This is a genomic window from Vibrio sp. D431a, assembly GCF_030248655.1.
GTDB lineage: Bacteria > Pseudomonadota > Gammaproteobacteria > Enterobacterales > Vibrionaceae > Vibrio > Vibrio alginolyticus.
The window spans coordinates 57,672-173,014 of the sequence record NZ_JAHGAP010000011.1 but is presented as its reverse complement, the minus strand read 5'-3'; the positions used below and the strand labels follow the sequence as shown (position 1 = coordinate 173,014).

Genomic DNA, 115,343 nt, shown 5'->3' with positions numbered 1-115,343 from the left:
CACCTGGCTCGAATGAAGCTGATCCAACGCTGGCCTTTAATGCGGTCCGTCTCACCAGAAAACGTTTCAGAGCATAGCTTACAAGTTGCTTTTGTCGCTCATGCCCTTGCCCTAATTAAAAACAAAAAGTTCGGCGGCAACCTTAATCCAGAACGCATCGCTATTCTTGCCATGTACCATGATTCCAGTGAAGTATTAACGGGTGATCTTCCAACTCCAGTGAAGTATTACAACCCTGAAATTGCCAAAGAATATAAGAAGATAGAATCGGCAGCGGAACAAAAATTACTCTCAATGTTACCGGAAGAGTTCCACGATGATTTTGCCCCCTATCTTCTTTCTCACTCTGCACACGAAGAGGACGCAAAAATCGTTAAGCAAGCCGATTCCATCTGTGCCTATTTAAAATGTCTTGAAGAACTAAGCGCCGGCAACCATGAGTTCGCTCTGGCAAAAAAACGCTTAGACGTCACTTTGCAAGAACGCAGAACGCCTGAAATGGATTACTTTCTCAATACCTTTGCCCCAAGTTTCGAATTATCGTTAGATGAAATCAGTTAGCTTACGGAGATAATCGTGTCGTTTGAATTACACCCGCAATGGCAAGAGCGCCATGATGATGAGCATAAAATCCGTCGAGACGACCATCGGAGCCCGTACCAACGAGACCGAGCGCGCATTCTTCACTCGGCTGCATTTCGACGCCTACAAGCAAAAACCCAAGTACACGGCAATAGCTTGGAAGACTTTCACCGCAGTCGGTTAACACACTCCTTAGAAGCGTCGCAACTAGGGACCGGTATCGTCGCCCAGTTAAAGAAAAAACAGCCAGAGTTCCGCGATCTATTACCATCAGACAGCTTAATTGATTCATTATGTTTGGCTCACGACATCGGGCATCCTCCATACGGTCATGGGGGAGAAGTCGCTCTAAACTACGTAATGCGCGAACATGGCGGCTTCGAGGGGAACGCCCAAACCTTTCGTATCGTCACTAAGTTAGAGCCTTATACTGAGCATTTCGGAATGAATTTATCACGCCGCACACTGCTTGGTTTGATTAAGTACCCTGCCCTCATTAGTCAAACACGCTCCGTCAAGTTGCCTCAACCAGCCGAGCATCAACGTAAACTAAAAGCAAAAGATTGGAGCCCAGCTAAAGGCATTTATGATTGTGATAAAGACTTATTTGATTGGGTAATTGCACCGCTTTCTGACAACGACAAGGCATTGCTTAGTCTGATGCGTTCAACGCCAGAATCGGAGTTTGAGCACAGTAAAACGCGTTTTAAATCACTCGATTGCTCAATCATGGAGCTAGCAGATGATATCGCCTACGGTGTTCATGATTTAGAAGATGCAATCGTACTTGGTATGGTGACACGTCAGCAATGGCAAGAAGGCGCAGCAAGTCAATTAGCGGACTGTGGCGACCCGTGGTTTGAAGCTCATATCGATTCCATCGGACAGATGCTATTTAGCGGTAAGCACCATGAGCGGAAAGATGCTATCGGTGGTATGGTTAACGCGCTACTGACCAGCATTTCAATCAAAACGGTGGATGAGCCGTTTAATAACCCGTTACTGTCTTGGAATGCGTGTTTAGAACCACAGATGGCACGTGCACTTGACGTACTCAAGCACTTTGTCAGCACCTTCGTTATCCAAGTCCCGCAGGTCCAGATCGTTGAGTATAAGGGTCAGCAAATTATTATGGATATTTTTGAAGCGTTAACAGCAGACCCAGAGCGATTACTACCCGTTCATACAAGAGATCTGTGGTGTCAGGCGAAGAGCGAGAGCAATAAAATGAGGGTCATCGCCGATTATATTTCTGCAATGACCGATGGTCACGCGCAAAAGCTACACCGCCAACTTTTCTCTTCCATCGTTCTTTAGTAACACTCAACCTTTCAAGTAATTCTTTTCAAAAACGCCCGGAGGCATCTGGGCGATTTGGAATTCGATCATCTTTTCAAACGCACGCATCAGCGGTGTAAAGTCTCGCTCGGGTTCAAGCAAGCGAAGCGAATGATAACCAGCCTCGACTGTCGATAAGCTATTCTCAGAGGGCGCCTTACGAATGGTGTAGTGCCCTTGTAGTTGCTTAGGCAACTGCACGGTTGGGAGTGGATGTAAGTTGCTTGAGAGTTGCCACATTTTGTACGCTTTTTTCCACGTACCATCGAGCAAAATCAAACGTATTTTCTTAGATACACTATGACTCGCTTGAGTGATTTCAGAAATGCATCGTGACTCTTCTGATGGGTAAAGAACAAAATGTTGATATGACTCATCCGCTAATAAGTGATTTAAGGCATCATCACAAGAAAAGTCCTCTCCTATCAAACAAATACAGTTATCTAAACTCAAATTGAGAATCCGTGCCGTACCAAGCGGACGATGTTCTTCACTCGTGTGCTGAAGAATGATAAGTTCTACCTCGCTTGCCAGCGGTACAATCCATTGGCAAATACACGCTTTTTGCGATTTTCCACAACGAGAACAATAACGAGACATAGAGTGAACCTTTATACCTTGCTGAGTATTATCAGCGTGATCTGTTTGATACTTCAATTTGAACCAATGGCAAGCCTAACCGAGTGGCACAGCTACAATATACGCCATGGTGAATGGTGGCGAATCGTAACAGGAAATCTCACACATACCAACTTTGCGCACTTAGGAATGAACCTCGCCGGATTGTGGATCATTACTTTTATTTTTCGCCCAAGCACTCGTAACTTCCTTATCGTTTTTTCAATCTTATGTGCATGTGTTGGTGCGCTGAATTTGTTTACCAACATGTCGGTATACGTGGGTTTATCCGGCGTATTACACGGATTGTTTGGATTTTGGGCGCTCAGAGAAGTCTTTGAAAGCAGAAGAAGCAGTGTGTTGTTAGTTGGAGGACTAATCGCCAAAGTAGCATGGGAGCAGGTCTATGGCCCATCCAGCAGTACTGCTGAGCTTATCGGTGCAAACGTTGCTATTGATGCTCATATGTTTGGCGCACTCGGTGGGTTAGTAATGGCTTTACTGGAAAAAGGCCTTCGCCGTCGTTTATTCGGATAAAAAATCCCGAACCACGAAAGAGGGGCTGGTTCGGGAAAGCAGTAATAGGGAAACAGATATTGTTCTGAATTCAGACTCAATATCTGCAATACATCAAGCTACAGTAAAATGCGGTCTTCGTTTTTCTTAACTGTCGCTTCACCTATGCCTTTTACGCTCTTCAAATCTGCTGCCGTTTTAAAAGGGCCATGTTCCTCGCGGTAGTCCACTATACTCTGCGCTTTCTTCTCACCTATACCTTTCAACATGGTCGCAATTTCTTCAGCAGTGGCCGTGTTGATATTTACAGTAATTTCAATTCCTTCATATTTGTCAGTGGCTGAATCCGCAGCCATGCTAAAAGGTGCAAAAACAAATAAGCACAATGTCAAAATCCATTTCATATTGAACATACAATCTCCAAAATAGTAGGCTAAAAACAGTCGTCGAGAGCGAGTCACTATCAAATTTGCAATGGAAAGCAATATGGTTATGCATTTAACAAACTGAGATGACCCGGAATTCACAACGGCCGCTATCACTTAAACGCGCACTAATTTAAGTAATGCCTATTGATGATTGAAGTTCATAAAGACAAAAATAAAACGGACCGCTTATGCGGTCCGTTTTATTCAACATACAAATTACACTAATTGTGCTTAGTTGCTCACAACAAAGTACTCAATGTCAGTATTTGCACGCAGTACGGCTAGTACAGATGATAAATCTTGCTGAGAAGATGCACGCTGCATTTGCATCGCAACTTGATCTTCTAACTCACTATCTAGCTCTGCGTTTACAGCATCAAGCTCGATGATAATGATGTTACCTTCAAGATCTTTAGACTGACCGTATACTGGTTTACCATCGACTGGTTTTGCCATCGCGAATACCGTTGTTGCTAACGGAGAACGACGATCTACTGTCTCTTGTTCACCAAAGGCAAGATTGTTTTCAGCAAGCACGTTCGTCTTACCTTCTTTCAATGCCGCAACGACTTGTGTTCCAAGTTCCATCGCTTCTTGCTCACCTTTAACACGAGATAGCTCTGCAACAACCTGATCTTTCACTTCTTCTAGTGGAAGAACTGTCTCGTCACGCGCATCTTCAACACGAACAACGATAATATGCTCAGGCGCAACTTCGATAGCTTCAGAGTTTAGGCCATCTTCTTTAACTTCAGGACTTAGGATAGCTTGCATTACCGCAGGGCTACGAAGCACTTCAGGTGCATCAACCTGAGAAATAAAGTCCGTTGTCTTCACTTCTTGGTTAACCGCTTGAGAAGCATCATACAATGAGTCTGGGTATTCAAACGCTACGCGCTCAAGCTCATTTTGCAACTCGTAGAATTGATCGATCGCTTGTTGGTCGACCATCTCTTGTTTGATTTCAGCAGCGACTTCTTCAAATGGCTTCGCCACAGAATCTTTTAGCTCTTCAAGCTTGATAATGTGATAGCCAAAGTCCGACTTTACTAGACCCGACGTATCGCCAGGATTCTTCAGTGCGAATGCCGCTTCTTCAAAAGCAGGGTCCATCACATCACGCTCAATCCAACCTAGGTCACCACCGTTTTCAGCGCTGCCAAAATCGTCAGATTTCTCTTGAGCAAGCGTCGCAAAATCTGCACCCGCGTTTAGCTCATCTAGGATAGCTTGCGCTTTTGCTTCATCGTCCCCTTCTACAAGAATGTGAGCGACACGTCGTTGCTCTTCTGAAGAGTATTTGTTTAAGTGCTCGTCGTAGTACTTTTTCACCTCAGCATCAGAAACATTAACTTGTTCCTTTAGCGCTTCAGCTGACAGTTCGATGTAAGAGACTTTAACCTGCTCTGGGCGTGTAAAGTTGTCTGGGTTTGCTTTGTAGTACTCTTGAATTTCTTCGTCGGTCAATTCAATATTTTTCGCAAACTCCGCTAAGTCGATCTGAATCGTGCGAATATCACGAGTTTGAGTGAACAGCTTGCCTTCTGCTTGTACTTCACCCGGCAGAATAAATTCACTGTTTTGTAGCGCATTCAGCAGTTGCTCACGAACCAATTCACGACGCATGTACTCAGCAAAAGAGTCTGGCGAAAAGCCTGCACGACGCAAAGAAGCTTGATAGATCTCTTGATCAAACTGACCATTAGATTGGAACTGAGGCATGTCTAGAATCATGCTACGCACTTGAGTGTCGCTGATTCGCAGACCCAAAGCTTCAGCTTGTTGGTCAAGCAACACGTCATTGATCATTCGATCTAAAACGGATTTGCGGAAAGATTCAACATATGCAGGGTCAGCCAGCATTTGAGAGAAGTAGTCACCCAACTGAGCTTGCATACGGTTACGCTCATTTTGGTATGCCATCTCGAACTCACCACGAGGAATCTCAGTGTTACCGACTTTCGCTGCAGAGTTGTTGCTACCACCAACGATGTAGCTACCTACACCTGCAAATACGAAAGACAGGATGATAAGTCCAAGGATAATTTTGACCGCGATGCTATTCACGCCTTCGCGTAGTCGATCCATCATAATTTAACTGCTCTCCACAATTGAAGCCTACTGCTTCTATCTAATAGAAATAATGGCGCAATAATATCAGAAAAAGAAATGCGCATCAGTATGATGCGCATAATTTAAGAAAGTTCGGCTCGAAGTTTGTAAATTTTTGTTCGAAACTTATTGTTTGAGCAAAAGTTAAGCAAATGGCCGGTTACAGAAATAACGCCGTGATTAGTTACAAGCGTCTTTCAGTGCTTTACCAGCTTTGAAAGCTGGTACTTTTGCTTCTGCGATTTGGATTTCTTCACCAGTTTTTGGGTTACGACCAGTACGTGCAGCACGAGTACGAACGCTGAATGTACCAAAGCCAACTAGAGCGACTTGATCACCAGATTGAAGAGTTCCGCTTACTGCTTCGATGAATGCATCTAGAGCACGACCCGCTGACGCTTTAGAAATATCTGCATTTTCTGCGATTTGTTCTACTAACTGAGTTTTATTCACTGTAATTTCCCCTTTGTGTCATCTGTGATTATTTTTGTGATGACTTTCGTTCCATTGTTAAGAAAATATGCTCCACCCCTTATTCATCAAGGGCTGGCAGCTATCGAAACTAACTTAGCGCCCAAAAAAAACGCTGACAAGCCTTTTTGGGCTTATCAGCGTAAACTTTTACTTATTTTTGCTACACATCACTATTTTTGAGACTCAAACTCAACGCCCGTCGGGTCTCGCTCTAGTGCGACTTTCAGTACTTCATCAATCCACTGTACAGGGATAACTTCCAGATCCGCGATAACATTATCAGGAATCTCTTCCAAATCACGCTCGTTATCTTTTGGAATTAGCACTGTCTTAATGCCACCACGGTGTGCCGCAAGTAACTTCTCTTTTAGGCCGCCGATAGGTAGAACCTCACCACGCAGTGTGATTTCACCCGTCATCGCTACTTCTGCTTTCACAGGGTTGCCTGTTAGAGAAGAAACCAATGCTGTACACATTGCTGTACCCGCACTTGGGCCATCTTTTGGTGTCGCGCCTTCCGGGACGTGTACGTGAATATCTTTCTTCTCGTAGAAGTCAGTATTGATACCTAGCTTTTCTGCACGAGAGCGAACCACTGTCATTGCTGCTTGGATAGACTCTTGCATCACATCACCAAGAGAACCCGTTTGTGTCAGCTTACCTTTACCTGGCATTGATTGAGTTTCAATCGTTAATAGATCGCCACCCACTTCGGTCCAAGCTAGGCCAGTTACTTGACCAATTCGGTTACTTTCATCCGCTTTACCGTAATCGAAACGTTGAACACCTAAGTACTCTTTTAGGTTGTCCATCGTTACCGTTACTGACTTGATGTCCTTATCCAGCAAGATGTTCTTCACCGCTTTACGGCAGATCTTAGAAATCTCACGCTCTAAGTTACGGACACCCGCTTCACGCGTGTAGTAACGAATGATGCCAATAATCGCAGAATCTTCAATGACGATCTCATCCGCTTTCAAGCCATTACGCTTCACTTGTTTATCAACAAGGTGACGTTTTGCAATGTTCAGCTTCTCGTCTTCGGTGTAACCAGATAAACGAATAACTTCCATACGGTCTAACAATGGACCCGGGATGTTCATCGAGTTCGATGTCGCAACAAACATAACGTCAGAGAGATCGTAATCCACTTCTAGGTAGTGATCGTTGAACGAGTTATTCTGTTCAGGATCAAGTACTTCTAGTAGAGCCGATGCCGGATCACCACGCATATCGGAAGACATTTTGTCGATTTCGTCCAATAAGAACAGCGGGTTCTTCACACCAACCTTCGACATCTTCTGGATCAATTTGCCTGGTAATGAGCCGATATAAGTACGACGGTGACCACGAATTTCCGCTTCATCACGCACACCACCCAACGCCATACGAACATACTTACGGCCTGTAGCTGAAGCAATTGAACGACCAAGAGACGTTTTACCTACACCAGGAGGACCAACAAGACAAAGGATAGGACCTTTTAGCTTGTTGATACGGTTTTGAACAGCCAGGTATTCAAGGATACGTTCTTTGACGCGTTCTAGACCGTAGTGATCTTCATTAAGAACCTCTTCTGCTTTCGCTAAGTTTTTCTTAACTTTTGAGCGCTTAGCCCAAGGAACGCTGACCATCCAATCGATGTAGCTACGAACCACTGTTGCTTCAGCAGACATTGGAGACATCATCTTAAGCTTTTGCAGCTCTTGCTCTGTCTTTTCACGTGCCTCTTGAGGCATTTTTGATTCGTCAATCTTCTTCTGTAGCGTTTCGAACTCGTCTGGTGCGTCTTCCATCTCACCAAGTTCTTTCTGAATCGCTTTCATTTGCTCATTCAGATAATACTCACGCTGAGATTTTTCCATTTGCTTTTTAACGCGACCACGAATTCGTTTTTCAACTTGCAGCAAGTCGATCTCTGATTCCATCTGGCCCATCAGGAATTCCAGACGCTCAGTGACGTCAACAATTTCAAGCACTTGCTGCTTATCCACCAACTTTAACGGCATATGAGCCGCAATGGTATCCGCTAAGCGTGCGGCTTCGTCGATACCATTAAGTGACGTTAGCACTTCTGGTGGAATCTTCTTGTTTAGCTTAATGAACCCTTCAAACTGATTAATCGCGCTGCGAACAATCACTTCTTGCTCACGCTCATCCAATTCTGGCGTAACAACAAATTCAGCTTCCGCTAGGAAAAAGTCACTCTCTTTAAAGTGATTGATTTTTGCTCGCTGCTGGCCTTCGACCAATACTTTTACTGTGCCATCCGGAAGCTTCAAGAGCTGGAGAATGGTGGCTACCGTACCTACGTCAAATAGGTCGTCAACCGTAGGCTCGTCAGTATCCGCTTGCTTTTGTGCCACAAGAAGAACTTGTTTGTTGGTTTCCATCGCCGTTTCTAGACAGCTAATCGATTTCTCACGACCAACAAACAATGGAATAACCATGTGTGGGTAGACCACTACGTCACGTAGAGGTAGTACCGGGATCTCGATACGCTCGGAACGTTCCAAGTTCATATAATTCTCTCTTCCGCTTTCACGTTTAACGTATTACTTAAGGCAGTATATGGGGGCTAATTGTTTGGATTCAATAAGAGAAATAAAAAAAGGAGGTAATTACTTACCTCCTTTTTCATTATGGCTGAATTTACTCTGCTCCAGCTGCCTGATTGTCTGCGTTACTGTAAATAAGCAGTGGCTCTGACTCGCCATTAATGACGGACTCATCAATCACGACTTTACTAACGTCTGTTGCAGATGGTAATTCGTACATGGTTTCAAGTAGCACGCCTTCAAGAATCGAGCGTAAGCCACGAGCACCTGTTTTACGCTCCATTGCTTTTTTCGCGATAGCGCGCAGCGCATCTTCACGGAATTCAAGTTCGGCGTTTTCTAGCTCAAACAATGCTGCATATTGCTTGGTCAGTGCGTTCTTCGGTTCACATAGGATCTGAATCAACGCTTCTTCATCAAGCTCAGTCAGTGTTGTTGTTACAGGTAGACGACCAATGAATTCTGGAATGAGGCCGTACTTCACTAAGTCTTCAGGTTCAACTTGAGTAAATAGCTCACCTACCGTCTTCGATTCATTCTTCGAACGAACTTCAGCACCAAAGCCAATACCTGTACCTGTTGCAACACGCTGCTCAATCACCTTGTCTAAGCCAGCAAAAGCACCACCACAAATGAACAGGATCTTAGATGTGTCCACTTGTAGGAATTCTTGCTGAGGATGCTTACGACCACCTTGAGGTGGAACCGATGCAACCGTACCTTCGATAAGTTTTAGTAGCGCCTGCTGAACACCTTCACCAGATACGTCACGCGTAATAGATGGGTTTTCAGCTTTGCGTGAAATCTTATCAATTTCATCAATGTAAACGATGCCGCGTTCTGCTTTAGCTACATCGTAATCACATTTTTGCAGAAGCTTTTGGATGATGTTTTCAACGTCTTCACCTACGTAACCGGCTTCGGTTAGTGTCGTCGCGTCTGCCATTGTAAATGGCACATCCAAGAATCGAGCTAATGTCTCCGCAAGTAGTGTTTTACCGCTACCTGTAGGACCAATTAGAAGGATGTTACTCTTACCAAGCTCCACACCTTCGCTCGTTGTATCACCATTGCGTAAACGCTTGTAGTGGTTATATACCGCAACTGCGAGCACTTTTTTCGCGTAATCTTGCCCGATCACATAGTCATCAAGGTGTTCACGGATCTGTTTTGGCGTTGGTAACGCTTCAGATTCTTTCTTAGGGAGAACATCCTTGATTTCTTCGCGAATAATATCGTTACATAAGTCGACACACTCGTCGCAAATGTACACTGACGGACCTGCGATTAGCTTGCGAACTTCGTGCTGACTTTTGCCGCAGAAAGAACAGTACAGCAATTTACCGCTGCCACTTTCTTTGCTTTTATCTGTCATTCGCTAACCTCTTAGCCTTTACTCTTCATGAATGAGTGTATATCAATTTTTGCCAAAATGCGCTGGCAAATTACTCGCCACGGTGGCTTAACACTGCATCCACGATACCGTATTCCACAGCCTGCTCTGATGACATGAAGTTATCACGATCAGTATCGCGCTCAATGACTTCAAGAGGTTGGCCTGTATGTTCTGCTAACAACTTGTTTAGCTTCTGTTTAATCGTCAGGATTTCCTGAGCATGGATTTGGATATCAGAAGCTTGACCCTGGAAACCACCCAATGGTTGGTGGATCATTACACGAGAGTTAGGCAGTACGTAACGCTTACCTGGCGCACCACCTGCAAGCAGGAAGGCACCCATTGAACATGCTTGACCCATACATACTGTGCTCACATTTGGCTTAATGAACTGCATGGTGTCGTAAATAGACATACCTGCTGTTACGCTGCCGCCTGGTGAGTTGATGTATAGGAAAATATCTTTATCTGGATTTTCAGATTCTAGGAAAAGTAGCTGAGCCACGACAAGGTTTGCCATGTGGTCTTCCACTTGACCCGTTAAAAAAATCACGCGCTCTTTCAGCAGACGTGAGTAGATGTCGTAAGAACGTTCGCCTCGGGAAGTTTGTTCAACCACCATTGGTACTAGCGCGTCCATAATTGGCGACATTGCATTTTTTTCTTGGTAGCTCATATTCTTATGTCCCTAAAATAAATGGCCCGGATGATGACTATCATACGGACCATTGTTAGCAGAATAGTTAACGTTAAGTCAACCTTCTACGCAAGATATTGCTTATTAAGCAGCAGGTTGTTGTTGGTTAAGTAGCTCGTTGAAGCCTACTTCTTTCTCAGAAACCTGTGCTTTAGCGATGATCGCGTCGATTGCTTGCTCTTCTAGAGCTACGTTGCGCATGTTGTTCATCATTTCTTCGTTTTGCTCGTAGTAAGCAATAACTTCTGATGGATCTTCGTATGCAGTAGCCATTTCTTCGATTAGCGCTTTAACTTTCTCGTCGTCCGCTTTTAGCTCTTCAGATTTGATTACTTCACCTAGTAGAAGACCAACAACTACGCGACGTTTAGCTTGTTCTTCGAACAGTTCACGTGGAAGCTGAGCAGCAGCTTCTGGGTTACCACCGAAGCGTTGTGCAGCTTGTTGACGTAGAACTTGGATTTCTTGCTCGATAAGCGCTGATGGTACGTTGATGTCGTTTTGCTCAACTAGACCGTCAATCGCTTGCTCTTTGATGCGGTTCTTAACAGCTTGCTTAAGTTCGCGTTCCATGTTCTTACGAACTTCAGCTTTAAGTGCTTCAACACCACCTTCAACAACACCGAACTTAGCAACGAACTCGTCGTTTAGTTCTGGTAGTTCACGAGCTTCAACTTTGTTCACTTTGATTGCGAACTTAGCTGCTTTACCTTTTAGGTTTTCAGCGTGGTAATCTTCTGGGAAAGTCACGTCGATGTCGAATTCCATACCAGCAGTTTTACCTGCGATACCGTCTTCGAAACCAGGGATCATGCGACCAGCACCCATTTCTAGAGGGAAGTTCTCAGCTTTACCACCTTCGAACTCTTCACCGTCGATAGAGCCAACGAAGTCAATGCTTACGCGTTTGCCATCTTCTGCTGCTTCTTCAACTTCAACCCAAGTTGCTTGTTGCTTACGTAGAGTATCGATCATCTCTTCTACGTCTGCATCTTTAACTTCTGTTAGTGGTTTTTCAACAGTGATGCTCTCTAGGCCTTTAAGCTCAACTTCTGGGTAAACTTCAAAAGTTGCAGTGAAAACTAGGTCTGAACCTTCTTTGTTCTCTACAGGAGCGAAAGTTGGAGCGCCAGCTGGGTTGATTTTCTCTTTAACGATAGCTTCGATGAAGTGGCGTTGCATTACTTCACCAAGAACGTCTTGACGTACTGCTTTGCCGTACATCTTAGCAACCATTTTTAGAGGCACTTTACCCTTACGGAAACCATCGAAACGACGGTTTTTAGCGATGTTGCGTAGTTCAGCTGTTACAGCGTCTTCGATGTTTGCAGCTGGAACAGTAATGTTTAGACGGCGCTCTAGGCCCTCTAGCGTTTCAACAGTAACTTGCATTATATATAAACCTCTAAAGTGGCTCGGTTTTCCGAGCGTATGAGCGAAACTCAGAGGAGCTTACGCTTCATCCTTGTGTAGTGTTCTGTCCGAACACCTAATTTAAAATCGAGTATCGATACTGGTTGTCAGTACCGGACTAATCAGTGATATCTTCGATAAAATAACCAAAGGTATCTCCTATTAGCCTCAGGACAGAATTTTTAGACGCGACATTCTAGCGATCTGTCGCAACCCTGTCGAGCCAATAGCCACTATGTGGACATTGTCTGCGCTAAATTCTCGAATGCTGACCCATTTTTTCTTCAAAAATGCGATTCAGACACCGTCTAAGCATCGCCAGCATATCTAGAATGGGGACAATAGCGACTTTTTCAAGAGAATCGACCGGTTTTTTTATCGAAAAGCCTAAAAAGAGATCTTGCTCTTGTTTTACTCCACAGAGTTGAAAACTAAATCCCTAATCCTTCCTACAAACTATTAACATTTTCTTACGTGACCAAAGGAAGTTGTAAGGAGTGTAAGGATGTCGCAAAAAAAACGGATTCTGCTGACATTTTTTGCTTTCTATTTCCTGTGCGCAATTATCGGTGGCCATTGGGTTTGGCAGACCAGTTATCAATCTCTACTTGATAAACACCAATCACAGCTTGAGCAATTTTCTGGCCATATAAAAAATAAACTCGATAAGTACGCCCATATCCCAAATCTTCTCGCTAAAGATGATCCACTTTATCAAGCGCTTCTGCACCCCAACAACAGTGCGCAACTGGAAATCACTAATCGGTATTTAGAATCCGTTAATGGCGTGATTGAAGCAGCGGATACGTACTTAATCGATCAATGGGGTACAACGATCGCCGCCAGCAACTGGCGTAAACAGCGCTCCTTTATCGGGCGAAATTTTGCATTTCGCCCTTATTTCAAACAAGCCATTGTAGGCAAAAGAAGCCAATACTACGCACTGGGCTCAACATCTGGTAAACGTGGCTACTACTATTCTTATCCCATCGTATACGCTGGCGGTGTACTTGGTGTCGTCGTGGTGAAGATGGACCTAAGTAAGATAGAGGACAACTGGCAGCAACCTAACAGTGTTTTTGTCGCCAGCGACCCATACGGAATTGTTTTCATGAGTAGCCGAAGTGAATGGCTACTCAAAAGCTTACAGCCACTGACAAAAAAAGAGAAAAAGCAAGTTTGGGCAAGCCAACAATATCTTGATGCGCCAATTGAAACGCTTGGATTAGTGGGTAGTTTGGACGAGGTGCATTCTGAGCTTAAACAGGGTTACCCATACAATAAAGGAACCTTGGTGGTCTCTTCGCTGCCCCTTCCCGAACTCAAACTGACTATTCGTGTGCTGTCTCCTAAACAGTCGATCGTTTGGTTCACCATGGGTTACATCTTTGTACTCACTCTAGCACTCATGGTTTTGTTTTTAATTGGTCAGCTTATCTATCACCGTCAACAGCGTCACTTGCAACTTGAACGAATTCAACAAGAAGCAAATCAAAAGTTGGAATATCAAGTCATGGCACGGACTGCCGAGTTGCAAGCGGAGATCGCACAGCGTATCGATACCGAGCAAACTTTACGCGTTACTCAAGATGAATTGGTGCAAGCAGCGAAACTCGCGGTGTTAGGACAAATGTCGGCCAGTATCAGCCATGAACTGAATAATCCACTTGCAGCAATTCGTAGCTTTGCGGAGAACGGCAAGCTGTTTCTAAAAAAAGAAAAATATGAGCGAGTGGAAGATAATCTCACTCGCATTTCTGCTCTCACTGACCGTATGGCAAATATCAGTCAGCAACTTCGCTCTTTCGCCAAAAAAACCAGTGGTGACGAGTTGGCTCAATCTCGATTGTTCCCTGTGATAGCCTCTGTAAAAGAACTGATGAAGCCCGCATTTAAATCAGGGCGCGTCACGTTAGAAACAAATTTGCCAGAGCATGATGTTGAAGTGCAGATCAATATTATTCAACTGGAGCAAGTGTTGGTCAATTTACTGACTAATGCGATAGAAGCACTCAAAGAACAACAAGACAAACAGGTAGAATTATCTGTAGAACACGATGAGCACACTGATTTAGTTTGGATTCATGTTGATGATAATGGCCCAGGACTTGGCTCTTTCTCACTTTCTGATTTATGTGAGCCGTTTCTAACCACTAAACTGAACGGTTTAGGTTTGGGTCTCTCTATCTCGCAACAAATCTTAGCCAGTATGAATGGAAAATTATGTGCCCATAATCGAGAACAAGGCGGCGCTCGATTCTCATTGTGTTTACCTATCACTTCTTACAACACTGAACCATCAAAAGGATAAGATCATGTGTCAGGTGTTTTTTATTGATGATGAGGCCGATCTCAGACTCGCTATAGAACAGACCTTTGAACTTGCGGATATCGACGCCAAGTTTTTTGTGGATGCAGAATCGGCTTTAATAGCGATGCAGCAAGGAGAAGAAGCTGGCGTCGTGGTCACTGATATCTGTTTACCGGGCATTTCTGGTATGGATATGCTAACAACTTTGACTCAACGCGATGCAAACTTACCCGTCATCATGATCACTGGACACGGTGATATTTCCATGGCAGTGCAAGCCCTTCATCAAGGCGCTTACGACTTTATTGAGAAACCTTTTGCGCCAGAGCATTTGGTTGAAACGGTTAAGCGGGCGATTGAGAAGCGCAAACTAACCAATGAAAATGAAAAACTGCGCCTGTCACTTAAAGCCAGTAAAACCCTTGGTCCACGAGTTATTGGTGAAACCTCTAGCATCCAAATATTACGAGAGACCATCACCCAAATCGCCGATACCGACGCCGATATTTTGTTGTTTGGTGAAACCGGTACAGGGAAAGAGTTAATCGCTCGTTCTTTACATGAGCAAAGCTCTCGCCGGAACCAAAACTTTGTCGCCGTAAATTGTGGAGCGGTTCCAGAGAACTTAATTGAGAGTGAACTCTACGGCCATGAAAAAGGCGCATTCACTGGCGCCGAAAGCCGTCGTATCGGTAAATTTGAGTTTGCACAAGGCGGCACACTTTTCTTGGATGAGATCGAGTCGATGCCTATCCAAGCCCAAATTCGTTTATTGAGGGTATTACAAGAGCGCGTGATTGAGCGTGTCGGTTCAAATGAATTATTGCCTTTAGATATTCGAGTGATTGCCGCAACAAAGGTCGATTTAAAACACGCAGCTGAAGAAGGTACTTTCCGTCAGGACCTCTATTATCGGCTCAATGTCGTGACCTTGGATCTCCCGCCACTACGCGAACGAAAAGAAGACATTCCAGCCCTCTTTCACCACTTTCTGTTGGTAGCAGCTTCACGTTATGGCAAAAGCTCACCTAGCTTGTCACCCCAAGATCTAGCGCAACTGATGAGCCATGACTGGCCTGGCAATGTTCGAGAACTCAGAAATGCTGCAGAGCGTTTTGTGCTATTGGGTAAGTTAATTCAGTTGGGAGAATCGAACCCAGTTGCTAAGTCTTCCTCAAGCCTTGCAGAGCAAGTGGCGGAGTTTGAGAGAGCAGCCATTGAAGGCGCTTTATTAGAAAACAACGGTAGTATTAAACAGACAATGTGCCAATTGAATGTGCCAAGAAAAACTCTTTACGACAAGATGCAGCGCTACCAAATAAATAAAGACCTTTACAAATAAAACACGTTCAAATAGCTGGCATTATATTCAACTTGAATCATAATTTTTAACAACGGGTTTATCATGGTTGTTATAGATATGAACGAAAAAGTGAGAATACCGATTGTTACAGATACCGTGCTCGTAGACGGTTGCTATCAAGAAGAGAGAAGATTCGGTGAAGAGCGTCGCAAAAATAAAAAGAGGTGGCGACACTATGAACGTCGAATTAATTCAGACCCGCGCAAAACTTGTTACAAGTCAATAGACGAAGAGGTGTGAATTCTCACACCTCTTTCTACTTTCTGGCTTCCATTACTTGGTAATGATCTCCGGCCCCATCAAGGTAGTAGGCAACCAAGTCGAAACCCATGGTACATATGTGACGATAATTAGGAATAAGAACATCACTCCAACCCAGGGTAATGCTGCCTTCACTACGTTCATCATCGACATTTTGGCAACACCAGCGGTCACAAATAAGTTAAGACCCACGGGCGGCGTTATCATTCCTATCTCCATATTCACCACCATCATTATGCCCAAATGAATTGGGTCTATGCCTAATGCAATCGCAATTGGGAACACGAGCGGCGCAACAATGATCAACAAGCCTGATGGCTCCATGAACTGACCACCAATCAACAACAAGACGTTCACCACAATCAAAAAAGTGATTGGTCCGAGACCAGCCGAGAGCATCGACTCGGTGATCATTTGCGGGATGCGTTCTTCCGTTAAAACATGCTTCAAAATTAAGGCATTAGCAATGATGAACAGCAGCATGATGGTGAGTTTGCCCGCTTCATACAGGGTGTGTTTGGTGTCTTTATGAACAAAGGTTTGGAAGATTTTAACGAGCGCAGGTTTAGTGTTTTTCTTGTCTGCAAATGGCCCCATGTCTTTGTATACAAAGTTAGCAATAAAGAATGAGTACACAGCAGCAACCGCAGCGGCTTCTGTCGGCGTAAAGATACCGCCATAGATACCACCAAGAATGATGACGACCAACAACAAGCCCCAGCTTGCATCCTTGGCGGCATCAAAGGTTTCTTTCCAACCGACAAAAGGCTGTTTTGGAAGGTTCTTGATTCTCGCGGCAATGTAAATCGCGATCATCAACATGACACCCGCCAGCAAACCGGGAATCACACCACCAAGGAACATACGTCCAACTGACACATCCGTTGCGGCTGCATACACCACCATCACAATCGAAGGTGGGATCAAAATCCCTAGCGTACCTGCGTTACAAATTACCCCAGAGGCAAACTCTTTTGAGTAACCGTTTTTGATCATACCTGCGATAACAATACTACCTATGGCAACAACCGTTGCAGGTGAGGAACCTGACAACGCGGCAAACATCATACACGCTACAACCGAAGCCATCGCCAAACCGCCGCGGAACCAGCCTACAATGGCAATGGCGAAACGAATTATCCGCTTTGCTACGCCACCCGTCGACATAAAGCTTGAAGCCAATATAAAGAATGGAATAGCCAATAGCGTGTAGTGGCCCGCGAATGCATTAAACAGCGTTTGAGCAACTGACGCTAAAGAGGCATCCGAATGCATTAAAAGGAAAAGAACACTGGAAAGGCCCAGCGAAATAGCAATTGGCACGCCAACCAGCATAAAGCCAATTACCATCAAAAATAGAAATAAGATATCCATGGCTTATTGCTCCTTGTTTTTAGCGTCTTGCGAGGCCTTTGGAGCCATTACGTCTTCAGCGTCACTCATCTCAGTTTTAAGAGATTCGAGCTCTTCCTCCGCTTCATGTCCTGCAATCAAGCGATCGAGCTTACCAGTAGCGATTTGCCACGTGACTTGAACAAATCTAAACGTTAGTAGCGCCATTCCAAGTGGCAAAGCGAAGTAAGGAATAAAACGTGGCAGCTTTTCATAACGCTCTCCCTCATTTAGCCAGTCGGCCATGAACTGGAGTATTTCAGGCATCGGAATATCGTCCGTTTCATACCACGCTCGGTCAGTAGCGAACGGATACCAGTAGTTCCAAGCGCCAATTAACAGCAAAATAGAGAAGGCTAAGCAACACATTGCTGCAAAAAGCGCCAGGGCTTTTCGTTTACCTTCCGGAACGATGTTAATAATGACATCGACACCAATATGAAAGTGTTTTTTCACACCATAAGATGCGCCAACCAACACCATCCATGCGAACATGAAAACGGTGAGCTCAAGCGCCCAAAGAATATTGTCGTTAAAGACATAACGAAAGATGACATTGGCAAAGGTCAGCAAGGTCATGGCACCCAAGAAGAAAGCAATCAAAGTCTCTTCAATGGCATCGGTGATTCGTCCAGCCTTGGCAAAAAAAGTCTGTTCCATAATTACATCACGTCGTCTGTAGAGGGAAAGAGCCCCCTTAGTTTGAGAGGGCTAAATGTGCTAGGTGTTATTATTTTTGGTTAGACGCCAAAGCGGCTTCGATTAGGTCAGAACCAATGTCTTTTTCGAACTTCTTCCATACTGGTTGAAGTGCAGTGACCCATTCTTGGCGCTGTTCTGGCGTTAGAGTACGAACCACACCACCGGCTTCGATGATATTGTTCTTATTCGCAAGGTTTACTTTGGTTGACTCAGCATTACGCTGCGCAGTTACCTCTTGAATAATGGTATTTAACTGCTCGCGCTGATCATCTGGTAGGTTTTTCCAGAAGTCGTTTGACGTCACAACTAAGTAATCCAGAATTCCGTGGTTCGTTTCCGTAATGCCATCTTGAACTTCGAAGAATTTTTTGCCGTAAATGTTTGACCAAGTATTTTCTTGACCATCAATAACCTTAGTTTGCAAACCGCCGTAAACTTCTTTGAACGACATTTTTTGTGGGTTAGCACCTAGCTGCTCAAACTGAGCAACGAGTACATCAGAGGCTTGAACACGGAACTTAAGTCCTTCAGCATCAGTTGGAGAAATGAGCGGCTTGTTGGCTGACATTTGCTTCATGCCGTTATGCCAAAACGCAATGCCTTGTAGACCACGACGTTTCATTGAATTTTTCAGCTTTTCACCCGCTTCCGAGTTTTGGAAACGGTCAACCGCGTCGACATCATCGAACAAGAAAGGAAGATCGAAAAGGCGGTACTTCTTGGTGAATTTCTCAAACTTAGAAAGAGAAGGAGCAGCGAGTTGAACATCACCATTCAGTAGCGCTTCCAACACTTTGTCATCATCATAAAGTGTTGAGTTAGGAAACACCTGCATACAGACTTTACCGTTCATCTCTTCGTTGACGCGCTTTTCAAGTAACGAAGCCGCGATGCCTTTAGGGTGTTTGTCCGCATTCGTTACATGGCTAAACTTAATGACCGTTTCACCCGGGTCACAATTTGCGGCAGCATTAAAACTGGTAACAGCAAGTGCAGAGACAGATAGTAGAGTTAGAGGCTTAAACATTATTATTCTCCTTGTTAAATCACATCCCATCCCGTCCATGAGTAACTAGGTGTTAGGCGATGGGTACGGATGTTCAACAAAGAGCAATTAATGGACCATGTTAAAATTTATATGTATTTCAATAAATTAACATAGCCCATTAACATAAATCCGAAGTGTAACGAGTGAATTCCACCCAAGAAAAAGATACAAATGGGTGGGAAATGACCCATTTATGAAGAACAGCTTATCTCCATTTTCTTCCCCCATTCCGGCGGCAATTTCGCGTAATCATCAAACTCGGGTTGCTCATCAAATGGGCGTTTTAACAGTTCGGCCAATCGGTGTAATTCGCTAAAGTCCCCTTCTTCCGCTTTATCAATCGCCAACTGAGCCAAGTAGTTACGCAAGATGTATTTGGGATTGGCTTGACGCATCTGTTTGCAACGCTGTTCGGTTGAAATCAGGCCCCCTAGTTCATCAACCTCTAGTTCACACCGAGCTAAATACAGCTCAAGCCAAGCTCGCGCTGCTTCTCGGTCGAGAAATAAATCGATTACGGCTTGGGAAGGCGCATTATCAAGGTTTGAAAGTGTTCTGAAGAAGCGAGTGTAGTCCGTTTTGTTCTGGTGAAGAAGCTCAAACATAGCTTCAAACAAACGCCCGTCTTCCGCTATCTTAGTTTTTAAGCCCAACTTCTCACGCATGAGGCGGCTGAACTGCTGGCTTAAATGAACTTCAAATTGACTCAACGACGATTCTAAATCTTCTCGTTCAACGAGTGGCGATAGCGCATGCGCCAGTGCTGACAGGTTCCAAAGCGCAATTCTAGGCTGTTGATCAAATGCGTAACGACCCTGGTAGTCTGAATGATTACAAATGTATCCCGGCTCATAATCATCAAGAAAGCCAAACGGACCATAATCAAAAGTTTGCCCAAGAATTGACATGTTATCGGTATTCATCACACCATGCGCAAAACCAAAAGCTTGCCAATATGCGATCATCTCGGCTGTTTTAGTCACGATGGCGTCAAACATCGCGGCATATGGTTTCTCCGCCGATGCACAATCAGCAAAGTGCCACTCAATCACCTTATCCGCCAACAGCTTCTGCTCTGCTAACTGGTTGGTGTAAAAGAAATGCTCAAAGTGACCGAATCGAACATGGGTTTCAGCCATTCGAAGTAACAAAGCGCCCGATTCCGTTTTTTCTCGATAAACAGGTGTATCACTGACCATCATACCGAGAGCACGTGTCGTGGGAACCCCAAGGCCCGCCATGGCTTCACTGCACAGGTACTCACGGATAGTTGAGCGTAATACCGCTCGCCCATCTCCCATTCGCGAGTAAGGCGTTAGCCCTGCACCTTTGAGGTGAAGATCAAACCAAGTACCATCCTGATGCTCAATTTCTGCCAACAGTAATCCACGTCCATCGCCCAAATCTGGGTTGTAAACGCCAAACTGATGGCCTGCATATTTCATCGCAAGAGGACGAAATTGTTCGAATTCACTTAGCCCAGAAAAAACCGCCAATAACTCATCGTTTTGCTCTTCTGGTAAACCAAACTGCTGTGCAAACTCACCATTCCAAGCGACCCAGCGAGTGTTGTCCAAGGGTTGTGGCTCGACCAACGTATAGAACGCTGACGGTAATTGACTAAAGCGATGGGTGAAATTGACCCGTTGCCAAATGGACATGTAGGGTTCCTTAATAAAAAGAAGTACTGTTGTGAGTATACGTGTGAATGTCCCTGTCATTCAGCCATGAAATGGGCATGGGTATTTTGCGTGAATAACGCGAAGGCGGCAGGAAGGTATCAACCTGCCGCAGACCGTCTCCTAAACAGAGGTAGCATGTAAAAACGATCAAAGGGTTAAGCGGAAAATTCTTCACCCGTTTTTGGTGGCTGTGATGGCGTATCAAAACGAGCGCGTTCGATATCCACTACCGTTTTATAGCTCAACGATAACAATGCCAGCTGGTACGCGCCAAAAATACCATAGGCCACACCGACGAGGCTCAACATAAAGAGATTCGTAAAGTGGCTAAAGATCAGCTGACTGAGCAAGCCCGCACCCAATGGAATTAGTCCCATCAAAATGAATACTTGTTTGTTGTATGCTCTGCTCTGGTTCCACGAACGACGCAAACTGCGCGGTTGATGATCCATTGCAGTCGCTGGCAACACAAATGACCATCGCGCCATTACCCAATAGCCAGGAACGCTTGCAATCGTTGTGATAATAGCCATAGCAACAAAGTCGGCTTCACCACTTTCTGCAATGTAGATAAACGACAACACAAAGATCGGGATACCAATAACGAGCATCATCATCAGTCCAAACAGTATCCACCAGCCTATGAAACGGAATTCTCGAGCTGACAAACGAAATACATCCAACGCAGAGTGCATGTAATCGCCGGCTAAATAAATTCGATGCACACGCACAGCCGCCATAGCGGCAACAAGTGGGTACAAAATAATTGTGACGAAATAAAATCCTGCGACATTGCCTTCTTGAACGTTCGCTTGATCTTGCCCCGTCATTTCAGGATACATAAAAGCAAAAACTGAGTGCACGATAATCAACGGAATACAAGCAATAACAATTGCGAGTAGATTCCTTCTGACCATCACTGCCGCTTCTCGGCATATTTCCGAAACAGAAAAGCCCTCGGTAGACATATAACATCCTTAGTTCATAAAAATCGGCCCCTAGGGTAACCGCAGAGTAGAAAAATCACTTTAAAAATAATGAGAAACACATCTCATAAGACAATGAGAACGAAACCAAAATAAATCAGATAAAAAATAAGCCACTCAATGTGAGTGGCTTATACCGCAATTCAATACCGTTTTAGACGCGACGTCGCCAGCCTAATGTTGCAAGTAACATCAAAGCCCAATAAGAAACACTGCCGCTACCTTCTGAGTTCTTGAATGTCGTTGTCTTCAAAGAAGCAACAACCGTCACGATAACTTCCCCCGTAGCAGTGGCACCATGACCGTCTGAAACCGTATATTGCAGCTTGATGCCGTCAGTAGGGCTATCCGGTGCTTGAAAACGGATTTTGCCATTCTCTACACTCGCACTTCCCACACCCGTTACGTTCTGTACGCTTTCTACAACCAGTTTATCGCCGTTCACATCCGAATCATTGCTCGCTGCATCAATCAGAATACTTTCACCAACGGCAACGGTCGCCGTATCTACGAGCGTAACTGGCACTGCGTTTTTCATGGTTAAATCGACGGTAGCACTGGACGTTTCATTACTAGGGTCAGTCACGGTTAAACGGAATGTCAGAACCTCACCCGCTTTTGCACCTTGAGGCACCGTAAAGCCTGTGCTAACACTGGTTGCATTGCCAAGAGAAACTGAAGTGCCAGCCAACTGCTCCCATTTATAACTCAACACATCACCATCAGCATCCGTACTATTTAACGCAGACAACGTGACTCGCTGCCCAACCGTCATGTCTTTACTACCAATATCAATCACAGCCACTGGCGCTTCGTTGCTGCCAAGCACTTCCACCTGCACATTCACGATTGAAGATGAGTACGCACCATCAACCGACAACAAACGATATTGGAAAGTGTCCAGACCAACGAAGTTAGCTTCAGGTTGGTACTGGTTACCAGAGATGGTGCCGTGCTCAGGCTTCTGCACAATGTCCACATTGAACTGATACCCTACCGCCATGAAATCATTGTCCATCAGGTTCAGTTTGATTGGCGTATTTTTATTGGTTTGTAACGAATCAGATTTCGCTTCAACCAAGTTGCTCGCATCCACATTTAATAATGCTGCAAACGGAATATAAGAGAACCCGGCTTTTTCTAGACCAAACGTGCCAATCTCACTGTAATCACCAGTCCACATTACAGGTAGGGAGGCTTTTTCAGTTTTTAGCAAGCGGCCGAAATCAAAGTTTGCATCAAATTGACCGCCTTCCAATTCAACGACCAATAAGTGCTGACCCGCACTCAATTGGCTTGATTGGGGGAATAAAATTCGAGATGACTTTTGGAAGTTACCTTGCTGTAAAAGCTCAGCGTTGTTTTGATTCAATATTAATCGATAGCCAATGTTTCCAGAAAATGGGAATCGCCAAACTCGATAAGTCATGTCACTTTGAGTGCTATCTCTTTGCGCATAAAGTTGAAGGCCATCAAGCTCTGTATCACTATTCAAGTCCAGTGACACCGCCAGAGTGTTACTCCCACTCGCGTACACATAACCTTGATGAAGAGAGTTCATCCATGCTGATTTATTTGGTTCGTTTGTATGCTCAAGAGAAAAGCTACCGCCGTTGGTGTTGCTGGCAATGTTGGAAATACGAACCCCAGTATCAAACCCTGTGATCGTTCTCAGACCCGGGGTCGATGTATCTGAAATGACATTGCCACCATTAGGGTATAAATCGTCAGCGTCACTCCTACCATCATTTTCTAACTCATTCAGACCATCAGCCTGCATGATTTGAACCTGCATCGCGCCAACATCATTAAAGCGGTTCTGGACATTGACCGACGTCGCCAGGATACCTTCAGCCGCCAATGCTCGGTCGTAACCGCTAAAGGTGCGATTTTCCAAGTAAACACGTGGGCCAAACTCTTTCAAGTACGGGTCGAGATACACCAGCTTGACATCGTCGTTGTTCACAGAAATAGGCGCTGGACTTTCATGAGTTACCGTTGGTACAACAAAACCAGCAGCGTGTTTGCTCCATGCACTCATGTTCACCGGAGTGTCACCAGCGTATGAATCTCCCGGTTTCTGCGCCCATGAACCGCCACCCATCACGCCCCAAGAGCCGATCGAGGCATCACTGTTCCTTGCGTACAAATCCGGTAAGCCAAGCATTAAGTGGCCAAGCTCGTGTACGATCACGCCCAAGGTCGCTTGATGATCAACTTGATAGTCAGCGAACACACAATAGTCTGTGATCTTTTTACCATCTAGTGTGACATCATCGTGAGAGAATTTGTGCGGCCAAATAGCAGGACGGTTGAGAACCCCTGTTGAACGATCGCCCCCCGCAAAAATAAACATGACAGAGAGTTCTGACGGTTCTACGGTACCATTTTGATTGCTGTCGTAGGCCGAAAGATTAAAGTATGGATCCAGTTTTTGATAAGCCTCGGTGAAAACCGCATTCAACTTGGCGGTGCATGTCTTATCAGTCGAACTAGAGTGACAGTTAGGGTGGCTTTGTGCCACAGTCACATCTATCACACCGTCATTGGCGGTGCCGTAACTCTCAAGTGCAGGAACAACTTTGAATTTACCTTGAGAGTTTTTATCAAAGTAATCCACAACGCTTTGACCATTGGTATTAAATACGCGTTGCTCAAAATCATGCACCATTGCTTGGTCATCAAACGAAACTTGCACAACCAATAGGGGCTGCTGCTTTACCGTTGAACTGCTCATCGCCTGGTAACCTTGCGCCGAACGCAGTAGGTTTTTTCGTGCCATCGGCTCAATGGTTTTTAGAGAAGATAATTGCGGTTTAACTTGTAAATCCGGGCGAAACTTCGCCGACTCAGGTGGCTCACTCGACTGCGTTTTCACCACACCTGTCGAGATCAATATTGGCGTGTCTGACTCGCGCTGAATCTGCGCGAAAAACCAAACGCCGTCTTCCTGAAGTAAGGCATTGCCCTGCTTATCTTCAAACCAGTGGAAATCTGCCGTTCCACGTAGAATTGCCTCACTGGAGCTACCATCGCTCAACGCAATAGTATGCCAAACCGGCGATGGCGGAGTAGTTGCCATGCTCTTCCCTGCAAGAAGCGCAGTTAGCATAGCCATGGCGAGTGTGTTGAATTTCAAAGTACGACTCCATCTTTTCGATTCGTTCATTCATACCAAGCACAACAAACACAAAGTAACCCTATGGGCATAGAGTAAGACTGAGTGACTATTGACGAAGGCTGGTATCAATTCGCTCAGATAACACGACGTAGTTTGGTGTCACACTACAAAAGCGTCGGATTCCAAAACGCTGTTACGAGCGTAGCTTCTGAGAATATAAATTGAGTGAATGAATAGTATCGAAACGAAAGGAAGAAGAAATGAACTTCTACGAATTTATAGGTAAAACTGGGCAACATTCCACATATTCTATAAATGTACGAGCACTGCTATTAATCAATGCTCGTAGTGGTCGCGCGGCCATTGTTTAACGCTATATTAACCTGTAATAACGGCGTCTTCTGGGTATTTGACCAAGGTAGGTTCAGGACGTGCCAACATGTAGGCAAGCGTGAGCGGCCCAATACGACCAATGATCATCACCACGATCATAATGTATTTACCAGGTTCAGAAAGTTCCGCAGTCAAACCGGCGGTGAGCCCCACTGTGGCAAATGCGGAAATGGTTTCAAACATAACTTTATCAAAGCTGGCCTTCTCGGTAAGCATCAATAAAAACATTGCGCTTGTCAGGATGGCTCCGCTCACAACGATAATTGCCAATGACTTAGTCACAGTTTGCCAATTTATGGTTCGCTTAAACATAACCACATGTTTCTTTTGGCGTAAAAAGGTCCACGTAGCCATAAACGCAACAGCAAATGTGGAAACTTTAATACCGCCCCCCGTTGAGGTGGAACCCGCTCCAATTAACATCAGAACAATCATGACCAGTAAGGCTGGCTGGGTAAACAGCGCCAAGTCAACACTATTAAACCCTGCCGTTCGAGCACTCGCAGATTGAAAGAATGCCGCCAACCATTGCCCTGTTGCAGGTAAAGACGCCATTGTGTTTGGGTTGCTTCGTTCAAGTAACCAAAACAGCATCGTTCCGACTAAGAGCAATATCGGTGTCGCAATCAGCATGATTTTGGTGTGAAGATGCCAAAAGTGGAAACCTTTGCGCCAGTTTAGCCAGATGTCACCCACAACAGTAAAACCAAGCCCGCCAAAAATGAATAGCCCCGCCAGTGTAAAGATAACCAACGGATCATTCACAAAGCTCATCATACTGTCAGAAAACAGCGCGAACCCAGCGTTGTTAAATGCAGAAATTGCATGAAACAAGGCGTAAAACATACCAGTCTGCCAGCCCATTTCAGGGACCCAGCGGATAGAGAGAAAAATAAACCCGATCGTTTCTGCAACAAGCGCGAAAACAACAATCCGCTTTACTAGTCGGTTTAGATTGACTTGCCGATCTTGCCCTAATGCTTCTTTCGCCAGCGCTTGTTGACGCAAACTCAAACGCACGCCGAACATATAGAGTAAGACCGCCGACAAAGTCATCTGCCCCAACCCACCGATTTGCATTAAAAACATCAGCAAGATTTTACCCGCAAGCGTAAAGTGTTGCCCAGTATCGACAACACCAAGCCCTGTCACACTAATAGCGGACGTTGCGGTAAACAAAGCATCCGTTATCGACAGGCCCGTAACAGAAAAAACTGGCAAGGTTAGCAATACCGCAGAAGGCAGTAAAACACCGAGAAAACTGAGCAATATAATTCGCGGTTCGTTGCCTTTCGCTTTCTCTTGTTTACCATCTGGTGCGTAAAAAACACCTTTCTGATGAAAATACGTCATAGCGATTTTAATTTATTTGCGAGCGCATCTTGAGGGCCGACCACAATAATTAGGTCACCAATTTCTAGTGTGGTATTAAGGTCAGGTGCCTTGGTAATTTCTGGGCCCCGTTTAAACCCTAGCACTTGCACGCCATCGACTTTGCACAGAGCCAAATCACTTAGTGTCTTACCCATCCAACGAGAGCCAATCACAAACTCCGTCATAGCTAAGCCACTGCCTAATGGGTGGAACTCAAGAACCCGTTTATCGAGCATTTTACGCGCGACACGTATTCCCATGTCACGCTCAGGCATGATAATGTGGTCTGCGCCAATTTTTTGCAGAACACGAGCTTGGAACCGGTCGTTGGCTTTAACCCATACTGACTTTACTCCCGCCTCTTTAGCTATCAATGTCGCAAGAATACTGGCATTGACATCCGCTCCGATGGCAATCATCACCATGTCGTAATCATCAAGTTTGAGCTCAGCAACCGTCTCTTCGTGAGTACAGTTAGCCACAACCGCCTGACTAACAAAACTGGCGGCTTCTTTAACTCTGTCTTCGTTGATGTCAACGGCTAAAACTTGAGCGCCTGAATCTTGTAACTCTTTACACACTGCCAAACCAAATCGGCCAAGACCAATAACGGCGAATTGCTTATCACCTGTTTTCATTTGTGCCCCATCTTATGCATTCATTAGCAAGCAAAAAAGTTTGCGCCCATTCCTTACCTTGTGCAAACCTGCGGACAGATAATTGACAAAAGCTTAACGCACCTTGATTCACTTTACGTGTTAAGCGTATGACACTGATTAACTTTTTTCCTCATTACCGAATAGAAACCGTCTCGATGGCTACATAATTGGATGCCTTAAAACGCAAAAAGCCGCAAGAATGCGGCTTTTAGATCATGGGATAAACTGGCTATTTTGATTCGCGCTTATCGTGCGGTTTACGTTTATTCTTAGGCACGTAATTTAAAATTGAAATTGGTACTGGCTTTCTTGGCGCAAAACCTTCAATTTCCACTCGCTCTAGCAAGTGCCCTAAACGACTTTCAATCATGCAGAGGTTCTTAAAGTCGTCTTTTGAAACCAGTGATATCGCCTCACCTTTCGCGCCAGCACGACCTGTACGACCAATACGATGTACATACTCATCAGCTGGGTAAGGTAAATCGTAGTTGATGACAACTGGCAGATTATCAATATCAATACCGCGAGCAGCAACGCCGGTTGCGACTAAGTACTGGATTTCACCCGCTTTAAACTTTTCTATTAATTCCTGGCGAACACGCTGATTACGGCCACTGTGGAATGCTTCTGCCACAATGCCACGTTTCTCAAGTTGGCTTACCAGTTTGGCTGCGCCGTGTTTAGTTTCAATAAATACCAGTACTTGCGACCAGTCATTTTCTTTAAGCAAGTGACTTAACAGCGACGACTTCATGTCTTTATCGACGGTCGTGATCCACTGTTTAATATTTGATTTTGAGGCACTGTGCTTTGCAATCGTGATCTCTTCAGGATCAATAATCGCATTTTTGGCCAAGTCACGAACAGGGTTAGATAACGTCGCTGAGAACAACAAACTTTGCACATGTTCTGGCATACAGTCGACGATTTTGTCGATCGCATCGATGAATCCCATATCCAACATTTTGTCGGCTTCATCAAGCACTAGCATTTCCACTTCATCAAAGTGAATCGCGCGTTGACCGTACAGATCAATCAAGCGCCCAGGCGTGCTTACCACAATATCGACACCCTCGATCAAGGCTTGTTTTTGTGGTGCATAATCCACACCACCAAACATCGCCATTGAGCGTAATGGTAAGTTTTTACCATAAGCTTCAATACTTTGATGAACCTGAAGCGCAAGTTCGCGTGTTGGCGTTAGGATAATCGCACGAGCGCGTTTTTTACGTTGCGTTTCGCCTCGACTAAGCTTTTCTAAGATTGGCAGAACAAAACTGGCCGTTTTACCTGTGCCCGTTTGCGCTGCTGCAATTAAATTGCGGCCACGCAATACGATTGGAATGGCTTTTTGTTGGATAGAAGTGGGTTTTTCATAACCTAGCGCTTTTACTGCATCAGCAATCGATGCGCTTAAACCAAGCTTAGAAAATGGCATAGAAAGGTCTCAACAGAGGAAATGGGCGCGTAGTGTATCAGAATCCCCGTGAAGTAACAGAAGGATTCATGCGCGAAAAACTAGGAACATGACACAATCTTAGCCCATGAAATTGGGCTGCAAACCTTTTTCTAATTTTTGCCTCACTTTGTAGGAAACATCATTAAGCGTGATTTTCCCCGTTTTGTGGCGGTCGATACCTGCATTCTGTCGATAGGCAATTGAGCCTTGTCTGAACAAAACGAAAGACGGCGGTTTACCAATCGCAGCAGGGTAGAGAATGGCCATGTAAGCATCTTCTAAGCTATTAATTTTATTTCGATAGGGCCAATAGTACGCTTTCACATAGTCAAGTTGTTCAAGCGCGCTCATTCTCGCAAGAGTCTTTGTGTTCACTCCTAATGACTCTGCGGTAGAGGGCATAAATTGAATTAACCCTGTAGCCCCGCTTCCGGAACCATTTTTGATGCTTGGACTGAAAGTTTCAGCAGTTTCAAATGCCATGCACGCCATAAGATGATTAGGATTGATCTTTAGCTCTTTACTAATACGGATGACTTTAGATTTGAACTCTGGAGAAACTTTCCCTCCCCACGCGACCGCGTTCTCGGGATCTGCAATCGAAGAGACCGTTGATGCGTCATGTTCTTCGACAATTTTAGAAAGTAGAGGAAGCGTTTGGCGTAGTCGATGGCTCGAACTCACCAAGCGAATTGATTTGGTAAGAAACTTGTCTTTTTTTTGATGTAGTTTTTGGAACTTTACTAACTTATACAGTTGCTTATAAACCGTTTTCACAACGAAGCCGGATGTAGGGAACACTCCCAGAATGTAATCCATTTCCTACAAATTTAATATAAATATCAGCAACAGGAATTCTAGATGTGATCAATGTCACCATAAAAATTCTCAAATTCGATACACACCGATGTAAGTGGTCAATGTGTCTCCAACACGCTAGAAGTAAAAGTAAAGAGGCATTAAAAAGGTCTTACCAATTTTTTGGTAAGACCTGGGCTTACTGATTCTCGGATAAGCGAATGTATATTCTTACAGTTCAGCTTCCCGAACCAGTTCTGCAAGCGTCGACAAACGCTGCTCACTTTGTTTTACGTAAGGATTATTCGTATCCCAAGCATATCCAGCCAAAATCGCACTAATCATCTGTTTAATACGTGGGTTCGGGTTTTGATAGAAAATCACATCTTGCAACGTGCCGTTGTACCAGCCTTCCACATAAGTGCGGAATGTGTTCACTCCCACCATTAAGCGTTGCGAGTACTCTTCTTGCCAATCAACCTTTTCACCATTCAGCTGACGAACCACGCAGTCCGCTGCAAACTCTGCCGATTTCATGGCGATAGTGACACCCGATGAAAATACAGGATCAAGAAACTCACCTGCATTACCAAGCAACGCGTAGTGCTCTGTCGCTAAACGTTTGACGTTAGCAGAATAGCCACCCAACTCGCCTGCTGGATTCGGGTAATTCGCATTTCTCAACAAAGAAGCCAAACCCGGCTCTTCATTGGCTAACTGCTGCAACGCTGCAATCTTATCTTCTGGGTATTGTTCGAAAAATTCTGGCTCACCCACCACACCAAACGAACAAGTACCATTAGAGAATGGGATTAGCCAGTACCATACGTCGTGATTTTCAGGATGAACTGAAATTAAAATTTTGTTGCGATCGTATTCCGGCTCTTGGGGAGAGATATGATCTTCGATATGGGTAAAGATCGCTTTTCTAGGCGGAAGACAAGAAGGTTCTTCTAGCTCCAACAAGCGTGGCAAAACACGCCCAAAGCCACTGGCATCCAACACAAAATCTGCTTCGATTTGATAAGCCTTCTTATTTGAGTCGAGCACTTCTAATCGAGACTTTTTCCCTTCAAACACTAGATTGAGCAGTTCATGCTGATAGCGAATCTCTACGCCTTGCTCTTCAGCGCTATCTGCCAATACTTTATCAAAGTTGGCACGTTGAACCTGAAACGTCGTGCCCGGTCCTGGTGTGTATTTGTTTGTAAAGTCGAACTGGGTGTATACGCCATTACGACGAAATGCAGCACCATCTTTATACTGGAAACCAAACTGCTTTACTGCATGAGTCATTCCTGCTTGTTCAACAACTTCCATACATGCAGGGAGTAGGCTTTCTCCTATGGAAAAACGTGGAAAAGTCGCTTTTTCTAAGACAACAACATCTATGCCACGCGATTTTAATAAGGCAGAAACGGTTGAACCTGATGGCCCCGCTCCTACGACAACAACTTGCTTGAGCTCTGTTTTCATTCTGAATTTAGTTTGCTTGTAGTTTTAATAAGGTATGACCAAGGCCAATATTGTCGGTTCTTTCAACGACAGATAAACCTGCCGCTTCGACAATTTCTAAGAAATCATCACTGCGATAAAAGCGACTATTACCGTTAGCTAAACAGGTAAAATAAAGAGAAGTGGCATTAAGGCTATAGGAAGCTCCCGCGTATTTTTGAGCATCCCAAAACAGCTCCAATACGTAAATAGTATCTCCCTTCGTTAACTGGGCTTTAACTTTTTTAAGGATATTGAGGATCTCAATTGGGGAAAAGCAATCCAAGAACTGGCTCATCCACCATACGTCAGCATGCTCAGGCAATGTTTGTGCTTTATCCAGCATGTTTGCAGGGTATGGACGTACACGCTCGACGAACTGGTTTTCTGAAACATTCTTCATCGCTACTTCTAATTGCTGCGGTAAATCAACAATCGTCACTTGAACGTCAGGGTCATGTTTACAACACTGAATCGCCCATTTTCCCGTATTTCCGCCAATATCCACAAGATGCTTTGGCTTGCTTGCAAATACCTCTTTAAGCAGAAGTGGGAACGAGCGATCCGAATAGAAATGATCGAACTTAAACCAGCTCTGTTTGGCTTGTTCTGGTAACGTCGATAGACCTTGATAAATGGTCTCCCAATTACCCAACTCTTTCAAACCTGACGGTTTACCTTCTTGAATTGCTTCCGTCAAATGCATCATCGCGGCGTAACAAACATCTGCCGTAAAATCCATGTTTGCATTCGTCATACCATCATGAAGAAGGTAAAAACCAAGGTTTGCAAGCGAATAGTTAGGTCGTTCCCATAAAACAATATGCGCACTAATCGCCATATCCAACAGTACTTTAACACCATATTCTGATACTCCCGTTTTCTCGGCAATATCTGTGGCACTCATGCCTTGTGCGCCAGCGCTGTCTAAAGCGGCTAAAATACCTAAATCTCGAAGCGTTTTGGCGGTCTGGAACACGATTGGTGCAAAAGATAACTTCTGAGCTTCTGTCTTCGCTTCAAAAGCATTAAAAGGGTCATTATTTTGATTTAACACGGAAAAACCTAACTGCAATTAATAGTTTTATTGTTGAGATTGATTGCCCAACAATGCAATAGCTCGCTGAATATCAACATTCAAGTTGTTTACCCAACGATTGTAATTGCGGTGGATTTTGCCATCACTTGCTTTGAGATTTACTGAGTTGAGATAAATAATTGAGTAATATTTATTATTGTATGGGATTTTTACTTCTGCAGAGTGTTTACGAACGTGGATTTTTGCAATAAGAACACCAGGGCTTACTTCTTCGATCGTCCAGCCTCGGTTAGTTGCTGATTGCACTATGGCCATTTTTACTTGTTTATTTTGAAGATCATAAGCAACTGGAGTATCCTCCACATTCATTACAGGTTGTACTCGTCCACAACCAACAAGAAGCAAAGTTAATAATAACGAGACATACAGCTTAAAACGCGACATGATAATTTCCTTTTTATTGTGAATTTGGGTCAACCCCAATTTGTATCGAGCTGTAAAATAAACAATTTAACCCAATATGCCAAACTCGAAGATCAACATTTCGTTCAATATTGATGCGTGGACAGCGAATTCATTCGGTTTATCCGAATCCAATGAATGGAAACAATGGGCAACAGAGATAAAATGGCCAGAAGATGGCAAAATCAATGTTGCAAATATTCCTGCGATGATGCGCAGAAGAATGAGCCCACTCAGTAAACTGGCGGTACAAACTGCAATCGAAATGCTTAATCAACATCAAGTTGATTACCTTGTATTTTCAAGCCGTCATGGTGAACTGCATCGCAGCGTCGCACTAGTTGAAGATATAATTAATGGAGAAGAGGCGTCTCCGATGGCTTTTTCTCAATCGGTGCACAATACCGCCGCAGGGCTTGCCACTATCGCAACTAAACAACCCATTCCCCTAACTTCTATCGCTGCGGCAGAAAACACATTCCAAAGCGCAATATTAGAAGCATGGCTGTTTTTGTCCGACAATCCTGACAAAAAATTACTGCTTGTTGATTTTGATGAGCCTATGCCTGACTCTTATTTAGAATATGAAAACCAACAATACCAAGGGTTTGGACTTGGCTTAATACTTTCTCATGGAGACAAGTTCGCGATACAAAGCTCCATAAACGCAGAACGTTCCGGTCATCCTCTTCCTCAAGGTTTAGTATTTTTGCAACAATACTTGTTAGATAAAAGCCAGTGGACTATTTTCGCTCCGCAACAAGCTTGGGAATGGCACAAAAAATGACTCGCTTAAATCAGTATTGGCGTGTGCTAGCAACAGGCTTTTGTTTTTCAGTATTTGGGTTAGGTGGTTTAGTACTGAGCTTCATTGTTATTCCGACCATTCGTATTTTTGTTTCAGACCAAACGGAACGCGAATATAAAGTTCAAGGTGCGATTCGATATTCATTCAACACATTTTGTAAATTGATGAAGTTGAGTGGCGCAATCGATTATCAAATTATTGGGGCCGATATTCTTCAACAAGATCGTAATTGTTTAATTGTTGCCAACCACCCTAGTTTAATCGATTACGTTCTCATTGCTTCACAATTAAATCGCTGCGACTGTTTAGTAAAATCGGCAATATGGTCGAATCCTTTTATGAAGCACATCGTAAAAGCAGCCGGATATATTCCCAATGAAGCACCGGATGATTTATTAGCACTTTGTGATGAACGATTTAACAAAGGCAACGTGTTGCTTATATTTCCTGAAGGAACAAGAACAACACCAGGTGTAGAGCCGAAATTACAACGCGGTGCAGCACAAATTGCGGTAAGAACAGAACGAGATTTAAGAGTTGTCCATATTACGGTAACGCCAAGTTTCCTCACAAAAGAGAAAAAATGGTATCAAGTACCGGCAACAAAGCCCTTTTTCAGGGTTGAAGTTAAGGATAAAGTTGAGATTACCCCCTTTATAAAGCAAACTACGTCGCCGACAATAGCGGCGCGACGCTTACAACAGCACCTAGCTGAAAACATTTTTCCAGAAAACTTTTATTAATAAGCAGGTCCCAGTGGAACAGTTACACAACGACATTAAGCAACTTATTATTGATGCTTTAAACCTTGAAGATTTAACCGTAGATGATATTGAAACGGATGCACCACTTTTTGGTGATGGACTTGGCTTAGATTCTATCGACGCGCTTGAGCTTGGACTCGCAATAAAAAAACAATACAACATCGTTATTGATGCCGACGACTCAAATACGCGCGAACACTTTGCGTCTGTAGCAAATCTAGCGAAATACGTTTCTTCTCAAACTAATGAATAAGTTGTAGGTATATTCATGACTGATGTAAATAAAGATCAAGTATTTGAACAAGTTAAAGATGCGCTTGTTGAGCTGTTCGAAATTGATGCAGCCGACATTCAATCAGATGCGCACTTATACCAAGATCTCGATCTTGATAGCATTGACGCCGTTGATTTGGTCGTACACCTACAGAATGTCACTGGCAAAAAAATCAAGCCGGCAGAATTTAGTACAGTAAGAACCGTCGACGATGTGGTTAACGCTGTTACTGAGTTATTGAAGGAAAGTTAATGCGCCAATTGCTGACTGGTCTGTCTGCAATTGTACTGTTTGCCTACCCCTTCGCCGTCTATTTCGGTATAGATAAATTTGGCTTGAACTTAGTTGGGGGCTTGTTAATTGCTGCGTTACTTTTGCGTGTTTTCGTCGCAAATAAGACCCCACTAAAAGAGTTTAAGTTCTTGGCGCTCGTTACGGGCGCTGTTGGCATTGTCCTAATTACGCTTGGCATGGTGTTTAAACAACATGGGTGGCTTCAGTTTTACCCTGTCGTTGTCAATGTATGTATGCTGTGTGTATTTGGACTGAGCTTAAAACAGCCGCAATCGATCATAGAGAGGCTTGCTCGCTTGCAAGAACCCGACCTTCCGGCTAGTGGCGTGACTTACACTCGCAAAGTGACGATGGTTTGGTGCGCCTTTTTTACGCTCAACGCTGCTGTTGCACTCTATACCTGTTTCCTACCAGTAAAAATATGGACGCTTTATAACGGCCTCATCAGCTACTTACTTGCTGGTGGCTTGTTCGCTGGAGAATGGATCGTGCGTCAATTTGTTCGAAAGGAACACTAATCGTATGAATACAACGTATTCGAGCTTTACCTCCCTAGCGACCTTGTTCATCGCAGAGAGGTCTGAGCAATCCCCAGTCTCTTACGAGCGCGACACGGTTATCACGTGGGGTGATTTCCAGCAGCACGTCGCAACACTTGCTCAGCAGTTAGAAACCCAACCAACGCAAAACATTGCGTTGTGTTTTGGCAACAGCTACCTGTTTGCCGTTGGCTTTTTTGCTTGTTGTTATGCAGGAAAATCCATTGTATTACCTGGTAATTACCAACTAGAAGCACTCAAAGAGCTCAGTGAGCACTACGATTTGTTGCTGCATGATGCCGATGTCTCGGTTCCAGAATTGGTGAGCTCGCTTTTGATCGAAGCTCAATCATTGCTAGAAACCACCGTGATTAACGAGCCAGAGGCCAAACAACCTTATTTTTGGCGTGAATTAAACCTGGCAGAAATACCAGTAACGCTATTTACTTCGGGTTCAAGCGGCACACCAAAAGCCATTGCAAAAACGCTGAAACAGCTCGATATCGAAGTTTCTATTCTAGATAACCTATGGGGCGACACGGTTGCCAGCACACGCGTTGAAAGCACCGTTTCTCATCAACACATTTACGGCTTGCTGTTCCGCGTATTGTGGCCTTTGTGCTCCGCACGTCCATTTTCAGCACACAACCTTGAGTTCCCAGAGCAAATTGTCCATCACGCTGATGCTGACACCACGCTAGTAAGCAGCCCTGCGTTACTAAAACGACTCAGTGAAGAGCACAATCCGGTTGCGATTCGGTGCGTATTTTCTTCTGGTGGTCCCTTGCCAAACCAAGCCGCGCAGCACAGCCAGTTGTTGTTTGGGTCACTTCCTATTGAAGTTTTTGGCAGCACAGAAACCGGCGGCATCGCTTACCGTCAGCAGCACGAAGCCAGTACTCCCTGGACGTTATTCCCTGGTATTGAAGCCGAGCTTAACCATGAAAATTGTTTAAAGCTCCGCTCGCCACACATTGATGAAAACACTTGGTACCAAACTGCGGATGAATGCTATTTCCATGATAGTATTTCTTTTGAATTGCGTGGACGCACTGACCGAATCGTCAAAGTCGAAGAAAAGCGTATTTCCCTTGTCGAAGTGGAAAAACGTTTAGAGCAATTGCCGTGGGTTCAAGAAAGCGTGGTGATCCCAATGGAAGAATCTGGTCGCCTCACGTTAGTCTCGATCATCGTACTTAACGATCAAGGCAGCGATGTGCTTAATGAACTTGGTAAAGGCAAATTTTGGCTTGAGCTTCGCAAGGCACTGCGCAATTGGCTAGAACCGATCGCTATCCCGAGAAAATTCCGAGTGGTCGACGAAATTCCATTGAACAGCCAAGGCAAACGCCAAGTTGCTGAAATTGAAAAACTATTCCAATAAAGCTAGTAACATGGAAAAAAGAAAACCAACTATTCAGAATATTGAAGTGAGTGACCATACCGCGGAGCTGTCGCTGCGAGTGGATGCTGACATCTTAGATTTCCAAGGTCATTTCAATCACTTCCCTCTTTTACCCGGCGTCACTCAAATTGATTGGGCGTTGTTCTACGCCGTTCAATATTTGAATACTCCCAAGGTATTTAAAGGAATGGAAGTCATCAAATTTCAAGAGCCGATTCTGCCAAACGCCGACGTTTGCCTCTCACTCTCTTGGGACAATGAGCGTGAGAAATTGACCTTTAAGTACACATCGAAAAACGGTGAAACCTTGGTGACTCACTCGTCAGGAAAAATGAAACTGGGTGAGTCACGTGAGTGATTATCGCCCCTGCTTTTTAATTCCTTGCTACAACCACGGCAGCACAATTGCAGACGTGGTTGCGTCGTTATCCTCTTTCGCTTTGCCAGTGCTGGTCGTGGACGACGGCAGCAATGAAGACACCAAACAAGCGCTTTCTGCTTTGAGTGAACAAGGGCTGATAAAACTGATTAGTTTGAGCGAAAACCAAGGCAAAGGTGGCGCGGTGATGGCAGGCCTACATCAAGCTCACCAACTTGGTTTTACGCACACCATTCAAATCGACGCAGATGGTCAGCACGACCTAGAAGCATTGCCGAAATTGCTCAGCGCCAGCGAAACAAAACCAGATAACCTGATTTCGGGCCAACCGATATACGACGAGAGCGTACCTAAAGCCCGTTTGTATGGTCGCTACGCTACGCACATTTGGGTGTGGATAGAAACCTTGTCACTATCTATCAAAGACAGCATGTGCGGTTTTCGCGCCTACCCAGTGGCGAAAACGGTCGCCGTGTTGAACAAGTACAGCATCGGCAAACGCATGGATTTTGATATCGAAATTCTAGTGCGAATGTACTGGGAAGGCGTCGACATTGATTTTGTTCCAACGCGCGTGATCTACCCTGAAGGTGGCATTTCCCACTTCGACGCATTGTGGGATAACGTCAAGATAAGCTGGATGCACACTCGCCTATTTTTTGGCATGTTGCCGCGCATTCCTTCGCTACTCGCCAGAAAGCGCCAAAACACAGATGACAGTAATGCCCACTGGTCGAAACGAAAAGAACAAGGCACGATTTTAGGCATCAAAACCTTACTCGCGGTTTACCGCTTGTTCGGCAGAAAAGCGTTTGACCTGATTTTAAAATTAGTCATGCGCTACTACCACTTCACGGGTAAATCTGCCCGTGAAGCGTCTGAGATTTACCTGCAAAACTTGCAGTACTACGCAACGCAGCAGAGCATCGCACTACCAAAACAGTTGGACAGCTATCATCATCTGCTTTCTTTTGGGCGAACCATGCTCGACAAACTGGCAGCATGGCAAGGTGACTTTAACGTCGATAACCTAACCATTCACGGCCAGCATCATTTCGAAGAGATGGCGCAGAAAAAACAAGGCGTGCTCATTTTAGGCTCGCACCTTGGCAATATCGAACTCTGCCGTGCGCTTGGTCGTCGACACTCTCATGTCAAAATCAATGCCTTGGTATTTACCCAACACGCTGAACAATTTAATGCGGTAATGAAGGCGGTAAACCCAAATTCGGAACTGAATCTGATTCAAGTCAGCTCAATGGGACCAGACACCGCGATTCTGCTTCAACAAAAAATCGAGCAAGGCGAATGGGTGGTGATCGTTGGCGATCGCACTTCCACCAGCAAAGAAAATCGTGTCGTTTGGGCAGATTTTCTTGGTAAACCTGCACCATTCCCGCAAGGCCCATTCATGCTAGCCTCGGTATTAAAAGCGCCGGTTTACTTACTCTTCGGCCTACGCGACGATGAAGCGAACACTCCGCATTTTAATGTGTACTTTGAACACTTTAGTGACCAAGTCACGCTACCACGCAAGGAGCGTCAGCAGGCACTAGAACGCGTTGTTCAACAGTACGCACAAAGATTAGAACACCACACACTGCAAGCGCCGTTACAGTGGTACAACTTTTTTAACTTCTGGACTTTAAGTAATCAGCCACATGACAAACAACAATAATCACAACATCACTTTTGGTGCCCAATCTTTAACCATCGAAGATGTCGTTGCCATTGCTCAAGGTGCAAAGGCACACATGAACACCTCGCCAGAATTTACCGCGAAAATTGATCGTGGCGTGGCGTTTCTGGAACGATTACTGAAGGAAGAAGGCGTTATTTACGGCGTGACCACGGGTTACGGCGATTCATGTACTGTGGCGATTCCACCCGCTCTTGTGGATGAACTTCCGTTGCACCTTACACGCTTCCATGGTTGTGGCTTAGGTCAAATCCTTTCTCATGAGCAAGCTCGTGCGGTGCTGGCAACACGTTTATGTTCATTGTCGCAAGGCGTATCTGGCGTGTCTCACGATCTGTTGAACCAAATCGTTACGCTTATCAACCACGACATTGCGCCGCGTATTCCACAAGAGGGCTCGGTGGGCGCAAGTGGCGATTTAACGCCTCTGTCTTACCTAGCGGCGACCTTAATTGGCGAACGTGAAGTGCTTTACAAAGGTGATGTGCGACCAACACAAGAAGTGTTTGCAGAGCTGGGCATTGAGCCAATTCGCCTAAAACCAAAAGAAGGTTTGGCGTTAATGAACGGTACATCCGTGATGACGGCCCTCGCCTGTCTTGCCTACAAACGTGCAGAATACCTAGCGCAGCTTTGCACCAAGATTACCGCGATGGTCTCTGTGGGTATGCAAGGTAATGACTTCCACTTTGATGAAGCGTTGTTTGCGGTAAAACCTCATCCTGGTCAACAGCAAGTTGCGGCTTGGCTGCGTGATGATCTCAATGCTGAGCGTCCGCCACGCAATAGCGACCGACTGCAAGATCGTTACTCGCTGCGTTGTGCGCCACACGTCATTGGCATGGTGCAAGACTCACTGCCTTGGCTACGTCAATTGATTGAGAATGAACTAAATAGTGCCAACGACAATCCAATCATCGATGGCGACAATGAGCGCGTTCTGCACGGCGGTCACTTCTACGGTGGTCATATCGCAATGGCGATGGATACGTTGAAAGTGAACATTGCCAACTTAGCTGATTTGCTGGATCGTCAGATGGCGCAACTGATGGATTACAAGTTCAATAACGGCCTGCCGTTTAACTTAACCGGTGCAGAAGGCGAGCGTAAACCGATCAACCACGGCTTTAAAGCGGTTCAGATTGGTATCTCAGCTTGGACGGCTGAAGCGTTGAAAAACACCATGCCAGCGAGCGTTTTTTCTCGCTCAACCGAATGTCACAACCAAGACAAAGTGAGCATGGGCACCATTGCGGCTCGTGACTGCCTACGCGTACTTGAGTTAACAGAGCAAGTTGCTGCGGCTTCACTCCTAGCAAGCGTTCAAGCGGTTGAGATTCGTCGTCGTCATAACGAATTGGACGAACACCACATGAGTCAGAGTTTGCGAGTAATTCGTGACGCCGTGCTGAGCGAGTTTGAGTTTGTGATTGAAGATCGCCCATTGGAACAAGATTTGCGTCATTTCATTGAACGCATTCAGCAACGTCATTGGCCACTCTACGCGGAGGTATAATGCAAGAGCAGGTTCTCTACCCATTAGAAGCGGAGGTGACTATGGTCACCTCATTCCAAGATGCTGACCCGATGGGCGTGATATATCACGGCAACTTCTTTCGGTATTTTGAAGAAGCGCGTCGTGTGCTGATGGAGAAGATCCAATACAGCTATCGCGATATGCAAGACTCTGGGTATATGTGGCCGATCATCGACACGCGCGTTAAATACGTCAAGGCGATTCCGTTTAATCACACCATTCGCATTACCGCGCAACTCACGGAGTGGGAAAACCGCTTGCGTGTGGATTACGTGATTTACGACGCCGAAACGAATCAACGTATGTGCAAAGCGCATACAACGCAAGTCGCCGTATCCATTGAAAAGCAAGAGATGTGCTTTGTTTCTCCAGCAGTCTTTTTAGATAAAGTAGAGCAATGGCACAACCATGGGAGCCTGAACTAATGCAAAAGTGGTTACTCTCTTTTTTGTTGATATTTTCTGTTCCAGCACTGGCCACACCGACAGCAAACGTAACGGATTTGGCGTCGCTTCAACAGCAGTTGTCTCAGCATGAAATCGTACGCGGAGATTTTACGCAGCAGCGTCATCTGGAAATGTTCAGTCAACCTCTAACCTCTAAAGGTCAGTTCACACTGAGCAAAACACATGGCTTGTTGTGGCAACAAACAGAACCTTTCGCAGTCAATTTGGTATTGACGGAAAACAAACTTCGTCAGACTTTTGCCAACCAAGATCCGAAAACGATCTCTGCACAAGAAAACCCAATGGCGTTCTACTTTAGCCATGTGTTTTTATCCGTGTTCCACGGGGATACTTCTGCACTGCAAGAACAATTCACACTCGATTTTTCAGTTGAGAACAATCAATGGCAGCTCGTTTTAGTGCCAAAACAGTCGCCATTAAATGCGGTGTTTCAATCCATCACTCTTTCCGGTAAAACGCACATTGATCGCCTAACCCTACAAGAGCTGCGCGGCGATAAGACCGAAATCACGTTTACAAACCAGACCTCTCTACCTCAGGAACTCACGGATGCCGAAGACGCTCAATTCCGTTTCTAAACTCAGTCTTGGCACTCATACCCTTGCTCTGGTTTGGCTCAATCTCGTTGTTTTAGCGGGCGCGTTGCTACTCAAACAGTGGGTTTGGAGTGCAGAATCTCCGATTGAGACCAACATTTTAAAACTGTTGCCGAAGAACCAACAAAACCCAGTGGCTGAGCAAGCCTTTGAGTCGGTCTCGGCAAGTATGAGCGACAAAGTCATTTTCGTGATCACAGCGCCGGACAAAAATGCCCTTTTTGCAGCGGCCACTGAATTTGATAAGGGGTTACGACAAAGTAATCATTTTCGCGATGTGGTGGGAAAAATCTCACCTCAAGAGCAGCAAGCTTGGGCGAGTTACTACTTTAAGCACCGTTTCCAATTGCTGACGCCTGAACAACGAGAGCGTTTAAGCAAAAATCCAGAACAGCAAGTGCAGCATGTGATTCAATCTCTGTACAACCCCTTTTCTGGAGTGACTGGGCAAGAGTTACAAAATGATCCTTTCTTGCTATTTCGTGATTATTTAAGCCAAGTTACCCAGCAATCGTCCTCTTTCCGATTGGATAACGGCTATCTGTCCGTCGAAAAAGACGGTGCTCAATACTTGCTTATTACTGCTGAGCTAAAAGACTCGCCTTATAGCCTAACTGGGCAGCTTGCCGTCCCTGACATTCAAGCGCTAGAGCAAAGCGTCGCGCAGAAATATGGCGCTAAAGTGGCACATACTGGCGTTCTATTTTACGCCGACTTTGGTACGCAAAGTGCCAAATCGGAGATCAGTACCATCGGTGTGTTCTCTCTGCTCGGTATCATTGCATTGTTCGTGTTGGTCTTTCGTAGTGTGATGCCACTGTCTCTGGCACTGCTTTCCATCACCATTGGTTTGCTCGTTGCTTTGTCCGTTACGACGTGGATTTTTGGAAAAGTCCATCTGTTCAGTTTAGTGTTTGGCGCAAGTTTAATCGGCGTGTCTATCGACTACGCATTCCACTACCTAACCGAACGTCTTGCGGCGGGAAATGAATGGGATAGCGAGCAAGGATTAAAGCATATTTTCATAGCTATCACACTTGGCTTAATCACCAGTTTGATCGGCTATTTGGGCATGTTAGTGGCACCGTTTCCAGGTTTGCAGCAGCTTGCGCTGTTTTCATCCATTGGTCTGATTGCTGCTTACATCACCGTGGTGGCTTGGTATCCGATACTGGCTCGTAACCCATCGCGCTCCATTTCGACTTTACCGGGACAATCATTGTTGGCGAAATGGTTAACGCTTTGGAATCAACCTCGAATTAAAGTCGGATTACCGATGTTATGTGTGGTTGCGAGTGGCATTTTCTTGCTGCAATTGAACTACGATGACGACATTCGTCTGCTGCAAACGATGCCGAAAGATCTCAAGCAGCAAGAAACCTTGATTACGACGCTCAGTGGCATGCAATCTTCGCAGCAAATGTTGGTCGTTACCGCCGACGATGACGAAAACCTAATGAAAAAGCTGGAGTCTTTAACGCCAACATTAGAAGCGTGGAAAGCGGACAGCACCATCGAAAGCTACCAGAGTCTGAGTCGCTACTTGAGCTCAGTGGAGCGTCAGCAACAAGACTATCAATTGATTCGCGATCTTTACGCGACACAATCCAGCCCACTCGCATCCGGACTGCGCTTAAATAAAAAGCCGAAAATGGACGCCGATTTTATCCCTGTCACGGTTGATCAGTACTTGCAAAACCCAGTATCAGCGCCTGTGCGTTTTCTCCATTTGGGTAAAATTAAAGGAAAATCGGCAACGGTAGTGGTGTTAAACCAATTGCAAGACTCCGCCGTTGTTAAGTCTTTTGCCAAATCGCAGCCTGACGTTGTCTACCTAAACAAAGCAGAAGAAATTTCCGCCCTATTTGGTGAATACCGAATCAAAATCATGGAGCTGTTGGCAGCCGCCAGTACTGTGATCTTTCTGGTGTTAATCAAGCGGTACGGTCTGCAACACAGTTGGCGAGTTTTACTGCCATCATTGATTGCTTGTGCGTGCGGTCTGGCAACTGCTGTCGCGATGGGAACAACATTAAACCTGTTCAACTTGCTTGGCTTGGTGCTCATTCTTGGTATCGGAATCGATTACACTCTGTTCTTTGCCGAGAAAGCCCGCAGCGTGAGCACACTATTGGCGATCACCCTTTCGGCAATAACCACTGTGCTGTCATTTGGGTTGCTGTCACTCAGCCAAACTCACGCGATTCACAGTTTCGGCATTACGGTGTTAAGTGGTATTTTTGTCGCTTGGCTGCTCTCTCCGATTGCAATTAAAACAAAGGAAACGACGTCATGATTTTCAATCACGCCTTTCGCTGCGCGACGTTATTCGCACTGAGCCTGTTTTTAAGTGCATGCAGCTTGGTCCCTCACCAATCGACGCCTCAGGTCGACATTGCCGAGCACACCCAAGTTAGCTTACCCACTCCCGCAAGCTTGGGCTATCAGTTGTCTGCCAGTCAGTTAATTACGGCTTCTTGGGCAATAGATGGTAAAACAACATCTGAGCAACTTCCGGTACAACTGCAAGTGACCAACAACGAAGTGGTGCTGGCAGGCTTCTCATCCTGGGGGACAAGAGTACTCTCACTGTCTTACGATGGAGAACAAATTCAAACCGAAGTGCTCAATGGTTTACAAGGTTCGCTACCGCAGCCAGAACAGGTATTATTTAACCTGATGATCACGCTCTGGCCGAGTTCCGCTTGGGAAGGATCGTTAAATGAGGTAAGGTGGCGAATTATTGATAAAAATAATTCTCGCGCCATCTTTGATAGCGACGGTGAAAAGATCATTGAGATTCAATACAGCTCTTCTAACAAGTTAGAGGGTAAGATTGATTTTCATCACCTCAAACATCAGTTTTCAATTTCTATTCAAACACTGCAACATCAGATTAATTAAGAACAATTTAGAATAACAATATGCCTATTCGCTCTTCTCAACCTTTGTATATTCAGGCCTGTGGCTTTCACTCTGCCATGGGACAAGATGATGCGCTCATCCACCAGTGTTTATCGGGAGCGAAGCCATCCAACATGGTGGTTGACCAAGATATTTTAAATTCAGGCCGCCAAACAGTAATCGGTCGAATTGCACAGACGTTACCGCAATTACCACCCGCACTCAGCCAGTTTGATACGAGAAACAACCGCCTCGCACTTTCGGCTTTGCAGCAAATCGAAGGCGACGTGCGTGACGCCATTGCTAAATATAGTCGTGACCGTATCGCGGTCGTGATCGGCACCAGCACATCTGGCATTTCAGATGGCGAAATCGCATTTGGTGAAAAGCTGGCAAACGGTAATTTTCCTGTCGACTACCATTACACCAAACAAGAGCTTGGAAACTGCAGCGATTTTATTGCCGCCTACTTTGATTTGAGCGGCCCACATTACTCAGTTTCAACCGCCTGTTCTTCTAGTGGTCGTGTCTTTTTAACCGCGCAACGCCTGATTCGCTCTGGCATTGTTGATGCGGTCATTGTGGGTGGTGTGGATAGCATTTGTCGCCTCACACTAAACGGCTTTAACGGTTTAGAAGCTCTATCCGATACTCTTTGCAAACCGTTTGACCAACACCGTAACGGCATCAATATCGGCGAAGCCGCAGCATTAATGTTGCTAAGCAAAACACCTGCGCCCGTTGCTCTTCTCGGAGCTGGCGACAGCTCAGACGCACACCATATTTCCGCACCACATCCAGAAGGGTTAGGCGCAGAAGAAGCGATGAAAAAAGCGTTGGCCAATGCAGGACTTACAGCGCAAGACATTGGTTACATCAACGCGCATGGCACAGCAACGCCGTTAAACGATGCGATGGAAAGCAAAGCCATTCATCGCTGCTTTGGTGACTCCGTTCCCGTCAGCTCGACAAAGCCACTTACCGGACACACATTAGGCGCAGCAAGTGCAACGGAAGCCGCGATCGCTTGGCATATTCTCAAGTACAACCTTGATTTGCCAATACAGCACTGCGAAACCAAAGCAGACGATATCCATATATCGTTAGTTGAGACGCCAACCAAACTCGGTAACAAAGCGATTCTCAGCAACTCTTTTGCTTTTGGTGGCAATAATATTAGTCTTATTTTTGGTTACGCTCATGACTAAACTTCCTCCCATCGAACAACTTTTGCCACACGACAAACCAATGATCTTGGTCGATCGTGCTTTGGATGTTCAACAAGATACGATTCACTGCCAGGTTGATATCGCAGAACACAACCCGTTCTTCGACTCGGCCTCTCAAACTGTGCCAGCTTACGTTGGCATTGAGTTTATGGCGCAATCTGTCGCGGCGTGGTCTGGTTACCACGCATTAATGAAAGAACAAGCGCCACCGATTGGCTTTTTACTTGGTAGCCGTCGATACACGTCTGAATGCGATACGTTTTCTCGCGGACAGGTGCTCGATGTGTATGCTGAAAAAGTTATGGAAGATAACGGTATGGCGGTTTTTTCAGCCCGTATTGAGCTACAAGGAACTGTTGTAGCGACTTGCCAATTGAACGTTTACGTTCCATCAGAAGAAAAATTACAAGAAATGAAAATCAGGAGTCAACAATGACCCGACAAGTCCTCGTTACAGGTGCCAGCAAAGGCATCGGTAAAGCCATTGCCGTTCAATTAGCCAAAGATGGTTTCCAAGTCATTGTCCATTACATGGGCGATCAACAAGGCGCGCAAGACACCCTAAACACCATCGAACAGCATGGTGGTAGCGGTCGTCTTATCCAATTCGACATCAGTGACCGTGCAGATTGTCGTGAGAAGCTAGAAGCCGATATCGCCGAACACGGCGCTTACTATGGCGTAGTAAGCAACGCTGGCATCACAAAAGATACCGCTTTCCCTGCGATGACCGAAGAAGAATGGGATGGTGTGATTCATACCAACTTAGACAGCTTCTACAACGTTCTTCACCCTTGTGTTATGCCAATGGTGCAAAAACGCAAAGGCGGCCGAATTGTTACGCTTGCATCAGTCTCTGGCCTAATGGGTAATCGTGGTCAAACTAACTACAGCGCAGCGAAAGCGGGCGTAATTGGTGCAACAAAATCACTCGCGCTTGAACTGGCAAAACGCAAAATCACCGTCAACTGCGTTGCTCCAGGGCTTATCGACACAGGCATGGTAGACGAACACGTGAAAGAACACGCAATGCCGCAAATTCCTTTGCGCCGCATGGGAGAGCCAGAAGAAGTTGCTGGTTTAGTCAGTTACCTTATGTCTGACATCGCAGGCTATGTAACTCGCCAAGTCATTTCGGTAAACGGAGGCCTAGTATGAGCCGTCGAGTTGTTGTAACCGGAATGTCGGGCGTGACTGCGTTTGGTAACGATTGGCAATCTGTCGAGCCAAAACTGCGTGACCGCCAGAACGCCACGCAATACATGCCTTCTTACGAACAGTATGATGGCTTGAACACCAAGCTCGCGGCACCAATTTTAGATTTTGAACTGCCAAAGCACTACAAGCGCAAGCAAGTACGCGGCATGGGGCGTGTTTCCAAATTAGCGACCGTCGCAACAGAAAACGCACTGAGCCAAGCAGGTTTGATTGGTAACGACGTACTCACCAATGGTCAAACGGGTATCGCATACGGCTCATCAACAGGCAGTACTGACGCAATCGGCGCATTTGGTGTCATGCTGAATGAGAAAACCACTAAAGCGATCACCGCAACGACTTACGTGCAAATGATGCCGCATACCACGGCAGTGAACGTTGGTCTATTTTTCGGTTTGAAAGGCCGAGTGATCCCAACCAGCAGTGCATGTACCTCTGGCAGCCAAGCAATCGGCTACGCCTACGAAGCGATCAAGCACGGCTACCAAACGGTCATGGTTGCTGGTGGCGCTGAAGAATTGTGCCCAACGGAATCCGCGGTCTTCGATACCCTTTTTGCCACCAGTCTGAAGAATGAAGACCCGAAAAGCACACCAAGACCTTATGACTCCGATCGCGATGGTTTGGTGATTGGTGAAGGTGCGGGAACGCTAGTTCTGGAAGAGTACGAACACGCCGTCGCTCGTGGCGCGAAAATCTATGCAGAAATCATCGGTTTTGCCAGCAACTGTGATGCCGCACACGTCACTCAACCACAGATGGAAACCATGCAAATCTGTATGGAAATGGCTTTGCAAAACGCGGGGATTCCTGCTGAGAAGATCGACTATGTATCTGCTCACGGCACTGCCACCGACCGCGGCGATATTGCGGAAAGCAACGCAACAGCGAATGCTCTGGGCAAAGTGCCAATCAGTTCACTCAAGAGCTACTTTGGCCACACACTCGGCGCGTGTGGCGCAATTGAAGCGTGGCTAGGTTTAGAAATGATGCACACAGGTTGGTTTAACCCAACGCTCAACCTAGAAAACCTCGACGAGCAATGTGGCGATTTAGACTACATCGCCGGACAAGGCCGAGAGCTGGACGTGAAATATTTGATGAGTAACAACTTCGCCTTTGGCGGCATCAACACCTCCATCATCTTTAAAAAGATGTAATGCCCTTAATAAATGCAAAAGCGCTGGTTAACCAGCGCTTTTTTGTTAGTTGAAGCGGCTGAGTAAAATCACATGGCATATACTTACCCCTCATAAAACGCAGCTAGAGTAATGCTATGAATGAAAAAATTTTTTTAAAACTAGTGTCACAAATCAAAATAGGAAAACAGCTTCCAAACGCGGTTTACCTTCATAGAGACGCATTCAGTGCTTTGCCTAACACCTTAGCTCAGTTTATCCCTGCGGTAGCAAAAGCGGTAAGCCTTGATGACGAAAGTTGGAATCTAGTTAAATTGTTTAAAAAAGAGTTCCGCTTGTCCTTACTTTACTATCCTGATTTCTATAGCGACTCCTACCCTGCGCTACAGCAAAGCATGAATGTCGACTTATCAAAACTCAGCCATAAAACCATGAGTTACAATGACTCCGATAACCCGCCGATTTTACATCGTAAAGAAACCATGGTCTTGCCTGAAAGCAAATATTACGAACACTTTTTTTCCCTCACACAAGAAGGTGAAAATGCAGGCCTTTATGTAAACAGTCGTATTATTGGTTTCAAACGATCATGGGAGAATATAATTAAACGTCATGGTTATGCGCTAGTTGATGGTCGTTTGTTTCGTTGCTCAGCTGTGCCGCAGTTAGCCGAGATAGGAGTAGAACGACACCGAACAGCTTTAGTCAGGCATGAGTTGTCTGCTCCTATGAGAAGTCTCGTAAAATATGGATATTTAGAAGGCAATCATTCTATTTTTGATTATGGCTGTGGGCGTGGTGATGACTTAAGAGAGTTGGAAGCTCATGGATTAGATGCTCTTGGGTGGGATCCAAACTTTCAGCCCGATAACGACAAAGTGAGTTCTGACATCGTCAACCTTGGCTTTGTTCTGAACGTGATTGAAGACCAAGATGAACGTTTAGATGCTTTGTTAGGTGCTTGGGAGCTAGCGGATAAGTTTCTTGTTGTTTCTGTCATGCTTGCTAACGAAAGCTATATCGCTCAATTCAAACTCTATAAAGATGGAGTGATTACTTCCCGTAATACCTTTCAAAAGTATTACGCTCAGTCTGAGATAAAGGCTTATATTGAACGCAGCTTGCAAGAGGATGCCATTACCGTTGCACCCGGCATTTTTTACATATTCAAAGATAAGCTCGAAGAGCAGCAGTACTTACAAAGCAAATACAAGCGCCACCATAAATGGCAGCAACTCACCTCTCCAGAGCCTGTCGAAGCAAAAGACAAAGCCAAGCTTCTGATCACTCAAAACCAAGAACTTTTCGACGCATTTTGGAACACATGCTTAACGCTAGGTCGCATACCCGCTAACGAAGAGTTTGAGCAATCAGACAAAACAAGAGCACTTATCGGCTCACACAAAAAAGTGTTTGGTCTGTTGCAAGAAATGTTCGACACCAAAGAATTCGAAAAAGCAGAAAAGCGCCGTAAAGAAGACCTGTTGCTTTACTTTGCGATGGGACTGTTTGAGAAGAGAAAGCCTTATACGCAACAACCAGAATCACTCAAGCGCGATATTAAAGCTCTATTTGATGATTATAAAACCGCACTTAATCTCGCTGCAGAATTGCTGTTTGCGATAGCCGATACAGACCTAATCAACACGCAATGTGAAAAGGCCCACAAGCAATTACCTGCAAGTTTATTGAATGAGGGACATTCTCTTATCCTACATCGTGACTACATCGATGATTTACCACTCTTACTGCGCACATACGTAGGTGCGGGTTTACAAATGTATGGCGAACTGGATGAAGAAATCGATTTAATCAAAATCCATATCACGTCAGGCAAGCTAACCTTAACTGCTTATGACAACTTCGAGCACTCTGTACCATTTCTGGTCGAGCGCATCAAAATAAAAATGGCTGAACAAGATATAGACTTCTTTGACTACGTAGATGAGAAGCGCAGACCACCACTGCTCAACAAGCATCTTTATATGCCATCCGAACACGAGAACTACAAAAAGCAGCAGAGCTTTGATAAGCGATTAGGGAAGTTAATGGAGTTTGAACCAACTGAAGAGACCCAGATGGTTCGAGCAGAATTTGAGGTGCTTTTAGGCAAACACAATAAGGAAATCAGAGGGTTTAAAGTAAATAAGAAAGCATCCACTTAAACCTTCAGAAAAAACAGACCTTGCCATGGAAATCTAACGTCTATCCCTGTAAAATACTCGACCTATTTTGGCAAACCAATGCAATATTTCGCAAATTTGAAATGACTGCATAACAAACTAGATCGAAAGTATGTCATTTTTTGACAAACTAAAAACCATTAACTTTGCTTGCTTTTAGTTTCTACGTCAAAAAATAACAAACTAACTAAGGTTTCACATGCAAAATCAAGATTCAGGCTATTGCTACTCCTTTCCTGCTGTCAGAGGTATTCAAGCAGGACGTCCCTTTTACATTGCAACGTGCCCTCTTAGGATCATTCCTAAAATTTTCAGTTACAACGAAGACGACGTTCCGCCTGAGCTAAGAGCTCAACGAACGTTGAATAAAACTCGTATTCCAGAAATGGTTAAGTACCTTCTTGATAACCCAAAAGATTATGTTTTTTCTGCACTAACAGTATCTGTAGGTGTCGATATATCATTTGAAGATCATGATGGTGCACCGAATTTAGGAACTCTAAAAGTTCCTATGGATGCCCAAATCTTGATCAATGATGGGCAACATCGTCGTAAAGCAATCGAAGAAGCCTTAAGGGAAAACCCGGACTTAGGTCAGGACAATATCCCTGTGTTGTTCTTCATTGATGAAGGACTTACACGCAGCCAACAGATGTTTGCTGATCTCAACAAATACGCGGTAAAGCCTAGCCCGTCTCTGGGTACGCTGTATGACCATAGAGATGAAAGCTCCGAGCTTGCTCGCGAATTGGCAACTAAAGTTAAGCCTTTCATCGGTTTAACTGAAATGGAGAAATCCAATATTAGCCCTAAGTCGAACAAGCTATTTACTTTAAGTAGCATCAAACAATCGACTCGCGCCCTCTTGAGCAAAGGTCCCAAGGACGGCTTTAACGAAGAAGAAAAGCAACTTGCAGCTGAATTCTGGGAAGAAGTGACTCGCCACATAAAAGATTGGCAATTGGTTATTGATAAAGAAGTATCACCAGCACAACTTCGCCAAGAATATATACATGCGCATGGCGTCGGGTTACATGCCATCGGTGTCCTAGGTAAACACCTACTGTGCCAAGAACCGAAACAATGGAAAGAAAAGCTTCAGCAGTTGGGCAAAGTTAACTGGTTAAAAACCAATCCGGACTGGATCAAACGAAGCATGAACCACGGCAAACTAAGTAAGTCGACACAGAACATTCAACTTACTGCCAACGCACTAAAAATTGAACTTGGGTTACCACTAACCCCAGAAGAGAAAGCTCTAGAGAAGCAGTTATCATGATACACGAGCTAAAGCTGGCAGAAGACCTAGCCGAATACGAAGACTTTATCAACGCAGAAGACTTCGCAAATAACAAACTAAGCCACTACATTGCAGATGTGCAGCGTGTCTACTGTGCAGACAAACGCCCATGGGTAATTGGCTACAGCGGTGGTAAAGACTCATCAGCAGTAATGTCGTTAGTTTACTTGGCACTACTTGGCTTAGAGCCAAAAGACCGCCAGAAACCGGTTTTTGTTGTATCTTCAGACACACTTGTTGAAACACCTGTTGTTGTTAACCACATCAAAGACTCGTTAGCCGCTATCGAGAAAGGCGCGAAGCGCGATAACCTACCTATCACTTGCCATAAAGTCGTCCCTAAAGACAATCAAACGTTTTGGGCAAACTTGCTTGGTAAAGGCTACCCAGCGCCAACACGCTCTTTCCGTTGGTGTACAGAACGAATGAAAATTGACCCTGTGAGCGACTTTATCAAGTCTAAAGTTTCACAATTTGACGAAGTGATTGTCGTACTTGGCTCTCGTAGCCAAGAAAGTGCATCGCGTGCGCAGGTCATCGCGAAACACAAAATTGATGGCTCACGATTAGCCCGCCACACAACACTTGCAAATGCGTTTATTTTTACCCCTATCGATACATGGGGTGTAGACGATGTTTGGAAGCTATTGCGTCTTTGCCACCTAGAAACTAAGCAAACCCCTTACGGACCTAAGAACATTTGGATCGATGAATATGATCTTGAATGGGAAAATCCGTGGGGCGGCAAAAACCTTGTGCTGTGGAATCTCTACAAAGACTCTTCTGGTCAAGGCGAATGCCCAATGGTCATTGATGAGACAACACCATCTTGTGGTAACTCTCGCTTTGGTTGCTGGACCTGTACTGTCGTAACGAAAGACCGTGCAATGGAAAGTCTTATCCAAAATGGTGAACAATGGATGGCTCCTCTTCTTGAGTTTCGTAATAAGCTGTCAATGACAACCGATCCTGCGAACAAAGAAGAATACCGAAACCATAAACGTCGCACAGGTAAAGTTAGCTACCAATACGCAAAAGAAGGCGAAGACATCGCAACCGAACGTAAGCACGTTCCGGGGCCTTACTGGATGAAGTATCGCCGTCAATGGTTGCGCGAGTTGCTTGAACTGGATAAGAAGTTTAAAGCTGAAGGAAGAGAGATCGAGCTGATCACAGTACCTGAACTTCATGCTATTCGCCAAGAGTGGATTCACGATCCAAATGAGCCAGACTGGGACGACTCTCTACCTACTATTTTCAAAGAAGTTTATGGTTACGACCTTGATTGGGTATATGACGATAACGCAAGTTTTGGTAAAGATGACGCACAACTTATCCATGAACTTTGTGACAACTTTGATATTGAACCAGAGATGATCATGAAGCTTATCGAGCTAGAAGTCTCGATGGAAGGTTTAAGCCGTCGTAGCGGTATTTCAAATAAAATCGCATCGCTATTAAAAAGAGATTGGGGAAGCTTAGAAGAAATCAAACAAAAGCATGCTTCATTACAGAGTAAAGCCGAGTTTGATATCCACCAAAAAGAGATCGAGCGCTATAACGAACAGCTTGCCGATCTAGATAAGCAGCTTCAAAAAGAGTTTTAAATACTGAAATGTTAATTACAAAACTAACTCTCAACAACTTTCGAGTGTTCCGTGGCGTACATGAGATTGACTTGCGCCCTGCTCCTGCTCGTCTGAGTAAAAATGGCCCTATTGAAGGAACCGAACGACCAATCATTCTGTTCGGTGGCCTTAACGGTGCGGGTAAAACATCAATTCTGACCGCTGTGCGACTCGCTCTTTTTGGCCGTCAATCATTTAGCCAAGTGTTGTCAAATGGCGAGTACGTTGATGCCCTATCCGAACTTATCCATAAAGGCGTTGGCCATGGTGGTGTTCAAGATAACGCATCGATTGAGCTTGAGTTTAAATACAGCCAAAACGGCGAAGAAAACACTTATAAAGTGATTCGCGGCTGGAAACGCGGTAAGAAAGATAATCTATGCCTTGAAAAAGACGGAGTTCAAATTCCCGAGCTCAACTACGATCAGTGTCAGGGCTTTCTAAACGAATTAATCCCAACAGGCATCGCTGACTTATTCTTTTTCGACGGCGAAAAAATCGCAGAACTTGCTGAAGATGAGTCTGGCACGGTGCTAAAGACTGCAGTTCGTCGTCTATTGGGCTTAGATGTTATCGCAAAGCTCAAGAGTGACTTAAATATCTTCTTGAAAAAACAAGGTTCTAGCGCACTAAGTCAATCGTTAAAAAAGGAAATGGATTCTCTTGATGAGAAACGTATCAGCCACGAGCGCAATGCAGAGAAACTTCGCGGTGAAGCGGACATCGTTGACGCACAAATTGAGCTCGTATCACGCGATATTCTTAGTCTAGAGAACAAGCTGTCACAGAATGGTGGGGCTTGGGCAAAAACCAGAGAAGATGAGCAGCAAAAAGTAGATAGCTTACTTAAAGAGAAAGTAGAGCTTGAAAAGCAAATCCGCATGGAAATGGAGACAAGTCTTCCATTCGCACTGGCACCTAATGCAATGCAGCGTCTTCAAACTCAGATCAAGCAAGAACAACAGATTAAGAAGAAACAGAACTTTGGCAATGAGTTGGACTCATTCTTAGAAACACTGCGTTCAAAATACCCAAGCTTTGATACCGAGATGGCTCAAAGTGCGATTGCTGATAGCTTTAAAGCACACGTGGGTGAGTTTGATTCTGCCGAGCTGCTTTTGGATATCTCCGACCGCCAAGCAAATACTATTGACTATCAACTCTCCAATCTGTCTCAAGAGTCTTTTTCACGTTTCGATGAAGCACGAGTTCGTCTTCAAAAGGTGGAAGAAGGGATCGATAACGCCTCGAACAACATCGCACGAGCCCCTGAGCAAGAGCAGGTGCAAGAGCTTTTTGCGGACGTACGCAAATTAGATAAGAAAAAAGAAAAGCTGATTATCGAATATCATGCTTTGCTAGAGGAAGCGAAACTCGAATTGCGCCAAGCACTAGATACAGCTCGTCAAATTCAAAAGCTACACGATAAAAATAAAGATCAATCCAATAAAGATCAGAGTATTAGCAATGCTCAAAACTCTATCTTATTGCTTGAGAAATTTGGTGAGCAACTAACTAAAGCTCGCGTCAAGCAGTTAGAAAACGAGTTCATCAAGTCCTACAAGAAGCTTGCTCGTAAAGAAGATTTGCAGCTATCAGCTTCAATTAACCCATCATCGTTTGATGTTGAGTTAGTAGACGAACATGGTATTAAAATCAATCGCAAAGCGATGTCTGCAGGTGAAAAACAGATCTACGCGATCTCGATTCTGGAAGCACTAGGCCGTACATCGGGTCGTAAACTGCCAATTATTATTGATACGCCACTAGGTCGCTTAGACTCGCACCACCGTGACAAGCTGGTAGAAAATTACCTCCCTACCGCCAGCCACCAAGTTGTGATTCTATCTACTGATACAGAAATCGATAGAAACTACACCAGCCTTATTCAAGACGATATTGCTCGTACTTACGAAATCTGTTTTGACGGTACAACTAAGTCTTCAACTTTGAAGGAAGGTTACTTCTGGAGAGAAACAATTAAGGAGGCTGTGTAATGCTACCCAATCGTATGAATCTGACTCGCACCACTGAAGAGCAGCTTAAGAAGTTGAAGGGCTATACTGGCATCACTCCAAACGTATCAGCTCGTATAGCTTTCTTCCGTTCAATTGAAAGTGATTTTCGATACCAAGGCCAAGAAGCTAAGTTAGATGGTTCACTTGTATTAGATAAGTACACTTGGCTTGGTGAGACTAGTGATGTGACTGAGTTAGTTTTAAAAATGTACTACCCAGATTTAGATACTAAAGGGTACCAACAAGCTTGGGCAGCACATGTTGAAGATGGGATTGCTTCTATTAGAAACCACTCAAGCTTAACTAAACTCTCAGTTAACATATAATGAAAGTGCAACGGATTGCGCATTGTGTTATTTTTGACAGCTGTTCAGTACTATTAAGGAAGTTCAATGGAAGCTGTTTTTTCAGGTTATTTACCAAGAAGTAAGTATGAGCTGCAAGAGTTAATCACAAATGCAAATATAGTTTTTGATTCAAGTTCAATTTTCAACTTATACAGGTATAAAAAAGATACAACTTCCAATATTCTGAGCTATTTGGACATAGTAAAAGATAGGCTATTTTTACCTTATATCGTAGGACTAGAATATCACAATAATAGAGCTTCAGTATTAAACCAGCAACGAGCTATTTACTCCAAACTTGAAAGTAAAGTTGAAGACCTAAAAAAATCATTGTCAGAGCAATTTTTACAAGATCAACATTCATCTGTGGAAATAGAAAGTGTTCAGTCTATCGTAGATAAATTTGATAGAGAATTAACAGCGTATTTAAAAAATTGTAAAAAATCTCATCCAAACTATTTGATAAACGATCCTATAAGAGATCAACTAGTTTCACTATTTCAAAACCGATCCGGTAATGTTATTAGTGAAGCTGACTTAGAAAATATTTATAGTACCGCACAATCGCGTTTTGATAAGAAAATCCCTCCCGGTTACAAAGATTCAAAAAATAAAGATAAGCAATTTAAAACTTTCGGTTCTCAAACTATTTGGTGTAAGTACGCTGATTATATAATCTGGCATGAGATTATAAGCCATGGAAAGAAAACTAATAATAGTACACTATTAATATGTGATGAACGAAAAGAAGATTGGCTGTGGGAAGAGAGTGGTTATAAGCTTGGACCTAGACCTGAACTTTTCACTGAGTATAAGAGTGAAACAGGAAAGGAGTTTCATCTTATGAGTCTTCTTGAATTTTTTGAAAACTTGAAAAGTCTAGACATCCATAATTTCTCAGATAAGGTAATCACAGATATAAAGTCATCATCGAATATACCTTGGAAAGATGAAGTGAAAAATGCATTTTCATCTATGGGAGGTACAGCTAGTTTAGAACAAGTCTACGGCTTTATAGAAAAAAATTCCTCCCGAAAATTAACTAAAGAATGGAAGGGAACGGTTAGAAAAGCAATTTACTATTACTGCAGCGATAGAGACCTTTTTTTAGGTAAAGAAAACATATATAAAGCACTAAGTGGCTCGAAATATCAACTGCTTACATAGCTTTCTATAATATATTAGAAATTAGCGTTTTCCTAAAAATAGTGCGTAAATATATCTTGGATATTTACGCACAAAAGTCATTAATTATTAGTTATTTCTAGTTTTCCTGACATAGCTAACCGCATGAAAATACTCGCATAACAAAGCTCATATGCAGTTGCTTTTCGACCTACCTCGGCAGGCTTGTTTTTGTTGTCTTTATGTAAAGCAGTAACCTTGTCAGTTAACTCATGAATAATTTGGGGCAACAAAATATTAGGCTCAACCAACCACTGAAAATTACCCTTCTTCCATTCAGATAAAGATATGTTAGCTCTGAAAGCAGCCATCATCGGATATAGCCAACCCTGAGGAATTAATCCTCCTATTTCTCCATCTGCAAAAATCGCTTTTTTCTTATGTTCTTTTGAACCTACGCGATTTTTATCATCTGTATTTTTTATCTTATACAAGCTAGTTATTTTTGCACATTCTTTTTTTATTTCATCAGAAAGTTTAAGTATTTCGAATACCTGAGGTATAAGTATATTGAAAGCAGAGTTTTTTAATTCAAGGTCTTCACAATACCTTTTCAGAACTTTTTGTTTACTTCCAAATATATCATTTGGATGCTTTTCAGAAGAAGGGTATTGGGTTAAGTTTAATAGGCTCATTAAGTGAATGACCTCAAGCACATCTACGCTACCTGTTTCACCATCAGAATAAGCTATTTCATTTTCCCCTTTCTTACCTTGCATTGCTTGTTTTATCGAATCAAACTTATTCTGGAGATTTTGCAGACTAGTGTCGGTTACTTGCAAGTTTTTATTCAACCCCTCCGCCAAATCAACAATTAATTCCCTATCAATGTTCTGATATAAGTGTAGTCTTACGTTTGCCCCACCATTATAATTCCCATTCTCCATAACTTGTCGAATAGCTTGAAAAGTATGGCCGCCATTGACTATACCATGCTGTTCAGGGTTACTTAAAGTTACTTTTACTTCATGCTGGTCACCAACGATCCTCTTGGATTCGACACTTTCTACTAATAAATAGATACCCAAATTTTTAATAGCAAACTTTTCGGGCTCTTCTTCAAGTGTTCTAACAATTGATCTAGCAACCTGCCCAGAGAGTTTTTCAGCCTTGGACATCTTTGGGCTACGTGGGTTGACATCAGTCCAACGCCTCAAATCATCAGGTAACTCTTCTACTTTAGCAAATAGAGTACCCAGTTTAGCTTTACTAGAAGGACCATTAGGGATTTTCAGTACACGATAGTCTTCTGTGATCAATTTAAAAACTAGATTTTCCATATTTTCCTCAACAGTGTAATTACAGTGTTTTACGATCAATTTGATGGTAGAGCGGAGGAAGGGTTACCCCTTGCTCCGCGGGCTTTTAGCCTTTATCTGCTTCAGTATCCGAAACACTAAAGAACACTTTCGTATCCTTTAGTTTGTGCTTCAAAATGTTTCCTGTATCAACTTGCTCGGTTACGACAGTGCTTGACTGATAGTATAAAGAGAAATTGATTGTCGGCAGTTCTAAACTGATTGAAACAGATAGAATCAAAGGCATCAAGCCCATTTTTTTTAAGAAATTCATTGTTGAAAATTCCTGTAATAGAGAAAGCACAGCGAAAAAGTTGGCTTAGTGCTTTGGCTTTAGATGTAAGTAACGCCTTTAGGCCTCTAATAAGGAGTAAAGGACGCTAGTATGAAACTGCTTCAAGAGCTACGGTTGAAGCAGACCGCATTGTATCGACAATAAGCAACACAGTGCAAATCAAATCATTGGATAAGCTCCCAAAATGCTCTATCTCGCATCTTGACTATCTTCTTCGCGCCATCAATGTATAAGCTGTAGTGCTTCTCTAGCTTATTGATGGTTTCCATCAGCTTCTCTTGCTCGGCTTTTTCGTTTACACCAAACATGGCTTTCAGCTCTTGTGGGCGAATCTTCGCTACACGGTGAATTACCCATGTAAGCACATAACTTGAGTAGTCGTTCTCACCAGTTTGGAAGTGCGTAATGTCTTGAGTCGATAAAATCACACCGACACCGTATTCACGACCTTCTTTTAAGATCTTGCGCAAGCTTGGGAAGTTTTGAGACATGAAGTTATCGGCTTCGTCCACCAAGATCATCTTGGTGATTTGTCGGAAATCGCCTTGTACTTCTGGCTTACCCTTCTTCTGCATTTGTGAGTAGAACAAATCCAGTGTTAATGCCACTACGAGGTTTTGAATCTCTGATGGGTAACCTGCCAACTCAACAACTGTAATGCAATCAACAAGATCGTAAAGGCTTATACACTTGGTGTTGTCGTCTTCGAAAATCTCTAGTTCGTATAGGCTTTCAAGTGCAGCGTATAACGAATCTTCATCAGGTTCAGTTTCAATAAACAAGTCCCACACCTGTGAGATTGTCGGTGCTGGTTTTGTCCAAGTGCTTGGATCCGCTTTGCGAATACCAGCCAACTCATACGCTTCACCCACCAGCTTACGTAAACGCAGTTGCTGCTTTTGTCCTAAACCAAAAGCTTTGCCCATGGTTTCAGAAAAACCACGCGCAGTGTGCACTGGCAGCATTGGCATGTCACCAAACAAACTCAATGGGTTATATGGCAGTTTATGAAGGTTAAACTTCTTACCCGCTGTCGCTTGTTGGAACTTGTCGTCTACATAATCGGATTTGTAGTCAAAAATAAGCATGCCAATTGGTGCACCGTTTACGTTGTCTGCCCGATTGCGATAAAGCTGTGTAATCACCGATTTGGTGAACTGAGTTTTACCCGTACCCATAGTGCCTATGATACCGGTGTTGGTATTCATAAACTTGGCCGTATTGGTTGGTTCCCAGTGCAATGGAGCTTGTGTTAGAGCATTGTGACCAAAGAGCACATTTAAGTTAGTGCCCGATGGTTGTGACTTGAAGCTATCTACTGCTTCAGCACCTTGCACCGAAACGTCTTTCTCCGGAGCCGTTTGTCCTTCTTCGACCTCAGAGCAACGCGCTTCAGCTTCGGTGTTTCGCTCAACCTCAGAGTCACCTGTTTCTTGGTGTACGTTTTCACTCGTAACATCTGTTTGGCTGTCGGCTTCGAGCGCTTCTGCTTGAGTTTTTCCACCTAGAACATATTCGGTCGGTACGTGACATAACTTGACGATATCTAACTCGTTAAGTACTTCTTGCAGTGGCGTTTCGACCAAACGAGGAAGCAAGCCCATCGGAAGGTCGACTTTTAGCACGCCTTCCAACATTTGGTATTCTGGTTGCAAGCAACTTGCGCCCTCAAGATTACTTACAACAAATCCATCTGGGTAATCAGCCACTTTTGCTAACGAATAATCACCTTTCAGCCACTCTTCTTTGTTGTCTAGCAATGCATCAAAGTAGTCTGGAGCGAACACGTTGTACAAACGGTACTTATCTACCTGCATGAGCACTTGACGCATGAACAGACCGCGGTAAAGCTTGCTTGCAAGATTGTCATTGCCAAGCAGATCTTCGCTCAGGTAGCGCAACAACTCTTTTGATTGCTTGACTGCTTTTTTGTAGTCAGGAATTGAACCGGTTTTTACTTCCACTGGCAGCAAGTACATGTCTTGCCCTTTAAAACCAACGAGCAATACATCATCAGAAATCTCACCTTTTTTGTAACCATGAACGTTGCGCGAGAATTCACTGTCGGACATTTTCAGGCCGATGTTTCCTGAAACACGGATCATTTCTGCCACAGAAAGCGGAACCCAAGTAATGTCTGAATTATGCACTAAGCTGGTTACAAACTTATAAGCACCAATAACACCCTTGCGCTCTTTGTTGATGGTTGGCGCGCAGGTCATCATCTTCAACAGCCAATCGCCATTAAAGGCATTGAACTCGTTAATTTGCCCACCATCACCCTGCTTAATGACTTTTTCAAACAGACCACGCTGTGCCGTTACGGTAATCGCATCGTAGCTGGATGAGCTGGTGTACTGATCGGAATAGTGAATCAGCACCACATCTTCATTACTGTGGAAGAAGTCTAATGTCACTTTTGGATCAATGATGGTGGTCCAAATGGAGCTATCATATGAGCGTTCTAACAGGCCTTTGAAGTCTTCACTCACTGCAAGCGCAACTGCGTTAGTACCGTTGTATGGCGTATTTGGCTTTAGTGCAGGCTTTAGTAAAGCACCAACGTACTTCGCCATCACTAGGTGTGGATGGTCTTGGTAATCAATCCCCTTCAAACCAAAGCCAGTAAAGTAAGAGCCCGAATTGCTCTCGGATGCATCCCCAGTTAATAGGCCGTCACATGCAATCCCCGAAGCCATGTCTTCAATCGCTATATCCGCACAGTCCACTTTGCCGTTGTTTCGGAAGAATGAAATATGCGCATAAGCCTGACCATACTTCTCCGCTTGTTCATTGGTGAACTTACTGTACGTGAGGCGGGTTCGCAGAATATCTATGATTGTGTCAGCAAGCTCACGAACTTTCTTATTTCTATTTAGCTCTAAGCTTTCCTTTAACTCGTCGTAGCTTGCCGCTTCTGCAAAACGGTCAAAAGCGTTGAACGTCAACTTGTCATCATAAAGGTTTACGTGGATACAAGCAGCTTGTTCCAAGTGACTGCGAATGTAATCCACTAGCCCCATGAACAGTTCTTCTGCGCTGTCTTGATTCACAGCGTTAATGATGATGCTCTTCTCAGAACCTGTGAATAACTGACAAAATGCGGTTTGGAACTCATCGATTTTTTCTTTGACGAGTTTACGAACGAACGTCAGTGAGCTCTTCTCTTGAGGGACACTTTTGATCCAAAAAGCGTTTTCTTTGACTTGTTGGTTGTAAGAAAACTCATGCTGAGGATGATAAACGTATGGTAATAAGCCTTTAGGCGATAGGCGCTCGAACGTCACATCTGGCAAGCTAGCAAAGCTTTCATCTTGACGAATCACTTTGCGTAGGTTTAGGTAGTAAGCCAAGATTAACGGGTGAAACGGAGAGTAATATTCTTCGCCTTCAGATTTAACCAAACCAATTTGAAGCGCTACTTTTTGCTCTTTGGTCAGCATACTGCCCGTTGGAATCGCTTCAAAATAAGCAAGACTTGCATCTACTACATTTTGTACAAGTGTCGTGAAATCATCTCCCCAAGAGGCTAGAGATGGCGTACTACGGCGCTGCTCAAGGTAATCATACAATTCGACATAGGATGAATGCATTGCGTCATCAATGGCTTGCACCTCATCCAACTTGATTGTGTCACAGTCAGAAAAAGAAACGACTTTGTCATTGATGAAGGCTTCTTCCCAGCGCAGCAGTTTTAAACGAACACCAGGTACAACAAATTCGCTGTTATCAATGCCAACTTTACCTTTTTGGGAGTAAAACTCGCCGTTGTATCCATCTTTGAATAACTTATGGTAACGGCCTCGGTTGAGAAGCAAAGGCAAGCTCAACGAGTCTGTTGCTACTGCACCTTCGACATTGAACCTAAGCTGGTTGTCACCTGATTTAACAGCGAAGTCAATCTCATCCGCTTCATTGGCAAGCGCCTCAAAGTCCACCACTGCGTATTCAGCAATGTTTACAACTTGTTTGGCATCTGTCAGAGCACAAACTGCACCTTCCTCAGCTTGGATTTGAAGCTGATTCGCTTCCATATTCAACGTTAAACGCTGTTTAGCAGGACTAGGCTCGATCAAAAAGATGTTTTTGATCGGCTCGATATAAAACTCACCCTTACGAATAACGAGGCAACGAAAGTTGTATACCTCTGATTTATTCTCACGCTTCAACGCCAAATTGAAAAATAACGGCTCGTTATTGTAAGTGCCTTTTAAGCTTGCGCGGGTAGTCTTAAAACCATTCAGCGTTGAAATAACTTCTTTATTACCAAGTGCTTTGGAAGGTTGAATTTTAAACTGGTTTTTATCTAGATTGCTTGCACCTTGGAAAATCAGCTTCAATTCAAAGTCATTGATGCCTTCATCTAGTTCAATGATAAGGTGACGATCACGCATACCGGCTTTAGTTTCTGAGCGGTTACGCGCAGTTATGGTCGTGCCTTCGCTGGCTTGCTCCTCTTCAAGAACAAGTTGCTGCTGTGCATTGCGTTTTTTCTCTTGTAGAAACGCTTCAAACTCAACATCTTTCCAAGCATCTGTTTCAGAGAAGTTTTCGTTAATGAATTTTTCACCAAACGACTTCAAACGATCCTGAAGCTGATCACCGAAGTGCTCGACTTCAAAAGAAAGTTCTTCATAAAGAATACGGTTGTCTTCAAGACGTTTCTTGATTTGTTTCGGGTTACCACTCATCTCTGCAACGAGTGGATCTTCAAACATACCAAGTTCATTGAAGCGCAAATCACCATCTTCCACAGCTTTATATAGTGACTCAAAACCGAACATGGTCGCGCCATCTTCAAGGATAGCATCAAACTGATCATCCAAAAGACAGTTAGACACATCACGGCCTTTGTCTTGTTGATCAATCAGTCCTTTCATCGCCGCTTTGATCTTGCTTGGGCTCCACACCTGACCAAACTGAGCCAGATCCTCTGCCGAGTTAATCAACGTATCTAACAAGCTATTGTGAATCACCACCAACGCGCAGCCCTTCAAGTAGCCTGATTGGCTTGCAACTTCATCACGTAGGTGTGAGATATAGTTTTCTGTAAAGCCTTGGTACTCAGCAGGATCTTCACTATGAATAACAGGTACGATTTTACAGTTAGACAACTGAATAAATGGCAGCTCGATACCGTTGCTCGCACTAATGCTACTTTGTGAATGTGCGATCATCGCTTGGTACAAACGTACACTATTTTCACTATCTGGCGACTTGAACTGATAGCGGAAGCCTGCCTTGATGTGAGTTTCAGCATCAGCCAGAAACTGCTCAACTAGAAATGCCTCAAATTGTTTTACGGACATAAACTGCGTCTCCACTATCACTCATGCGCTCAACGTTACCAATGCGCTCATAGAATTTAATTAGTTCTTGTTCGGTTTGTTTGTCAACGAAAATGCCACGCTGTTTAAATGCAGCTATCAGTTCGTGGAAACGGAGTTTGTCCTTTTCTCCAACAACAAGGTTGGTTAACAAGATGATGTAGTCTTGGTTAAGTACCAACACTCGGCCACTGCGACCTCGGCTTTGAATGAAGTGAGCAGCAAGATGCTTTTCTACTTCAGAAACGTATTTTTTGTTGATGTTGAATCGCTCGCCGATACTAAACTGTGCCATGGCTAACTTCATGATGTTGCCAAGCCAGTCCAGCGCAGATTCCGATTCATCAAGTGATGTATCAAGCCCGCGCTGTGCTTTAAATGCTCGCGCAAAGTTCTCTAAATCGCTCTTTAGGTGCTCATAGCGAGATTCTTGAATACTCTTTGAAATCGCCCACAATGGTACTTTGGATGCACTCTTGTCACCCATGCTAGGCTGGAGAAGCTCTAACATTGTCAACATTGGGAACAAACGAGTCGCGGATTCATTGAAAAGCTTGTAACCGTGATTTTTGATATGTGTACGTTCATTACTAGCACGCTCATGATCCATGATGAAGTACAACGGCTTCGCTGTTGGCTCCTCACCAGATCGCCAATCTGTGAGAGATAGGCTTAACTGAGCGGTGTAAGCAAAACCGTAAAAAGACAAGAACGATTCAATTTCACTCAGCAGGTACTTAGGCCGACTTGCCAAAAACTTCAAATCATCACGAAATGCTTTAGATAGGTATGGCAGGTATGGATGCTCACTTGATTGCATCGATGAATCACTTTTCATCTTGCCACGCAGAGTTGAAAGCATCTCTCGCTCGATAAAGTTGAGTTTTGCATCAAACTCTTCGACACGCATGTTCTGAAGTAAGTTGGTAAACATAGAAGCAACACGAGAGTCACCTGCTGAAAACTCACCTTTTTGCGCTCGAAATAGTAAAAGCTCAGGACTCACAGAGAAGATATCTTTGTTATCAAAGTACATCTCTCGTAGTACTTCCCAAAACTCTTCTTCGCCTAATTTCTCTTCAAACGCAGACTGACAATCAGAGACAAAATCCTCGTATTTGTAGCCTTCAATCTTCTTACGTAATAATCCACGCAATACAAGACCAATCACCGCGTCGCTATCAAAGTCATTACCTTTGGTACGAATTGGCAAATAACTGTTCAAGCTGTTTTTATTGGGTACGTCTTCCGCCGTTTGTGGCAATTTCTGATTAAACGGTTTGATGTATTTATCCATTGTCATCTTAAATACCACTCACTTCGAAATACTCGTCATCTTCATTGACGATCTTGTAGCGCTTATCATTTTTCAGGATAAACAGGGTGTTCTTCTCGTTTGCAACAGTGATGAGCTGTTCAATCACCTCATCTAACAAAAGCACCGCATTTTTATCGTGCTTATTCGGTCGATATCCCTGATTAACCTTTTCTAGCAACTCAAGCAAGTTGATACTTATTGGCACAGGAAGAAGAGAGTGATCATCAACTTTAATATAAGCATTGAATGCCCCTATCTTAATCACGCCTTGCTTCTGAATAGACTCAAAATCAGGTTTAACCTCTAACTCTGCCGCAGTTTTAAATCCATTGTATTCCGAGATAAAAAACTGGTCTTTATCAAGCGTGGGGGAGTTACGGTTGCAGTAACGGTGGATAGCCGAAATTAAGATATCTTTATAGAATTTGTTGAGATCTCTTCTCTGCTTAGCTGAACCGTCAAATTCCCGATGAAGTAACCAGATATTTGCATACTGATTAACTAAGGAGTTATCGAAGTCGACTTTCAATTCGTTGATGTATTCGTTTGCAAACCGCTCTTCATCTTTGAGCAAGTAAACCATGCGCAGATAAGAAGTAGCACTTGATACGTCAAATACACCGAGCGGCTTCACTTGTTCTTTCAACTGAGTAAAACCTTCATCTTCAATGCCTAAACCAAATTGCAAAACAAACTCATCAATCTTGCGAGTATGAATATTGCCTGGGTCAAAGCTCTGAATGTGCTCCAGCAGCTCGTTATCCGCGCCAGAGAATAAGTTGTCGAAAAGGTGACCATCCGTTGCTAAGATCTGAAAAACAAAATCTAGTAAAGCACGTGCCGTTAAAAATTGGTCTTTGATCAAACGCGCTTTGAGTAGTAGAGCGATAATGTTCTTTTGAACGGAATCCAAACCCAATAAAGCGTAGTTTGCAGTCAATACACTATGACCGGATTTTTTCACTTCATTGTCGTAGAGCGCGTAAAACGGGTTATCTAAAGTTGGCTCAGTTAAGCGAGCAAGGAACTGAGCCGCAAAATCGGATGTGCTCACTTCGTGGCCAAGAGTGAATTTCGGATACTGTTCGAAATCTAGAAATGTATGGTTTGCTGGAATGTCGTCCGTTTGATTTTCCAAAAAAGCCTTTATCGACGATTTCACATTGCTATGTTGGTCAGCACCTTCCTCAGCATAGTTACCCAACATACCAATATTAATGCCAACAACGAGTGGCTTGTCATTTTTTTTGAATTGACTGAAACGCTCATCTAACGCATGAATCGCTGTCTGGCTAGGATTAAAGCTATGTGTCGCATCAAGATGAAAATCATGCGTTGCTCTATGTTTTTGGCTATATCGGGTCAATATCTCCGACTTGCCATCGCCACTACTGCCACATAAAAAAATGATTTCATCTTTTTTTGCAGACAGAAGCGCTTTCTTGAAATCAGTTTCAATTTCAGTTTCGATATAGATGTGATGCTTGTACTCGGCCAGAAGATCTTGATTTTTCTCTCTTTCGGTGCTCACCGCATAGGGTGAGGACTTGGAGAGGATGCTGAGGGCTTGTGCTAAATTCAAGGTTCTTTCTCTTCAAAGGTTGATTAAACGGACTTTCTTTGTGGGATTAGATATTACCAAACGAAGAAAACACACGATACCGTATATGAAATGCATCAGGTTTGAATGGATGATTTACAACCACCATTTATGCAACCAGTGTATATTACTCTTCTCACACAAAAGTTGAATTCTGACCTTAATAAAATTTGAGCCAACTGACATTGCTATGAGTCAGAGTTTTCAACTTTCGTATGACGTAAGCACTATACCCCCAAGAAAAATGTACGTATATTCTGTATACATCAACATGTATCATTTTCAGGCATTAAAACAGCACAATGACTATCAAATGGGATCAACTTCTTCGCTTCAAACTGATTGAAGTAGTGGGGTTGTGGGAAGGTCGAGTTACCACTAATCATTTGTGTAACTCATTCAATATAAAGCGACAACAAGCATCTCGAGACATCAAAGCATTTCAAGAGCAGTTTGAGTTCCCTCCTCTCATCCACGATAGAAGTATCAAGGGTTATCGCCCTTCAGAAGACTTCGTCCCTCGCTTCACAAAAGGCACACCAAACGAATACTTGTCACTGCTACACAAATACAGCAACGAGCACGTCGATGGCTTCGACATACCAAACTTAGGTCATACAGATTCTATCGTTCTTTCTGTTCCAGATAGGAACGTCGCTCCGATCATTGTTCGTGGTTTACTACAGGCAGCTAGAGAAAAGCGTCGTGTGGATATTGAGTACGTTTCAATGGATAGCCCAAAAGGCCGTGGTAGAAACATTGTTCCTCACACTATCGTATTTGACGGCTTTCGCTGGCATGTACGCGCTTACTGTGAAGATAGACAAATGTTCTTAGATTTTGTTTTAAGCCGCTTCCGAGGAGAGCCAGAACTGCTCGATAAGTCGAACATTGGAATGGAAACGGATGAAGACTGGATGATTGAAGAAACCATCCAAATCATTCCAAATCCGCATTTAACACCGGAACAACAAACCATTGTTAAAGCAGATTACGGAATGGATGAGTCATCTTTTACTATCAGTTGCCGAAGAGCATTGATTAAGTACTTGGTTAAGCGATTAGATATATGCGTAGATCAGAGAAAACTAAAATCCTCTCCAAAGAAATACCAACTAACAGTCGCTAACCCTCAAGTGGTTAAACGTTGGCTTTTATAATTGATTGCCCTTTTACAACATGGGGCAACAATTCCAATATCAAACAACAGAAACACGGTATGAAAAGTCATTAATGGAGGTGATTCTTACTTGGGAGCCTTCTTCTAAAGAGTGCTTTTCGAAGAACTGTTTTTGGATCGCACGCTCTCTGAAAATTCGCTTTGTCTCATCGATGTCTGTTATCACTGAACCTACGCCAGCAAACTCTATCGTTAGCAACTCGGGAGCAATCAACGAGCGGTTCTTTCCACCAACTGTTGATTTGGGAAACTGGTCCATAAAACCAGTCAAATACATATGAGAGTTTCGTATATTGCCGCCAGTCAACGTGATGACTTGATTCATATTGCAAGCTCCTGATTTTAATGGTTCTAAAACGACAAAGCCCCGACAACTCAAAGAGTTATCGGGGCTTTTTAGAATAAATGGCACGCCCTATTGGATTCGAACCAATGACCACATCCTTAGAAGGGACGTGCTCTATCCAGCTGAGCTAAGGGCGCGCTACAGGGACAGGATTATACGAGTTCAAACGGGTAAATCAACGGGTTTTCATAACATTCTGATCTGAATGCCTAAAAAAAGTCCATTAAAACGCTTAATGTTCAAAAACACCACAAAGCAAACGTTTGCGTATGGATGTTGATAAGAAATTCTGCGACAATGCGCCGCAGATAATCTGCCTTCTTAATTTATAAGGAAAGTCATGACTGCTCAAAATATAGACGGAACTCTCATTTCCCAAACTGTTCGATCCGAAGTGGCTGCACGTGTTAAAGCACGTGTTGAAGCTGGGCTACGTGCTCCTGGTTTAGCAGTGGTTCTAGTTGGTGAAGATCCTGCTTCTCAGGTTTATGTCGGTAGCAAACGCCGTGCATGTGAAGAAGTTGGGTTTGTTTCTAAGTCTTTTGACCTTCCTGCGTCTAGCTCAGAAGAAGAGTTACTAGCTCTGATTGATGAATTAAACAACGATGATGAAATTGACGGCATTCTAGTGCAATTACCCCTTCCTGCGGGCATAGACACAACACATGTTTTAGAGCGCATTCACCCAGAGAAGGACGTGGATGGCTTCCATCCTTACAACGTTGGTCGTCTTGCGCAGCGTATTCCAAAGCTTCGCTCTTGCACGCCAAAGGGCATCATTACCCTACTCGACCGTTACAACATTGAGCTACGTGGTAAACATGCGGTTGTGGTTGGTGCATCAAACATTGTTGGTCGTCCAATGACACTTGAGCTGCTGCTTGCGGGCTGCACAACAACAACATGTCACCGTTTTACCAAAGACCTAGAGAGTCATGTGCGTCAAGCTGACGTTGTCGTGGTTGCGGTTGGTAAGCCTAACTTTATCCCTGGTGAGTGGATTAAAAAAGGCGCAGTGGTGGTCGATGTCGGTATTAACCGTCTTGATTCAGGCAAACTAGTTGGCGACGTGGAATACGACAAAGCACGTGAAAGTGCGAGCTTTATTACTCCCGTTCCTGGTGGCGTTGGCCCAATGACCGTCGCAAGTTTAATTGAGAACACGATGCTCGCTTGCGAACAGTTCCACACAGACAAATAACGTAAATTTCAGATACGAAAAAGGCTCCGCAAGGAGCCTTTTTGCTAATTGTTGATATCTATTTCAATTACAGACTTAAAATCACGCCCGCAATGGAAGCGCTCATTAAGTTCGCCATGACACCAGCGATAATCGCACGGAAACCATGCTTAGAAACAAATGCACGCTTTTCTGGTACCAATGAGCCCAACCCACCAATCAGCATCGCCATGCTTGAGATGTTTGCAAAGCCACACAAAGCAAACGTCACGATTGCTTGTGAGTGTTCACTAAGTTGAGACTTCACTTCTGCAAGCTGGATGAAAGCGACGAACTCATTCACCACAATCTTGTTACCAATCAGCGAGCCTGCTGTGGTTGCTTCTTGCCATGGTATACCCAACAACCAAGCGACTGGCGCAAACACAAAACCTAGGATGAGCTCAAAACTTAAGGGGGTCCCAATAAGATCACCTATCCAGCCTAACATGCCGTTTAGCATTGCAATGACACTAATAAACGCAAGTAACGTACCACCGACCGATACAGCAATGCGTACTCCCGCCATGGCACCATCGGCTAATGCTTCTACTACGTTGGTTGCACGTGGAATTTCAACTTGGCTAATGTCGATATCTGCTGCTTTATCCGTATCTTCTGGCATTAAAATTTTTGCCATCAACAAGCCGGCAGGTGCCGACATAAATGCAGCAGCAATAAGATAGTTGAGGTCGACACCCAGTGATGCGTAACCGACCAACGTTCCGCCAGCAACTGACGCTAAACCACCTGTCATAACTGCAAAGAACTGCGAGTCAGTCATGTGTTTTAGGTAAGGCTTTACCATCAATGGTGCTTCAATGGTACCGACAAAAATGTTTGCTGTTGCAGACAAAGACTCCGCACGACCGATACCCAGCAGCTTTTGAATACCACCACCGATAAAGTTAATGATTTTTGGCATCACACCAATGTGATAAAGACCTGAGATAAGAGAGGAGAAGAAAACGATGATACCCAGAACATTGATCGCAAAGGTGAAGCCCCCTGTCGCCAAATTACCGAATAAAAACGCAATGCCCTCTTGACCATAGTTGATCAAATTCGACACAACACTGCTCACTGAATTCAGCGCATCTCTTCCTGCTGGTACATATAAAACCAACAACGCAAACAGTACCTGCAAAGCAAACGCAAACGACACCGTTCTCAGCTTTATATTTTTTCTATTTGTAGAAAGTAGCCATGCTAGGAATAGTATGGCTACGATACCAATAATTGAGTTCATAAAATGAATCCGACGGAAGGGGGATATGGAAGGCACCGGATTGTATAGCGGACTCAAAATGCTGCAAGTTGAGGATGTTAACAGTGTGAAAAGTTTAAGAGACCAATAACTGACCAATAAAATAACCACTTGAATTTATTGAAGATAAACGTTTGCTTATTTTAATTGTTTCCATATGGAAAATATGTTTCTGGTTCAGGAAAAATTTTTGTGAAGTGAATCACTTTATGTGTCGTTCTACAACGTCATTGATCCTGTTATTTAGGAATAGAGATGTAAGGTGCTAAACGTTGGTCCCAATGACAAGGGTTGCCGATCTTCTGTTTGATAAAGTTAATCACTGCGGATATTTTTTTTGGCATATGTTGGCGGCTTGGGTATACCGCATAAAACGGCATCGACTGGCTAGCTTTCCAGTCAGGTAACAGCTGTATTAACTTACCCGTTCTGAACTCATCACCCAGCAAGTAAGTGGCAAGGTAGGCAATACCCCAACCTGCAATAGCCGCATCCCGGACGGCTTCTGCCAGATCCACTGAATAGTTACCCGAGACTTTTACGTTCAATTCTTTCTGATCTTTGGTAAACGCCCACCCCGTATAGTCACGCTCCCAGCTTCTGTATATGAGGCAGTTGTGAGCAGATAGGTCATCCGGTTCTGTTGGCGTGTCATGTTTCAATAAGTAATCTGGCGATGCCGCAACAACAAACTGGCAATCCGTCAAACGCTGCGCAATGTAACCTTCAGGCAAATGCTCGTTGTTGGTTACCCATAAATCGAGCCCTTCGGCTAACATATCGACCTTATAGTCAAACAGATGTACTTCCACTTGAAGTTGAGGATACAGTTCGCGTAACTCTTGAATCGCTGGAATAATGTGTAAGGTACCAAATGATTGCGACAACCCAAGACGTACCAAACCTGCTACTTCATCCCGCTGGGTTTCCATCTCTAATGTGGCGCTGCTCACCGCTTGTACCACTTGCTCACAGTGATGAAAAAAGGTTTTCCCTGCCTCTGTCGGCGTAAAGCTTCGCGTAGTGCGTTGAACAAGCTTGATACCAAGAGACGCTTCTAACTGACTCAACTGTTTACTCACATGAGACACCGACACGCCTAAGCTCTTTGCAGCAGCTGTGAAGCTTTTGTGTTTAAGAAGAGCGGAGAAAATCACCATTTGTGCGGCACGTTCAGATAACACGCTTTACCTCGATTTGGTTATAGAAAAAACAAAGGGCTCCGAAGAGCCCTTGTATTGAAGACTGGATGCCAAATTGTTTGATGGCAGATCAGTATTTAATGCGGTCAGCCAAGTGACTCACAGCAAGTGCGAAGTAGTAAGAGCGGTTCCACTTCATCAATACGTTGTAGTTATTGTAAACCAGATACGTACGACCATTCTCGTCGTCCGGCATGATCAACCATGCTTTGATGTCTTCATCCAGTTTTGGCAACGGGCTACCGTCATATTTTGTGATACCTAATTGGCTCCACTCTTGAAGGTATTTGCCTTTTTCAGCCGTGCGCCCTTCTAGGCTGCGATCAATATTTTTAGGAACCTTAACTTGGCGACCCCAAGTATATTTATCATCCCAACCAGACTTGCTCAAATAGTTAGCGGTTGATGCAAACACGTCCGCTTCAGATTGCCATATGTCTTTTTTACCATCACCGTTGCCGTCAGCAGCAAAACGAAGGAAAGAGCTTGGCATAAACTGGCATTGACCCATCGCACCAGCCCATGAGCCTTTAAAGTTCTCTAGCTCAATATGGCCTTGATCGAGGATCTGAAGTGCCGACATGGTCTCTTTACGGAAAAACTCTTCACGACGGCCTTCAAATGCCATTGTGGATAGTGCATCAATCACTTTAAAGTTGCCGGTAAACTTACCAAAGTTACTTTCAACTCCCCAAAGTGCCACAATAAAGCGCGGGTGGACACCGTACTCATCGCCTATACGCTTTAGCTCAGTGTAATGCTCTTTGTAGAGTTGTCTGGCTTGCTTCACCTTCCATTCAGGCACCGCGCGAGGAATGTACTCATCCAATGTCAGTTTCTTTTCTGGTTGGTTTCGGTCCGCTTTTACTGCTCGGGGCTTGTACTCAACATTAGCAAAAGCAGCACTAATGACCTGCTCTGAGATACCTTTATCACGAGCTTCAGCACGCAGCTTATTCAAGTATTCATCAAAACCCTCGCTACTAGCAAAAGCCGAGGTACACATACCAACGCTAAGCATGGTAGCCAGTATTTTTTTCATATTGCCCTCCTTGAGCAAGGCAGAAATCCCAGATGAAAAACGATGACGTTATTCGCCTTTCTGCTGGGCTTTTTGTTCTTTGTACTTTTCTAATAGGTTCTCCGGCGGCGGTGGAACCTGAAGAAAGAAGCCATCATTTTGTAATGAAGCCTTCACTTTTTCGATATCAACTTGTGCCAATTTACGGCCATCAAGTTTAATCGTCATGACAGCGATAGGCTTACCGAACATCTGCATTAAGGTGTCAGGAACCTGTGAAAAATCATCCTTTTTCGGAATATAGAGATAAGTACCTTCTTTTTTCGAGCTTTTATAAATAGAACAAAGCATGACACGCCTTTTATGCTGATTTAGCCGCGTTGAGTGCGGATTAGGTTGAAAACGTCAAATTCTCGCAAACTTAATAGCAAATTTGAGATTAATTCACCTATTTGCCCACGAGAGAACTTGCTGCGTCAAAGGATGAAATATAACATGACATACCTAGTTTAAGGCAACGCTCTTTCAATAAAGGCAAGAAGTCCACGATGACCCATTCACCAGACCTTAAAGGTAGCAGTTTTACATTGTCAGTTTTACACCTTTCTGACAATGAGATCGCAAAGACTGTCGAATTTTTGCAAGAAAAAGTTTCTCAAGCACCTTCTTTTTTTGCATCCGCGCCTTTGGTAATCAATATAGCAAAAGTACAAGGCGACATTGATTTCCCTAAGCTTAAACAAGGCATCTCAGATGCTGGTTTTATTCCGGTCGGTGTAACGGGCTGTAAAGACAAGCGTGTACAAAACCTTGCTTCCGAAGCTGGCTTCGCCATTATGTCGGCGAGCAAATCACCAAGCCAAGCACCTGCCAAAATGGCACCAACGAAAGTAGTTCGTACGCCTGTCCGCTCAGGACAACAGATCTACGCAAAAGATGGTGATTTGGTGGTGCTGGCGCACGTCAGTGCAGGTGCTGAAGTCATTGCTGACGGCTCTATTCATATCCATGGCACACTTCGAGGTCGTGCGATTGCAGGAGCAAGTGGTCAGCAGGAAGCGCGTATTATTTGCCACGATTTACAAGCAGAACTGGTATCCATTGCGGGTGACTACTGGTTAAGCGATCAAATTGAAAGCGAGTACTGGCAAAAGAAAGTAATGATCAGTAAAGCCGATGAATCATTACATTTAGAAGTTCTCGCGATTTAATCTAAAAAGGAAAAAAAATGGCACGCATTATTGTAGTAACGTCTGGTAAAGGTGGCGTTGGTAAAACCACTTCAAGCGCAGCCATCGCCTCTGGTCTAGCTCTTAAGGGAAAAAAGACCGCGGTGATCGATTTTGACATCGGTTTGCGTAACCTCGATCTAATCATGGGCTGTGAGCGCCGCGTCGTGTATGACTTTGTAAACGTCATTAACGGCGAAGCGACATTAAACCAAGCGCTGATCAAAGATAAGCGCACGGACAACCTATTTATTCTTCCTGCTTCTCAAACTCGTGATAAAGACGCACTGACAAAAGATGGTGTTCAGCGCGTATTCGGCGAACTTGATGAAATGGGCTTTGATTTCATTATTTGTGATTCACCAGCAGGTATCGAGCAAGGCGCGTTAATGGCCTTGTACTATGCCGATGAAGCCATTGTCACAACGAACCCAGAAGTCTCTTCTGTGCGTGACTCTGACCGCATTCTCGGTATTTTAGATTCTAAGTCACTGCGTGCAGAACAAGGGCTAGAGCCAGTAAAACAGCATCTGTTACTGACTCGCTACAACCCATCTCGCGTCACTCAAGGCGAAATGCTAAGCGTTGAAGACGTTGAGGAGATCTTACATATTCCACTACTGGGCGTGATTCCAGAAAGCCAAGCCGTGCTTAACGCGTCAAACAAAGGTGTGCCAGTCACTTTTGACGATAACACCGATGCGGGTATGGCTTATTCTGACACCGTTGATCGCTTATTAGGCAATCAGGTTGAATTTCGTTTCCTTACTGAGGAGAAGAAAGGACTCTTTAAACGACTCTTTGGAGGCTAGACATGTCATTATTAGAATTTTTCCGTCCACAGAAGAAAACTTCTGCGAATCTAGCTAAAGAGCGTTTGCAAATCATTGTCGCAGAGCGCCGCAGCCAAAATGATCCTGCGCCGTCTTACTTGCCTCAATTAAAAGAAGACATCTTGAAGGTGATCAGCAAGTACGTGGCAATTGATCCAAATATGGTTGACTTAACATTTGAGCACAAAGACGACGATATCTCAGTTCTTGAGCTAAATGTGAAGCTACCAGACGAAGAAAAGTAATCAGTTTCTCTCGCAAGACGAATACTCTAATTAGAACGAAAAAGGTTGGCATCGAGGCCAACCTTTTTCATCTTTCATTACTTTAATGCTTTGTTCATCTTGTCGCCGAGTAAATCCAAACGCCACCCTTGCATCAAATCAGGCAATACTTCTGGGTCACGATCTTTTTTCCAAACCCAACTGATCAACTGATTGATCTGCTTTTTAGAGGCAAGGAACTCCGTGGCTAAACCTGACTTCTGCGAAGCCGATTTCACCAAGTCTTTCATATTTTTGAAGACCTGCTTGTAACCCGGATAGTCCATTAAACGCTCAATTTTCGCAGGATACTCTTCAGAAGGTGTTTGCTTCGCTTGCTTAACAATCGCGGCAATCTTCGCGCCATGGCGGTTAATCGCTCGGATATCAATATCTTCTGCTTCCATCTTCTTAAAGTTCGTTAAACCAAGACGAGCGACCGTTAATAGATCACCTTCTTTGAAGATAAAGTTCAGCGCTAAATCTCGTTTGATTGCTTCACGATAACGCCACGTCGCCAATGGCTTTAAAATCGCTAGCTCAGAAGGTTTTAATTGCCAAGCGCCCTTAATATCAAGGTAGGCATTCTCTTCATTAGTTACGCGAATACGTTTCGAAACGAGTAAATCACTTTCTTGCTGTACAGCTTCCCACCAACCTGCTTGCGTCACCTTATCAAACAGCTTTTCGTATAACGGTAACAAGTAATGAACATCTGCGGCAGCATAATCTAATTGCTTTTGTGTCAGTGGACGAGCCATCCAGTCGGTACGTGATTCACTTTTGTCGAGCTCTACGCCTAAATATTCTTCCACCAGCGATGCGAAGCCTGTCGATAAGCCGTGACCGAGAAAAGCGGCCATCAGCTGCGTATCCACCATAGGGAATGGTGTACAACCAAAAGCGTTTTGGAAAACTTCTAAATCTTCACCACATGCGTGCAGCACTTTTAGCACAGAAGTATCTTTTAATAGCGCTACAAACGGCGTCATATCCGTTAATTCAGTCGGATCAATCAGCGAGAGGCGATTACCATCGAAAAGCTGAATCAGACCTAACTGCGGGTAGAAAGTGCGAATACGAACGAATTCGGTATCCAACATCACTACGTCTGCCTCTCGGGCATGAGTGCAAACCTCTTCTAGGTCTTTGTTTTTAGTAATAATTTGATAGTTCACATACTTCTCGCTATAAAAAATGCCAGCAAAACGCTGGCATTCTATCATTTTTTAAATCTCTCGACTCGACGAAATCGGCTTATGCGCTTTTCTTCGCAAGTTCAGCGTCATTCTCTTCGCGTAAAACACGACGCAAGATCTTACCGACATTGGTTTTAGGTAAGTCTTCGCGGAACTCAACCAACTTCGGAACTTTGTAGCCAGTTAAGTGTTCTCGACAATGCGCGATCACTTCGTCTTTGGTCAAGCTCGGATCGCGTTTCACGACATAAATCTTCACTAATTCACCAGACACTTCATGCGGCTGACCAATAGCAGCAACTTCAAGTACTTTGCCGTGAAGTGCTACAACGTCTTCGATTTCGTTCGGGTAAACATTAAAGCCTGATACTAAGATCATGTCTTTCTTACGGTCAACGATATGCAGGAAGCCTTCGTCATCGAACTTAACGATGTCGCCAGTTGATAGCCAGCCGTCTTCGTTAATCGTATCTTTCGTTGCTTCAGGTCGTTGCCAGTAACCTTGCATAACCTGAGGACCACGAACTTGAAGTTCGCCAGTTTCAGTATTCGCAAGAGCGTTACCTTCTTCGTCCACGATACGAACTTCTGTTGATGGTACCGGCAGACCAATAGAGCCATTGTATTCAACAAGATCATGCGGATATGCCGCCACCAACGGAGAACACTCTGTTAGACCGTAACCTTCGAGCAAATAGCAACCCGTGGTCTTTTGCCATCTTTCTGCCACTGAGCGCTGCACTGCCATGCCGCCGCCAACGGCTAAACGTAGATTACTGAAATCCAACTCGTGGAAATCTTCATTATTGACCAATGCATTAAATAAGGTATTCACGCCCGTAATCGCAGTAAACGGATGCTTTTGTAGCTCTTTCACGAACCCTGGAATATCTCTAGGGTTGGTAATAAGTAAGTTACGACCACCCATTTCAACAAACAGCAGACAGTTTACGGTAAGAGCAAATACGTGATACAGCGGTAATGCTGTCACGACTAATTCACGCCCCGGAGATAAAACCGGTCCGTACGCGCCTTTTGCCTGTAGAACGTTCGCAATCATGTTGCGGTGAGTCAGAATCGCGCCTTTCGCGACACCTGTCGTCCCCCCCGTATATTGCAGGAATGCAATGTCATCCCCAGACATAAACGGTTTAACGTATTGTAGACGACGACCTTTACGTAGAGCCTGACGCATTGAGATTGCACCAGGTAAATCGTACTTAGGCACCATGCCCTTAACGTACTTCACGACAAAATCGACAATCGTACCTTTCGCTCGTGGCAGCATTTGACCAAGACTGGTTAACACTACGTGTTTGACTGGTGTTTTATCGACGATTTGTTCTAGCGTATTCGCAAAGTTAGACACAATCACAATCGTCGTCGCACCTGAGTCATTCAATTGGTGTTCAAGTTCACGAGGAGTGTAAAGTGGGTTAACGTTTACGGCGATACAACCTGCACGCAAAATACCAAATAATGCTACTGGGTATTGCAGTAAGTTTGGCATCATCAGAGCAACGCGGTCACCCTTTTGCAGTTTTAACTCGTTTTGCAGATACGCTGCGAATGCGCGACTACGCTCTTCCAATTTACGGAAGGTCATAACCGAGCCCATGTTCATGAATGCTGGTTGGTCTGCATATTTTTGTACAGACTGTTCAAACATTTCTACCAAAGACTCATATTGCTCTGGATTAATGGTTTCAGGTACGTCACTTGGATAACGTGAAAGCCATGGTTTATCCACGATGTTACTCCTCGTTTATAACTGGCTAAAAAATAGCGTCCTTTTTATTTTGAAAGCTATTACAGCACAGCGAACGTGCTTGAGCACGCAACTCTCAAACACTTGTTTAAATTTTGTTAACTACACCAAGAATTCGCGTTGCGACCTCGAGTATTTGCTCTAAATGACAGTGATGACCACCCTTGACAGAAACCACTTGCGGTGGGTTCTCTCCCCAATCAGCTTGGTTAGATGGTAAATTCTGAAATCCTTGATCGCCTAATACAATCAAATGAGGACAACGTATTTGGCTGGTAATCGAGTTAGCATGCGCTTGCGCCATTCGGTAAAGCGACGCACATTTTAACTTGGCGTCATGCCGCCAATACCATTTATCTCCTCGCTGCTCTGTTCCACGCTCGACTATCGGTAGAAGTTGCTCAGCGGTTAATTGGTTGGCTTGCATGCGTAATTTTAACGCCAGATCGAAGGAGGCAATGGCTCGCTCTGGCTTGTTTTGCTGTCTTATTCGACTTAAAACGCCATCGCGAAGACGAGGCAAACTGTTAGTAGGATCCTCATGAAGAGGTCCTGCTCCCTCAATTTGCACAAGAGCTTCGACCTGCTCTGGAAACGCTGCACTATAGCAACTTGCGATTAAAGCACCAAGTGAATGCCCTACTAATATCAGTCTGTTTGGTGATAATTCGTCCAAAAACTGATACAAATCGGCAATATAGTCGTGAAAGGGGTAATAATTATCGTGAGATTTATGACTCGATAAACCGTGACCAAAATGATCGATGGCGAGGAGGTGTAAGTGAGGATTAAGTTGATTCAACTGCTCCATGAGCGCTTTAAAGCTGCCCGCATTATCTAACCACCCATGAAGAAAAACGACTGACAAGTCAGCCGTTTTCTCGTTCCCTATCTCAAGGGCTGCCATTTTGCCGGCAGGAAGCTCGAATTGACGCTCATGCATCGCAGATTATTTGACCTGTTTTATCACTTTACCGTCTTGCGGGAAATCATTACGCCACATGCGGCAGTTAATCGAGTAACATGGGTAAAAGTAGGTTGGCGAGTCATACATGCGTACACGTTCTTCAATTTTCCATAAACGGTACCCTTCCCCCTTAATTACTGGGAAGATGTAACCGTGCTCACCGATCTTTCCTTCTTCTTCCCCTGCTCCTTTGCCTACAACCGTCACCAAACGGCCTTCACTAAAGGCGACAGGCTCTAAATAGCCATCAAAATAGGCGACAAAACGCCCCGTAGGCTCTTCATCAATATCAGGTTTACCAGACTTACTGATAGGAAGGTTTACAATCTCTAGACGCGTTTTATCTTTAAAGTTATCCACTTTAGCGATGATTCCACCAAGGCGAACATCTTCACTCACTTGCCCCTGAGACTCAGCAAACGCTTTATAGTCTGTAACGACCAATTCTGTGCTTGCATTTAGCTCCTCTGGCAAAGAGCTACACGCAGACAAACCAACCGTAGCAAATAATGCGAGAAAAAACCGTCCAAAAACCTTCATAAACCACCTTTCAATATTAGTAACCCCAAGCTGGGGAGATCTCACACGTAAATATCGACACCAAGTAATTGAGCCAGTTCCTCTTTTTTAGCTCGATTCATGACATCCATGTACTGCTCCATTGCTTTACGTGCGCCCCCTTCAGGAAGGTCATATTGCACTTGAGCTCGGTGAATTTGGGACTCATCCACGTGTTTTATGGAGTGCGCCACGGCGTTAGCAACCTTTGAAGGCTGACCTACAGGCTGCTTTGTTTGTGATTTATTTACCTGCTTCTTTTGACTGGCTTTATGAGTGCGATTTGCACCGGGAATCAAAGAAGGAGGCAAGCCATTAATCGACGCCATAGCACTCCATAAAAATACAGGGCAAACGCCCTGCTTTTTGTCAGGTTAATGAAAAACGGACTATTCGCGACCAGGAAGTTTTTTCCATGTCACATTATCACGTAAATAAACAGGGCTCGAATCTTCGACCGGCACGGTATTACCCTTTTTAAATTCTTGTTCAGCAAGAATCACGATGTCTTGTGAATCAGGGTACAGAACGTCACTATGCGTCAAATTAAACGGTAGGTCTGCTAATACTTCTTGGTAAGCATCCCAACCAGTACCTGCTGTCGTCCACGTTTTGTCGTCTGCTTGTGCTTCTTCAACGAGACGTGCTGGTGGAATTACGCACTCTGCATCCATCTCTGCCCACTCACCGTTTGCTTGGCGAGTGTAACGTGCCCAGTAAACTTCACCCATACGTGCGTCAATAGCCACAGCGACATCGGTCACACCATGTAAGCGATAGCTACCTTGAGCCATTGCAGCCAGCGTTGAAACGCCGATCATAGGTAAGTCAGCACCGAACGCCAAACCTTGTGCGATACCAATACCGATACGAACGCCAGTAAAGCTACCTGGACCACGTCCAAACGCTAACGCATCCAGCTCTTGTAGAGTCAGGCCAGCTTCTTTGAGTACTTCATCAACCATTGGCAGTACTTTTTTGGTGTGATCGCGTGGTGCAACCGCGCTACGTGAAATCACTTGATCATTAGCCAACAACGCAACTGAACAGTTTTCAGTCGCTGTATCGATAGCAAGAATTTTTGCGCTCATTTAACTCTCTACAACTCTCATTTATTGGGTTATGCCTCAGCACTTGCGTCTGTGACAGATTGTTCTGCTTTCAGGAATGCTTTGATTCCATCTAAGTCTCGCGTCCTTGGGATAGGTGGTAGACTTCCGAGGAAAATACCACCATAGTCTCGCGTGACGAGGCGATTATCACAAATGATCAACGCACCGTGATCCTTCTGATCTCGAATTAATCGCCCGACTCCCTGCTTTAACGTAATCACTGCATCCGGGATTTGTACTTCAGCAAATGGTTCACCGCCACGTAATCGACAATCCTCGATACGGGCTTTGAGTAACGGATCGTCAGGGGCGGTAAACGGTAATTTGTCGATAATAACACAGCTCAGCGCATCACCTCTAACATCAATCCCTTCCCAGAAAGCGCCCGTCGCCACGAGTAAAGCGTTACCCAGTTCCATAAACTCCGCCAAGGTTTTCTGCTTACTCATCTCCCCTTGCATTAACACAGGCAGCTCAAGTACTTCTCGGAACTTCTCACCTAGTTCACGCATCATGCTGTGCGAGGTACATAAAAAGAAGCAGCGACCATCATTTTCTTCAATCACCGGAGCAAGCATTCGGACTAACTTATCCGCTAAGCCGTTACTGTTTGGCTCTGGCAAATACCTTGGCACACAAAGGCGCGCTTGCTTTTGATAATCAAAGGGGGACGGCAGAGAAAATTGCTTTGTAGGCTTGAGGCCAAGGCGCTCAGTAAAGTGCTTGAAATCGCCCGATACGGCTAGGGTTGCTGACGTGAAAATCCAAGCGCCTTGTTTAATCTCTATTTGCTCATGGAACTTGTCCGCGACAGAAAGAGGCGTAATGTGCAGAGCGAAATGACGAGGCGAGGTATCGTACCAGTATGAGTAACCGGTAATATCGACATCACATACCCGGTCGATACGGCCTTTGATCAAATTTGCTCGTTCAAAGGCGGTATCCAGTAATTGACTGCGCCCTAAGGCTATTTTGAGTACATCAATCGCCAATTCGAGGCTGTCAGTTAAGCGCAATAATTCTCGCTTAATAGAACCTGATTGCAACGCCTCACGCCAGTTGCCACGAAAGCCTGGCTCACCCAATACAATCCGCATGTCCATTGCGCTTTGCATGAGTTTGTCGCCCACTTTTTGCAATTGACGCATATCTTTGGCTTCGGTGCGATAGGCTATTTCAATGTCTTTGGCAAGATCGTGAATTTGGCGGCTTGAAACTGACTGGCCGAAATATTCGCTCGCAATATCTGGCAACTGATGAGCTTCATCAAAAATAAACACATCGGCTTCTGGAATCAGTTCACCGAATCCTGTTTCTTTGATCGCTAAATCAGCAAGAAACAAGTGATGGTTCACTACAACAATGTCGGAATCCATGGCTCGCTTACGCGCTTTCAATACAAAGCAATCAGTGTAGCTCGGACATTCTTTACCTAAACAGTTATCATTGGTTGAGGTGATAGTCGGAATGATCATGCTGTCTTCTGGCAGATCATCACAATCACCAAGGTCACCTGTTTTGGTTTCTGATGACCAAGCACGCACTTTAACCAGTTGAGTTAATAACGTCGGGTCAGATTCATTAGTGTGGCTTTCGACCATTTGGCGGCTCAAACGATCCAAACACAGATAATTAGAACGCCCTTTTAATAACGCCACTTGGCCATAAAAACCAAGCGCATTGACCATGAGCGGTAAGTCACGATGGTACAACTGCTCTTGCAAGTTTTTCGAGCCTGTACTGATGATCACTTTTTTACCGCTTAACAGCGCAGGGACTAAGTAGGCGAAGGTCTTACCGGTTCCGGTTCCTGCCTCCACCACCAACTGGGTTTGATCTTTGATCGCACTGCTGACGGCTTCCGCCATATCGATTTGTGGCTGACGAGCTTGAAAGCCAGGAATGGCCTTACCTAACGCGCCATCAGAGGAAAAAGTTTTTGCGATCATGCTTGGTATTGAGTTTGAAAAATTATCGAGAGTATATCAGAGGAATAGGAGTGACATCAGCCCACAATCTGACCAGCTTGCGGCGACACGCGGATATTTTGTTGAAACCAACGTAAGAATAGATTATTTATGGTGAAACATGGCAGTACAGTTACACCCGCCAGGGAATAATAACAAATTCGTACGCTAAAATATTAATGCATGGAAGTACCTGATTTATGGAAAAGAAAACACTGTTGACCCACTGTTCTGACGCCCCGGGTCTCATCTCGAAAATTACTAATATCTGTTACAAGCACCAACTCAACATCGTTCACAATAACGAATTTGTTGATAATACCAGTGGCCACTTTTTCATGAGAACGGAGTTGGAGGGGTACTTCAACGATCAAACGTTTCTTGCCGACTTGGACCAAGCTCTCCCGCAAGGTGCTAAGCGTAAATTGGTTGGCTCTCGCCGTAAGCGCATCGTCATTCTCGTCACAAAAGAAGCGCATTGTTTAGGCGATATTCTGATGAAAACCTACGATGGAAGCCTAGATGTTGAGATCGCCGCTGTGGTGGGGAATTACGACAAACTGCAAACTCTCACTGAACGCTTCGACATTCCTTACCACCATGTGACCCATGAAAACCTTAGCCGTGAAGAACACGAGCAGAAGATGCTAGAAGTGATCGATCAATACGATGCTGACTTTTTGGTGCTAGCTAAATACATGCGCGTATTAACGCCGACGTTTGTTGAGAAATATCACCACAAAATCATTAATATTCATCACAGCTTCTTACCTGCTTTTATTGGCGCGAAGCCATATCAACAAGCTTACGATCGCGGTGTGAAAATCATCGGTGCAACAGCACACTTCGTGACTAATGATTTAGATGAAGGGCCGATCATCAAGCAAGACGTAATTCCTGTCGACCATACATTCAATGCCCAAGATATGGCGCAAGCGGGACGCGATGTAGAGAAGAACGTATTGAGTAAGGCTTTGAATAAAGTGATCAATGACCACGTCTTTGTTTATGGGAATAAGACAGTGATCCTGTAATCCCTCCGTACTAGTTACAACGATAGTGAAACCCGTCCAACTTGGCGGGTTTCATCTTTTCAGAAGATCCCCCCTCCAATTCTAACCATCAAAGTTAAACCGATACGTTATAATTTTTCATTTCTCCACAACTATTTACTGAGAGAATGATTCCGTTTATCATTTGCCCTCCTTATAATAAACCACGTTAATATTACGGAATTAAAATGAAAAAAACGTTAGTGGCTTTTCTGATTGGGCTGACTTTACCAGCAACCACAATCGCAGATACTCTTGAGCCTGTTCAGAATGATGTATCCACTCGCATTATCGGCGGCGAACCTGCCAACACTTCCGACTGGAAATTTATTGCTTCACTGGTACGTAAAGGACAACCTACATCTATTGGTCACTTTTGTGGTGGCAGTTTCCTAGGTGGAAAATACGTATTAACTGCTGCGCACTGTGTGGAAGGTCTTAATGCGGACGATCTGGATATCGTTCTTGGTCTTTATGACAAAAACAGAGAGTCTCAAGCACAGCGCATCGCCATTAAAAATATCTATTCACATGATGAATATAACAACATAACAACGAACAATGACATCGCTCTTATTGAATTAGAACGCAATATCGATAGCGCAACTATTGACCTGGCAACGCCAGAACTTTTAGATAGCGTACGCGTAGGAGACAAGTTGCACGTGGCTGGATGGGGAAATACGTCCACGACAGACCGAATATACCCAACCGTTTTACAACAAGTAGATTTGGAATACGTAGATCGAGCTACCTGCCAAAACCTACCAGGAAACTACTCTAATGTATCAGATGACGGTATTTGCGCCGGATACTATTGGGGAGGTAAAGATAGCTGCCAAGGAGATAGCGGCGGTCCACTCATCGTTGATGATAACGGTATCAACAAATTGCTAGGCGTGGTCAGCTGGGGGGATGGATGTGCTCAACCAAACGCTTATGGTGTTTACGCCAACGTCGCTCATTTTCAACACAATGGATGGATAGATAGCCATCGCAATACTATCAGCTTCACTAAGTACCGAGATCTTCGTTTCGTTGAGCGAAAAGCGCAGCAAGAGACCTTTACTATTCGTAATGACGATACTATCCCATTCAACATCTACCAAAGCACAATATCATACGGAAGTACCATCGAGAAAAGCACTTGTACTGGTACCTTAAAGCCTTCGCAAAGCTGTCAAATTACCGTCGGCTACCAACCTAGCTATTCGGGATCAGAAACAACGATAGAGCTCTTTACCGATCATCCGAAACTGTCCAGACTCACAACAACTTTCGAGTATTCAGGTGTAGATAAAGCAAGCAGATCAGTGCGTAATGCCATTCCGCTAGCAGACGCAAATGTTTATACCGGTCAAAACGCTTGGACGGCTGAAAATGGTGAACTGCAATCAGCGGATATGGGAGCTTATCCTGGTGTATCTGAGCTGGTTTTGACCGATCTTCCGAAGGGCAAACTTACCATGGATCTCAAAGTAATGTCCGATGGTTTTGATTACTTGTTCATCTTAGTTAATGGTGAAATTTACGATAGCACCAACCAACTCCTCGATTATAAAGAGATCCAGATCGATCTTTACAAAGCATCTAATACGATAACGTTTGAATACGTCCAACACCCGTTTTCAAGTGGCATTTACAGCGCGCAAGCATTTGTTCGCAACATAAATATGTCAGTCAGCACAGATAATACGGGCGATGCTGGTAACGACGTTAATAAAAAGTCTAGTTCAGGCGGCAGTTTATCTATTGGCCTACTGGTGTTAATGGCTGCAGGTTCATTCGTACGACGCAAAAAAAGGTAACGAGATGAAACATAGACTCAAGATATTCCTACTTGGTTTGGGCACTATCAGTTTAACTGCATGTTCAGCAAACGCAGGACTGCAAACAAACCAGACGTCTGAGCACCAAGCAATGATGGTAGAGACTTATAGGACAAGTGAGAGTCAAATTTCATTTATCACAGAGTCTAACGGCTGCAGTAAGAACGATGATTTTAGCCTAAAAATAGAGCAAAGCTCACAGACAGAAGCTCTTATTACTATCGTTAGAGACAAGGCGGATCATTGTAAACGAATGCCGTTTGCCAAAACTTTTACACTGCCTTTAGATGAAGAGTTGAAAGGCAAAAAACTTTCCATTACCAACCCAAAAAGCAAGTCACTGGCTAAATAGTGATTCGCTTACGAAAGGGAGCCTCGGCTCCCTTTTTGCCTATCGCAACTCAGCAATTCTCACCCTAGCGTTTTACGCCTGCTCAGACTCCACAATACGCTTAAGTGAATGCGGGTGCAGTTTGATACAAATGCCTTGGTACTTAAACGCCACTGTTGGGTTATTCAAGCGTTCGCCATCCCCTTTCGGGCTCGACAGTTTGATCTTCACACCCAGCTCTTCTAACTCATTAAAGCGTGCGCCAAACGCTGGATAAGTGTGTCTCAAATCAGCAAGAAACTCATCTGCGGTTTCGGCATGAGACGGAATCACAAACTCCACATGTTCCCAGCTTTCAGTTGGGTAGATTTTGCCTTCCGCAGGGTATGGCAGCTCCAGACACTCAATCTTCCAGCCACGACTTTCCAACGCTTTATCGAACTCAATAACAATAATTGGGCGACCGTTGATTTTCGCTTGTGAAATCACCTTACCGTATTGATTCCATGCTTCATGCGCGGCTTTTGCTGTTTCAGTATCATTAATTCGCAGCGCAATATGGTCAGCTTGAGCAAAGCTCAGATCCAGTTTTAACAGGGATGCAAGCTCTTCAATCTTCGCCATAAATGCATCCAGATCTTGGATCATCAATTTAGGCGCTAGGCGTTTTTCAACTAGTTGAGTCGTCATTGTGGTTCTCTTTTGGGGCGATTTATCTCATTACTCTGAGCGCAATAGTAAACGCAAACCAAACCACATTTCCATTCAATCGAAAAAGTATAAATTTCCCCAATTCCTCTCTGTATGAAAAGCAATAAAGTTGTTATCATTAGCCCCATTTTTGTGAACTCCAACAGAACTCGGCACTTACTTCGCCGAGTTCTTCGTCCTTGAATTGAAGGAAACGCGTGTGAATATCCAAGCACTTATTAATGACAAAGTATCTCAGGCTCTAGAAGCCGCTGGCGCACCTGCAGGCAGTCCTGCGGCAGTACGCCAATCAGCAAAGCCACAATTTGGTGACTACCAAGCAAACGGCGTAATGGGCGTTGCTAAAAAACTGGGTACTAACCCACGAGAATTTGCACAGAAAGTACTGGATGTTCTAGACCTAGATGGTATTGCAAGCAAGACAGAAATCGCTGGTCCTGGTTTCATCAACATTTTCCTAAGCGAAGAGTTCCTAGCAAAACAAGCGGAAGCAGCACTGGCTGACTCACGTCTTGGCGTTGCAGCAGACGAAGCTCAAACTATCGTTGCTGACTACTCTGCACCAAACGTAGCTAAAGAAATGCACGTTGGTCACCTACGTTCAACCATCATCGGTGATGCGGTGGTACGTACTCTTGAGTTCCTAGGTCACAAAGTGATCCGTGCGAACCACATCGGCGACTGGGGTACTCAGTTCGGTATGCTTATCGCAAACCTTGAACGTGTACAACAAGAGTCTGGCGAAGTTTCTATGGAGCTTGCGGACCTTGAAGGCTTCTACCGCGAATCGAAAAAGCTGTACGATGAAGATGAAGACTTCGCAGTAAAGGCGCGAAACTACGTTGTGAAACTGCAAAGCGGTGACGAGTACTGTGCAGAAATGTGGAAAAAACTCGTTGATGTAACCATGATCCAAAACCAGCGCAACTACGACCGTCTAAACGTGTCACTGACTCGTGACGACGTGATGGGCGAGAGCATGTACAACGACATGCTTCCTAAGATCGTTGCAGACCTAAAAGAACAAGGTCTTGCCGTTGAAGATGATGGCGCGCAAGTTGTATTCCTAGATGAATACAAGAACAAAGATGGCGAACCAATGGGCGTTATCGTTCAAAAACGCGATGGCGGTTTCCTATACACAACAACAGACATCGCATGTGCAAAATATCGTTATGAAGAGCTAAGCGCAGACCGTGTGCTTTACTTCATCGACTCACGTCAACACCAGCACCTAATGCAAGCTTGGACAATTGTTCGTAAAGCAGGCTACGTACCTGAGTCAGTATCTCTTGAGCACCACGCGTTCGGCATGATGCTTGGTAAAGATGGTAAGCCATTCAAGACTCGTGCGGGTGGTACCGTTCGTCTTGCCGACCTTCTAGATGAAGCAGAAGTTCGTGCAGCACAACTGATCGAATCTAAAAACCCTGAACTGGATGCGGAAGAAAAAGAGAAGATCTCTAAAACAGTTGCAATGGCAGCGGTTAAATACTCTGACTTATCTAAACACCGTACGACTGACTACGTGTTCGATTGGGACAACATGTTAGCGTTTGAAGGTAACACAGCACCATACATGCAATATGCATACACTCGCGTAGCTTCTATTTTCGCTAAAGCTGGTGTTGCTATGGACGCTCTCCAAGGCGACATCAAAATCACTGATGAGAAAGAGAAAGCACTTATTGCTAAACTTATGCAGTTCGAAGAAGCGGTTCAATCTGTCGCTCGCGAAGGCCAACCGCACATCATGTGTAGCTACCTATTCGAACTAGCAGGTCAGTTCTCTAGTTTCTACGAAGCGTGCCCTATCCTAGTTGCTGAAGACGAAGCTGTGAAACAAAGCCGTCTGAAACTAGCTGCGCTAACAGCGAAGACCATCAAGCAAGGTCTGTCTCTACTAGGTATTGATACTCTAGAGCGTATGTAATCCGCTTTTACGTAGGTAGCTTAAGTAGCACAAGCTAAATGATGACAAAGGTTGACGTGAAAGCGTCAACCTTTTGTTTTATCTGGCGTATACTGATGTCATTCAATTCAAATCGGACAACATAATGAGTTTTGAACTGCACCCTCAACTGGCAAAAGACACCACCGTTATCGGCCACTTCCCACTGTGTGTGGCGCTTCTGCATAAAGATAACGCCGTGCCATGGGTTATCTTGGTCCCTAAACGTGCAAACCTAAAAGAGCTTCACCACTTGCCAATGCAAGAACAGCAACAGTTTTTGCTAGAGTCTCAAGCGGTAAGCCAAGCACTGGAAGCAACATTCCGTCCAGACAAGCTAAACCTTGGTGCGCTAGGTAATATGGTGCCACAGCTGCACATTCACCATATTGCTCGCTTCAAAGATGACGTAGCATGGCCGGGACCGGTTTGGGGGAACACCAAAGGTGAATTCCGTACAGAAGAAGAGCAAAACGAATTGCTTGGTCGTATTAAGAACGTGTTATCACTGAGCTCTATTTTCCAAAAAGCATAAGCACTGTAAGCGAAAATAATTCGCCTTTGAATACGGCTGAAATAGACAGAGAAAGATTAATACGTATTTGTAACAATCTTTCTCATTTTTCTGGGATTATCACTAAAATAAAACTTGTTTAGACTACCAGCTCAGTTAGAGAGGGTCATCATGAAACAAGTCTTCAACACATTCCGATACGTCAGCTGGATCGCCATTATCTGTTCTATGGCTGCTTCATTCTTGCTTTTTCTTATGGGTGCAGCAAAAACCTATTCGGCATTTGCGGTCTTCATTCTCAATCAAACACCTCCAGAAGCACTCGCACATTTAGATAAAGCAGACATCGCGATCGCTTATTTGATCAAGTCACTGGATACGTTTCTTGTCGCACTAGTTTTGTTCATCTTTGCTCACGGCATCTACACACTATTTATTTCCAACAAAGCTAAAGCGAAAACACAAGAGCAGTCGGTTTTGCATTGGATCAGAACCCCAAACATCGGTCATCTAAAAAACATTTTGGCTGAAGTCATCATCGTGATCTTGTTTGTGAAGTTCTTAGAGCTCGTGCTGATTAACTTCGACAGCTTAGATTGGACGATCTTAACATTACCTATTTCGATTTTAGTTTTAAGTCTTGGTTTAAAGTTCCTAGGGTTAGGCGCGACTAAACACTCTGAAGAACATTAATTTCGCTGTATTCACAAACAATAACCAGCAAAATAAAAGCCGCATCATTGCTGATGCGGCTTTGTCGTTTTTACGTGATAATTTTTAGGTGACTAATTTTGATAGTCGCTACATGGTGACTGTCAGAGACAAACCATCTTGTTTAGTCACTGAGTAGCGAACTCGAGTCACGTCATGAGCTTTATTGGTGTCAACTAGGCGGCTAATTTTGCCCTTCTTAATCCACACACTTAACATCGCGTCAGCACCATCTTCACTCATCCCAAACTGCTTAGCCAGATCTGACTGGGAAACGGTTCCTTTGTCTGCAATGTATTGATAAAGCTCTTTTAAAATCATGCTACTTGCGCCTCTAATGCACCGTTTTGTTTCTTACCAACTCGTTTGAACACACGGTATGTGCCAAAGAAGATAGCTACGATCACTGCCATCCAAATGCCACTTGTCACTGGGCTATCTGCGAAATGCGTCAATTGGTTGTAGAACGTCGCACATAGGTAAGCCAAGCCCATTGTCCAAACCGCGATAAAGCGTGCGAACTTATGACCAAACTCACGTACGTAAGCCCCCATCGCCGCCACACAAGGTGTGTACAGTAGGATAAAGATTAGGTAAGCAAATGCGGCATTACCAGAAGCAAACTGCGATTTGATGTTACCGAAGATAGAAGCATCGACTTCTTGCTCTTCTGCAACGGCATTTGAGTCAGTTAAGTCACCCACTTCAATACCTAGTGGATCTGAGTAGCTCAAACCGGCTAGGTTTTCAGGGATACTCATTACTGCCTCTTCTAGGCTGCCCATTAGATCAAATTCTGTGTCTTCACCGTCTCTTGGCGTAGTGTATAGACTGTTCAGCGTACCAACTACCGCCTCTTTTGCGAAGATACCAGTAATGATACCTACGGTCGCTGGCCAGTTGTCTTCTTGAACACCGATTGGTGAGAATACTGGAGTCACAACTTGCGCTGCTTTAGAAAGCACAGAGTTTTCGCTGTCTTCGTTACCAAAACTGCCATCAGTCCCCAATGAGTTGAAGAAACTCAGAATAGCAACAACGATAACGATGGTTTTACCTGCACCAAGTACAAAGCGCTTTAGCTTTTGCCAAGTTTTGATCACCACGTTTTGTAGCGTCGGAAGCTCGTAATCTGGCATTTCCATTAATAGGCTATCGCTGCTACCTGGGTAAAGCGTGTGCTTAAGGAAAAGACCTGTGAAGATCGCTGCCACAATACCAAGTAGGTAAAGTGCGAATACAATGTTCTGGCCAGAACCTGGGAAGAATGCCGCAGCGAATAGCGCGTATACAGGCAGACGAGCACCACATGACATAAATGGTGCCATAGAGGCAGCCAGTTTACGCTCACGTTCTTGGTCTAGAGTACGAGTTGCCATGATTGACGGTACGTTACAGCCAAAACCAAGAACCAACGGTACAAATGCTTTGCCCGGTAGACCGATCTTCTGCATCACTTTATCTAGTACGAATGCTGCGCGAGCCATGTAACCTGAGCTCTCAAGTACCGCTAGGAACAGGTACAAACACGCGATAACCGGAATGAAGGTTGCAACCGTCTGGATACCACCACCGATACCATCAGCAAGAACCGTCACTAACCACACAGGCAAATGACCGTCTAACAAGTGGTGACCACCATCAACCAACAATGCGCCCACACCAATGTCAAAAAAGTCGATAAATGCACTACCGATGTTAATCGAGAACATAAACATCAGGTACATAACAACAAAGAAGAAAGGAATTCCAATCCACTTGTTCAAAATAAACTGGTCGAGTCTTTCAGTCACACTACGACTTAACTTGCCTTCGCTTCGGCGAACTTTTTTACACTGTTCATGCAGATGCGTGTACTTAGTATCCGCGACATGCAAATCGATATCCAAATCTAACGTCGTAATGACTTCCAATACTTTGCTTCTATCAATATCAGAAAGACTATTGAGCACCATTGTGTCTTTTTCAAGCGCACGAATCGCTAGTGCACGATGAGCGACGGTTTGGTCGTTAAAAAGTGCGGAAACCGTTTGAATTGCCGACTCCATCTTCTCACCGTAATGCAAAGACAATTCCTTAAGTGGCACTCCTTGAACGATGGATTTATGAAGCTTTTCTTTAAACTCTGCCACTTGAGTTTTATTGGTTGCAGATAAACTGACAACCGGACAACCTAACGTTTTCTCAAGCTCTGCAACGTTAATCATCTGACGTTCACGCTTTAGCGCATCCATCTTGTTGAGGACAACAATCATAGGGCGACCAAGTTCGCGAAGTTGCAGCGTCATATATAAGCTGCGCTCTAAACTTGTAGCATCCACCACGTTAATAATGAGATCAGCAGGATGAGTTAGAACCGCACGCGATGCGATGGATTCATCAATACTATTACTATCATTACCACTGTCTAATGAGTAAATACCCGGAAGGTCAGTGAGCAAAAACTCATCCCCAGCATGCTTGAATTGTCCCGTTTTCTTTTCAACCGTGACGCCTGCCCAGTTACCAACTTGCTGTTTTGCGCCAGTTAAACCATTAAATAGCGTCGTTTTACCACTATTAGGGTTACCTACGGTTAGCACTTGATATTGCATTACACTCGCTCCACTTCAATTTTCTGAGCAATTGTTTCTCGCAATGCGACAGACACACCACGGACTTCGACTTGTAAAGGATCGCCCATTGGCGCACGTCGAATCACTTTGACTTCTGTATTGGGAAGCAGCCCCATTACCATGAGTTTCTTTCTGATATCTGATGAAAGACCATCTAACAACCGAATCGTCACCGTATCGCCAGGATTAATCTCTGATAACTTCATAGTGGCCCTTAAGAGTATTGCTAATGAGAAATATTATTATTTAATAAGTTTAGGTTGCCAATATTACTCCCCTATACCCCTTCAATCCTTGTGTGAAATCAAAGATTCCGTAAATGTTTTCACGCTTTCAAACGTTAACTTCGTAAATTTCCTCTCGTTATTTACGTCAAAATTAACAATTAAAAATGACACCTAACGAAACAAAAATGTCACAAACCAAGATAGAAAACAAAAAATGCAAATTAAAACAGTGGGTTAATTAAAAAACAAAACGTTGTCGCTTTTCTCATATAAACATGGCGTTATTTTTATAAGAAAAATAAGTAACCTCTCGTATAGTTACTCCATCGAGAGGGCAACCTCTCTAATAAATTCCAGAGGTGGCATGGCAACATGTCACTCCGGCAGCAAGCGAAGGTGTCCTTGACACCCGTGGTATAGTCCCCCCGGCTATACCACGATATTTTTTTCACCTCTTTCAAAACTTCTTTACCTTATCCATCTTTTCAACACAGTTTTCGTTTTCACGAATGTCGCATGCCATCACTCCCCCAAATGAACAACGCTCTTTTGATACAGCAATACAACTGTCATTTATTTGTTGCAACTATCAGTAAATCATTCTCTTGAAGCCATTTATGCTTATTGCTATGAACATCGCGACTAACAGATAGAACGTGATCGTGCTTACGTGTTGAGAATGGATTTGTAGGCTAGATGTGATGAAGAAACAATGAAACTTACTGCGTTAGCAACTGCAGCAATAATAGAGCACTGTATGCAGCTCCCCAGCATCTTAACTATTAATTAGGGAGCGTATAATGAAGGTTTTCTAGTTAATTTCTTGGCTTTCTTGAGTCAAAGCAAACTTGGAAGGGGGCAAACCAAAATGCAGCTTAAACTTTTGGCTAAAGTAAGATGGATCATTAAAGCCACAGTTAAAGGCGACTTCACTGATTTTCTCACCCGCCAATAACTTTTCACACGCCGTTTCCAAACGAACCTCTGTGACATAGTCTTTTAACGTTCTTGACGAGGCAGATTTAAAACGTCTCTGTAAAGAGCGTTCAGACATATACAGCATTTTAGCGGCTGACGCAGTGCCAAATTCAGGATCATGGTAATGCTCTGCCACTAATTGATAGACTTTTTGCAACCACTCTTTCTCTGGTGTGACTTGATCTTCTGCAATAGTTACAGGATTGAGTTCTTGCTGCGGTTCATCCAGATAACTCCTTTCCTTCGCAGATGGCCATGTAATCTCGACTTTGTTTTGAGCATCAGAAGAGAAGACAGCCAAATAACCACCACTCGTTGTCACTAGTTGGGCAAGGTGGTCAATACTCAACTCAGAGTGATTTAAGTTAGATGGAAGCCCAGTCGAGACTTTATTAGGTAATTGCGTCCCGTAATCAAGAAAGCTCAATGACACAATATCATGTCCCTCTTCTAGCATAATTCTAACCGTTTGACCTCGGAAAGAGCGCTTGATGATATTGGCAAAAATGCTATTGAAAATAACATCAAGATTAAAACTTTCCAGAGCAACCCGGCTCTGCTTGCTCTCATCTTCTAGCTCTACCAAAATACCCGCTTTTGCAAAGTCATCTTGCCATACATCAACCACTGACTGAGTTATCTGACTCAAGTTGTAGTTCTGACTCCCACCACTTACATCACTTGGAACACTTTTGAGTTCATTTAACTGCCAATTCGTTTTAGCCAAATGATCCTCTGTCGCAGTATCCAGAGGCATAGGTAGTTTCGCCACAATAAAGTCGACGCTTGATTTTATGGATAGAGCTACATGGTCTACGAGTAGGTTTCTAACTTGAATCTGTTTACGTAATTGCTGGTTGCTCGTAAGCAACACTCTACTTTGATGTCTTAACTGATTCGTTTTGAGAGTCACTTGAGCTGCTAGATCACGGTTAGCCTGTACAACGTAGCGAGAGCGCCAGAAAACAAGTAATGCGACGACCGCAATACTAGCTACGACAAAGCCTAAAATAGCAAATCGCGATAGATACCAAGGATGAAGGACGATAAAGTGAGATTCTAAACCAACGACTCCAGTGGCAACTTGAGACTCATTACTGACCTGCAAGTGATATTCACCGGAACTAAGGTGCTCGAGTGTCAGTTGGCCCCCCTCTAACGTTTGCCATGGGTCATCGTTGTTCAATCGATAGTACAAATTTTGACTGTCTGGTTTTGGCATCACACCGAATAAAAAACTCAGCGAAGATCCATATGGCAGTGTGAGCCCATTCAGATCGGCACTACCAACTTGCAGAACTTCATTTTCAAGCACTACTTGGCTAACAATAAACTTAGACTCTGGGGGATTAGATACAAGCAGCTTGGATGCTTCTGCTTTTACGAGTCCGTACTTCGACCCCAGAACAAGCTCTCGCTCACCAATTTCTGTCTGCTGTATAACGCTACAAATACCAGGGAGGAACTCATTGTTCATTAAGCCTGATGACGATGAGTAATGTTTCACTAACTCACCCGAAAGGTGGTAATAGCTTAAACCGACAGAGGAAGCTAACCATACACCTTGCCTGTCTCTGATCAAGCAAGCAGGTCTGGCGTTGGGCTCACTCATTTCAACAACACGTTTTTCATCGCTTCGTGTATCAGTTTTAAACACACCATAAGATGAAGCAAACCACTGGCTGCCATCAACCGCCGTGGTCATGTCTAATGATTCACCAAACTTTTCTGAAAAACGGATAAACTGGATGTTGTCATTACTGTATTGGTATACGCCATGATCGGTGCCTATTAATAGGGCGTCTTCAGTATCATATAGGCGCGTAACCTTAGCAGGCAAATACTGACTTACTAGCCACTCACTTCCAAAGTTTCGTACGCTTTGTGCAGCAGTATCAACATTGTAAAGATGGTATCCGCTTGATACCCAAAGACGGTCATCACCATCAACGGTCACATGCTCTACGGCATGTCCAGCCATAACCTGTAAATAAGGAAATGTAATCTTGTTGAGACCATTTAGCTCAAATATTTCCAGCCCTTTTGAGGTTGCAAGCCAAAGCATGCCGTTTTGAAACGCAAATTCATTGATCTGCGACTCCAACTCTAAGACTTGGTTAATCCCACTCTTTCCTGAACGATAAATCTTTCGGTCATCAGCAAACCAAAGCGCACCATCAGGACCTTCAATAGTTTGCCGAATTCGTCCTGATAGGGTGTGTGAGTCATAACTACTAAAGGTCACTCGTTCAAATTTTTTACTAAATAGCGAGTAATAACGAATACCTTGGTTAGTCGCAATCCACATCCCTCCCATATTGTCGCTCAACAACGAATAAATCTTCGTGTTATCTAACTCTAACTCAAGAAAGCTTGCAGGCGCGACTTCGGTGACCTCACCTGAAAAAAATGAGTACAAATAAAGGCCATGCTCTGTCCCCACCCAATACTCTTGATTTGTCTCTGCGAATGTCAAAACATGTGAGCCGCCAATTCTAATCACTTCTTTATCAGGCTGGTAAATGTTGAAAATTAAAGCGCCACGCAATGTACCTATCAAAATTTCTCTTCGCGTGTGTGAATAATAGACTTTCTCAATGTAGTTTTGACCTGAGGCAGCGACATGGTCAAACTTATCACCTTCAGAAAGATAGAAGCCGGAAGTCGTTGCTAGTGCCCACTTCGTTTCAACTAGCACCGCATCATTAATGTAAACGTAGCTATTATTACTATGTTGATAGAGCTGCAATAGAGAGAAAGAGTTTAACTCGCTAGTGTCGATATTGTAGGTATAGAAATGCGCGCCATCACTCACCCAAATATAGTTCTTTGAAGACCCTATTTTTCTTATTTGTGAGCCTGGATTTAAACTAAAGACTAAACGTCGCTCCTGATTTGGATAAGTTCGATAGACCTCATTTTCAATAAAGGTCCAAAAAGCACCTTTATGATAAGCCAACTGCTTAGCCGACGTTTGTAGGAAGCTACCTGATTTAGGCAATATAGTTTGACCATCGTAAAACAGGACTCGTCCGTGTACGTCATGAATCCACAAACCGCCCTTTTCACCCAAGAACAACTTTTTAGCCGCGATAAAAGTACCCTTTGCCTGAGTTGGCAAAGGGTAAAAGATTGCATTTGCATTATGAAGCGCAAATGCTTGGTAGGATAAGACAAAGCCCAACAGAGCAAGGGCTAATTGGCGTAGCAAGACGAAAACCTTTTGTATCAATTTGTGCTCTGAAAGTGACCGTTCATCGTTTGTAAAACATGGATTGATACGGTTATTTTGAGCTGATAATTATTGGTAATGATATCTCAATTACTTTCTGAGAAAAGGCTCGCCTTACCAAAGGTTGTAATTCTTACTACTGGATCACGTTAAAAAGACTACTCCTACATTACGACAGCACTTAATCTGACTTTTTGTTCAAGCATTGCTCAAAACTATTCGCCATATTGTTGAGAAAAGTAAAGTAACTGCCAGGTTTTGCTTCAATTGTACTCCCTAACGGGTCAAGCTCGCCTTTAGTGACATCACTGCCTCTCATTACGCTCTGAACGACAGCCGGGGTAAACTGAGGTTCAGAAAATACACAAGCCACATCTCCACCACTTAGCTTTTGACGAATTTGAATTAAGGTCTTCGCTCCTGGCTTGCGTTCCGGGCTCACAGTAAAATGCCCCATTTGATTTAGTTCATAACGATCTTCGAAATAACCGTAAGCATCATGGAATACAAAGTAACCTTTGTTTTTTACTGGTGCCAGCTTCTGCTTTATCTGTTGGTCAGTGTCTTTTAGCTCGAGTTCAAACTTTTTGAGGTTCGCTTGATATTGAGCTGCATTTTCCGGATCAAGTGATACAAGTTGATTCACAACAGCCTTGGCCACTTGTTGTGCTTGGCTTACACCTAGCCAAAAGTGCGGATCATGTGAGCCATGATCGTGCCCATCATGGTCATGGTTGTGCTCACTATCAAATTCACGCAATTCTAGATTTGGAATTTGACTAATAGTCAAAGTATTCGATCTATCCGAAACAACTTTCTCTAGAAACGGTTCAAGATCATGTCCGTACCAGATAACCAAATCAGCCGAAGCGACCTTTTTAACATCCGATGGACGCAAAGCGTAGTCATGGGGTGATGTGTTAGACTGCAATAACACGTCTGGTGAAGTTACTCCTTGAGTAAGCTCTGTTACTAACAACTGAATAGGTTTGATACTCGTCAGTACCGTTACCGCCTGTACTGGCAGTGTTAACATTGCTGAGGCAGCAAGAATTAATGCTCTTTTCATAGTTTTACTTGGGATATGGCGTGGAAAGTGAGATAATGTTACATTATAACATTATTGATTTGCAAATGAGTTTCATTCATGTCTTCCTTAGTCCATCTTGAGCAGTTATGCGTCGAGTTCGATGGCCGCAGAGTTCTCGATAACATTAGTATGGAATTAGAAAAGGGCAAAATAACTACCCTAATTGGTCCCAATGGAGCGGGAAAATCAACGTTAGTCAAAGTTATCTTAGGTCTTCAAAAGCCAACTAGCGGCAAGTTGAACCGACAAAGAAAACTGAAAATTGGTTACGTTCCTCAAAAGTTGAAGCTCAATGACTCCCTTCCATTGAATGTAACCCGCTTTCTAAATTTAGCAGGAAAATACAGTAAGCAGGAGTGCATTGATGCATTACGGCTTGTTGGCGCTGAACATTTACTTAATAGTAATATGCATCGCTTATCCGGTGGTGAAAACCAACGAGTGTTACTGGCTCGCGCTCTGCTTCAACGTCCTCAGCTATTGGTATTAGACGAACCAGCTCAGGGGGTGGATATCCAAGGTCAAATCGATCTCTATGACTTAATTGAGAGCATTCGTCACCGCTTTGATTGTGGCGTATTTATGGTATCGCATGACTTACATTTAGTGATGGCGAAAACGGACGATGTTATTTGTCTGCATCACCATGTTTGCTGCTCAGGTTCACCTGCCACTATTACTCAGCACCCTTCTTACATCGCACTATTTGGCAATGCAGCGAGAGAGTCTCTCGCGTTTTATCATCACGACCATGAGCACCATCATCACGATTTATCCGGAACGCCAGTAAGCGGTGATGCGATATCATGCTCCCACCATAAACACGGACATCACCATCATGATTGAGTTTCTCCTACCTTCTATTCTTGCTGGTATTGGTATCGCGATCATTGCCGGTCCACTTGGGTCATTTGTCGTTTGGCGTAAAATGGCTTACTTCGGAGATACCCTAGCTCATGCATCGTTAATGGGCCTAGCGCTGGGCTTCTTGCTCAACGTAAATCTCTACCTTGCGCTACTCGTCTGCTGTTTAGCTCTGGCCGTTTTGCTTGTCACTCTGCAAAAGCAACAACTTGTGGCTACAGACACGTTGTTAGGTATCTTGGCACACAGTGCACTCTCTATCGGTTTAGTATCGGTTAGCTTTTTGGAAAACGTGCGCGTCGATTTAATGAGCTACCTATTTGGGGACTTACTTGCCGTCTCTCCACAAGATCTGATGTTTATTTACGCAGGTGTTGTTGCGGTAAGCGCGTGTTTGTACGTCTTCTGGCGCCCACTGCTTTCTAGCACTGTCAGTGAAGAACTTGCCGCTGTTGAGGGCGTGAATACAGACTTAGTTAGATTGGTGTTAATGCTAATGGTGGGTGTAGTAATCGCAGTAGGTATGAAGTTCGTTGGCGCGTTGATCATGACTTCGCTCCTAATTATCCCAGCCGCAACAGCACGTAAAGTCTCTTCATCACCAGAGCAAATGGCATTGTTCGCATCCATTATTGGCTCTGTGGCAGTACTGATGGGGCTTAGCCTATCATGGCACTTCGATACACCGGCCGGCCCTTCCGTAGTGATCAGCGCAACATCCTTATTTATGCTGAGCCAGCTGATTAAAAGCAAAGCATAATCGCATTGAGTATTAAACGCGAAAGACCTTGCTAACAACAAACATAAATCCACGGAAACGGAAAAAGAAAAGCCTGCGAAGTCGCAGGCTTTTTAATACTTATTAAGTAGTGTGGTCGATTACCAACCCGTCACTTCACGTAGACCTTGGCCAATCTCTGCTAGAGATTTCACAGTTTTAACGCCAGCCGCTTCTAGTGCAGCGAACTTGTCTTCAGCAGTACCTTTACCACCAGAGATAATCGCACCAGCATGGCCCATACGCTTACCAGGAGGCGCAGTTACACCAGCAATGTAAGAAACCACTGGCTTCGTTACATTTTCTTTAATGTATGCTGCTGCTTCTTCTTCTGCAGTACCACCGATCTCACCGATCATAACGATCGCTTCTGTCTCAGGGTCTTCTTGGAACAGTTTTAGGATATCAATGAAGTTTGAACCCGGGATTGGGTCACCACCGATACCAACACAAGTAGACTGGCCGAAACCTTCGTCAGTGGTTTGTTTAACTGCTTCGTAAGTTAGAGTACCGCTACGAGATACAATACCTACTTTGCCTTTCTTGTGGATGTGACCAGGCATGATACCGATCTTACACTCATCAGGAGTGATAACGCCCGGACAGTTAGGACCAATCATGCGAACGCCAGTTTCTTCTAGCTTCACTTTCACGTCGATCATATCTGTAGTAGGGATACCTTCAGTAATCGTTACGATTAGCTCGATACCCGCGTCAATCGCTTCTAGGATTGCATCTTTACAGAAAGGAGCTGGTACGTAGATGACTGTCGCTGTTGCACCAGTCGCTTCTACTGCTTCGCGAACTGTGTTGAATACAGGAAGACCTAGGTGAGTTTGGCCGCCTTTACCTGGAGACACACCACCAACCATTTGCGTACCGTATGCGATAGCTTGCTCTGAGTGGAAAGTACCTTGACCACCAGTGAACCCCTGACAGATTACTTTAGTGTCTTTGTTAATTAATACAGACATTATTTAGCCTCCGCAGCAGCAACAACTTTCTGAGCAGCATCAGTTAGCGACTCAGCAGCAATGATATCAACATCAGAATTAGCAAGAACTTCGCGACCTAGGTCAGCGTTAGTACCTTCAAGACGAACAACAACAGGTACGCTTACGCCTACCTCTTTAACCGCACCGATAATACCTTCTGCGATCATGTCACAACGTACAATACCACCAAAGATGTTAACAAGTACCGCTTTCACATTGTCATCAGATAGGATGATCTTGAATGCTTCAGCAACACGCTCTTTCGTCGCGCCGCCACCTACATCTAAGAAGTTAGCTGGTTTGCCGCCGTGTAGGTTTACGATATCCATCGTACCCATTGCTAGGCCTGCACCGTTAACCATACAGCCAACGTTACCGTCTAGTGCTACGTAGTTCAGCTCCCACTGAGCTGCGTGTGCTTCACGCTCATCTTCTTGTGAAGGATCGTGCATTTCACGAAGCTTAGGCTGACGATACAGTGCGTTTGAGTCGATGTTGATCTTACCGTCAAGACATAGCAAGTTGCCTTCGCCAGTAATCACAAGTGGGTTGATCTCTAGCAGAGCAAGATCGTACTGAGAGAACATAGTGCCAAGACCCATAAAGATCTTAACGAATTGTTTGATTTGGTCGCCTTCAAGACCAAGTTTGAACGCTAGCTCACGACCTTGGTAAGCTTGTGGACCTACTAGTGGGTCAATTGCTGCTTTGTGGATGAGTTCTGGCGTTTCTTCCGCAACTTTTTCAATTTCCACACCACCTTCGGTAGAAGCCATGAAAACGATCTTACGGCTAGCACGGTCAACTACCGCACCTAGGTATAGTTCGTTCGCAATATTTGAAGCTTCTTCAACAAGGATTTTTGTTACTGGCTGACCGTTAGCGTCAGTTTGGTAAGTCACTAGGTTTTTACCTAACCACTTCTGTGCAAACTCTTTAACGCCTTCTTTTGTATCGTGTAGCTCTACGCCACCCGCTTTACCACGGCCACCAGCGTGAACCTGACATTTAACTACTTTCTTGGCTGTACTAATACGGCCTGCGGCTTCAAAAGCTTCTTGTGGTGTATCACACGCGTAGCCTTCTGGCACAGGCAAACCGAATTCTGCAAACAGCTGTTTGGCTTGGTATTCATGCAAATTCATTTCGATATTCCGTTTGTTTTTCCCTTAAGGGATTTATTATTTCCATAACGCTGCAGTCTTGGCTGCTTGTACGTCTGTAGGGTCTTCTCAAATCAATCCTTCATCATGAGTTCTCATACTGAAGGATTCAAATGAAGGCCAAACGTTGAGCTAGTCTAGCCATTGAAATTTTTAACGTCTAGCTACCTACGATAACTAGACGTTTTAGCGATATTAAACGTCTAATAGGAGACGTGCTGGGTCCTCTAGTAACTCTTTAATCGTTACTAGGAAGCCAACTGATTCACGACCATCAATTAGGCGGTGATCGTAAGATAACGCTAGGTACATCATCGGCAAGATTTCAACTTTGCCATCCACTGCCATCGGACGCTCTTGGATCTTATGCATACCAAGAATCGCTGATTGAGGTGGGTTGATGATTGGTGTAGACATTAGTGAACCGAACACACCACCGTTTGTGATAGTGAAGTTACCGCCCATTAGCTCGTCTACCGTTAGCTTGCCATCACGACCTTTAATAGCCAGCTCTTTGATGCCTTTTTCAACATCAGCGAAACCAAGCTTGTCACAGTCTTTTAGGACAGGTGTAACTAGACCACGTGGAGTTGATACCGCCATGCTAATGTCGAAGTAGTTGTGGTAAACAATGTCATCGCCATCAATCGAAGCATTTACTTCTGGGTAACGCTTAAGCGCTTCTGTTACTGCTTTCACGTAGAAAGACATGAAGCCCAAACGAATACCGTGACGCTCTTCGAACTGATCTTTGTACTGCTTACGAAGGTCCATGATTGGTTTCATGTTCACTTCGTTAAACGTCGTTAGCATTGCCGTGTTGTTCTTCGCTTCTAGCAGACGGTTAGCGACTGTCTTACGAAGGCGAGTCATTGGAACACGCTTCTGACTGCGAGCCGCTGCCGGCACGTCAACCACTGCTGGCGAGTCTTCTTTTGACGCAGATTTAGCGTTCGCAAGATGCGCTTCAATATCTTCACGCGTAATACGACCACCAACACCAGTGCCTTTCACTTGGCTTGCTTCTAAGCCATGTTCAGCCAACAAACGGCGCACTGCTGGGCTTAATGCGTCATTACTTTCTTCGCTAAGCGCAGCTTTGTGACGCTTATCAGGAGATGCTTCAGTACCTTCTGTTTTGTCTGCAGTTGGTTCACCTGCAACTGCGCCTGGCTTCAATTTAGCAATGATTTGTTTAGAAAGTACTGTCGCACCTTCTGCTTCAACAATAGCTTCTAAAACGCCAGCTTCCGGAGCTGGAACTTCTAGCACAACTTTGTCTGTTTCGATGTCAACCAAAACCTCGTCACGCTCTACTGCGTCGCCTGGTTGTTTGTGCCATGTCGCTACGGTTGCATCAGCAACTGATTCAGGTAAATCTGGAACCAGAATTTCAATTGTCATATCTGTTTCTTCCTTTAACTTCTAATTCTTAATTCGAAGTTTTTGAGTTCACGTTCAGAGCGTCTTCAACCAACGCTTTTTGTTGTTTCAAGTGCACCGACATGTAGCCAACTGCTGGCGAAGCAGAAGCTGGGCGACCTGCGTATTTAAGATTTGCACCTGCAGGAATAGCGGCACGGAAGTTATGTTGGCTACAGTACCAAGCACCTTGGTTCTGAGGTTCTTCCTGACACCACACGAAGTCTTCAACGTTAGTGTATTGAGCAATTGCTGCTTGTACTTCTTCCATTGGGAATGGGTAAAGCTGTTCAATACGCACGATAGCAACATCGTCTTGCTCGTTGTTACGGCGCTGCTCTAGTAGGTCAAAGTAAACCTTACCAGCACAGAACACGACACGTTTCACTTTGCTTGGTTCTAAATCATCTACTTCTGGAATTGCAGATTGGAATGTACCATCCGCCAAGTCTTCAATCGTTGAAGTACATAGAGGGTGGCGCAGCAAAGATTTCGGCGACATAACAATGAGAGGTCGACGCATTGGGCGTACAACCTGACGACGAATCATGTGGTACACCTGAGCCGGTGTTGAAGGAACCACAACCTGCATATTTTGCTCAGCACAAAGCTGAAGGTAACGCTCTAAACGTGCAGATGAGTGCTCAGGGCCTTGACCTTCATAACCATGAGGTAGAAGCATAGTAAGACCGCACAAACGCGCCCACTTTTGCTCGCCTGACGAGATAAACTGGTCGATAACAACTTGTGCACCGTTGGCAAAATCACCAAACTGTGCTTCCCAGATAGTTAAACCACCTGGTTCGGCTGTTGCGTAACCGTATTCAAACGCCAACACAGCTTCTTCTGACAATACTGAGTCAAAGACTTGGAATGGCCCTTGGTTGTCATGAATATTCGCTAATGGAATGTAAGTGCTTGCATCGGTTTGGTTATGAAGAACCGAGTGACGGTGGAAGAAAGTACCACGACCCGAGTCCTGACCAGAAAGACGAATACGCTTGCCATCGTCAACCAATGTAGCATACGCCAATGTTTCAGCCATACCCCAGTCAATGGCTTTTTCACCGGTCATCATTGCTAGACGATCGTTGTATAGCTTATTAACACGGCTTTGCAGTTTATGGCTTTCTGGGTACTGACACAGACGATTGCCTAGCTCAATAAGGCGTGTCTTGTCGTATTTTGAATCCCACTCCATATCCCATTCGTGCCCTAAGTAAGGGGACCAGTCTACAGAGTGCAACGCCATTGGACGCCATTCTTTAACAACCACTTCACCGCGATCTAATGCATCGCGATACTCATTGACTAACTGAGTCGCTGTCTCGATATCTGATTCATTTTTATCGATCAGAACATCTGCATACAATTTGCGTGGTGTAGGATGCTTTTTGATTTTCTGGTACATCAAAGGCTGAGTCGCATTTGGCTCATCCGCCTCATTGTGGCCGTGGCGACGGTAACACACAAGATCGATCACGACATCGCGCTTGAACTCGTTACGGTAATCCAATGCAATGCGAGTAACAAAAGCAACTGCTTCTGGGTCATCTGCATTTACATGGAAAATTGGCGCCTGCACCATCTTCGCGATATCGGTACAGTACATCGTAGAACGCGTGTCACGAGGATTAGACGTCGTAAAGCCTACTTGGTTGTTGATGACGATACGTACCGTACCACCAACTTGGAACCCACGAGCAAGAGACATGTTGAACGTTTCGGCAACCACACCCTGACCAGCGATTGCAGAATCACCGTGGATGGTGATAGGAAGCACTTTGCTACCTTGATTATCACCCAAGCGATCTTGACGTGCTCGAACTGAGCCCATGACTACTGGGTTTACGATTTCTAGGTGCGACGGGTTAAATGCAAGTGCTAAGTGAACATCACCGCCAGGAGTCGCAAAATCAGCAGAGAAACCTTGGTGATATTTCACATCACCCGTACCCCAAGTTTCGTCGTGTTTACCGGCGAACTCATCAAACAGGTCTTGAGGTTTCTTACCAAGTACGTTCACCAGCATGTTCAAACGACCGCGGTGAGCCATACCGATAACCACTTCACGCATTCCACTTGTACCCGCATGACGGATCAACTCTTTCGTCATCGGAATCAGCGCATCACCACCTTCTAAAGAGAAACGTTTTGCACCTGGGAATTTCGCCCCGAGGTAACGCTCCAAACCTTCAGCGGCTGTTAGCTCTTCTAGGAATGTGCGCTTCTCATCTTTGTTGAATGATGGCTGGCCTACGACAGACTCAAGGCGTTGCTGAATCCAACGCTTTTGCTCTGTGTCAGTCATGTGCATGTATTCAGCACCGATGGAACCGCAATAAGTTTTGTTGAGGGCTTCATAGATATCTTTCAACTTCATGGTTTCTTGCCCAACAGCAAAAGAACCTACGTTGAAAGTTTCTTCGAAGTCATCTTCGGTAAGATTATGAAAAGCAGGGTCTAACTCCGCCACTGTTGGGCGTTGCCATAGACCTAGTGGGTCTAATTCTGCAGCTTCATGCCCGCGGAAACGGTATGCGTTGATTAGCTGTAGAACTTTTACTTGTTTTGCATCGACATCTGGGTCACTAACTTGGACATTGTAATGCTTTGTTTCTCTAGCGAGTCGTCGGAAGTAGTCACGGACACGTGAATGTGGTTGTTCTGCCACTTCTTCTGATGGCTTAGGCAAGCCTTCAAAAACACGTTTCCACTCCTCACTTACCAGATCGGGATCACTTAGATACAGTTCGTAGAGGTCCTCTACATACGTTGCATTGGCGCCAGCCAAGTGTGAAGACTCGAGCCATGCCTTCATCACGCCGTTGTGCATATTTTCCCTTAACCAGTAGTTTTCACGTTTGCTTCGGTCTTTGCCGAGCTATAAGAGCCGACTAAAAATACGGTCGGCAATTTTTGTATTCTTTACTCGAATATTACTGAAGCAGTGAAGCGGTCATATCGGGTGATCCGCAACACTGCGACATTCCTAAGAGCGAGTAAATTAAACCGAACGATTAACCAACATCGACTTAATGTGACCGATGGCTTTCGTCGGATTTAATCCCTTAGGACAAACACTTACACAATTCATGATGCCATGGCAACGAAAAACGCTAAATGCATCATCAAGATCAGACAAACGTTCATCTGTTGCCGTATCGCGGCTATCAATTAGCCAACGGTACGCTGCGAGAAGACCAGCTGGGCCGATGAATTTATCAGGGTTCCACCAGAATGATGGGCAAGACGTTGTACAACATGCACACATGATACATTCGTACAATCCATCTAAATGCGCACGATCATCAGGCGATTGTAGGTTCTCACGTGATGGTGGTAATGCACCATCATCAATCAAGAATGGTTTAACTTTCGCATAGTTATCATAGAACTGCGTCATGTCAACGATAAGATCGCGCACGACAGGTAACCCTGGTAGTGGACGAATAACTATCTTATCGCCTTGTAGAGCAGATAACGGTGTGATACACGCTAGGCCGTTTTTACCATTCATATTCAAACCATCAGAACCACATACCCCTTCACGGCATGAGCGACGGAACGCGATGCTTGGATCTTGCTCTTTTAGCAGAATCAATGCATCAAGCACCATCATGTCTGAGCCTTCGTCTACCTCAAGGGTATACTCTTTCATGTAAGGCTTGGTATCCACATCCGGATTGTAACGGTATAAAGAGAAGTTTAATTTCATAGTCGTATCCTCCCTTTAGTATGTACGTACTTTCGGCGGGAAAGCTTCACGATGCGTTGGCGTCATGTTCACATCACGCTTAGTCATCGCTTCTGTTTCCGGATTGTAGATAGAGTGGCATAGCCAGTTCTCATCATCACGCTCAGGGAAATCGAAACGAGCATGTGCGCCACGACTCTCTGTACGGTAGTTTGCTGCAACGGCAGTTGAAAACGCGGTTTCCATCAGGTTATCAAGTTCTAGACACTCAATACGCTGCGTGTTGAACTCTGAAGACTTGTCCGCTAGATGCGCATCTTTCAAACGTTCGCGAATCACTTTCAACTCTTCTAGACCGGTTGCCATCGCATCGCCTTCACGGAATACCGAGAAGCTGTTTTGCATGCATGCTTGTAGGTCTTTACGAATCTGAACTGGATCTTCACCACCAGTGCTGTTTTCCCAACGCATAGTACGCGCTAGAGACGCTTCAATATCAGATTCTGTTGCAGGACGAGCTTCTGCTTGCGCTGCTAGCGTTTCGCCAAGGTGCAAGCCAGTAGCACGACCAAATACGACCAAGTCTAGTAATGAGTTGCCGCCCAGACGGTTAGCACCGTGTACCGATACAGAAGCAATCTCACCACATGCGTAAAGGCCTTGTACTTCCATCTCGCTACCGTCGGCCTTCTGCTTAATTGCTTGGCCAGAGACTTGAGTAGGTACACCACCCATCATGTAGTGACAAGTTGGAATTACTGGAATTGGCTCTTTCACTGGGTCAACGTGTGCAAATGTACGAGACAGTTCACAGATACCTGGTAGACGTGATTCAAGTACTTCTTTACCAAGGTGATCAAGTTTCAACTTGATATGTGGACCCCAAGGACCATCACAGCCGCGGCCTTCACGAATTTCAATCATCATTGAACGAGCAACCACGTCACGACCAGCAAGGTCTTTCGCGTTTGGTGCGTAGCGCTCCATGAAGCGTTCACCATCTTTATTTAGAAGGTAACCACCTTCACCACGACAACCTTCCGTCACTAGAACACCCGCGCCAGCAATACCTGTTGGGTGGAACTGCCACATTTCCATGTCTTGCATTGGAACGCCTGCGCGAAGTGCCATACCAACGCCATCACCCGTGTTGATGTGCGCGTTAGTGGTCGATGCGTAAATACGACCTGCACCACCTGTAGCTAGAATGGTTGCTTTCGATTTGAAGTAACAGATTTCACCCGTTTCCATACAAATCGCAGTACAACCCATGATTGCGCCGTCTTGGTTTTTCACAAGATCCAAAGCGTACCACTCCGAGAAGATGGTTGTTTTGTGTTTTACGTTTTGCTGGTAAAGCGTGTGAAGAAGTGCGTGACCAGTACGGTCTGCAGCAGCGGCTGTACGAGCAGCCTGCTCACCACCAAACTCTTTAGATTGGCCACCGAATGGACGTTGGTATATGGTACCGTTATCAAAACGAGAGAATGGAAGACCCATTTTTTCAAGCTCGATAACTGACTCAGGACCATTTTTACACATGTATTCAATCGCGTTCTGGTCACCGATGTAGTCGGAACCTTTAACGGTATCGTACATGTGCCATTGCCAATCGTCTTTGTGCGAGTTACCCAGAGCAACGGTAATGCCGCCCTGTGCAGACACAGTATGAGAACGTGTTGGAAATACTTTTGACAACAAAGCACATGATAGGCCTTGCTCTGAAATTTGTAGTGCAGCGCGCATACCTGCACCACCAGCGCCGATTACTACGGCATCAAACTCACGAACTGGAATAGACACTTACGCACCCCACAGAATAAATAGACCAGAGAAGACATAGCCGAATAGCACGGCAATAACACCAAGTTGTAGTGCGCCACGTAGTTTCGCGCACTTAATGTAATCAGTTAATACTTGCCACAAACCAACCCAAGCGTGAATCAGGATCGAGACAAGTGCCAACATGGTGAATACTTTAGTGAAGGTACCACCAAAGAATTGGGTCCAAGATGCGTAAGAGATATCTGAAAATGCACAGAAGCTAATCAGATAAATCGTGTATAGCGTCATAATGATTGCAGTTGCACGAATTAGTAGGAAATCGTGTACACCATTACGACCAAATGAAGATACGTGTTTTACCATACCAAGATCCCCGCCAATAATGATAATACTGCTGTTGCACCAAACGCGACTTTAGCGCTCATCGTGCCTGAATCTAGTTCTTCAAAGTGACCTAGATCCATCAATAAGTGACGGATACCACCTGCGATGTGGTAGGCAAGTGCAGTAAGAATTCCCCACAGGATGAATTTTACGAAGAAGCTATCGACGATGTCAGCGGCTTCCATAAAACCCATTGGGGATGACAGAGAAATGGATAGTAACCACAGTAATATACCCACCGCAACAAACGTAATTACCCCAGACACACGGTGTAGGATGGATGCGATTGCTGTGATAGGAAAGTGGATGGTCTGTAAATCTAAATTAACAGGTCTTGACTTTCTTTCTTTCACGGGCTTGCTCACTCAGCTCCATTGAGCATTTATTGTTATAACCAATTTCAGCTTCCAAACGTACAAAAGTTAACATCTATTTAACAAATATCGCGAGTAACCACTCAGATAAGTGTAAACAAGTTGTTAACAAACGGAATCCAGCAACAAACCTCACTCTTTGTTTCTAGCCCCGAATTTATAAGGATTTAACTAAAATTTTCTTTGCCAATATACGGCGAGCAACATTCTAATACAATTGGTGTAACAAATTATGCTACATAGAACAGATTTTTAACGATTTTCATGAGAAAAATCATAACAAGTGCACACAAAGATGGAGAAAAATTGACTTTAAGCTTTAACAACAGTACAAAAATGGCACATAAACATCCTGGACGGATTAAATAATAAACAAAGGAGATTGTTATGGCGGATAAGAAAGCGACCCTTCATGTTGAAGGTCAAGCGCCAATCGAACTGCCAATTATGGACGGTACGCTAGGTACACCTGTAATTGACGTTCGTAAGCTGGGAGCCAATGGTTACTTTACTTTTGACCCAGGTTTTCTTGCCACTGCATCTTGTGAATCATCAATCACGTACATCGATGGCGGCAAAGGTATTCTTTTGCACCGCGGTTTCCCGATTGATCAATTAGCCAATAACGCAGATTACTTAGAAGTATGTTACATCCTTCTTTATGGTGAAGCCCCTACCCGAGAACAATACGAGCAATTCAAAACGACCGTTACTCGTCACACAATGGTACACGAGCAAATCGCAAGCTTTTTCCATGGCTTCCGACGCGATGCACACCCAATGGCGGTAATGTGTGGTGTAGTTGGAGCACTTGCAGCCTTCTATCACGACTCTCTTGACATTAACAACGACGAACACCGCGAAATTGCAGCGTACCGTCTGCTGTCAAAAATGCCAACACTGGCGGCGATGTGTTACAAATACTCTATCGGTCAGCCATTTATTTACCCTCGTAACGACCTTAGCTACGCAGAGAACTTCTTGCATATGATGTTCGCAAACCCTTGCGAAGAGTATGAAGTAAATCCTGTGGTTGCCCGTGCGATGGATAAGATTTTCACTCTACACGCGGATCACGAACAGAATGCGTCGACATCAACTGTTCGTCTAGCTGGCTCTTCTGGTGCGAACCCATTTGCATGTATTGCCGCTGGTATTGCATCCCTTTGGGGACCTGCTCACGGTGGTGCAAACGAAGCCTGCTTGAGAATGCTAGAAGAGATTGGCAGCGTCGATAACATCCCTGAATATGTAGACCGCGCGAAAGACAAAGATGACCCATTCCGCTTAATGGGCTTTGGTCACCGCGTTTACAAGAACTACGACCCACGTGCGACAGTAATGCGCGAAACGTGTCATGAAGTTCTCAAAGAGCTAAACATTCAAGACCCTCTGCTAGACGTTGCAATGGAACTTGAGCGCATTGCGCTTTCTGATGAGTACTTCGTGTCTAAGAAGCTGTACCCGAACGTAGACTTCTACTCAGGTATCATTCTTAAAGCGATTGGTATTCCAGTTTCTATGTTTACGGTTATCTTCGCGATTTCTCGTACCATCGGCTGGATTGCTCACTGGAACGAAATGCACAGCGATCCACTGAACCGCATCGGTCGTCCTCGTCAGCTATACACTGGTGAGACACAGCGTGAGTTTTCTCCACTTCACGAACGTGAATGATCTTTTTAGTTAGAAGATAAACAAAAGGGTTGAGATTTTGTCTCAACCCTTTTTTCTTTTCAGCGTTTCACGTTATGAATAGCGAACACTAAACCGGATTATCAATATCGATAAACTCCACATGTAGGCCATATTCATCCGCTAGCCATTTTCCTAAAGCCTGAACACCATAACGCTCAGTAGCATGATGACCTGCAGCAAAGTAATGAATGTCCATTTCACGAGCGGTATAAGTGGTACGCTCTGAAATTTCTCCAGAGATAAATGCATCCAGCCCGTGTTGTACAGCAAGTTCAATGAAATCTTGCCCTCCACCAGTGCACCAACCGACTGTCTCAATCATCTTATCGGTATTCTCTGGAGCAATATGCAGTGGTTCTCTATCAAGAACTTGATTGATCTTGCTCGCAAACTCAGCACCAGACATCGGTTTTTTCAAGCGTCCAAACATGGCTACTGATTGAGGGTGTCCTTCAAGTCCACCTTCTACTTCGATTTCAAGTAAGCGAGCTAATTCGGCGTTGTTGCCTAGCTCTGGGTGAATATCCAGAGGAAGGTGATAACCATATAAGTTGATATCGTTTTTGATCAGACTACGAATTCGTTTACCTTTCATACCACGAATTGGCTCAGGTTCACCTTTCCAAAAATAACCGTGATGAACGAGTAATGCGTCTGCATTAAGCTCAATCGCTTTATCGATTAAGGCTTGAGAGGCAGTTACGCCAGTGATAATACGCTTTACGGCTGGCGTCCCTTCTACCTGTAACCCGTTTGGTGCGTAATCTTTAATTAACTGCGGTGACAGTTTGTCATTAAGAATCTGTTCTAGCTTTAAGTTATTCATTATTACTTCCAATTTCTAGCGCATGTAAACCTAAATAACCTCTCGATGAAATCAGACCGAGAGTGTGCAACCTAGTTGATACAACAACGTTTTGACATCTGGCACCTTGATATCATTTAGGTCTTTAAAGTGTATCTCGAACCCTAATATCGATGCTAGCCACCCTACCCTCAAAAGCAAATTTAGTTACAATAACAAAGCTTGTCGCCTCACCATACATATAGGGATACGGATGAACCAACTGCAACGCTTTTACCAATGGATCGCCACTTCACCTCCTCTTTTCAAGTTACGCCCTCCGTTTACAACCTTAGAGGATCTTTCGGTAACGCCTTTAAATAACGCTGAGCAATACAATGGTAATCCAAGATTGGGCTTTTTATATCAGCACTTATGCACTGCAGTTCTCTCTAGTTCAGAACGATATCAGGTTATCGCGGAAGAGGTTCAGTTAAACGACATCGAAGGTAAGACTATTGGTGCTATCGACTTGGTGTTGCGGAATACAGAATCAAATCAAATAGAACACTGGGAAGTAGCGATTAAGTTTTATCTTCTTTATAACGGCGTATGGTATGGTCCGAATGCTCACGACCAGCTGCATACAAAACTGAATAGAATGCTTACTCATCAGTTGAAAATGAGCGATCGCCCGGAATTTCAAAAAATAATTCCGTTAAACGACGCTCCACAAGAACGTCTATTGATGCAAGGACGACTCTATATTAATCCGTTTACTCCAGAGCCAACTCCTAGCGAGTGCTTGGGTTATGAATTAAATCCAAGTCAGATTAGTGGTTACTGGTGCTATCAAAGTCAATGGGATTTAATTGGTAAACCCCTTTATCATTTACATAAACCATGCTGGGCGATCGGAACAGACGATTTCTCTCAACCTATTGAAAAGCCTTTAGATCGATTCATACACGCACAAACGGAAGACGGTCAATTCTGGTTTGTGGTACCAGATTCATGGCCCGGAGATAAAGCTGTTCGGGGCACTTAAACATGAAAGGGTTGATGTTTTCACATCAACCCTTTGCTAGATACATTGACCATTGGATGTTTTACAAACCAGCGGCTGCAAACACTTGATTAACTATTTCTTGTGCTTCTGCTTCGATTTGTTTTAGGTGCTCTTCACCTTTAAAACTCTCACAGTAAATCTTGTAGATATCTTCTGTGCCTGATGGACGAGCAGCAAACCAGCCATTCGCTGTTGTTACTTTTAGACCACCGATTGCAGCACCATTACCAGGCGCATGCGTGAGACGAGCCGTAATTGGATCACCCGCTAGTGTTTCAGCCGCGACCATTTCTGGCGACAACTTCTTCAGCACGTCTTTTTGTGGGCCATTTGCTACAGCTTGAATACGGTTGTACTTAGATTCACCGTGCTTCGCTGCAAGCTCTTCATAGTAATCTTGAGGGTTCTTACCCGTTACCGCAGTGATCTCTGCTGCTAGAAGGCATAGCAAGATGCCATCTTTGTCTGTTGACCAAGGCGTGCCATCTTTACGAAGGAAAGACGCACCAGCACTTTCTTCGCCGCCGAAACCAAACTTACCAGTGTACAGACCGTCTACAAACCATTTGAAACCAACAGGCACTTCACATAGCTCACGACCTAGATCCGCAACAACACGGTCAATCAGCGCACTTGAAACTAGTGTTTTACCAACAGCGACGTCTTTACCCCACGCGTCACGATGACGGTACAAGTAGTCAATACAAACGGCTAAGAAGTGGTTCGGGTTCATCAAACCTTTTGGCGTAACGATACCGTGACGGTCGTAGTCAGGATCGTTACCAAATGCTAAATCGTATTCGTCTTTCAGTGCCAATAGACCCGCCATTGCGTAAGGAGAAGAACAGTCCATACGCACAACGCCGTCTTTATCTAGTGACATGAATTGGAAAGAAGGATCGATCGATTCACTTACTAGCGTTAGGTCTAGGTTGTATGCTTGACCAATTTGACGCCAGTAATCGATACCGCTGCCACCCAATGGATCTACACCAATCTTCAGGTTCGCCTTTTGGATTGCTTCCATATCGATAACGTTCACCAGGTCATCGATGTATGGCTTCACCAAGTCCATCTCTACAAACAGATCCGATGCTTTTGCTTCTGCTAGTGGTAGGCGTTTAACACCTTGTAAACCTTCAGCAATCAATTCGTTCGCACGATCTTCGATAGCTTGAGTCAACTCAGCTTCAGCAGGACCACCATGTGTCGGATTGTATTTGATACCGCCGTCTTGTGGTGGGTTATGTGATGGGGTAATAACGATACCGTCTGCTTTTTCATCGTGTTTGATGTTGTAAGTCAGAACCGCGTGTGAAATACCCGGTGTTGGCGTGTAACCGTTGTCTTGTTGGACAATCACTTTCACACCATTTGCGATCAATACTTCAATCACACTTGAAAAAGCTGGTTCAGATAGCGCATGCGTGTCTTTACCCACAAACAACGGGCCAGTTGTGCCTTGCTCAGCACGAACTTCTGCTACCGCTTGAGCGATCGCTAAAATGTGGTTTTCGTTAAAAGTGTGCTTGTCTGCAGTACCGCGGTGGCCAGAAGTACCAAATTGAACTTTGTGTTCTGCGTTTGCCGTGTCTGGTTGAAGTAAGAAGTAGTTAGCAACGAGTGCTGGGATATTGTGAAGATCTTCCTGCTGCGCTTTTTGCCCAGCACGAGGGTGCATAGCCATGTTTGACATCCTTTCTTTCAATACAAATAAAATTAAAAAAGCCTCATAATATCCGCTCACTGCGACGCATTATGAGGCTTCTATCAGGTTTCTTAGATTGAACCTGTTACTTTTTCTATTAAGTCAGGTTGGAACCCCATGTGTGCCATCACTTGTTCAACCATCTGTCTTTTACGACTTGTATTGTTATTCGTGATAACCCAAAACGGTGTGCCAGGAATGGCTTTTGGCTTGGTCGTATTACCGTTTGCTAGCAAGGTTTCTTCATTGTCTGCAAAGTACACGCGTTTACGTCCTTTTACATTCGTAGCCTGGGCGAAACCTTCTGGATTCAATTTATGTAAGGTCGATAATACCAACATAAAGCGATCAATCGCTTTTTTTAGACCGGCAAACTCATCAGAAATAAGCAGCGAACGCATTTCTTTCACTACATCAACAGATTCCGTTTTACCCGCATCTTTACTTACTACAATCCCTTGTGGCTTCTCTACTACAGGCGCGGCTTTAGCTTCCTGCAACTGACCATCAAGGTTTAAAAGGCGTCGCAAAATATCCGAGGCGCTTTCACCGATATGCTTAGTTTGACTAGCTATATAACGGTATAGATCCTCATCAACCTCAATTGTTTTCATTCGCTTTTCACATTCTCAATGTTTAAACTCTGGGGGATTATAACGAGATCCACGCGGATACTCCACGTTAAACCCATCACGAATAAGATAAAATGTCAGCATTACTCAACTATAAGCAGGAAGGCCAAGGCCAAACAGTTGTTTTGATTCACGGATTGTTTGGTAGTTTAAGTAATCTGGGTCTACTCGCCCGCGATCTTATTAAAGAT

Annotated in this window: 100 protein-coding genes and 1 tRNA gene (2 of these 101 cut by a window edge); 45 read left to right on the top strand and 56 right to left on the bottom strand. The window is 44.3% G+C overall.

Annotated elements, in window-relative coordinates:
• A protein-coding gene (gene yfbR, locus KJB35_RS09945; RefSeq protein ID WP_017634778.1) for a 5'-deoxynucleotidase crosses the window boundary here: on the top strand, positions 1 to 561 show its 3' portion. Its footprint begins 24 nt before the window's first position; the window shows 561 of its 585 coding nt (coding positions 25–585); the start codon falls outside the window, past its left edge; it ends in the stop codon at positions 559 to 561.
• A gap of 15 nt (positions 562 to 576) precedes the next feature.
• Positions 577 to 1,899 (top strand): anti-phage deoxyguanosine triphosphatase, encoded by a 1,323-nt coding sequence (locus KJB35_RS09940; RefSeq protein ID WP_017634779.1) that lies wholly within the window; start codon positions 577 to 579, stop codon positions 1,897 to 1,899.
• 6 nt (positions 1,900 to 1,905) lie between these two features.
• On the opposite strand, the gene KJB35_RS09935 is transcribed toward KJB35_RS09940, so the two are convergent.
• On the bottom strand, positions 1,906 to 2,520 hold the full coding sequence (locus KJB35_RS09935; protein ID WP_025766956.1) for a tRNA-uridine aminocarboxypropyltransferase: 615 nt from the start codon (positions 2,518 to 2,520) through the stop codon (positions 1,906 to 1,908).
• 3 nt (positions 2,521 to 2,523) lie between these two features.
• Between KJB35_RS09935 and rrtA the strand changes: the two genes are divergently transcribed.
• Positions 2,524 to 3,075 carry a rhombosortase gene (gene rrtA, locus KJB35_RS09930; protein ID WP_005382331.1) on the top strand — a complete coding sequence of 184 codons (552 nt, stop codon included), beginning with the start codon at positions 2,524 to 2,526 and terminating at the stop codon, positions 3,073 to 3,075.
• Positions 3,076 to 3,173: 98 nt separating this feature from the next.
• Here rrtA and KJB35_RS09925 read toward each other — a convergent pair whose 3' ends face one another.
• The 7 genes from KJB35_RS09925 to tig all read right to left on the bottom strand — a co-directional run bounded on the left by KJB35_RS09925 (position 3,174) and on the right by tig (position 12,111).
• Positions 3,174 to 3,458: a helix-hairpin-helix domain-containing protein gene (locus KJB35_RS09925; protein WP_031777211.1), complete on the bottom strand. Its 285-nt coding sequence runs from the start codon at positions 3,456 to 3,458 to the stop codon at positions 3,174 to 3,176.
• Between the two features lie 255 nt (positions 3,459 to 3,713).
• Positions 3,714 to 5,573, bottom strand: coding sequence for a peptidylprolyl isomerase (ppiD, locus tag KJB35_RS09920; protein ID WP_005382334.1), 1,860 nt, complete (start codon positions 5,571 to 5,573; stop codon positions 3,714 to 3,716).
• Positions 5,574 to 5,774: 201 nt separating this feature from the next.
• On the bottom strand, positions 5,775 to 6,047 hold the full coding sequence (locus KJB35_RS09915; RefSeq protein ID WP_005382341.1) for an HU family DNA-binding protein: 273 nt from the start codon (positions 6,045 to 6,047) through the stop codon (positions 5,775 to 5,777).
• A 191-nt stretch (positions 6,048 to 6,238) separates the two neighbouring features.
• On the bottom strand, positions 6,239 to 8,590 hold the full coding sequence (gene lon / locus KJB35_RS09910) for an endopeptidase La (protein ID WP_005382343.1): 2,352 nt from the start codon (positions 8,588 to 8,590) through the stop codon (positions 6,239 to 6,241).
• A gap of 130 nt (positions 8,591 to 8,720) precedes the next feature.
• Positions 8,721 to 10,001: an ATP-dependent protease ATP-binding subunit ClpX gene (gene clpX / locus KJB35_RS09905; protein WP_005382345.1), complete on the bottom strand. Its 1,281-nt coding sequence runs from the start codon at positions 9,999 to 10,001 to the stop codon at positions 8,721 to 8,723.
• Between the two features lie 70 nt (positions 10,002 to 10,071).
• Positions 10,072 to 10,698: an ATP-dependent Clp endopeptidase proteolytic subunit ClpP gene (gene clpP / locus KJB35_RS09900; RefSeq protein WP_005382347.1), complete on the bottom strand. Its 627-nt coding sequence runs from the start codon at positions 10,696 to 10,698 to the stop codon at positions 10,072 to 10,074.
• Positions 10,699 to 10,803: 105 nt separating this feature from the next.
• The gene (gene tig, locus KJB35_RS09895; protein WP_005382251.1) at positions 10,804 to 12,111 is read right to left on the bottom strand and encodes a trigger factor; all 1,308 of its coding nucleotides are present in this window, start codon (positions 12,109 to 12,111) and stop codon (positions 10,804 to 10,806) included.
• Between the two features lie 526 nt (positions 12,112 to 12,637).
• Between tig and KJB35_RS09885 the strand changes: the two genes are divergently transcribed.
• From KJB35_RS09885 to KJB35_RS09875, 3 genes are all read left to right on the top strand, one after another.
• Entirely contained in the window at positions 12,638 to 14,443 is a 1,806-nt protein-coding gene (locus tag KJB35_RS09885; protein ID WP_213908043.1) for an ATP-binding protein, read from the top strand.
• A gap of 4 nt (positions 14,444 to 14,447) precedes the next feature.
• Complete coding sequence (locus tag KJB35_RS09880; protein WP_017819922.1) at positions 14,448 to 15,785, top strand: sigma-54 dependent transcriptional regulator; 1,338 nt, start codon at positions 14,448 to 14,450, stop codon at positions 15,783 to 15,785.
• Positions 15,786 to 15,863: 78 nt separating this feature from the next.
• Positions 15,864 to 16,046 (top strand): hypothetical protein, encoded by a 183-nt coding sequence (locus tag KJB35_RS09875; RefSeq protein WP_021034161.1) that lies wholly within the window; start codon positions 15,864 to 15,866, stop codon positions 16,044 to 16,046.
• A gap of 33 nt (positions 16,047 to 16,079) precedes the next feature.
• On the opposite strand, the gene KJB35_RS09870 is transcribed toward KJB35_RS09875, so the two are convergent.
• From KJB35_RS09870 to KJB35_RS09810, 13 genes are all read right to left on the bottom strand, one after another.
• The gene (locus KJB35_RS09870) at positions 16,080 to 17,441 is read right to left on the bottom strand and encodes a TRAP transporter large permease (protein WP_005382255.1); all 1,362 of its coding nucleotides are present in this window, start codon (positions 17,439 to 17,441) and stop codon (positions 16,080 to 16,082) included.
• Positions 17,442 to 17,444: 3 nt separating this feature from the next.
• A complete protein-coding gene (locus KJB35_RS09865) occupies positions 17,445 to 18,119 on the bottom strand; it encodes a TRAP transporter small permease (protein WP_258671517.1) in 675 nt (224 codons plus the stop codon).
• 70 nt (positions 18,120 to 18,189) lie between these two features.
• Positions 18,190 to 19,188 carry a TRAP transporter substrate-binding protein gene (locus KJB35_RS09860; protein WP_017634784.1) on the bottom strand — a complete coding sequence of 333 codons (999 nt, stop codon included), beginning with the start codon at positions 19,186 to 19,188 and terminating at the stop codon, positions 18,190 to 18,192.
• Between the two features lie 212 nt (positions 19,189 to 19,400).
• Entirely contained in the window at positions 19,401 to 20,870 is a 1,470-nt protein-coding gene (locus KJB35_RS09855; RefSeq protein ID WP_182016605.1) for a protein adenylyltransferase SelO, read from the bottom strand.
• Positions 20,871 to 21,046: 176 nt separating this feature from the next.
• Positions 21,047 to 21,859, bottom strand: coding sequence for a sugar transporter (locus tag KJB35_RS09850; protein WP_213870636.1), 813 nt, complete (start codon positions 21,857 to 21,859; stop codon positions 21,047 to 21,049).
• Between the two features lie 172 nt (positions 21,860 to 22,031).
• The gene (locus tag KJB35_RS09845) at positions 22,032 to 25,016 is read right to left on the bottom strand and encodes a M6 family metalloprotease domain-containing protein (protein WP_268206485.1); all 2,985 of its coding nucleotides are present in this window, start codon (positions 25,014 to 25,016) and stop codon (positions 22,032 to 22,034) included.
• Positions 25,017 to 25,376: 360 nt separating this feature from the next.
• On the bottom strand, positions 25,377 to 26,744 hold the full coding sequence (locus KJB35_RS09840; protein ID WP_213870639.1) for a TrkH family potassium uptake protein: 1,368 nt from the start codon (positions 26,742 to 26,744) through the stop codon (positions 25,377 to 25,379).
• Entirely contained in the window at positions 26,741 to 27,403 is a 663-nt protein-coding gene (locus KJB35_RS09835) for a TrkA family potassium uptake protein (RefSeq protein WP_005388291.1), read from the bottom strand. The genes KJB35_RS09840 and KJB35_RS09835 overlap by 4 nt, the downstream gene beginning before the upstream one ends.
• 250 nt (positions 27,404 to 27,653) lie before the next feature.
• Complete coding sequence (locus tag KJB35_RS09830) at positions 27,654 to 28,862, bottom strand: DEAD/DEAH box helicase (RefSeq protein ID WP_005382264.1); 1,209 nt, start codon at positions 28,860 to 28,862, stop codon at positions 27,654 to 27,656.
• 99 nt (positions 28,863 to 28,961) lie between these two features.
• Positions 28,962 to 29,702: a transglycosylase SLT domain-containing protein gene (locus KJB35_RS09825; protein ID WP_080276914.1), complete on the bottom strand. Its 741-nt coding sequence runs from the start codon at positions 29,700 to 29,702 to the stop codon at positions 28,962 to 28,964.
• Positions 29,703 to 29,912: 210 nt separating this feature from the next.
• Entirely contained in the window at positions 29,913 to 31,157 is a 1,245-nt protein-coding gene (locus tag KJB35_RS09820; RefSeq protein ID WP_005388294.1) for an NAD(P)/FAD-dependent oxidoreductase, read from the bottom strand.
• Positions 31,158 to 31,164: 7 nt separating this feature from the next.
• Positions 31,165 to 32,232 carry a class I SAM-dependent methyltransferase gene (locus KJB35_RS09815; protein WP_053307501.1) on the bottom strand — a complete coding sequence of 356 codons (1,068 nt, stop codon included), beginning with the start codon at positions 32,230 to 32,232 and terminating at the stop codon, positions 31,165 to 31,167.
• A 27-nt stretch (positions 32,233 to 32,259) separates the two neighbouring features.
• Positions 32,260 to 32,658: a hypothetical protein gene (locus tag KJB35_RS09810; RefSeq protein WP_005382272.1), complete on the bottom strand. Its 399-nt coding sequence runs from the start codon at positions 32,656 to 32,658 to the stop codon at positions 32,260 to 32,262.
• A 76-nt stretch (positions 32,659 to 32,734) separates the two neighbouring features.
• Here KJB35_RS09810 and KJB35_RS09805 point away from each other — a divergent pair, with 76 nt between their 5' ends.
• The 23 genes from KJB35_RS09805 (at position 32,735) to KJB35_RS09695 (ending at position 56,571) form a co-directional block, all read left to right on the top strand.
• On the top strand, positions 32,735 to 33,463 hold the full coding sequence (locus tag KJB35_RS09805) for a beta-ketoacyl synthase chain length factor (protein WP_213908046.1): 729 nt from the start codon (positions 32,735 to 32,737) through the stop codon (positions 33,461 to 33,463).
• On the top strand, positions 33,460 to 34,227 hold the full coding sequence (locus KJB35_RS09800) for a 1-acyl-sn-glycerol-3-phosphate acyltransferase (RefSeq protein WP_005388305.1): 768 nt from the start codon (positions 33,460 to 33,462) through the stop codon (positions 34,225 to 34,227). The genes KJB35_RS09805 and KJB35_RS09800 overlap by 4 nt, the downstream gene beginning before the upstream one ends.
• Before the next feature lie 13 nt (positions 34,228 to 34,240).
• Positions 34,241 to 34,501 carry a phosphopantetheine-binding protein gene (locus tag KJB35_RS09795; RefSeq protein ID WP_005382278.1) on the top strand — a complete coding sequence of 87 codons (261 nt, stop codon included), beginning with the start codon at positions 34,241 to 34,243 and terminating at the stop codon, positions 34,499 to 34,501.
• Between the two features lie 15 nt (positions 34,502 to 34,516).
• Complete coding sequence (locus KJB35_RS09790) at positions 34,517 to 34,774, top strand: acyl carrier protein (protein WP_025766966.1); 258 nt, start codon at positions 34,517 to 34,519, stop codon at positions 34,772 to 34,774.
• On the top strand, positions 34,774 to 35,334 hold the full coding sequence (locus KJB35_RS09785; RefSeq protein ID WP_132936505.1) for a hypothetical protein: 561 nt from the start codon (positions 34,774 to 34,776) through the stop codon (positions 35,332 to 35,334). The genes KJB35_RS09790 and KJB35_RS09785 overlap by 1 nt, the downstream gene beginning before the upstream one ends.
• 4 nt (positions 35,335 to 35,338) lie before the next feature.
• Complete coding sequence (locus KJB35_RS09780) at positions 35,339 to 36,739, top strand: AMP-binding protein (protein ID WP_213908047.1); 1,401 nt, start codon at positions 35,339 to 35,341, stop codon at positions 36,737 to 36,739.
• Positions 36,740 to 36,749: 10 nt separating this feature from the next.
• Positions 36,750 to 37,118 (top strand): 3-hydroxyacyl-ACP dehydratase, encoded by a 369-nt coding sequence (locus KJB35_RS09775; RefSeq protein WP_047102874.1) that lies wholly within the window; start codon positions 36,750 to 36,752, stop codon positions 37,116 to 37,118.
• Positions 37,111 to 38,817: a glycosyltransferase gene (locus tag KJB35_RS09770; RefSeq protein WP_213908048.1), complete on the top strand. Its 1,707-nt coding sequence runs from the start codon at positions 37,111 to 37,113 to the stop codon at positions 38,815 to 38,817. Before KJB35_RS09775 ends, KJB35_RS09770 begins: the two co-directional genes overlap by 8 nt.
• Positions 38,801 to 40,354, top strand: coding sequence for a histidine ammonia-lyase (gene hutH, locus KJB35_RS09765; RefSeq protein WP_047102876.1), 1,554 nt, complete (start codon positions 38,801 to 38,803; stop codon positions 40,352 to 40,354). The genes KJB35_RS09770 and hutH overlap by 17 nt, the downstream gene beginning before the upstream one ends.
• Positions 40,354 to 40,800, top strand: a complete 447-nt coding sequence (locus tag KJB35_RS09760; RefSeq protein WP_005388315.1) for a thioesterase family protein — start codon at positions 40,354 to 40,356, stop codon at positions 40,798 to 40,800. The genes hutH and KJB35_RS09760 overlap by 1 nt, the downstream gene beginning before the upstream one ends.
• Complete coding sequence (locus KJB35_RS09755; protein WP_158157447.1) at positions 40,800 to 41,420, top strand: outer membrane lipoprotein carrier protein LolA; 621 nt, start codon at positions 40,800 to 40,802, stop codon at positions 41,418 to 41,420. The genes KJB35_RS09760 and KJB35_RS09755 overlap by 1 nt, the downstream gene beginning before the upstream one ends.
• The gene (locus KJB35_RS09750; RefSeq protein ID WP_158157343.1) at positions 41,392 to 43,734 is read left to right on the top strand and encodes an MMPL family transporter; all 2,343 of its coding nucleotides are present in this window, start codon (positions 41,392 to 41,394) and stop codon (positions 43,732 to 43,734) included. Before KJB35_RS09755 ends, KJB35_RS09750 begins: the two co-directional genes overlap by 29 nt.
• Complete coding sequence (locus KJB35_RS09745) at positions 43,731 to 44,342, top strand: DUF3261 domain-containing protein (protein ID WP_054575211.1); 612 nt, start codon at positions 43,731 to 43,733, stop codon at positions 44,340 to 44,342. The genes KJB35_RS09750 and KJB35_RS09745 overlap by 4 nt, the downstream gene beginning before the upstream one ends.
• A gap of 20 nt (positions 44,343 to 44,362) precedes the next feature.
• Positions 44,363 to 45,550 carry a beta-ketoacyl-[acyl-carrier-protein] synthase family protein gene (locus KJB35_RS09740; RefSeq protein ID WP_158157341.1) on the top strand — a complete coding sequence of 396 codons (1,188 nt, stop codon included), beginning with the start codon at positions 44,363 to 44,365 and terminating at the stop codon, positions 45,548 to 45,550.
• Positions 45,543 to 46,007 carry a hotdog family protein gene (locus KJB35_RS09735; protein ID WP_017634799.1) on the top strand — a complete coding sequence of 155 codons (465 nt, stop codon included), beginning with the start codon at positions 45,543 to 45,545 and terminating at the stop codon, positions 46,005 to 46,007. Before KJB35_RS09740 ends, KJB35_RS09735 begins: the two co-directional genes overlap by 8 nt.
• Positions 46,004 to 46,729, top strand: coding sequence for a 3-oxoacyl-ACP reductase FabG (gene fabG, locus KJB35_RS09730; protein ID WP_285356920.1), 726 nt, complete (start codon positions 46,004 to 46,006; stop codon positions 46,727 to 46,729). Before KJB35_RS09735 ends, fabG begins: the two co-directional genes overlap by 4 nt.
• Positions 46,726 to 47,949 carry a beta-ketoacyl-ACP synthase gene (locus KJB35_RS09725; protein ID WP_285356923.1) on the top strand — a complete coding sequence of 408 codons (1,224 nt, stop codon included), beginning with the start codon at positions 46,726 to 46,728 and terminating at the stop codon, positions 47,947 to 47,949. Before fabG ends, KJB35_RS09725 begins: the two co-directional genes overlap by 4 nt.
• A gap of 116 nt (positions 47,950 to 48,065) precedes the next feature.
• Positions 48,066 to 50,093: a DNA phosphorothioation-associated putative methyltransferase gene (locus KJB35_RS09720; RefSeq protein WP_285356926.1), complete on the top strand. Its 2,028-nt coding sequence runs from the start codon at positions 48,066 to 48,068 to the stop codon at positions 50,091 to 50,093.
• Positions 50,094 to 50,310: 217 nt separating this feature from the next.
• Complete coding sequence (gene dndB, locus KJB35_RS09715) at positions 50,311 to 51,390, top strand: DNA sulfur modification protein DndB (RefSeq protein ID WP_053320519.1); 1,080 nt, start codon at positions 50,311 to 50,313, stop codon at positions 51,388 to 51,390.
• Positions 51,387 to 53,018 (top strand): DNA phosphorothioation system sulfurtransferase DndC, encoded by a 1,632-nt coding sequence (locus KJB35_RS09710; RefSeq protein ID WP_054576713.1) that lies wholly within the window; start codon positions 51,387 to 51,389, stop codon positions 53,016 to 53,018. The genes dndB and KJB35_RS09710 overlap by 4 nt, the downstream gene beginning before the upstream one ends.
• An 8-nt stretch (positions 53,019 to 53,026) precedes the next feature.
• The gene (dndD, locus tag KJB35_RS09705; RefSeq protein WP_285356928.1) at positions 53,027 to 55,036 is read left to right on the top strand and encodes a DNA sulfur modification protein DndD; all 2,010 of its coding nucleotides are present in this window, start codon (positions 53,027 to 53,029) and stop codon (positions 55,034 to 55,036) included.
• Complete coding sequence (dndE, locus tag KJB35_RS09700) at positions 55,036 to 55,383, top strand: DNA sulfur modification protein DndE (RefSeq protein WP_104974355.1); 348 nt, start codon at positions 55,036 to 55,038, stop codon at positions 55,381 to 55,383. Before dndD ends, dndE begins: the two co-directional genes overlap by 1 nt.
• Positions 55,384 to 55,449: 66 nt before the next feature.
• Positions 55,450 to 56,571 (top strand): PIN-like domain-containing protein, encoded by a 1,122-nt coding sequence (locus KJB35_RS09695; protein WP_104974356.1) that lies wholly within the window; start codon positions 55,450 to 55,452, stop codon positions 56,569 to 56,571.
• Between the two features lie 80 nt (positions 56,572 to 56,651).
• On the opposite strand, the gene KJB35_RS09690 is transcribed toward KJB35_RS09695, so the two are convergent.
• From KJB35_RS09690 to dptF, 5 genes are all read right to left on the bottom strand, one after another.
• Complete coding sequence (locus tag KJB35_RS09690; protein WP_285356930.1) at positions 56,652 to 57,869, bottom strand: AIPR family protein; 1,218 nt, start codon at positions 57,867 to 57,869, stop codon at positions 56,652 to 56,654.
• 85 nt (positions 57,870 to 57,954) lie between these two features.
• On the bottom strand, positions 57,955 to 58,161 hold the full coding sequence (locus KJB35_RS09685; RefSeq protein ID WP_285356932.1) for a hypothetical protein: 207 nt from the start codon (positions 58,159 to 58,161) through the stop codon (positions 57,955 to 57,957).
• A 185-nt stretch (positions 58,162 to 58,346) separates the two neighbouring features.
• Positions 58,347 to 63,491, bottom strand: coding sequence for a DNA phosphorothioation-dependent restriction protein DptH (gene dptH / locus KJB35_RS09680; protein ID WP_285356933.1), 5,145 nt, complete (start codon positions 63,489 to 63,491; stop codon positions 58,347 to 58,349).
• The gene (dptG, locus tag KJB35_RS09675) at positions 63,472 to 64,812 is read right to left on the bottom strand and encodes a DNA phosphorothioation-dependent restriction protein DptG (protein WP_225455695.1); all 1,341 of its coding nucleotides are present in this window, start codon (positions 64,810 to 64,812) and stop codon (positions 63,472 to 63,474) included. The genes dptH and dptG overlap by 20 nt, the downstream gene beginning before the upstream one ends.
• Position 64,813: 1 nt before the next feature.
• A complete protein-coding gene (gene dptF, locus KJB35_RS09670; protein WP_285356936.1) occupies positions 64,814 to 66,409 on the bottom strand; it encodes a DNA phosphorothioation-dependent restriction protein DptF in 1,596 nt (531 codons plus the stop codon).
• 320 nt (positions 66,410 to 66,729) lie between these two features.
• Between dptF and KJB35_RS09665 the strand changes: the two genes are divergently transcribed.
• Entirely contained in the window at positions 66,730 to 67,587 is an 858-nt protein-coding gene (locus tag KJB35_RS09665; protein WP_285356938.1) for a WYL domain-containing protein, read from the top strand.
• 39 nt (positions 67,588 to 67,626) lie between these two features.
• On the opposite strand, the gene KJB35_RS09660 is transcribed toward KJB35_RS09665, so the two are convergent.
• Together KJB35_RS09660 and KJB35_RS09655 are read right to left on the bottom strand one after the other, a co-directional pair.
• Positions 67,627 to 67,932, bottom strand: a complete 306-nt coding sequence (locus KJB35_RS09660; protein ID WP_285356941.1) for a hypothetical protein — start codon at positions 67,930 to 67,932, stop codon at positions 67,627 to 67,629.
• An 81-nt stretch (positions 67,933 to 68,013) separates the two neighbouring features.
• Positions 68,014 to 68,090: transfer RNA gene (locus KJB35_RS09655), tRNA-Arg, on the bottom strand.
• Positions 68,091 to 68,293: 203 nt separating this feature from the next.
• Between KJB35_RS09655 and folD the strand changes: the two genes are divergently transcribed.
• Positions 68,294 to 69,154, top strand: coding sequence for a bifunctional methylenetetrahydrofolate dehydrogenase/methenyltetrahydrofolate cyclohydrolase FolD (gene folD / locus KJB35_RS09650; protein ID WP_005382297.1), 861 nt, complete (start codon positions 68,294 to 68,296; stop codon positions 69,152 to 69,154).
• A 67-nt stretch (positions 69,155 to 69,221) separates the two neighbouring features.
• On the opposite strand, the gene KJB35_RS09645 is transcribed toward folD, so the two are convergent.
• The 4 genes from KJB35_RS09645 to KJB35_RS09630 all read right to left on the bottom strand — a co-directional run bounded on the left by KJB35_RS09645 (position 69,222) and on the right by KJB35_RS09630 (position 73,013).
• A complete protein-coding gene (locus tag KJB35_RS09645; RefSeq protein WP_005382298.1) occupies positions 69,222 to 70,421 on the bottom strand; it encodes a NupC/NupG family nucleoside CNT transporter in 1,200 nt (399 codons plus the stop codon).
• A 257-nt stretch (positions 70,422 to 70,678) separates the two neighbouring features.
• Complete coding sequence (locus tag KJB35_RS09640) at positions 70,679 to 71,623, bottom strand: LysR family transcriptional regulator (RefSeq protein WP_064376301.1); 945 nt, start codon at positions 71,621 to 71,623, stop codon at positions 70,679 to 70,681.
• An 88-nt stretch (positions 71,624 to 71,711) separates the two neighbouring features.
• A complete protein-coding gene (locus KJB35_RS09635; RefSeq protein ID WP_005388330.1) occupies positions 71,712 to 72,683 on the bottom strand; it encodes a lytic transglycosylase domain-containing protein in 972 nt (323 codons plus the stop codon).
• Positions 72,684 to 72,731: 48 nt separating this feature from the next.
• Complete coding sequence (locus tag KJB35_RS09630; protein WP_005382303.1) at positions 72,732 to 73,013, bottom strand: YcgL domain-containing protein; 282 nt, start codon at positions 73,011 to 73,013, stop codon at positions 72,732 to 72,734.
• 197 nt (positions 73,014 to 73,210) lie between these two features.
• On the opposite strand from KJB35_RS09630, the gene minC reads away from it, so the two are divergent.
• From minC to minE, 3 genes are read left to right on the top strand one after another with little or no spacing between them, the layout of a single operon-like run.
• Entirely contained in the window at positions 73,211 to 73,873 is a 663-nt protein-coding gene (gene minC, locus KJB35_RS09625) for a septum site-determining protein MinC (protein WP_005382304.1), read from the top strand.
• 17 nt (positions 73,874 to 73,890) lie between these two features.
• A complete protein-coding gene (gene minD / locus KJB35_RS09620) occupies positions 73,891 to 74,703 on the top strand; it encodes a septum site-determining protein MinD (RefSeq protein WP_005388331.1) in 813 nt (270 codons plus the stop codon).
• A gap of 2 nt (positions 74,704 to 74,705) precedes the next feature.
• Positions 74,706 to 74,969 (top strand): cell division topological specificity factor MinE, encoded by a 264-nt coding sequence (gene minE / locus KJB35_RS09615; RefSeq protein ID WP_005388332.1) that lies wholly within the window; start codon positions 74,706 to 74,708, stop codon positions 74,967 to 74,969.
• Between the two features lie 77 nt (positions 74,970 to 75,046).
• On the opposite strand, the gene rnd is transcribed toward minE, so the two are convergent.
• The 7 genes from rnd to KJB35_RS09580 all read right to left on the bottom strand — a co-directional run bounded on the left by rnd (position 75,047) and on the right by KJB35_RS09580 (position 82,540).
• The gene (rnd, locus tag KJB35_RS09610; protein ID WP_031777213.1) at positions 75,047 to 76,165 is read right to left on the bottom strand and encodes a ribonuclease D; all 1,119 of its coding nucleotides are present in this window, start codon (positions 76,163 to 76,165) and stop codon (positions 75,047 to 75,049) included.
• A gap of 79 nt (positions 76,166 to 76,244) precedes the next feature.
• Entirely contained in the window at positions 76,245 to 77,936 is a 1,692-nt protein-coding gene (fadD, locus tag KJB35_RS09605) for a long-chain-fatty-acid--CoA ligase FadD (RefSeq protein ID WP_005382216.1), read from the bottom strand.
• Between the two features lie 106 nt (positions 77,937 to 78,042).
• Positions 78,043 to 78,897: an alpha/beta fold hydrolase gene (locus KJB35_RS09600; RefSeq protein WP_005382215.1), complete on the bottom strand. Its 855-nt coding sequence runs from the start codon at positions 78,895 to 78,897 to the stop codon at positions 78,043 to 78,045.
• Positions 78,898 to 78,903: 6 nt separating this feature from the next.
• Positions 78,904 to 79,461 carry a Slp family lipoprotein gene (locus KJB35_RS09595; protein ID WP_005382214.1) on the bottom strand — a complete coding sequence of 186 codons (558 nt, stop codon included), beginning with the start codon at positions 79,459 to 79,461 and terminating at the stop codon, positions 78,904 to 78,906.
• A gap of 41 nt (positions 79,462 to 79,502) precedes the next feature.
• Positions 79,503 to 79,808, bottom strand: a complete 306-nt coding sequence (locus KJB35_RS09590) for a hypothetical protein (RefSeq protein ID WP_017819942.1) — start codon at positions 79,806 to 79,808, stop codon at positions 79,503 to 79,505.
• 60 nt (positions 79,809 to 79,868) lie between these two features.
• Positions 79,869 to 80,570: a tRNA (adenosine(37)-N6)-threonylcarbamoyltransferase complex dimerization subunit type 1 TsaB gene (tsaB, locus tag KJB35_RS09585; RefSeq protein WP_017819943.1), complete on the bottom strand. Its 702-nt coding sequence runs from the start codon at positions 80,568 to 80,570 to the stop codon at positions 79,869 to 79,871.
• Positions 80,571 to 80,599: 29 nt separating this feature from the next.
• Positions 80,600 to 82,540 (bottom strand): ATP-dependent DNA helicase, encoded by a 1,941-nt coding sequence (locus KJB35_RS09580; protein ID WP_005382210.1) that lies wholly within the window; start codon positions 82,538 to 82,540, stop codon positions 80,600 to 80,602.
• 218 nt (positions 82,541 to 82,758) lie between these two features.
• On the opposite strand from KJB35_RS09580, the gene purU reads away from it, so the two are divergent.
• The 3 genes from purU to KJB35_RS09565 all read left to right on the top strand — a co-directional run bounded on the left by purU (position 82,759) and on the right by KJB35_RS09565 (position 85,791).
• Positions 82,759 to 83,592, top strand: a complete 834-nt coding sequence (gene purU / locus KJB35_RS09575) for a formyltetrahydrofolate deformylase (protein WP_005382206.1) — start codon at positions 82,759 to 82,761, stop codon at positions 83,590 to 83,592.
• A 206-nt stretch (positions 83,593 to 83,798) separates the two neighbouring features.
• A complete protein-coding gene (locus tag KJB35_RS09570) occupies positions 83,799 to 85,418 on the top strand; it encodes a trypsin-like serine protease (RefSeq protein ID WP_005382202.1) in 1,620 nt (539 codons plus the stop codon).
• A gap of 4 nt (positions 85,419 to 85,422) precedes the next feature.
• Complete coding sequence (locus KJB35_RS09565; RefSeq protein WP_005382200.1) at positions 85,423 to 85,791, top strand: hypothetical protein; 369 nt, start codon at positions 85,423 to 85,425, stop codon at positions 85,789 to 85,791.
• 72 nt (positions 85,792 to 85,863) lie between these two features.
• Here KJB35_RS09565 and KJB35_RS09560 read toward each other — a convergent pair whose 3' ends face one another.
• Complete coding sequence (locus tag KJB35_RS09560) at positions 85,864 to 86,460, bottom strand: VOC family protein (protein WP_065274265.1); 597 nt, start codon at positions 86,458 to 86,460, stop codon at positions 85,864 to 85,866.
• A gap of 220 nt (positions 86,461 to 86,680) precedes the next feature.
• Between KJB35_RS09560 and argS the strand changes: the two genes are divergently transcribed.
• From argS to KJB35_RS09545, 3 genes are all read left to right on the top strand, one after another.
• The gene (gene argS / locus KJB35_RS09555) at positions 86,681 to 88,414 is read left to right on the top strand and encodes an arginine--tRNA ligase (protein WP_005388349.1); all 1,734 of its coding nucleotides are present in this window, start codon (positions 86,681 to 86,683) and stop codon (positions 88,412 to 88,414) included.
• Between the two features lie 124 nt (positions 88,415 to 88,538).
• Positions 88,539 to 88,967 carry an HIT domain-containing protein gene (locus KJB35_RS09550; protein WP_005382194.1) on the top strand — a complete coding sequence of 143 codons (429 nt, stop codon included), beginning with the start codon at positions 88,539 to 88,541 and terminating at the stop codon, positions 88,965 to 88,967.
• A 150-nt stretch (positions 88,968 to 89,117) separates the two neighbouring features.
• The gene (locus tag KJB35_RS09545; protein WP_042523163.1) at positions 89,118 to 89,639 is read left to right on the top strand and encodes a YqhA family protein; all 522 of its coding nucleotides are present in this window, start codon (positions 89,118 to 89,120) and stop codon (positions 89,637 to 89,639) included.
• A 108-nt stretch (positions 89,640 to 89,747) separates the two neighbouring features.
• Here KJB35_RS09545 and KJB35_RS09540 read toward each other — a convergent pair whose 3' ends face one another.
• The 5 genes from KJB35_RS09540 to znuA all read right to left on the bottom strand — a co-directional run bounded on the left by KJB35_RS09540 (position 89,748) and on the right by znuA (position 97,778).
• Positions 89,748 to 89,978: a FeoC-like transcriptional regulator gene (locus tag KJB35_RS09540; protein WP_005426709.1), complete on the bottom strand. Its 231-nt coding sequence runs from the start codon at positions 89,976 to 89,978 to the stop codon at positions 89,748 to 89,750.
• Positions 89,975 to 92,251, bottom strand: coding sequence for a Fe(2+) transporter permease subunit FeoB (gene feoB, locus KJB35_RS09535; RefSeq protein ID WP_213908051.1), 2,277 nt, complete (start codon positions 92,249 to 92,251; stop codon positions 89,975 to 89,977). Before feoB ends, KJB35_RS09540 begins: the two co-directional genes overlap by 4 nt.
• On the bottom strand, positions 92,251 to 92,478 hold the full coding sequence (locus tag KJB35_RS09530; RefSeq protein WP_005382190.1) for a FeoA family protein: 228 nt from the start codon (positions 92,476 to 92,478) through the stop codon (positions 92,251 to 92,253). The genes feoB and KJB35_RS09530 overlap by 1 nt, the downstream gene beginning before the upstream one ends.
• Positions 92,479 to 93,310: 832 nt before the next feature.
• A complete protein-coding gene (locus tag KJB35_RS09525) occupies positions 93,311 to 96,688 on the bottom strand; it encodes an AraC family transcriptional regulator (RefSeq protein ID WP_005382189.1) in 3,378 nt (1,125 codons plus the stop codon).
• A gap of 202 nt (positions 96,689 to 96,890) precedes the next feature.
• The gene (gene znuA / locus KJB35_RS09520) at positions 96,891 to 97,778 is read right to left on the bottom strand and encodes a zinc ABC transporter substrate-binding protein ZnuA (protein ID WP_025998632.1); all 888 of its coding nucleotides are present in this window, start codon (positions 97,776 to 97,778) and stop codon (positions 96,891 to 96,893) included.
• Between the two features lie 78 nt (positions 97,779 to 97,856).
• Between znuA and znuC the strand changes: the two genes are divergently transcribed.
• Positions 97,857 to 98,645, top strand: coding sequence for a zinc ABC transporter ATP-binding protein ZnuC (gene znuC / locus KJB35_RS09515; protein ID WP_017634809.1), 789 nt, complete (start codon positions 97,857 to 97,859; stop codon positions 98,643 to 98,645).
• On the top strand, positions 98,638 to 99,423 hold the full coding sequence (gene znuB / locus KJB35_RS09510; protein WP_005382183.1) for a zinc ABC transporter permease subunit ZnuB: 786 nt from the start codon (positions 98,638 to 98,640) through the stop codon (positions 99,421 to 99,423). The genes znuC and znuB overlap by 8 nt, the downstream gene beginning before the upstream one ends.
• A 119-nt stretch (positions 99,424 to 99,542) precedes the next feature.
• Here znuB and sucD read toward each other — a convergent pair whose 3' ends face one another.
• The 8 genes from sucD to sdhC form a co-directional block, all read right to left on the bottom strand.
• Positions 99,543 to 100,415 (bottom strand): succinate--CoA ligase subunit alpha, encoded by an 873-nt coding sequence (sucD, locus tag KJB35_RS09505; protein WP_005382181.1) that lies wholly within the window; start codon positions 100,413 to 100,415, stop codon positions 99,543 to 99,545.
• A complete protein-coding gene (gene sucC / locus KJB35_RS09500; RefSeq protein WP_005382179.1) occupies positions 100,415 to 101,581 on the bottom strand; it encodes an ADP-forming succinate--CoA ligase subunit beta in 1,167 nt (388 codons plus the stop codon). Before sucC ends, sucD begins: the two co-directional genes overlap by 1 nt.
• Before the next feature lie 213 nt (positions 101,582 to 101,794).
• Entirely contained in the window at positions 101,795 to 103,003 is a 1,209-nt protein-coding gene (gene odhB, locus KJB35_RS09495) for a 2-oxoglutarate dehydrogenase complex dihydrolipoyllysine-residue succinyltransferase (RefSeq protein WP_005382177.1), read from the bottom strand.
• 28 nt (positions 103,004 to 103,031) lie between these two features.
• Entirely contained in the window at positions 103,032 to 105,857 is a 2,826-nt protein-coding gene (sucA, locus tag KJB35_RS09490) for a 2-oxoglutarate dehydrogenase E1 component (protein ID WP_005382176.1), read from the bottom strand.
• A gap of 171 nt (positions 105,858 to 106,028) precedes the next feature.
• A complete protein-coding gene (locus KJB35_RS09485; protein WP_005382174.1) occupies positions 106,029 to 106,739 on the bottom strand; it encodes a succinate dehydrogenase iron-sulfur subunit in 711 nt (236 codons plus the stop codon).
• A 15-nt stretch (positions 106,740 to 106,754) separates the two neighbouring features.
• The gene (gene sdhA, locus KJB35_RS09480) at positions 106,755 to 108,521 is read right to left on the bottom strand and encodes a succinate dehydrogenase flavoprotein subunit (protein ID WP_005382172.1); all 1,767 of its coding nucleotides are present in this window, start codon (positions 108,519 to 108,521) and stop codon (positions 106,755 to 106,757) included.
• Entirely contained in the window at positions 108,522 to 108,866 is a 345-nt protein-coding gene (gene sdhD / locus KJB35_RS09475) for a succinate dehydrogenase, hydrophobic membrane anchor protein (RefSeq protein WP_005382169.1), read from the bottom strand.
• Positions 108,860 to 109,252: a succinate dehydrogenase cytochrome b556 subunit gene (sdhC, locus tag KJB35_RS09470; protein ID WP_017634811.1), complete on the bottom strand. Its 393-nt coding sequence runs from the start codon at positions 109,250 to 109,252 to the stop codon at positions 108,860 to 108,862. Before sdhC ends, sdhD begins: the two co-directional genes overlap by 7 nt.
• A gap of 396 nt (positions 109,253 to 109,648) precedes the next feature.
• Here sdhC and KJB35_RS09465 point away from each other — a divergent pair, with 396 nt between their 5' ends.
• Complete coding sequence (locus KJB35_RS09465) at positions 109,649 to 110,938, top strand: citrate synthase (RefSeq protein WP_005382163.1); 1,290 nt, start codon at positions 109,649 to 109,651, stop codon at positions 110,936 to 110,938.
• Between the two features lie 88 nt (positions 110,939 to 111,026).
• Here the strand turns inward: KJB35_RS09465 and KJB35_RS09460 are convergent, their stop codons facing one another.
• Positions 111,027 to 111,785 (bottom strand): Nif3-like dinuclear metal center hexameric protein, encoded by a 759-nt coding sequence (locus KJB35_RS09460; RefSeq protein ID WP_005393019.1) that lies wholly within the window; start codon positions 111,783 to 111,785, stop codon positions 111,027 to 111,029.
• 232 nt (positions 111,786 to 112,017) lie between these two features.
• On the opposite strand from KJB35_RS09460, the gene KJB35_RS09455 reads away from it, so the two are divergent.
• Positions 112,018 to 112,791 carry a DUF1853 family protein gene (locus KJB35_RS09455; protein WP_064369057.1) on the top strand — a complete coding sequence of 258 codons (774 nt, stop codon included), beginning with the start codon at positions 112,018 to 112,020 and terminating at the stop codon, positions 112,789 to 112,791.
• A gap of 61 nt (positions 112,792 to 112,852) precedes the next feature.
• Here KJB35_RS09455 and pgm read toward each other — a convergent pair whose 3' ends face one another.
• Together pgm and seqA are read right to left on the bottom strand one after the other, a co-directional pair.
• Entirely contained in the window at positions 112,853 to 114,499 is a 1,647-nt protein-coding gene (gene pgm, locus KJB35_RS09450) for a phosphoglucomutase (alpha-D-glucose-1,6-bisphosphate-dependent) (RefSeq protein ID WP_213908052.1), read from the bottom strand.
• 92 nt (positions 114,500 to 114,591) lie between these two features.
• The gene (seqA, locus tag KJB35_RS09445; protein WP_005382149.1) at positions 114,592 to 115,134 is read right to left on the bottom strand and encodes a replication initiation negative regulator SeqA; all 543 of its coding nucleotides are present in this window, start codon (positions 115,132 to 115,134) and stop codon (positions 114,592 to 114,594) included.
• 92 nt (positions 115,135 to 115,226) lie between these two features.
• Between seqA and KJB35_RS09440 the strand changes: the two genes are divergently transcribed.
• Positions 115,227 to 115,343: the start of an alpha/beta fold hydrolase gene (locus KJB35_RS09440; protein ID WP_017819953.1), read on the top strand. Its footprint extends 651 nt past the window's final position; the window shows 117 of its 768 coding nt (coding positions 1–117); it begins with the start codon at positions 115,227 to 115,229; the stop codon falls past the right edge of the window.

Bases quoted from the DNA above. Each gene is read 5' to 3' on its own strand.
- KJB35_RS09935 (WP_025766956.1), bottom strand. From the start codon at position 2,520: ATGTCTCGTTATTGTTCTCGTTGTGGAAAATCGCAAAAAGCGTGTATT.
- KJB35_RS09925 (WP_031777211.1), bottom strand. From the start codon at position 3,458: ATGAAATGGATTTTGACATTGTGCTTATTTGTTTTTGCACCTTTTAGC.
- ppiD (WP_005382334.1), bottom strand. From the start codon at position 5,573: ATGATGGATCGACTACGCGAAGGCGTGAATAGCATCGCGGTCAAAATT.
- lon (WP_005382343.1), bottom strand. From the start codon at position 8,590: ATGAACTTGGAACGTTCCGAGCGTATCGAGATCCCGGTACTACCTCTA.
- clpX (WP_005382345.1), bottom strand. From the start codon at position 10,001: ATGACAGATAAAAGCAAAGAAAGTGGCAGCGGTAAATTGCTGTACTGT.
- clpP (WP_005382347.1), bottom strand. From the start codon at position 10,698: ATGAGCTACCAAGAAAAAAATGCAATGTCGCCAATTATGGACGCGCTA.
- tig (WP_005382251.1), bottom strand. From the start codon at position 12,111: ATGCAAGTTACTGTTGAAACGCTAGAGGGCCTAGAGCGCCGTCTAAAC.
- KJB35_RS09885 (WP_213908043.1), top strand. From the start codon at position 12,638: ATGTCGCAAAAAAAACGGATTCTGCTGACATTTTTTGCTTTCTATTTC.
- KJB35_RS09880 (WP_017819922.1), top strand. From the start codon at position 14,448: ATGTGTCAGGTGTTTTTTATTGATGATGAGGCCGATCTCAGACTCGCT.
- KJB35_RS09875 (WP_021034161.1), top strand. From the start codon at position 15,864: ATGAACGAAAAAGTGAGAATACCGATTGTTACAGATACCGTGCTCGTA.
- KJB35_RS09870 (WP_005382255.1), bottom strand. From the start codon at position 17,441: ATGGATATCTTATTTCTATTTTTGATGGTAATTGGCTTTATGCTGGTT.
- KJB35_RS09865 (WP_258671517.1), bottom strand. From the start codon at position 18,119: ATGGAACAGACTTTTTTTGCCAAGGCTGGACGAATCACCGATGCCATT.
- KJB35_RS09860 (WP_017634784.1), bottom strand. From the start codon at position 19,188: ATGTTTAAGCCTCTAACTCTACTATCTGTCTCTGCACTTGCTGTTACC.
- KJB35_RS09855 (WP_182016605.1), bottom strand. From the start codon at position 20,870: ATGTCCATTTGGCAACGGGTCAATTTCACCCATCGCTTTAGTCAATTA.
- KJB35_RS09850 (WP_213870636.1), bottom strand. From the start codon at position 21,859: ATGTCTACCGAGGGCTTTTCTGTTTCGGAAATATGCCGAGAAGCGGCA.
- KJB35_RS09840 (WP_213870639.1), bottom strand. From the start codon at position 26,744: ATGACGTATTTTCATCAGAAAGGTGTTTTTTACGCACCAGATGGTAAA.
- KJB35_RS09835 (WP_005388291.1), bottom strand. From the start codon at position 27,403: ATGAAAACAGGTGATAAGCAATTCGCCGTTATTGGTCTTGGCCGATTT.
- KJB35_RS09830 (WP_005382264.1), bottom strand. From the start codon at position 28,862: ATGCCATTTTCTAAGCTTGGTTTAAGCGCATCGATTGCTGATGCAGTA.
- KJB35_RS09825 (WP_080276914.1), bottom strand. From the start codon at position 29,702: ATGGATTACATTCTGGGAGTGTTCCCTACATCCGGCTTCGTTGTGAAA.
- KJB35_RS09820 (WP_005388294.1), bottom strand. From the start codon at position 31,157: ATGAAAACAGAGCTCAAGCAAGTTGTTGTCGTAGGAGCGGGGCCATCA.
- KJB35_RS09810 (WP_005382272.1), bottom strand. From the start codon at position 32,658: ATGTCGCGTTTTAAGCTGTATGTCTCGTTATTATTAACTTTGCTTCTT.
- KJB35_RS09805 (WP_213908046.1), top strand. From the start codon at position 32,735: ATGCCAAACTCGAAGATCAACATTTCGTTCAATATTGATGCGTGGACA.
- KJB35_RS09800 (WP_005388305.1), top strand. From the start codon at position 33,460: ATGACTCGCTTAAATCAGTATTGGCGTGTGCTAGCAACAGGCTTTTGT.
- KJB35_RS09790 (WP_025766966.1), top strand. From the start codon at position 34,517: ATGACTGATGTAAATAAAGATCAAGTATTTGAACAAGTTAAAGATGCG.
- KJB35_RS09785 (WP_132936505.1), top strand. From the start codon at position 34,774: ATGCGCCAATTGCTGACTGGTCTGTCTGCAATTGTACTGTTTGCCTAC.
- KJB35_RS09780 (WP_213908047.1), top strand. From the start codon at position 35,339: ATGAATACAACGTATTCGAGCTTTACCTCCCTAGCGACCTTGTTCATC.
- KJB35_RS09775 (WP_047102874.1), top strand. From the start codon at position 36,750: ATGGAAAAAAGAAAACCAACTATTCAGAATATTGAAGTGAGTGACCAT.
- hutH (WP_047102876.1), top strand. From the start codon at position 38,801: ATGACAAACAACAATAATCACAACATCACTTTTGGTGCCCAATCTTTA.
- KJB35_RS09760 (WP_005388315.1), top strand. From the start codon at position 40,354: ATGCAAGAGCAGGTTCTCTACCCATTAGAAGCGGAGGTGACTATGGTC.
- KJB35_RS09755 (WP_158157447.1), top strand. From the start codon at position 40,800: ATGCAAAAGTGGTTACTCTCTTTTTTGTTGATATTTTCTGTTCCAGCA.
- KJB35_RS09750 (WP_158157343.1), top strand. From the start codon at position 41,392: ATGCCGAAGACGCTCAATTCCGTTTCTAAACTCAGTCTTGGCACTCAT.
- KJB35_RS09745 (WP_054575211.1), top strand. From the start codon at position 43,731: ATGATTTTCAATCACGCCTTTCGCTGCGCGACGTTATTCGCACTGAGC.
- KJB35_RS09740 (WP_158157341.1), top strand. From the start codon at position 44,363: ATGCCTATTCGCTCTTCTCAACCTTTGTATATTCAGGCCTGTGGCTTT.
- KJB35_RS09735 (WP_017634799.1), top strand. From the start codon at position 45,543: ATGACTAAACTTCCTCCCATCGAACAACTTTTGCCACACGACAAACCA.
- fabG (WP_285356920.1), top strand. From the start codon at position 46,004: ATGACCCGACAAGTCCTCGTTACAGGTGCCAGCAAAGGCATCGGTAAA.
- KJB35_RS09725 (WP_285356923.1), top strand. From the start codon at position 46,726: ATGAGCCGTCGAGTTGTTGTAACCGGAATGTCGGGCGTGACTGCGTTT.
- KJB35_RS09720 (WP_285356926.1), top strand. From the start codon at position 48,066: ATGAATGAAAAAATTTTTTTAAAACTAGTGTCACAAATCAAAATAGGA.
- dndB (WP_053320519.1), top strand. From the start codon at position 50,311: ATGCAAAATCAAGATTCAGGCTATTGCTACTCCTTTCCTGCTGTCAGA.
- KJB35_RS09710 (WP_054576713.1), top strand. From the start codon at position 51,387: ATGATACACGAGCTAAAGCTGGCAGAAGACCTAGCCGAATACGAAGAC.
- dndD (WP_285356928.1), top strand. From the start codon at position 53,027: ATGTTAATTACAAAACTAACTCTCAACAACTTTCGAGTGTTCCGTGGC.
- dndE (WP_104974355.1), top strand. From the start codon at position 55,036: ATGCTACCCAATCGTATGAATCTGACTCGCACCACTGAAGAGCAGCTT.
- KJB35_RS09695 (WP_104974356.1), top strand. From the start codon at position 55,450: ATGGAAGCTGTTTTTTCAGGTTATTTACCAAGAAGTAAGTATGAGCTG.
- KJB35_RS09690 (WP_285356930.1), bottom strand. From the start codon at position 57,869: ATGGAAAATCTAGTTTTTAAATTGATCACAGAAGACTATCGTGTACTG.
- KJB35_RS09685 (WP_285356932.1), bottom strand. From the start codon at position 58,161: ATGAATTTCTTAAAAAAAATGGGCTTGATGCCTTTGATTCTATCTGTT.
- dptH (WP_285356933.1), bottom strand. From the start codon at position 63,491: ATGTCCGTAAAACAATTTGAGGCATTTCTAGTTGAGCAGTTTCTGGCT.
- dptG (WP_225455695.1), bottom strand. From the start codon at position 64,812: ATGACAATGGATAAATACATCAAACCGTTTAATCAGAAATTGCCACAA.
- KJB35_RS09665 (WP_285356938.1), top strand. From the start codon at position 66,730: ATGACTATCAAATGGGATCAACTTCTTCGCTTCAAACTGATTGAAGTA.
- KJB35_RS09660 (WP_285356941.1), bottom strand. From the start codon at position 67,932: ATGAATCAAGTCATCACGTTGACTGGCGGCAATATACGAAACTCTCAT.
- folD (WP_005382297.1), top strand. From the start codon at position 68,294: ATGACTGCTCAAAATATAGACGGAACTCTCATTTCCCAAACTGTTCGA.
- KJB35_RS09645 (WP_005382298.1), bottom strand. From the start codon at position 70,421: ATGAACTCAATTATTGGTATCGTAGCCATACTATTCCTAGCATGGCTA.
- KJB35_RS09635 (WP_005388330.1), bottom strand. From the start codon at position 72,683: ATGAAAAAAATACTGGCTACCATGCTTAGCGTTGGTATGTGTACCTCG.
- KJB35_RS09630 (WP_005382303.1), bottom strand. From the start codon at position 73,013: ATGCTTTGTTCTATTTATAAAAGCTCGAAAAAAGAAGGTACTTATCTC.
- minC (WP_005382304.1), top strand. From the start codon at position 73,211: ATGACCCATTCACCAGACCTTAAAGGTAGCAGTTTTACATTGTCAGTT.
- minD (WP_005388331.1), top strand. From the start codon at position 73,891: ATGGCACGCATTATTGTAGTAACGTCTGGTAAAGGTGGCGTTGGTAAA.
- minE (WP_005388332.1), top strand. From the start codon at position 74,706: ATGTCATTATTAGAATTTTTCCGTCCACAGAAGAAAACTTCTGCGAAT.
- KJB35_RS09600 (WP_005382215.1), bottom strand. From the start codon at position 78,897: ATGCATGAGCGTCAATTCGAGCTTCCTGCCGGCAAAATGGCAGCCCTT.
- KJB35_RS09595 (WP_005382214.1), bottom strand. From the start codon at position 79,461: ATGAAGGTTTTTGGACGGTTTTTTCTCGCATTATTTGCTACGGTTGGT.
- KJB35_RS09590 (WP_017819942.1), bottom strand. From the start codon at position 79,808: ATGGCGTCGATTAATGGCTTGCCTCCTTCTTTGATTCCCGGTGCAAAT.
- tsaB (WP_017819943.1), bottom strand. From the start codon at position 80,570: ATGAGCGCAAAAATTCTTGCTATCGATACAGCGACTGAAAACTGTTCA.
- KJB35_RS09580 (WP_005382210.1), bottom strand. From the start codon at position 82,540: ATGATCGCAAAAACTTTTTCCTCTGATGGCGCGTTAGGTAAGGCCATT.
- purU (WP_005382206.1), top strand. From the start codon at position 82,759: ATGGAAAAGAAAACACTGTTGACCCACTGTTCTGACGCCCCGGGTCTC.
- KJB35_RS09570 (WP_005382202.1), top strand. From the start codon at position 83,799: ATGAAAAAAACGTTAGTGGCTTTTCTGATTGGGCTGACTTTACCAGCA.
- KJB35_RS09565 (WP_005382200.1), top strand. From the start codon at position 85,423: ATGAAACATAGACTCAAGATATTCCTACTTGGTTTGGGCACTATCAGT.
- KJB35_RS09560 (WP_065274265.1), bottom strand. From the start codon at position 86,460: ATGACGACTCAACTAGTTGAAAAACGCCTAGCGCCTAAATTGATGATC.
- KJB35_RS09550 (WP_005382194.1), top strand. From the start codon at position 88,539: ATGAGTTTTGAACTGCACCCTCAACTGGCAAAAGACACCACCGTTATC.
- KJB35_RS09545 (WP_042523163.1), top strand. From the start codon at position 89,118: ATGAAACAAGTCTTCAACACATTCCGATACGTCAGCTGGATCGCCATT.
- KJB35_RS09540 (WP_005426709.1), bottom strand. From the start codon at position 89,978: ATGATTTTAAAAGAGCTTTATCAATACATTGCAGACAAAGGAACCGTT.
- feoB (WP_213908051.1), bottom strand. From the start codon at position 92,251: ATGCAATATCAAGTGCTAACCGTAGGTAACCCTAATAGTGGTAAAACG.
- KJB35_RS09530 (WP_005382190.1), bottom strand. From the start codon at position 92,478: ATGAAGTTATCAGAGATTAATCCTGGCGATACGGTGACGATTCGGTTG.
- znuA (WP_025998632.1), bottom strand. From the start codon at position 97,778: ATGAAAAGAGCATTAATTCTTGCTGCCTCAGCAATGTTAACACTGCCA.
- znuC (WP_017634809.1), top strand. From the start codon at position 97,857: ATGTCTTCCTTAGTCCATCTTGAGCAGTTATGCGTCGAGTTCGATGGC.
- znuB (WP_005382183.1), top strand. From the start codon at position 98,638: ATGATTGAGTTTCTCCTACCTTCTATTCTTGCTGGTATTGGTATCGCG.
- sucD (WP_005382181.1), bottom strand. From the start codon at position 100,415: ATGTCTGTATTAATTAACAAAGACACTAAAGTAATCTGTCAGGGGTTC.
- sucC (WP_005382179.1), bottom strand. From the start codon at position 101,581: ATGAATTTGCATGAATACCAAGCCAAACAGCTGTTTGCAGAATTCGGT.
- odhB (WP_005382177.1), bottom strand. From the start codon at position 103,003: ATGACAATTGAAATTCTGGTTCCAGATTTACCTGAATCAGTTGCTGAT.
- sucA (WP_005382176.1), bottom strand. From the start codon at position 105,857: ATGCACAACGGCGTGATGAAGGCATGGCTCGAGTCTTCACACTTGGCT.
- KJB35_RS09485 (WP_005382174.1), bottom strand. From the start codon at position 106,739: ATGAAATTAAACTTCTCTTTATACCGTTACAATCCGGATGTGGATACC.
- sdhD (WP_005382169.1), bottom strand. From the start codon at position 108,866: ATGGTAAAACACGTATCTTCATTTGGTCGTAATGGTGTACACGATTTC.
- KJB35_RS09465 (WP_005382163.1), top strand. From the start codon at position 109,649: ATGGCGGATAAGAAAGCGACCCTTCATGTTGAAGGTCAAGCGCCAATC.
- KJB35_RS09460 (WP_005393019.1), bottom strand. From the start codon at position 111,785: ATGAATAACTTAAAGCTAGAACAGATTCTTAATGACAAACTGTCACCG.
- KJB35_RS09455 (WP_064369057.1), top strand. From the start codon at position 112,018: ATGAACCAACTGCAACGCTTTTACCAATGGATCGCCACTTCACCTCCT.
- pgm (WP_213908052.1), bottom strand. From the start codon at position 114,499: ATGGCTATGCACCCTCGTGCTGGGCAAAAAGCGCAGCAGGAAGATCTT.
- seqA (WP_005382149.1), bottom strand. From the start codon at position 115,134: ATGAAAACAATTGAGGTTGATGAGGATCTATACCGTTATATAGCTAGT.